Source organism: Bartonella sp. 1-1C (assembly GCF_002810325.1).
In the GTDB taxonomy this organism is placed as follows: Bacteria; Pseudomonadota; Alphaproteobacteria; order Rhizobiales; family Rhizobiaceae; genus Bartonella; species Bartonella rochalimae.
The window spans coordinates 403,701-517,675 of record NZ_CP019489.1 but is presented as its reverse complement, the minus strand read 5'-3'; the positions used below and the strand labels follow the sequence as shown (position 1 = coordinate 517,675).

The 113,975-nt window shown below is 37.8% G+C and carries 131 protein-coding genes, 6 tRNA genes and 3 pseudogenes (2 of these 140 cut by a window edge); 55 read left to right on the top strand and 85 right to left on the bottom strand.

From position 1 onward, the window contains the following. Both rpsB and B11cv2_RS02370 read right to left on the bottom strand, forming a co-directional pair. Positions 1–402, bottom strand: the 5' portion of a protein-coding gene (rpsB, locus tag B11cv2_RS02375; RefSeq protein WP_035005998.1) for a 30S ribosomal protein S2. The gene continues 399 nt to the left of window position 1, outside the view; only the first 402 of its 801 coding nucleotides appear in the window; its start codon is at positions 400–402; its stop codon lies off the left edge, out of view. A gap of 157 nt (positions 403–559) precedes the next feature. Then, positions 560–1,396, bottom strand: coding sequence for an EipB family protein (locus tag B11cv2_RS02370; RefSeq protein ID WP_100693153.1), 837 nt, complete (start codon positions 1,394–1,396; stop codon positions 560–562). Positions 1,397–2,108: 712 nt separating this feature from the next. Here B11cv2_RS02370 and B11cv2_RS02360 point away from each other — a divergent pair. The 3 genes from B11cv2_RS02360 to B11cv2_RS02350 all read left to right on the top strand — a co-directional run bounded on the left by B11cv2_RS02360 (position 2,109) and on the right by B11cv2_RS02350 (position 5,071). Then, positions 2,109–2,543: an HIT family protein gene (locus tag B11cv2_RS02360; RefSeq protein WP_100693152.1), complete on the top strand. Its 435-nt coding sequence runs from the start codon at positions 2,109–2,111 to the stop codon at positions 2,541–2,543. An 871-nt stretch (positions 2,544–3,414) separates the two neighbouring features. Then, positions 3,415–4,764, top strand: a complete 1,350-nt coding sequence (locus B11cv2_RS02355; RefSeq protein WP_100693151.1) for a D-alanyl-D-alanine carboxypeptidase — start codon at positions 3,415–3,417, stop codon at positions 4,762–4,764. A 31-nt stretch (positions 4,765–4,795) separates the two neighbouring features. Next, the gene (locus tag B11cv2_RS02350) at positions 4,796–5,071 is read left to right on the top strand and encodes a hypothetical protein (protein WP_100693150.1); all 276 of its coding nucleotides are present in this window, start codon (positions 4,796–4,798) and stop codon (positions 5,069–5,071) included. Positions 5,072–5,410: 339 nt separating this feature from the next. Here B11cv2_RS02350 and B11cv2_RS02345 read toward each other — a convergent pair whose 3' ends face one another. The 15 genes from B11cv2_RS02345 to B11cv2_RS02275 form a co-directional block, all read right to left on the bottom strand. Then, on the bottom strand, positions 5,411–6,808 hold the full coding sequence (locus B11cv2_RS02345; protein WP_100693149.1) for an L-serine ammonia-lyase: 1,398 nt from the start codon (positions 6,806–6,808) through the stop codon (positions 5,411–5,413). Between the two features lie 315 nt (positions 6,809–7,123). Next, positions 7,124–7,810: a nitroreductase gene (locus B11cv2_RS02340; RefSeq protein WP_100693148.1), complete on the bottom strand. Its 687-nt coding sequence runs from the start codon at positions 7,808–7,810 to the stop codon at positions 7,124–7,126. A gap of 981 nt (positions 7,811–8,791) precedes the next feature. Further along, entirely contained in the window at positions 8,792–9,178 is a 387-nt protein-coding gene (locus tag B11cv2_RS02335; RefSeq protein WP_100693147.1) for a MerR family DNA-binding transcriptional regulator, read from the bottom strand. A gap of 466 nt (positions 9,179–9,644) precedes the next feature. After that, positions 9,645–13,856, bottom strand: coding sequence for a DNA-directed RNA polymerase subunit beta' (rpoC, locus tag B11cv2_RS02330; RefSeq protein ID WP_100693146.1), 4,212 nt, complete (start codon positions 13,854–13,856; stop codon positions 9,645–9,647). Between the two features lie 172 nt (positions 13,857–14,028). Next, on the bottom strand, positions 14,029–18,177 hold the full coding sequence (gene rpoB, locus B11cv2_RS02325; RefSeq protein ID WP_100693145.1) for a DNA-directed RNA polymerase subunit beta: 4,149 nt from the start codon (positions 18,175–18,177) through the stop codon (positions 14,029–14,031). A 284-nt stretch (positions 18,178–18,461) separates the two neighbouring features. Then, the gene (gene rplL / locus B11cv2_RS02320) at positions 18,462–18,830 is read right to left on the bottom strand and encodes a 50S ribosomal protein L7/L12 (protein WP_100693144.1); all 369 of its coding nucleotides are present in this window, start codon (positions 18,828–18,830) and stop codon (positions 18,462–18,464) included. A gap of 113 nt (positions 18,831–18,943) precedes the next feature. Further along, the gene (rplJ, locus tag B11cv2_RS02315) at positions 18,944–19,453 is read right to left on the bottom strand and encodes a 50S ribosomal protein L10 (RefSeq protein WP_100693143.1); all 510 of its coding nucleotides are present in this window, start codon (positions 19,451–19,453) and stop codon (positions 18,944–18,946) included. A 377-nt stretch (positions 19,454–19,830) separates the two neighbouring features. Next, entirely contained in the window at positions 19,831–20,535 is a 705-nt protein-coding gene (gene rplA / locus B11cv2_RS02310) for a 50S ribosomal protein L1 (RefSeq protein WP_100693142.1), read from the bottom strand. Between the two features lie 4 nt (positions 20,536–20,539). Next, on the bottom strand, positions 20,540–20,968 hold the full coding sequence (rplK, locus tag B11cv2_RS02305) for a 50S ribosomal protein L11 (protein ID WP_100693141.1): 429 nt from the start codon (positions 20,966–20,968) through the stop codon (positions 20,540–20,542). A gap of 171 nt (positions 20,969–21,139) precedes the next feature. Continuing rightward, the gene (gene nusG / locus B11cv2_RS02300; protein WP_100693140.1) at positions 21,140–21,670 is read right to left on the bottom strand and encodes a transcription termination/antitermination protein NusG; all 531 of its coding nucleotides are present in this window, start codon (positions 21,668–21,670) and stop codon (positions 21,140–21,142) included. A gap of 20 nt (positions 21,671–21,690) precedes the next feature. Next, positions 21,691–21,903 carry a preprotein translocase subunit SecE gene (gene secE, locus B11cv2_RS02295; protein ID WP_100693139.1) on the bottom strand — a complete coding sequence of 71 codons (213 nt, stop codon included), beginning with the start codon at positions 21,901–21,903 and terminating at the stop codon, positions 21,691–21,693. A gap of 214 nt (positions 21,904–22,117) precedes the next feature. Further along, a tRNA-Trp gene (locus B11cv2_RS02290) sits at positions 22,118–22,190 on the bottom strand. A 48-nt stretch (positions 22,191–22,238) separates the two neighbouring features. Further along, positions 22,239–23,414 (bottom strand): elongation factor Tu, encoded by a 1,176-nt coding sequence (gene tuf / locus B11cv2_RS02285; RefSeq protein ID WP_035006025.1) that lies wholly within the window; start codon positions 23,412–23,414, stop codon positions 22,239–22,241. Between the two features lie 167 nt (positions 23,415–23,581). After that, positions 23,582–23,655 (bottom strand) — tRNA-Gly (locus B11cv2_RS02280). 23 nt (positions 23,656–23,678) lie between these two features. Then, a tRNA-Tyr gene (locus B11cv2_RS02275) sits at positions 23,679–23,762 on the bottom strand. A gap of 205 nt (positions 23,763–23,967) precedes the next feature. Between B11cv2_RS02275 and B11cv2_RS02270 the strand changes: the two genes are divergently transcribed. Continuing rightward, entirely contained in the window at positions 23,968–24,786 is an 819-nt protein-coding gene (locus B11cv2_RS02270) for an RNA methyltransferase (protein ID WP_100693138.1), read from the top strand. A 40-nt stretch (positions 24,787–24,826) separates the two neighbouring features. Here the strand turns inward: B11cv2_RS02270 and B11cv2_RS02265 are convergent, their stop codons facing one another. Continuing rightward, a complete protein-coding gene (locus tag B11cv2_RS02265) occupies positions 24,827–25,612 on the bottom strand; it encodes an ATP12 family chaperone protein (RefSeq protein WP_100693137.1) in 786 nt (261 codons plus the stop codon). Positions 25,613–26,414: 802 nt separating this feature from the next. Next, positions 26,415–27,398: an RluA family pseudouridine synthase gene (locus B11cv2_RS02260; protein ID WP_100693136.1), complete on the bottom strand. Its 984-nt coding sequence runs from the start codon at positions 27,396–27,398 to the stop codon at positions 26,415–26,417. A 205-nt stretch (positions 27,399–27,603) separates the two neighbouring features. On the opposite strand from B11cv2_RS02260, the gene B11cv2_RS02255 reads away from it, so the two are divergent. Continuing rightward, complete coding sequence (locus B11cv2_RS02255) at positions 27,604–29,385, top strand: glucan ABC transporter ATP-binding protein/ permease (RefSeq protein ID WP_100693135.1); 1,782 nt, start codon at positions 27,604–27,606, stop codon at positions 29,383–29,385. Between the two features lie 96 nt (positions 29,386–29,481). Here B11cv2_RS02255 and alaS read toward each other — a convergent pair whose 3' ends face one another. From alaS to rpsL, 35 genes are all read right to left on the bottom strand, one after another. Then, complete coding sequence (gene alaS / locus B11cv2_RS02250; RefSeq protein ID WP_100693134.1) at positions 29,482–32,145, bottom strand: alanine--tRNA ligase; 2,664 nt, start codon at positions 32,143–32,145, stop codon at positions 29,482–29,484. 205 nt (positions 32,146–32,350) lie between these two features. Next, positions 32,351–33,394, bottom strand: coding sequence for a recombinase RecA (recA, locus tag B11cv2_RS02245; RefSeq protein WP_100693133.1), 1,044 nt, complete (start codon positions 33,392–33,394; stop codon positions 32,351–32,353). 373 nt (positions 33,395–33,767) lie between these two features. Continuing rightward, positions 33,768–35,087: a replication-associated recombination protein A gene (locus B11cv2_RS02240; protein ID WP_100693132.1), complete on the bottom strand. Its 1,320-nt coding sequence runs from the start codon at positions 35,085–35,087 to the stop codon at positions 33,768–33,770. Positions 35,088–35,096: 9 nt separating this feature from the next. Beyond that, positions 35,097–36,491: a DegQ family serine endoprotease gene (locus B11cv2_RS02235; protein WP_100693131.1), complete on the bottom strand. Its 1,395-nt coding sequence runs from the start codon at positions 36,489–36,491 to the stop codon at positions 35,097–35,099. Positions 36,492–36,786: 295 nt separating this feature from the next. Next, complete coding sequence (gene rplQ, locus B11cv2_RS02230; protein ID WP_100693130.1) at positions 36,787–37,215, bottom strand: 50S ribosomal protein L17; 429 nt, start codon at positions 37,213–37,215, stop codon at positions 36,787–36,789. 23 nt (positions 37,216–37,238) lie between these two features. Then, entirely contained in the window at positions 37,239–38,252 is a 1,014-nt protein-coding gene (locus B11cv2_RS02225; RefSeq protein WP_100693129.1) for a DNA-directed RNA polymerase subunit alpha, read from the bottom strand. 95 nt (positions 38,253–38,347) lie between these two features. Next, the gene (gene rpsK / locus B11cv2_RS02220) at positions 38,348–38,737 is read right to left on the bottom strand and encodes a 30S ribosomal protein S11 (protein WP_035006048.1); all 390 of its coding nucleotides are present in this window, start codon (positions 38,735–38,737) and stop codon (positions 38,348–38,350) included. Between the two features lie 134 nt (positions 38,738–38,871). Further along, complete coding sequence (rpsM, locus tag B11cv2_RS02215) at positions 38,872–39,240, bottom strand: 30S ribosomal protein S13 (RefSeq protein WP_100693128.1); 369 nt, start codon at positions 39,238–39,240, stop codon at positions 38,872–38,874. Positions 39,241–39,423: 183 nt separating this feature from the next. After that, a complete protein-coding gene (locus tag B11cv2_RS02210; RefSeq protein WP_100693127.1) occupies positions 39,424–40,002 on the bottom strand; it encodes an adenylate kinase in 579 nt (192 codons plus the stop codon). Further along, a complete protein-coding gene (gene secY, locus B11cv2_RS02205) occupies positions 39,999–41,345 on the bottom strand; it encodes a preprotein translocase subunit SecY (RefSeq protein ID WP_100693126.1) in 1,347 nt (448 codons plus the stop codon). Before secY ends, B11cv2_RS02210 begins: the two co-directional genes overlap by 4 nt. Before the next feature lie 157 nt (positions 41,346–41,502). Then, entirely contained in the window at positions 41,503–41,970 is a 468-nt protein-coding gene (gene rplO, locus B11cv2_RS02200; protein WP_100693125.1) for a 50S ribosomal protein L15, read from the bottom strand. 20 nt (positions 41,971–41,990) lie between these two features. Further along, positions 41,991–42,197: a 50S ribosomal protein L30 gene (gene rpmD / locus B11cv2_RS02195; RefSeq protein WP_100693124.1), complete on the bottom strand. Its 207-nt coding sequence runs from the start codon at positions 42,195–42,197 to the stop codon at positions 41,991–41,993. A 30-nt stretch (positions 42,198–42,227) separates the two neighbouring features. Beyond that, positions 42,228–42,776, bottom strand: a complete 549-nt coding sequence (gene rpsE / locus B11cv2_RS02190) for a 30S ribosomal protein S5 (RefSeq protein ID WP_100693123.1) — start codon at positions 42,774–42,776, stop codon at positions 42,228–42,230. A gap of 95 nt (positions 42,777–42,871) precedes the next feature. Then, a complete protein-coding gene (rplR, locus tag B11cv2_RS02185) occupies positions 42,872–43,234 on the bottom strand; it encodes a 50S ribosomal protein L18 (RefSeq protein ID WP_078688456.1) in 363 nt (120 codons plus the stop codon). 12 nt (positions 43,235–43,246) lie between these two features. Further along, a complete protein-coding gene (gene rplF / locus B11cv2_RS02180) occupies positions 43,247–43,780 on the bottom strand; it encodes a 50S ribosomal protein L6 (RefSeq protein WP_100693122.1) in 534 nt (177 codons plus the stop codon). 38 nt (positions 43,781–43,818) lie between these two features. Continuing rightward, positions 43,819–44,217, bottom strand: coding sequence for a 30S ribosomal protein S8 (gene rpsH, locus B11cv2_RS02175; protein ID WP_100693121.1), 399 nt, complete (start codon positions 44,215–44,217; stop codon positions 43,819–43,821). A gap of 14 nt (positions 44,218–44,231) precedes the next feature. After that, a complete protein-coding gene (rpsN, locus tag B11cv2_RS02170) occupies positions 44,232–44,537 on the bottom strand; it encodes a 30S ribosomal protein S14 (RefSeq protein WP_100693120.1) in 306 nt (101 codons plus the stop codon). A 24-nt stretch (positions 44,538–44,561) separates the two neighbouring features. Then, complete coding sequence (rplE, locus tag B11cv2_RS02165) at positions 44,562–45,119, bottom strand: 50S ribosomal protein L5 (RefSeq protein WP_100693119.1); 558 nt, start codon at positions 45,117–45,119, stop codon at positions 44,562–44,564. After that, positions 45,112–45,426, bottom strand: a complete 315-nt coding sequence (rplX, locus tag B11cv2_RS02160) for a 50S ribosomal protein L24 (RefSeq protein ID WP_100693118.1) — start codon at positions 45,424–45,426, stop codon at positions 45,112–45,114. The genes rplE and rplX overlap by 8 nt, the downstream gene beginning before the upstream one ends. 12 nt (positions 45,427–45,438) lie before the next feature. Further along, a complete protein-coding gene (gene rplN / locus B11cv2_RS02155; protein WP_013545242.1) occupies positions 45,439–45,807 on the bottom strand; it encodes a 50S ribosomal protein L14 in 369 nt (122 codons plus the stop codon). A 147-nt stretch (positions 45,808–45,954) separates the two neighbouring features. Further along, entirely contained in the window at positions 45,955–46,194 is a 240-nt protein-coding gene (gene rpsQ / locus B11cv2_RS02150) for a 30S ribosomal protein S17 (protein ID WP_100693117.1), read from the bottom strand. A gap of 11 nt (positions 46,195–46,205) precedes the next feature. Next, on the bottom strand, positions 46,206–46,406 hold the full coding sequence (rpmC, locus tag B11cv2_RS02145; protein ID WP_100693116.1) for a 50S ribosomal protein L29: 201 nt from the start codon (positions 46,404–46,406) through the stop codon (positions 46,206–46,208). A 12-nt stretch (positions 46,407–46,418) separates the two neighbouring features. Further along, the gene (gene rplP, locus B11cv2_RS02140) at positions 46,419–46,832 is read right to left on the bottom strand and encodes a 50S ribosomal protein L16 (protein WP_100693115.1); all 414 of its coding nucleotides are present in this window, start codon (positions 46,830–46,832) and stop codon (positions 46,419–46,421) included. 36 nt (positions 46,833–46,868) lie between these two features. After that, on the bottom strand, positions 46,869–47,579 hold the full coding sequence (gene rpsC / locus B11cv2_RS02135; protein WP_100693114.1) for a 30S ribosomal protein S3: 711 nt from the start codon (positions 47,577–47,579) through the stop codon (positions 46,869–46,871). After that, positions 47,579–47,968, bottom strand: coding sequence for a 50S ribosomal protein L22 (gene rplV / locus B11cv2_RS02130; RefSeq protein ID WP_100693113.1), 390 nt, complete (start codon positions 47,966–47,968; stop codon positions 47,579–47,581). The genes rpsC and rplV overlap by 1 nt, the downstream gene beginning before the upstream one ends. A gap of 2 nt (positions 47,969–47,970) precedes the next feature. After that, on the bottom strand, positions 47,971–48,249 hold the full coding sequence (rpsS, locus tag B11cv2_RS02125) for a 30S ribosomal protein S19 (RefSeq protein ID WP_035006078.1): 279 nt from the start codon (positions 48,247–48,249) through the stop codon (positions 47,971–47,973). A 15-nt stretch (positions 48,250–48,264) separates the two neighbouring features. Beyond that, positions 48,265–49,098: a 50S ribosomal protein L2 gene (gene rplB, locus B11cv2_RS02120; protein WP_100693112.1), complete on the bottom strand. Its 834-nt coding sequence runs from the start codon at positions 49,096–49,098 to the stop codon at positions 48,265–48,267. Positions 49,099–49,118: 20 nt separating this feature from the next. Then, the gene (locus tag B11cv2_RS02115; protein ID WP_100693111.1) at positions 49,119–49,412 is read right to left on the bottom strand and encodes a 50S ribosomal protein L23; all 294 of its coding nucleotides are present in this window, start codon (positions 49,410–49,412) and stop codon (positions 49,119–49,121) included. Continuing rightward, positions 49,409–50,029, bottom strand: a complete 621-nt coding sequence (gene rplD, locus B11cv2_RS02110) for a 50S ribosomal protein L4 (protein WP_100693110.1) — start codon at positions 50,027–50,029, stop codon at positions 49,409–49,411. Before rplD ends, B11cv2_RS02115 begins: the two co-directional genes overlap by 4 nt. Then, the gene (rplC, locus tag B11cv2_RS02105) at positions 50,029–50,769 is read right to left on the bottom strand and encodes a 50S ribosomal protein L3 (RefSeq protein ID WP_100693109.1); all 741 of its coding nucleotides are present in this window, start codon (positions 50,767–50,769) and stop codon (positions 50,029–50,031) included. The genes rplD and rplC overlap by 1 nt, the downstream gene beginning before the upstream one ends. A 27-nt stretch (positions 50,770–50,796) precedes the next feature. Further along, positions 50,797–51,105 carry a 30S ribosomal protein S10 gene (gene rpsJ, locus B11cv2_RS02100; RefSeq protein ID WP_100693108.1) on the bottom strand — a complete coding sequence of 103 codons (309 nt, stop codon included), beginning with the start codon at positions 51,103–51,105 and terminating at the stop codon, positions 50,797–50,799. A 67-nt stretch (positions 51,106–51,172) separates the two neighbouring features. Next, complete coding sequence (gene tuf / locus B11cv2_RS02095; RefSeq protein ID WP_035006025.1) at positions 51,173–52,348, bottom strand: elongation factor Tu; 1,176 nt, start codon at positions 52,346–52,348, stop codon at positions 51,173–51,175. A 75-nt stretch (positions 52,349–52,423) separates the two neighbouring features. Further along, complete coding sequence (fusA, locus tag B11cv2_RS02090; RefSeq protein WP_100693107.1) at positions 52,424–54,508, bottom strand: elongation factor G; 2,085 nt, start codon at positions 54,506–54,508, stop codon at positions 52,424–52,426. A gap of 31 nt (positions 54,509–54,539) precedes the next feature. Then, positions 54,540–55,010 carry a 30S ribosomal protein S7 gene (gene rpsG / locus B11cv2_RS02085; protein ID WP_100693106.1) on the bottom strand — a complete coding sequence of 157 codons (471 nt, stop codon included), beginning with the start codon at positions 55,008–55,010 and terminating at the stop codon, positions 54,540–54,542. Between the two features lie 21 nt (positions 55,011–55,031). After that, positions 55,032–55,403, bottom strand: coding sequence for a 30S ribosomal protein S12 (gene rpsL / locus B11cv2_RS02080; protein ID WP_035006089.1), 372 nt, complete (start codon positions 55,401–55,403; stop codon positions 55,032–55,034). Positions 55,404–55,856: 453 nt separating this feature from the next. On the opposite strand from rpsL, the gene xth reads away from it, so the two are divergent. The 5 genes from xth (at position 55,857) to B11cv2_RS02055 (ending at position 60,035) form a co-directional block, all read left to right on the top strand. Further along, complete coding sequence (gene xth, locus B11cv2_RS02075) at positions 55,857–56,639, top strand: exodeoxyribonuclease III (RefSeq protein WP_100693105.1); 783 nt, start codon at positions 55,857–55,859, stop codon at positions 56,637–56,639. Between the two features lie 126 nt (positions 56,640–56,765). After that, complete coding sequence (locus B11cv2_RS02070) at positions 56,766–57,671, top strand: transporter substrate-binding domain-containing protein (RefSeq protein ID WP_100693104.1); 906 nt, start codon at positions 56,766–56,768, stop codon at positions 57,669–57,671. A 140-nt stretch (positions 57,672–57,811) separates the two neighbouring features. Then, entirely contained in the window at positions 57,812–58,564 is a 753-nt protein-coding gene (locus tag B11cv2_RS02065; protein WP_100693103.1) for an amino acid ABC transporter permease, read from the top strand. 2 nt (positions 58,565–58,566) lie between these two features. Then, on the top strand, positions 58,567–59,274 hold the full coding sequence (locus tag B11cv2_RS02060) for an amino acid ABC transporter permease (protein ID WP_100693102.1): 708 nt from the start codon (positions 58,567–58,569) through the stop codon (positions 59,272–59,274). Between the two features lie 14 nt (positions 59,275–59,288). Continuing rightward, positions 59,289–60,035: an amino acid ABC transporter ATP-binding protein gene (locus tag B11cv2_RS02055; RefSeq protein WP_035006097.1), complete on the top strand. Its 747-nt coding sequence runs from the start codon at positions 59,289–59,291 to the stop codon at positions 60,033–60,035. Positions 60,036–60,510: 475 nt separating this feature from the next. On the opposite strand, the gene B11cv2_RS02050 is transcribed toward B11cv2_RS02055, so the two are convergent. The 5 genes from B11cv2_RS02050 to B11cv2_RS02030 all read right to left on the bottom strand — a co-directional run bounded on the left by B11cv2_RS02050 (position 60,511) and on the right by B11cv2_RS02030 (position 66,490). Continuing rightward, complete coding sequence (locus B11cv2_RS02050) at positions 60,511–63,234, bottom strand: valine--tRNA ligase (protein WP_100693101.1); 2,724 nt, start codon at positions 63,232–63,234, stop codon at positions 60,511–60,513. A 164-nt stretch (positions 63,235–63,398) separates the two neighbouring features. Continuing rightward, the gene (locus B11cv2_RS02045; protein ID WP_100693100.1) at positions 63,399–63,953 is read right to left on the bottom strand and encodes a DUF2497 domain-containing protein; all 555 of its coding nucleotides are present in this window, start codon (positions 63,951–63,953) and stop codon (positions 63,399–63,401) included. Positions 63,954–64,196: 243 nt separating this feature from the next. Beyond that, a complete protein-coding gene (locus B11cv2_RS02040; protein ID WP_371410318.1) occupies positions 64,197–65,489 on the bottom strand; it encodes a TolC family outer membrane protein in 1,293 nt (430 codons plus the stop codon). Positions 65,490–65,548: 59 nt separating this feature from the next. Continuing rightward, positions 65,549–66,223, bottom strand: coding sequence for a protein-L-isoaspartate O-methyltransferase (locus B11cv2_RS02035; RefSeq protein WP_100693098.1), 675 nt, complete (start codon positions 66,221–66,223; stop codon positions 65,549–65,551). A 193-nt stretch (positions 66,224–66,416) separates the two neighbouring features. Further along, positions 66,417–66,490 (bottom strand) — tRNA-Cys (locus tag B11cv2_RS02030). Positions 66,491–66,673: 183 nt separating this feature from the next. Here B11cv2_RS02030 and B11cv2_RS02025 point away from each other — a divergent pair. Beyond that, a tRNA-Asn gene (locus tag B11cv2_RS02025) sits at positions 66,674–66,748 on the top strand. A gap of 784 nt (positions 66,749–67,532) precedes the next feature. Here the strand turns inward: B11cv2_RS02025 and B11cv2_RS02020 are convergent. Then, positions 67,533–68,780: a DEAD/DEAH box helicase gene (locus B11cv2_RS02020; protein ID WP_199570344.1), complete on the bottom strand. Its 1,248-nt coding sequence runs from the start codon at positions 68,778–68,780 to the stop codon at positions 67,533–67,535. Positions 68,781–69,040: 260 nt separating this feature from the next. After that, complete coding sequence (locus B11cv2_RS02015) at positions 69,041–69,571, bottom strand: hypothetical protein (RefSeq protein WP_100693096.1); 531 nt, start codon at positions 69,569–69,571, stop codon at positions 69,041–69,043. Between the two features lie 1,052 nt (positions 69,572–70,623). Here B11cv2_RS02015 and B11cv2_RS02010 point away from each other — a divergent pair. Next, positions 70,624–70,709, top strand: a tRNA-Leu gene (locus tag B11cv2_RS02010). Positions 70,710–70,957: 248 nt separating this feature from the next. Here B11cv2_RS02010 and B11cv2_RS02005 read toward each other — a convergent pair. The 7 genes from B11cv2_RS02005 to B11cv2_RS01970 all read right to left on the bottom strand — a co-directional run bounded on the left by B11cv2_RS02005 (position 70,958) and on the right by B11cv2_RS01970 (position 75,748). Continuing rightward, on the bottom strand, positions 70,958–71,545 hold the full coding sequence (locus tag B11cv2_RS02005) for an antA/AntB antirepressor family protein (RefSeq protein WP_100693095.1): 588 nt from the start codon (positions 71,543–71,545) through the stop codon (positions 70,958–70,960). A gap of 344 nt (positions 71,546–71,889) precedes the next feature. Next, positions 71,890–72,156 (bottom strand): AlpA family transcriptional regulator, encoded by a 267-nt coding sequence (locus B11cv2_RS01995; RefSeq protein WP_100693094.1) that lies wholly within the window; start codon positions 72,154–72,156, stop codon positions 71,890–71,892. An 86-nt stretch (positions 72,157–72,242) separates the two neighbouring features. Beyond that, positions 72,243–72,866, bottom strand: coding sequence for a lambda exonuclease family protein (locus tag B11cv2_RS01990; RefSeq protein WP_100693093.1), 624 nt, complete (start codon positions 72,864–72,866; stop codon positions 72,243–72,245). Between the two features lies 1 nt (position 72,867). Continuing rightward, positions 72,868–73,659 (bottom strand): phage recombination protein Bet, encoded by a 792-nt coding sequence (gene bet, locus B11cv2_RS01985; RefSeq protein ID WP_100692867.1) that lies wholly within the window; start codon positions 73,657–73,659, stop codon positions 72,868–72,870. An 82-nt stretch (positions 73,660–73,741) separates the two neighbouring features. Beyond that, a complete protein-coding gene (locus tag B11cv2_RS01980) occupies positions 73,742–74,482 on the bottom strand; it encodes a Rha family transcriptional regulator (RefSeq protein ID WP_100693092.1) in 741 nt (246 codons plus the stop codon). A gap of 57 nt (positions 74,483–74,539) precedes the next feature. After that, complete coding sequence (locus B11cv2_RS01975; RefSeq protein ID WP_100693091.1) at positions 74,540–74,920, bottom strand: hypothetical protein; 381 nt, start codon at positions 74,918–74,920, stop codon at positions 74,540–74,542. Between the two features lie 210 nt (positions 74,921–75,130). Then, complete coding sequence (locus B11cv2_RS01970; RefSeq protein WP_100693933.1) at positions 75,131–75,748, bottom strand: S24 family peptidase; 618 nt, start codon at positions 75,746–75,748, stop codon at positions 75,131–75,133. Between the two features lie 110 nt (positions 75,749–75,858). Between B11cv2_RS01970 and B11cv2_RS01965 the strand changes: the two genes are divergently transcribed. From B11cv2_RS01965 to B11cv2_RS01955, 3 genes are read left to right on the top strand one after another with little or no spacing between them, the layout of a single operon-like run. Then, positions 75,859–76,122: a hypothetical protein gene (locus B11cv2_RS01965; protein WP_245406988.1), complete on the top strand. Its 264-nt coding sequence runs from the start codon at positions 75,859–75,861 to the stop codon at positions 76,120–76,122. 2 nt (positions 76,123–76,124) lie between these two features. After that, positions 76,125–76,328, top strand: a complete 204-nt coding sequence (locus B11cv2_RS01960; RefSeq protein WP_100693090.1) for a hypothetical protein — start codon at positions 76,125–76,127, stop codon at positions 76,326–76,328. Further along, positions 76,318–76,755, top strand: a complete 438-nt coding sequence (locus tag B11cv2_RS01955; RefSeq protein ID WP_100692871.1) for a hypothetical protein — start codon at positions 76,318–76,320, stop codon at positions 76,753–76,755. Before B11cv2_RS01960 ends, B11cv2_RS01955 begins: the two co-directional genes overlap by 11 nt. Before the next feature lies 1 nt (position 76,756). On the opposite strand, the gene B11cv2_RS01950 is transcribed toward B11cv2_RS01955, so the two are convergent. Next, on the bottom strand, positions 76,757–77,533 hold the full coding sequence (locus tag B11cv2_RS01950) for a hypothetical protein (protein WP_100693089.1): 777 nt from the start codon (positions 77,531–77,533) through the stop codon (positions 76,757–76,759). Positions 77,534–77,665: 132 nt separating this feature from the next. Here B11cv2_RS01950 and B11cv2_RS01945 point away from each other — a divergent pair, with 132 nt between their 5' ends. The 5 genes from B11cv2_RS01945 (at position 77,666) to B11cv2_RS01925 (ending at position 80,638) form a co-directional block, all read left to right on the top strand. Next, positions 77,666–77,998: a dATP/dGTP diphosphohydrolase domain-containing protein gene (locus B11cv2_RS01945; protein WP_035006123.1), complete on the top strand. Its 333-nt coding sequence runs from the start codon at positions 77,666–77,668 to the stop codon at positions 77,996–77,998. After that, positions 77,988–78,467 carry a crossover junction endodeoxyribonuclease RuvC gene (locus B11cv2_RS01940; protein ID WP_100693088.1) on the top strand — a complete coding sequence of 160 codons (480 nt, stop codon included), beginning with the start codon at positions 77,988–77,990 and terminating at the stop codon, positions 78,465–78,467. The genes B11cv2_RS01945 and B11cv2_RS01940 overlap by 11 nt, the downstream gene beginning before the upstream one ends. After that, positions 78,457–79,644: a DUF1376 domain-containing protein gene (locus B11cv2_RS01935; protein ID WP_100693087.1), complete on the top strand. Its 1,188-nt coding sequence runs from the start codon at positions 78,457–78,459 to the stop codon at positions 79,642–79,644. Before B11cv2_RS01940 ends, B11cv2_RS01935 begins: the two co-directional genes overlap by 11 nt. Further along, positions 79,628–80,041, top strand: a complete 414-nt coding sequence (locus tag B11cv2_RS01930) for a hypothetical protein (RefSeq protein WP_245406976.1) — start codon at positions 79,628–79,630, stop codon at positions 80,039–80,041. Before B11cv2_RS01935 ends, B11cv2_RS01930 begins: the two co-directional genes overlap by 17 nt. A 162-nt stretch (positions 80,042–80,203) precedes the next feature. Beyond that, on the top strand, positions 80,204–80,638 hold the full coding sequence (locus tag B11cv2_RS01925; protein ID WP_100693086.1) for a hypothetical protein: 435 nt from the start codon (positions 80,204–80,206) through the stop codon (positions 80,636–80,638). On the opposite strand, the gene B11cv2_RS01920 is transcribed toward B11cv2_RS01925, so the two are convergent. The 4 genes from B11cv2_RS01920 to B11cv2_RS01905 form a co-directional block, all read right to left on the bottom strand. Further along, a complete protein-coding gene (locus B11cv2_RS01920) occupies positions 80,635–81,063 on the bottom strand; it encodes a type II toxin-antitoxin system HicB family antitoxin (protein WP_100693085.1) in 429 nt (142 codons plus the stop codon). The genes B11cv2_RS01925 and B11cv2_RS01920 overlap by 4 nt on opposite strands. Positions 81,064–81,123: 60 nt before the next feature. Then, positions 81,124–81,315: a hypothetical protein gene (locus B11cv2_RS01915; protein ID WP_100693084.1), complete on the bottom strand. Its 192-nt coding sequence runs from the start codon at positions 81,313–81,315 to the stop codon at positions 81,124–81,126. A gap of 130 nt (positions 81,316–81,445) precedes the next feature. After that, positions 81,446–81,751, bottom strand: coding sequence for a BrnA antitoxin family protein (locus B11cv2_RS01910; protein WP_100693083.1), 306 nt, complete (start codon positions 81,749–81,751; stop codon positions 81,446–81,448). Continuing rightward, positions 81,729–82,028 carry a BrnT family toxin gene (locus B11cv2_RS01905; protein ID WP_100693082.1) on the bottom strand — a complete coding sequence of 100 codons (300 nt, stop codon included), beginning with the start codon at positions 82,026–82,028 and terminating at the stop codon, positions 81,729–81,731. The genes B11cv2_RS01910 and B11cv2_RS01905 overlap by 23 nt, the downstream gene beginning before the upstream one ends. Before the next feature lie 194 nt (positions 82,029–82,222). Between B11cv2_RS01905 and ssb the strand changes: the two genes are divergently transcribed. Both ssb and B11cv2_RS01895 read left to right on the top strand, forming a co-directional pair. Then, the gene (gene ssb / locus B11cv2_RS01900) at positions 82,223–82,669 is read left to right on the top strand and encodes a single-stranded DNA-binding protein (protein ID WP_100693081.1); all 447 of its coding nucleotides are present in this window, start codon (positions 82,223–82,225) and stop codon (positions 82,667–82,669) included. 10 nt (positions 82,670–82,679) lie between these two features. After that, on the top strand, positions 82,680–83,228 hold the full coding sequence (locus tag B11cv2_RS01895) for a hypothetical protein (protein WP_100693080.1): 549 nt from the start codon (positions 82,680–82,682) through the stop codon (positions 83,226–83,228). Positions 83,229–83,231: 3 nt separating this feature from the next. Here the strand turns inward: B11cv2_RS01895 and B11cv2_RS01890 are convergent, their stop codons facing one another. Continuing rightward, entirely contained in the window at positions 83,232–83,654 is a 423-nt protein-coding gene (locus tag B11cv2_RS01890) for a HicB family protein (protein ID WP_100693079.1), read from the bottom strand. A gap of 20 nt (positions 83,655–83,674) precedes the next feature. Continuing rightward, a pseudogene (locus B11cv2_RS01885) lies at positions 83,675–83,856 on the bottom strand (type II toxin-antitoxin system HicA family toxin). 349 nt (positions 83,857–84,205) lie between these two features. Here B11cv2_RS01885 and B11cv2_RS01880 point away from each other — a divergent pair. The 5 genes and pseudogenes from B11cv2_RS01880 to B11cv2_RS01850 all read left to right on the top strand — a co-directional run bounded on the left by B11cv2_RS01880 (position 84,206) and on the right by B11cv2_RS01850 (position 87,535). Then, a complete protein-coding gene (locus tag B11cv2_RS01880; protein WP_100693078.1) occupies positions 84,206–84,553 on the top strand; it encodes a hypothetical protein in 348 nt (115 codons plus the stop codon). Next, a complete protein-coding gene (locus tag B11cv2_RS01875) occupies positions 84,550–85,131 on the top strand; it encodes a hypothetical protein (RefSeq protein WP_100693077.1) in 582 nt (193 codons plus the stop codon). The genes B11cv2_RS01880 and B11cv2_RS01875 overlap by 4 nt, the downstream gene beginning before the upstream one ends. 573 nt (positions 85,132–85,704) lie before the next feature. Next, positions 85,705–86,193, top strand: a pseudogene (locus tag B11cv2_RS01860) (Rha family transcriptional regulator); the annotation flags it as partial. A 335-nt stretch (positions 86,194–86,528) separates the two neighbouring features. Further along, complete coding sequence (locus tag B11cv2_RS01855) at positions 86,529–87,260, top strand: antA/AntB antirepressor family protein (RefSeq protein WP_100693076.1); 732 nt, start codon at positions 86,529–86,531, stop codon at positions 87,258–87,260. After that, a complete protein-coding gene (locus B11cv2_RS01850) occupies positions 87,257–87,535 on the top strand; it encodes a hypothetical protein (RefSeq protein WP_100693075.1) in 279 nt (92 codons plus the stop codon). The genes B11cv2_RS01855 and B11cv2_RS01850 overlap by 4 nt, the downstream gene beginning before the upstream one ends. Positions 87,536–87,607: 72 nt before the next feature. On the opposite strand, the gene B11cv2_RS01845 is transcribed toward B11cv2_RS01850, so the two are convergent. After that, on the bottom strand, positions 87,608–87,817 hold the full coding sequence (locus B11cv2_RS01845) for a hypothetical protein (protein ID WP_100693074.1): 210 nt from the start codon (positions 87,815–87,817) through the stop codon (positions 87,608–87,610). A gap of 93 nt (positions 87,818–87,910) precedes the next feature. Between B11cv2_RS01845 and B11cv2_RS01840 the strand changes: the two genes are divergently transcribed. The 14 genes and pseudogenes from B11cv2_RS01840 (at position 87,911) to B11cv2_RS01760 (ending at position 99,387) form a co-directional block, all read left to right on the top strand. Continuing rightward, entirely contained in the window at positions 87,911–88,462 is a 552-nt protein-coding gene (locus B11cv2_RS01840; RefSeq protein WP_100693073.1) for a hypothetical protein, read from the top strand. Positions 88,463–88,492: 30 nt separating this feature from the next. Next, positions 88,493–90,421: a phage terminase large subunit family protein gene (locus B11cv2_RS01835; RefSeq protein ID WP_100693072.1), complete on the top strand. Its 1,929-nt coding sequence runs from the start codon at positions 88,493–88,495 to the stop codon at positions 90,419–90,421. Between the two features lie 3 nt (positions 90,422–90,424). After that, entirely contained in the window at positions 90,425–90,673 is a 249-nt protein-coding gene (locus B11cv2_RS01830; protein WP_100693071.1) for a phage head-tail joining protein, read from the top strand. Next, positions 90,673–92,211, top strand: coding sequence for a phage portal protein (locus B11cv2_RS01825; protein ID WP_100693070.1), 1,539 nt, complete (start codon positions 90,673–90,675; stop codon positions 92,209–92,211). Before B11cv2_RS01830 ends, B11cv2_RS01825 begins: the two co-directional genes overlap by 1 nt. Then, on the top strand, positions 92,201–93,265 hold the full coding sequence (locus tag B11cv2_RS01820; RefSeq protein WP_100693931.1) for a S49 family peptidase: 1,065 nt from the start codon (positions 92,201–92,203) through the stop codon (positions 93,263–93,265). Before B11cv2_RS01825 ends, B11cv2_RS01820 begins: the two co-directional genes overlap by 11 nt. Next, on the top strand, positions 93,148–93,528 hold the full coding sequence (locus tag B11cv2_RS01815) for a hypothetical protein (RefSeq protein WP_245406998.1): 381 nt from the start codon (positions 93,148–93,150) through the stop codon (positions 93,526–93,528). The genes B11cv2_RS01820 and B11cv2_RS01815 overlap by 118 nt, the downstream gene beginning before the upstream one ends. After that, positions 93,525–93,893, top strand: coding sequence for a head decoration protein (locus B11cv2_RS01810; protein WP_100693069.1), 369 nt, complete (start codon positions 93,525–93,527; stop codon positions 93,891–93,893). Before B11cv2_RS01815 ends, B11cv2_RS01810 begins: the two co-directional genes overlap by 4 nt. A 12-nt stretch (positions 93,894–93,905) precedes the next feature. Continuing rightward, on the top strand, positions 93,906–94,982 hold the full coding sequence (locus B11cv2_RS01805) for a major capsid protein (protein ID WP_100693068.1): 1,077 nt from the start codon (positions 93,906–93,908) through the stop codon (positions 94,980–94,982). 1 nt (position 94,983) lies between these two features. After that, positions 94,984–95,334: a hypothetical protein gene (locus B11cv2_RS01800; RefSeq protein ID WP_100693067.1), complete on the top strand. Its 351-nt coding sequence runs from the start codon at positions 94,984–94,986 to the stop codon at positions 95,332–95,334. A gap of 30 nt (positions 95,335–95,364) precedes the next feature. Then, positions 95,365–96,261 carry a hypothetical protein gene (locus tag B11cv2_RS01795; protein WP_100693066.1) on the top strand — a complete coding sequence of 299 codons (897 nt, stop codon included), beginning with the start codon at positions 95,365–95,367 and terminating at the stop codon, positions 96,259–96,261. A 403-nt stretch (positions 96,262–96,664) separates the two neighbouring features. Next, positions 96,665–97,252, top strand: coding sequence for a Rha family transcriptional regulator (locus B11cv2_RS01785; RefSeq protein WP_100693065.1), 588 nt, complete (start codon positions 96,665–96,667; stop codon positions 97,250–97,252). Between the two features lie 301 nt (positions 97,253–97,553). Next, a pseudogene (locus B11cv2_RS01775) lies at positions 97,554–98,045 on the top strand (antA/AntB antirepressor family protein); the annotation flags it as partial. A gap of 335 nt (positions 98,046–98,380) precedes the next feature. Beyond that, positions 98,381–99,112 (top strand): antA/AntB antirepressor family protein, encoded by a 732-nt coding sequence (locus tag B11cv2_RS01765; protein WP_100693063.1) that lies wholly within the window; start codon positions 98,381–98,383, stop codon positions 99,110–99,112. After that, positions 99,109–99,387: a hypothetical protein gene (locus B11cv2_RS01760; RefSeq protein ID WP_100693062.1), complete on the top strand. Its 279-nt coding sequence runs from the start codon at positions 99,109–99,111 to the stop codon at positions 99,385–99,387. Before B11cv2_RS01765 ends, B11cv2_RS01760 begins: the two co-directional genes overlap by 4 nt. A gap of 42 nt (positions 99,388–99,429) precedes the next feature. On the opposite strand, the gene B11cv2_RS01755 is transcribed toward B11cv2_RS01760, so the two are convergent. From B11cv2_RS01755 to B11cv2_RS01740, 4 genes are read right to left on the bottom strand one after another with little or no spacing between them, the layout of a single operon-like run. Beyond that, entirely contained in the window at positions 99,430–99,576 is a 147-nt protein-coding gene (locus B11cv2_RS01755) for a CopG family antitoxin (RefSeq protein ID WP_100693061.1), read from the bottom strand. 42 nt (positions 99,577–99,618) lie between these two features. After that, complete coding sequence (locus B11cv2_RS01750; protein ID WP_100693060.1) at positions 99,619–99,936, bottom strand: type II toxin-antitoxin system HicB family antitoxin; 318 nt, start codon at positions 99,934–99,936, stop codon at positions 99,619–99,621. A gap of 36 nt (positions 99,937–99,972) precedes the next feature. Next, on the bottom strand, positions 99,973–100,245 hold the full coding sequence (locus B11cv2_RS01745; RefSeq protein ID WP_100693059.1) for a CopG family antitoxin: 273 nt from the start codon (positions 100,243–100,245) through the stop codon (positions 99,973–99,975). After that, positions 100,232–100,531 (bottom strand): BrnT family toxin, encoded by a 300-nt coding sequence (locus B11cv2_RS01740; protein ID WP_100693058.1) that lies wholly within the window; start codon positions 100,529–100,531, stop codon positions 100,232–100,234. Before B11cv2_RS01740 ends, B11cv2_RS01745 begins: the two co-directional genes overlap by 14 nt. A 76-nt stretch (positions 100,532–100,607) precedes the next feature. Between B11cv2_RS01740 and B11cv2_RS01735 the strand changes: the two genes are divergently transcribed. Genes B11cv2_RS01735 through B11cv2_RS01700 form a run of 8 tightly spaced genes read left to right on the top strand, consistent with a single transcriptional unit; the run spans position 100,608 to position 108,604 of the window. Next, positions 100,608–101,132 carry a hypothetical protein gene (locus B11cv2_RS01735; protein ID WP_100693057.1) on the top strand — a complete coding sequence of 175 codons (525 nt, stop codon included), beginning with the start codon at positions 100,608–100,610 and terminating at the stop codon, positions 101,130–101,132. After that, complete coding sequence (locus B11cv2_RS01730; protein ID WP_100693056.1) at positions 101,125–101,814, top strand: phage baseplate assembly protein V; 690 nt, start codon at positions 101,125–101,127, stop codon at positions 101,812–101,814. The genes B11cv2_RS01735 and B11cv2_RS01730 overlap by 8 nt, the downstream gene beginning before the upstream one ends. Next, positions 101,811–102,152, top strand: a complete 342-nt coding sequence (locus B11cv2_RS01725) for a GPW/gp25 family protein (protein ID WP_100693055.1) — start codon at positions 101,811–101,813, stop codon at positions 102,150–102,152. The genes B11cv2_RS01730 and B11cv2_RS01725 overlap by 4 nt, the downstream gene beginning before the upstream one ends. Continuing rightward, positions 102,149–102,976, top strand: a complete 828-nt coding sequence (locus B11cv2_RS01720) for a baseplate J/gp47 family protein (RefSeq protein ID WP_100693054.1) — start codon at positions 102,149–102,151, stop codon at positions 102,974–102,976. The genes B11cv2_RS01725 and B11cv2_RS01720 overlap by 4 nt, the downstream gene beginning before the upstream one ends. Then, positions 102,976–104,082, top strand: a complete 1,107-nt coding sequence (locus B11cv2_RS01715; protein WP_100693053.1) for a phage tail protein — start codon at positions 102,976–102,978, stop codon at positions 104,080–104,082. The genes B11cv2_RS01720 and B11cv2_RS01715 overlap by 1 nt, the downstream gene beginning before the upstream one ends. 1 nt (position 104,083) lies before the next feature. Beyond that, positions 104,084–107,227: a DUF4815 domain-containing protein gene (locus B11cv2_RS01710; RefSeq protein ID WP_100693052.1), complete on the top strand. Its 3,144-nt coding sequence runs from the start codon at positions 104,084–104,086 to the stop codon at positions 107,225–107,227. A 13-nt stretch (positions 107,228–107,240) separates the two neighbouring features. Beyond that, positions 107,241–108,350: a Bgr_08870 family protein gene (locus B11cv2_RS01705; RefSeq protein ID WP_100693051.1), complete on the top strand. Its 1,110-nt coding sequence runs from the start codon at positions 107,241–107,243 to the stop codon at positions 108,348–108,350. Positions 108,351–108,361: 11 nt separating this feature from the next. Continuing rightward, positions 108,362–108,604: a hypothetical protein gene (locus B11cv2_RS01700; protein ID WP_100693050.1), complete on the top strand. Its 243-nt coding sequence runs from the start codon at positions 108,362–108,364 to the stop codon at positions 108,602–108,604. Here the strand turns inward: B11cv2_RS01700 and B11cv2_RS07425 are convergent. Next, on the bottom strand, positions 108,601–108,765 hold the full coding sequence (locus B11cv2_RS07425) for a hypothetical protein (protein WP_199570343.1): 165 nt from the start codon (positions 108,763–108,765) through the stop codon (positions 108,601–108,603). The two genes, B11cv2_RS01700 and B11cv2_RS07425, sit on opposite strands and share 4 nt — an antisense overlap. A gap of 85 nt (positions 108,766–108,850) precedes the next feature. Between B11cv2_RS07425 and B11cv2_RS01695 the strand changes: the two genes are divergently transcribed. After that, the gene (locus B11cv2_RS01695) at positions 108,851–109,147 is read left to right on the top strand and encodes a HigA family addiction module antitoxin (RefSeq protein ID WP_100693049.1); all 297 of its coding nucleotides are present in this window, start codon (positions 108,851–108,853) and stop codon (positions 109,145–109,147) included. A gap of 9 nt (positions 109,148–109,156) precedes the next feature. Here the strand turns inward: B11cv2_RS01695 and B11cv2_RS01690 are convergent, their stop codons facing one another. The 4 genes from B11cv2_RS01690 to B11cv2_RS01675 form a co-directional block, all read right to left on the bottom strand. Beyond that, positions 109,157–109,543 (bottom strand): hypothetical protein, encoded by a 387-nt coding sequence (locus B11cv2_RS01690; RefSeq protein ID WP_100693048.1) that lies wholly within the window; start codon positions 109,541–109,543, stop codon positions 109,157–109,159. Beyond that, positions 109,536–109,787 (bottom strand): type II toxin-antitoxin system Phd/YefM family antitoxin, encoded by a 252-nt coding sequence (locus B11cv2_RS01685; RefSeq protein ID WP_100693047.1) that lies wholly within the window; start codon positions 109,785–109,787, stop codon positions 109,536–109,538. Before B11cv2_RS01685 ends, B11cv2_RS01690 begins: the two co-directional genes overlap by 8 nt. 170 nt (positions 109,788–109,957) lie before the next feature. After that, on the bottom strand, positions 109,958–110,236 hold the full coding sequence (locus B11cv2_RS01680; RefSeq protein ID WP_100693046.1) for a hypothetical protein: 279 nt from the start codon (positions 110,234–110,236) through the stop codon (positions 109,958–109,960). After that, a complete protein-coding gene (locus tag B11cv2_RS01675) occupies positions 110,233–110,970 on the bottom strand; it encodes an antA/AntB antirepressor family protein (RefSeq protein WP_100693045.1) in 738 nt (245 codons plus the stop codon). Before B11cv2_RS01675 ends, B11cv2_RS01680 begins: the two co-directional genes overlap by 4 nt. A gap of 390 nt (positions 110,971–111,360) precedes the next feature. Here B11cv2_RS01675 and B11cv2_RS01665 point away from each other — a divergent pair, with 390 nt between their 5' ends. The 5 genes in view from B11cv2_RS01665 to B11cv2_RS01645 are tightly spaced (at most 1 nt apart) and all read left to right on the top strand, a layout consistent with a single transcriptional unit that may run on beyond the window. Beyond that, the gene (locus B11cv2_RS01665) at positions 111,361–112,596 is read left to right on the top strand and encodes a phage tail sheath subtilisin-like domain-containing protein (protein ID WP_100693044.1); all 1,236 of its coding nucleotides are present in this window, start codon (positions 111,361–111,363) and stop codon (positions 112,594–112,596) included. Beyond that, positions 112,596–113,102, top strand: a complete 507-nt coding sequence (locus tag B11cv2_RS01660; protein WP_100693043.1) for a phage major tail tube protein — start codon at positions 112,596–112,598, stop codon at positions 113,100–113,102. Before B11cv2_RS01665 ends, B11cv2_RS01660 begins: the two co-directional genes overlap by 1 nt. A gap of 1 nt (position 113,103) precedes the next feature. Next, on the top strand, positions 113,104–113,388 hold the full coding sequence (locus B11cv2_RS01655; RefSeq protein ID WP_100693042.1) for a phage tail assembly protein: 285 nt from the start codon (positions 113,104–113,106) through the stop codon (positions 113,386–113,388). Continuing rightward, positions 113,337–113,501, top strand: coding sequence for a GpE family phage tail protein (locus B11cv2_RS07600; protein WP_371410321.1), 165 nt, complete (start codon positions 113,337–113,339; stop codon positions 113,499–113,501). The genes B11cv2_RS01655 and B11cv2_RS07600 overlap by 52 nt, the downstream gene beginning before the upstream one ends. Then, positions 113,498–113,975, top strand: partial view of a phage tail tape measure protein gene (locus B11cv2_RS01645; RefSeq protein WP_100693041.1) — the start only. Its footprint extends 1,406 nt past the window's final position; the window shows 478 of its 1,884 coding nt (coding positions 1–478); the start codon lies at positions 113,498–113,500; its stop codon lies beyond the right edge, outside the window. The genes B11cv2_RS07600 and B11cv2_RS01645 overlap by 4 nt, the downstream gene beginning before the upstream one ends.

The window sequence follows — 113,975 nt, the reverse complement described above, 5'->3', positions numbered from 1 at the left end:
CTCTTTTTTAGTAAAACCCTGCACCCCAGAAGAAAGAGTTTTATCCAGCTTTCGTAAACGATGGATCGAATTAGAAATTGTTTTCCAATTTGTTAGCATACCACCAAGCCAACGTGCATTAACATAGTATTGTGCAGAGCGATTTGCCGCATCAGAAATAATATCAGATGCCTGCCGTTTAGTGCCAACAAATAAAACACGCCCTCCACGTGCAACTGTATCTGAAACAACTTTAAGCGCTTGATGTAAAAGTGGAACAGTTTGAGAAAGATCAATAATATGAATATTATTACGCTGACCATAAATATAGGGAGCCATCTTTGGATTCCAGCGATGCGTCTGGTGACCAAAATGCACACCCGCCTCTAAAAGCTGGCGCATAGTAAAATCTGGTAATGCCATAATTTTATCCTTTCCGGTTTGACCTCCGCGGAAAAAGTAAGCAAGCCTACTACCGGTGGATATTTTCTAGAATCACTCCATAAACACCCAAAAATCCGCGTGCGAGATAATGCTACCATAATAACATTTGATTTTTTTTCAAGTTATTTTCTGCACATTATTTAATGTTATTAAGTTTGCAGTTATGCAGATCATTTTTCTCATCGAGAAATTGAAGACTCTTCAATTTTAAACGTATTGAGAAATCCCCATAATCTATAAGCAAGTGACGCATTACACCATTCTCATATAAATGAAAACTCTGACGATAAATCGGTAAACCATCCTTGTTTTTTGTATCATCAAAATGAGAAACTATAACGTGCCAATAGCCATTCTCATCTAATTTTTTCAATTCCTTTATCTCAGAATCAGATACTGATTTCTTCTTTTCTCCAATAACAACACTTTCTTTTATCACTCTATCGCCACCATTATCTCCATCAAATAAAGTTGTATTATAAAAACGATGACCAGCCTTTGCGTGTCGAATAATATTTTTCAGGCTTGTAATTGGAAAATCAGCTTTCTCAAGCTTATACACGTTTTCTCCTGGTTTCTTTAATTTAACTAAAGTTCCATCTTTAGTAATCTCAGCAATTCCTTCGGTATTCTTTCCCACATTTTGTTCCATTATTTTTTTTATGTCAAAGTGGAATCTGTGACCATCACCTGTTGTATAAGTTTTTACCTCCTGACTCATTAAACGAACAGGCATACCTTCCGTATAAACGCGAACAACAAGACTAGTATGTGTTGTATACCCCTGACATGCAGAACCCTTGATCTCATGAACCATGCGCCCAGACATTCCTATAATGACCGGATCCCAAGAAGCATTATCCATCTGAAAATCATAAACTACTCGATGCGGAACTAAAAAAGTAGCTTCTTCAGCTCTTACAGAACATAAATAAATAATATGAAAACCTATTATAAACAAAAACTTAAGCATTCTTAACTTCCAAATTCACCTCATACCCATCAGATAATCAAAAACAAGAAAAGCTTATACCTTAATTAACGACAGCATTTTCATTAAATCAAAACTATGTAATAGGATTTATATAATAATCATGGGACTAAAATATGACCGAATCAATCGAAAATCATTTAGAAAAATTCAACACTATTATTCTTGAAGCATTACAACCTGTTACAAACTGTAATAGTATCACAAAATGGTAATCGGCTTTTTATCTCTAGTCAGTTACCTTTTACTAATGAAAACCAGTAGCAATTGGAAAAGTTGATCAACTGTCAACAGCAAATAAGCTCAGAACTCAGCACAAGTGTGCGCTTATTCCCTGCATAAATAAAAATAGCCCTTGGTAATTTAAATAAAAAAGTACTTAAAATCAGCGTCTTTGTTGCAGTAAATCTAACTTTACTGATATCTCTCTCGTTGCGAATGGAGCTTCTGATTTACTTGTAAACCTCCTATGTAATGAGCCTAGAAAACATACTTGCTCCGCTATTGGGGTTGCTGTTCTTCCTGTGATAAATTAGAAATAGAAGCCCTTCTTTATAGAAATCTAATATCTTAGATAAAAACAAAAAATTCATTCATATTATACCAAGTTTCACATTTCTTCTTTTGCTTTAAGATCTAAACATTGTAATTAACACTCTTTCTGGATTAAGGATGCTATAAAAGGAAATGCTTCATGCAACAAATTTATGATAATAATAATATTTTTGCTCAATTAATTCGTAATGAAATTCCATCTATTAGAGTCTATGAAAATAAAGATGTTATTGCATTTATGGATATCATGCCTCAAGCGGAAGGTCATACGCTAGTCATTCCTCGAAAAAACTGTAGAAATCTATTGGATGCAGATCCTGAAATATTATTTCCAGTTATTAAAGCTGTTCAAAAAATCACCAAAGCAGTAAAAAAAGCCTTTGAAGCCGATGGAGTAACCGTTATGCAATTTAATGAAGCAGCAAGCAAACAAACAGTTTACCATCTTCATTTCCATATTATACCGCGTATGGAAGGAGTAGAGCTCAATGCCCATACTAATGTAATAACACCCACAGAAATACTTGAAGAAAATGCAAAAAAAATCCGAGCAGCTCTTTTAACGTACCCCTAGATTATAAATTCTTCTGATATACCTCTTTGACAGAAACAAATGAAATACTATCAACTTTTCCACTTTGAGAGAAATAGACACACTAGAAGGTGAAGTTTTAGCAACAGCTTCCCTTCTACTCCATCCCAAATTATACCGATTGTACTATTATTTCATAGTTTATCAAATAAAATTTCACCAACCGTTTCACCAGCTATTATAAAATTAGTTATTTTAAAATTGGCGTCTCGATCCATCAACTATGCCTTAAGCTAATATAGATAACTGATTAGTTGTTTATATATTATCATTGTTGCGATACATTTTAACAACTTCAATGACCTGATTGTGATATATTTGAGTTACAGCATTAGTTAGCATGATTAAAATATACAATAACCAAATTTTCTTACTATCCTAGTCTGTTAATGGACTATAATGTACTATCGACAATAAAATATTAAATAATTTTGAATGAATCTTCTTAACCTCATTTAATAAGGCGACTGTTTAAAAATTTTAGTCAATGATCTTTATAAAAAGATCCTTAAATATAATTAATTTAAACTTTTAAAATTTTGAATAATATAATGTATAATAGCAACAACTTATTTATTCCCTAATTTTTGCCTTTTTCATCATTATAATCTTCTTATTTGGGATAGTTTTCTATTAATTATGAATTTAAATTACAATTATTGTAATGTAATTATACATAGAATAAAAGCCCTCTCTAACGGTGAGATTTTTGATAATTAGATTACATTGGGAATAAAGACTCATAAAATGATGTTTATAAATAAATTAGTAATATCATTCGTTTAAATTATATAAAATCAACTAAAAATGTGGATATTAATAAAAAATTTTAGCATAAATAGGATGTTATTAAGTGTATATCAACTGGCCAGAAATTGTGCATTGCTATAAAAAAGTAGGAATTGCTCTCACTGTTTTAGTTATTTCTTGCTCTTGGGCAATAGCTACTCCTAAAGAAGCTTATCCCGATAAATATGCAGCTATTGTTATAGATGCAAATACAGGAAAAACATTATTTCAAGCCAATGCAACTTTAAAGCGTTATCCTGCTTCTTTAACAAAAATGATGACGGTATACATGATCTTTGAAGCTATAAAAAACGGTCGTGTAACACCAAATACACCTATTCCTATTTCTAATTACGCAGCAACACGTCCACCAACAAAAATTGGTATTAAGGCAGGACAAACAATTTCTATAGAAGCCGCCACTAAAGCTCTTATTACGAAATCAGCAAATGATGTAGCTACTGCTATTGGTGAATATCTTGGTGGAAGTGAACAAAAATTTGCTCAAATGATGACAATAAAAGCGCGCAAACTTGGTATGAAAAATACCCATTTTGCCAATGCTTCAGGCCTCCCAGATACACGTAATTATTCTACAGCACAGGACATGGCTACTTTAGCATTGGCCTTACGCAGACACTTTCCGGAACAATACAAGCTATTTAAAACAACACATTTTAAATTTCGGGGAAAAACAATTAATAACCATAATACATTAATCAAAACAATAAAAGGTGTTGACGGAATCAAAACAGGCTATACGCAAATGTCAGGCTCTAATTTAGCAACATCAATGCGTATCAATGGACGTTCTATTGTTGCTGTTGTTATGGGAGGAAAATCATCTAATACACGTAACATTCATATGGCTAATTTACTAAAGCAGTATTTACCAAAAGCAAGCCCTGTAGAAACTAATGAATATTTAGTAGCTACTGCCCGCTATAAATTACCCATTGGATCTGCTACACCTATACCTCTTACAAAAAACAATTTAATTAATTCTGATGATGAAATTTCTAGTCTTTTAACAGCACTTACAGAACAGCCTAACGATTCTAATACAGCTGTAGCCGCAATAAACCAAGTTATTATACCAATTCCTAATCCTCACAAAACTAAAACTGTTAAAATGAATACAGTTATTTCTGCTTCTTTATCTAGAAACAGTGGATGGGCTGTCCAAATCGGCTCTCTTCCTAGTGAAAAGCAAGCTAAGATTATGCTTTCAAAAGCAACAAGTGCCGCCCACTCTACTCTACGATATGCATCTCCGCAAATGCAACCTTTTCAAAAAGATGGACATCATTATTATCGCGCTCGATTTATTGGCTTTCCATCAAAAAAAGCTGCATTTAATACTTGTGCTGCTTTAAAGAAAGCAAATTTTAACTGCTATACTGTAGCTTATTAAAAATTTTGGATTCCACATTAAGGATAGTGCTATGACACATAATGCTACTACCCCATCTGAAAAAGAAAAGCTTTTAAAACAACCATCTCTTCTTTCATTACGATCACTTCACGAAGCTGCAACAAAGCTAGCTAATCTAAAACATAACTCAACTACATTGAACACTCATTCTCTTGTCAGCCTTCTCATTTGCCAAACAACTCGAAATCGTCGTTTAGCAATGCCTTCTGTACATATCCACTTACGTGTTGCAAGTAAAACTGGTAATGTACCTATTAAACTCCGCCTAGGAGCAACAAATAAATAATTTACAATTAAATTTTAGAAAAATGTTTTATAAATTTGAATAATCCTTATTTTAAAATCTATCAAGTTATAATGAACTTGGCATTTTTTTGTCAGTTTTAAAATAATATTATCCTTACAATAAAAGCTGAAAATAGAAAAATATTATATTTCCTTAGTCTATTAAGACCCAAAAAACTCAATTGTATTTTTCATTATCAGAAAAAAATATTTAGTATTACTGCTCAATAACTTAAAAACTTTCTTAATAGTATATTACTGCTTAATGCAAGAAAGCATATATTACTGATATTATTGAATTTCTTTACTAAGCTGATACCTTTCTTACACACTAAATGACTTAACAAGATAAAACATTCAACGCAAGACCACCCTTGCTTGTTTCTTTATAACGTTCACTCATATCATGCCCTGTCTGACGCATTGTTTCAATACAAGTATCAAGAGAAACAAAATGGTTTCCATTCCCGTGCAAAGCAAGAGAAGAAGCTGTTACAGCTTTAACAGCACCCATTGCATTACGTTCAATACAAGGAACCTGAACAAGACCAGAAACTGGATCACACGTCATACCTAAATGATGCTCAAGAGCAATCTCAGCTGCATTTTCAATCTGCGCTGGCGAACCACCCAATGCAGCCGTCAACCCTGCTGCTGCCATAGCAGACGCCGCTCCAACTTCGCCCTGACAGCCGACCTCAGCACCAGAGATAGAAGCATTATGCTTAATAATACCACCTATAGCTGCTGCTGTTAATAAAAAATTATGAATTCCCTCTTTATCTGCACCATCATGAAATTTTGTATAATAGCGCAAAACAGCAGATACAACACCAGCTGCACCATTTGTCGGAGCTGTAACAATACGACCACCTGCAGCATTCTCTTCATTTACTGCCATAGCATATACAGAAAGCCAATCATTTGCTAAAAGTGGTTTATTGCAATTTTTTTTCTGGTCCTCCAACAGCTTATCATGAAGTCTTTTAGCTCGTCTTTGGATACGTAATCCACCTGGTAATTCACCTTCTTGTAAAAGCCCCCTATCAATACAATTTATCATAGCACAAAAGATCTCATCAAGTGCAGCATTAAAAGCAGCACGGTCCATTTTTGTTTCTTCATTTATACGTTTCATTTCAGCAATTGAAAAACCTGAAGCTTTAGCCATTGATAACATTTTATCAGCCGAATCAAAGGGATATGGCACCTGTGATGTTTTTAATTTTGTGTTATAATCTGCACGATTTAATTCATTCTCAGTTACAACAAAACCACCACCAATAGAATAATAAATCTGTCGTAAAAGAACACTGCCCTCAGCATTAAGCCCTTCAAATGCGAGACCATTAGCATGTCCAGGTAAAATCTTTTTTCTTTCAAAAATGAGATCACTTTCTAAATCAAAGCGATAAACAGGATGACCTTCTGGCCATACTTTTTTTTCGCGTTTCACTTGTTCAAAAAGCAACCCTATACAATCAGGATCAACAGTAGATGCTTTTTCCCCTAAAAGCCCTAATACAACAGCTCTATCGGTAGCATGACCTATTCCTGTAAAAGCTAATGAACCATGAAGATAAACTCGAATATGAGAAATCTTACGATGAGATGGCTGAGAAAGATTCCTTGCAATAATCTCCTGCAAAAACATATTAGCAGCTAGCATTGGACCCATTGTATGAGAACTAGAAGGACCAATGCCAATCTTAAAAATTTCAAAAACAGATAAAAACACCGCCCACCTCAAAATCAAACGCGGATCTTGAGTACACGTTTTTCATTAAAATTAAATTGTAAAGTAAATAAAAAAAATAATAGCTACAAACATGAACGTAGCACGTCTTGCTACCATCCAGCAATCCTTTTCTATAGCATTTTCCATATCTAACCCTTAAGGAGTAAACAACAACATACCCCCCCTCATCTCACTATATGAAATATAGTAAAATAAGTATTAAGACGCAATATTAAAATAAAATGTAAAATGAAAAGTTTCATAAAACATTTTGTATAATTCTTTATTTTATACTCAAACAAATAAAAATAACTCCTAACATGATTGAATAAAACGTACAAAATTTCTGATCGGTTCGCGCTCAGTCTCAAAATTATTTTCTGGAGCATTTGCATCACGATAACCAAGAGCCATACCACAAATAATACGCTCTTCGGAAGGTACTGACAAAAGTGCACATAATTGCTTATGATAATCAGCAAATGCAGCTTGGGGACACGTATCTAATCCAAAGCCACGCGCAACTAACATAATGGTTTGCATAAACATACCTAAATCAAGCCAACTCCCAATCTCCATGTCTTGGTCCATCGTGAATAAAAGTCCAACAGGTGCACCAAAAAATGAAAAATTCCGTGCTTGTTGGCGTAACATCTTTTCTTGCTCACCTTGTTGAATTCCAAGACTTTTATAAAGATCTAAACCAACTTTTCTACGTCGAGAACGATAAGGTTCACGCCATTGACGTGGATAATATTGGTATTCACGCTCCCCTTTTATACCCGATAATACCAATTGTGAAAGTTCCTCTCCAACCTTCTGCAATGCTTCCCCTGTCAAAACAATCACTTTCCAAGGTTGAAGATTTGTTCCAGATGGAGCCCGTGCCGCAAATTTTAATATTTGCTCAATTACTTCTCGCTTAACAGGCTGATCAGTGAATGCTCGAATTGATTTTCGTGATAAAATGGATTGAAAAATATCAACAATAGAACCCTTCATTGTGCTTACTTTCTCTTATATGCTCTTATATGAAAGATAATTTAAATGCCGTTCTTCTTTAATGAAAAAAATGAAAAACTCTTATACTTCCTAATTTAGCATCTCTAGTACATTGAATAAGGCAAATTCTTTGGTTACATGCTTTATCTGCTAATCTTATCTCTTTTTTTCTGCTTACTATGGCTTTCTCTCACCAATGAATTATATAAAAATAGGATAAAATCAATAGATTCTATATTTTTAAAATCATTTGCAGAAACTATACTTTAATACATATTTTAATTGACTAATCTTTATAAAATATAAAAACTCACCAAGCTTTAACCAAAACAATAAGGAAAAAATAGCAGTGCGAGTATCATAATGCACATAAATATTCAATAAAGCATAAAATAGCCTTTATTATTACAGCATTAAACTGCATAATCTGCTCTTATCATGGTATTAAGAGAAATCATTAAAATTATCAATAAAATCAACTATATGTATTTCTGAAAATTTTATTTTATTTAACAATGGGAATCATTAATTGCGAAAAATACGATTGTGTCAAAATTTATAAACGCATAGAATATTGAATAAAGAACAAAGCAAAATACATTGTACCAAACATAAACAGAAATACGGTATCTCTTAAACGCTTATTATTTACATTATTTTGCGTAAAATCCTATCATAAAGTATGATAACTGAATTTAAAATGGTTTAACTACTACAATCTCTACAACTTCTTGTAAGTTTTTATTTCCTTACAAAAATTACGATACATAGAACAGATAATAATTCCATGATATAATTTCGTGTTTATATAACAAACTAATTTTTGATACTGTAATCAAAAAATTAAATGTCTTATATACTATATCGATATTTATTTTTACAAGTGACTTCTTTCTATATCAGTGTAAGTATCACTAAAAGACACCTTAAATTTGAGATAGAATTTTACTAAATTTTTAGTCAAACTGATAAAACTTAAAACTAACGATTAACTCCTAATTCAGCTAAACTCTCAAAAAAAGTCTCTTCGATACATTCTAAATCATTTAATAAATCAGTAATATCGCTCTGCATCTGCCGCAAATCAGCACGTTTTTTATTGATAGCTTCAATTAACTCTTTAAGTTTTTTTTCATTATCAGGTGGTTTTCTATCTATTGCGAATATATTGTATATCTCAGATAAGGAAAAATTAACCCTTCTAGCCTGTAATATTTGCTTCAATTTACAACGATCCATTTGCGTATACAGTCGCTTACACCCATGCCGAAAAGGCGTAAGTAACCCTTCTTCTTCATAATAACGCAGAGTCCGAGCAGTTATTGAAAATTCCCGCGTTAAATCATTAATTGAATAATATCCTTGCATTCTAATATCTGTTCAATAAATCAACTACATTGTTATCCAAAACTTATAGGCTCTTTATCAAATCTTAGTTAGAATTTTCTTATTGTTCTCTTTTGAAAGATAAAAAATATAAACTGAAGAAAGCTTTCTAAAAAGAATACCTTTTTATCAGATAATCTAACTTCTTTATCTTATTCCTTGAAAGGTAACAGATGACTACCATCTATTTTATAGATCTTTCAATTGTTCAATACACAAAAATAAATTTCTCTTCCTAATTACCTAAATATCGCAAACTTATAGTAGAACAATCAAAATACTAAATGTTATAATTAAAAATCTTAATTTACATAAAAATTTCTTAAATCTAAGATCACCTTATAAAACTTATAAAAACACATTTATCAGAAACGCTATTCTGAATTTTAAAGCCTAATAAACGCCTAATTTTATTTCAGGCGCTTCACATCTTTCTTAGCATTATTAATCATTCTGCAACAGTGCTAGTTGTCATATTTGTTAACATAGCTTTCGTGGTTTCATCATCACTGGATTTTCGGCGCTCATTCATAATCAAATCATCACGAACAGTAGCAATACGACGAATTTGGGCAATCGCACCACCTGTACCTGCAGGTATAAGCCTACCAACAATAACATTTTCTTTAAGCCCTTGCAGAGTATCAATTTTTCCAGAAACTGCCGCTTCAGTAAGCACACGAGTTGTCTCCTGAAATGAAGCTGCTGAAATAAAAGAGGGTGTCTGAAGAGATGCTTTTGTAATTCCAAGAAGTATAGGATTACCCACTGCAGGTTTTTTACCTTCTGCAATTAGATTATCATTGATTTCATCTAATTCAATACGATCAACATGATCACCTGCAATATAACCAGAATCACCAGCTTCAGTAATTTCAACTTTTTGCAACATCTGGCGAACAATCACTTCAATGTGCTTATCGTTAATCAAAACACCCTGTAAACGGTAAACTTCCTGAATCTCATTAACAAGATAAGATGCCAAAGCTTCAACACCTTTAATTGCCAAAATATCATGAGGTGCTGGATTTCCATCAAGGATATAATCACCTTTCTCAATCTGATCACCCTCTTGCAAATGAAATAATTTGCCCTTTGGAATTAAATATTCTATTGGTTCAAGGGATTCATCATGTGGTTCAATAATAATACGGCGTTTATTTTTATAACCACGACCAAATCGAACTGTACCACTAATTTCAGCAATAATAGCATGATCTTTTGGACGACGTGCTTCAAAAAGCTCAGCTACGCGCGGCAAACCACCCGTAATATCCTTAGTTTTAGCGCTTTCCATTGGCAAACGCGCAATAACATCGCCTGCCTTAACATAAGAACCCGGCTCAACAGAAAGAATTGTCTCTACTGACATCATATAACGCGCCTCTCCACCTTTATACAATTTAGCAATAGTCTCACTCTTCTTATCTGTATAAATGATAATCGCTGGTTTTAGTTCAGCACCACGTGGGTTAGCACGCCAATCAATAACCAAACGCTTAGTAATACCTGTGGATTCATCAGCCGTTTCAGTAACTGATAAACCATCAACCATATCTTCAAAGCCTATATAACCATCGACTTCAGTCAGAACTGGCCGTGTATAAGGGTCCCATTCTGCTATACGTTGACCGCATTTTACAACATCACCATCATCAACAAAAATGCGTGCTCCATAACTAATACGATGCACAACACGTTCTTTGCCAGCCTCATCCTTAATAATAATGGCCATATTGCGCCCCATAACTATCAAATGGCCTTCAGAATTCCTAACCACGTTGCGGTTACGAATTTCTATTGTACCCTCATAAGACGCCTCAAAATAAGATGAATCAACAACTTGTGCTGTTCCACCTAAGTGGAAAGTACGCATCGTAAGTTGAGTTCCTGGTTCACCAATTGATTGAGCTGCAATAACACCAACTGCTTCGCCCTGATTAACCAATGTTCCACGCGCTAAATCACGACCATAGCACTTAGCACAAACACCAAGACGCGTTTCACAGGTCAAAGCAGAACGTATTTGAACAGACTGAATTCCTGCCTCTTCAATCTTAGCAACATCAGCTTCTTCAATCATCGCGCCACCTTCAAGAATAACCTCACCAGAAATTGGATGCAAAATATCAAGAAGCGCCGTACGACCAAGAATTCTCTGACCAAGAGAAGCAACAATTTGTCCTGAATCAACGATTGGCTGCATAGTCAGACCTTTCATAGTACCACAATCAACTGCTGAAATAATAGCATCTTGTGCAACATCAACAAGACGCCGCGTTAAATAACCAGAGTTAGCAGTCTTTAATGCAGTATCAGCAAGCCCTTTACGTGCACCGTGAGTTGAATTGAAGTATTCATTAACAGTTAAGCCTTCTTTAAAATTAGAAATAATTGGTGTTTCAATAATTTCGCCCGACGGTTTTGCCATCAACCCACGCATCCCAGCCAACTGCCTCATCTGATTAGCAGAACCACGCGCACCGGAATGTGACATCATATAAATTGAATTCATCTGCCGTTTACGACCTGTCTTAGGATCAAATTCAATTGCTTGAATACGCTTCATCATCTCATCGGCAACACGATCAGTACATTTACCCCAAGCATCAACGACTTTGTTATATTTCTCACTTTGGGTAATTAAACCATCACTATATTGCTGCTCATATTCCTTAGCAAGGGCTTCCGTTTCTGCTACTAAATGAGACTTACTATCAGGAATAACCATATCATCTTTACCAAATGAAATTCCAGCACGACAAGCATGAGAAAAGCCAAGCTGCATGATACGATCACAGAAAATCACAGTTTCTTTTTGCCCACAATGTCTATAAACTTGGTCAATCATTTTAGAAATATTCTTTTTAGTCATTTCTTGATTAACAATATCAAATGAAATATTCGGGTTTTTTGGTAAAAGTTCACCAATAATTAAACGACCAGGCGTTGTATCATAGAGTTTTGAAACAACTCCACCATCCTTATTAAGATCCTTAAAACGACCTTTAATTTTCGTATGCAAAGTTACAATTTTATTTTCTAGAGCATGATGCAATTCACCCATATCTGCAAAAGCCATCCCTTCACCTGGTTCTTTTTCAGAAACAATTGAAAGGTAGTAAAGACCAAGAACCATATCCTGTGATGGAACAATAATCGGTGCACCATTAGCTGGATGAAGAATATTATTGGTTGACATCATCAAAACACGAGCTTCAAGCTGTGCTTCAAGAGAGAGAGGGACGTGAACAGCCATCTGATCACCGTCAAAATCTGCGTTAAATGCTGTACACACTAACGGATGAAGTTGTATAGCTTTTCCTTCAATCAAAATAGGTTCAAAAGCCTGAATTCCTAAGCGGTGAAGCGTCGGCGCACGATTCAGCAACACAGGATGTTCACGAATAACCTCATCTAAGATATCCCAAACTTCTGGATGTTCCTTTTCGACAAGCTTCTTGGCCTGCTTTACAGTAGATGAATAGCCCTTTGCATCAAGTCGCGCATAAATAAAAGGCTTAAATAACTCAAGAGCCATTTTTTTCGGAAGACCACATTGATGTAATTTCAATTCAGGACCTGTTACGATAACAGAACGACCTGAATAATCAACACGCTTCCCAAGTAGATTCTGACGGAAACGTCCTTGCTTACCTTTTAACATATCTGAAAGGGATTTTAATGGACGCTTATTTGCACCAGTAATCACACGCCCGCGACGACCATTATCAAATAACGCGTCAACGGCTTCTTGCACCATACGCTTTTCATTGCGGATAATAATTCCAGGAGCACGCAACTCAATTAATCGCTTTAAGCGGTTGTTCCGGTTAATAACACGTCGATAAAGATCATTCAAATCTGAGGTAGCAAAACGACCACCATCTAATGGAACCAATGGACGCAAATCTGGTGGAATGACTGGAATAGTTTTCATAATCATCCACTCTGGTTTATTACCAGATTCAAGAAAATTCTCAACGATCTTAAGCCGTTTAATCAGTTTTGCCTGTTTTAATTCTGAAGTTGTTTCCGCTAACTCCATACGCAAATCATTTGCAATTTTATCCAATTCCATTCCCGCAAGAAGCTCATAAATAGCCTCTGCACCAATCATAGCTGAAAATTGATCCTCTCCAAATTCATCAACAGCAAGCATATATTCTTCTTCTGATAAAAGCTGATGTAACTTAAGAGATGTCAATCCTGGTTCTGTAACAATATAATTCTCAAAATAAAGAACTCTTTCGATATCTTTTAAAGTCAAATCTAAAAGAGTAGAAATACGACCAGGTAATGACTTAAGAAACCAAATATGAACTACGGGAGCTGCAAGCTCAATATGACCCATACGCTCACGACGCACCCGTGAAAGAGTGACTTCTACACCACATTTTTCACAGATAATACCCTTATATTTCATACGTTTATATTTACCACATAAACATTCATAATCTTTAATAGGGCCAAATATACGAGCACAAAAAAGACCATCACGCTCTGGCTTAAATGTCCGGTAGTTGATAGTCTCTGGCTTTTTAATTTCACCATATGACCAAGACAGAATCTTCTCAGGACTCGCAATGGAAATACGAATAGAGTCAAATGTCTGCACTGGTGCCTGAGGATTGAAAAGATTCATGACCTCGTGGTTCATGCTGTTCTCCTTCAAAGATTCTAAAACTCGCCACAATAGCTTTTCTCTTTGTTAAAGCTTTATTTGAGACTTGTTTTCACTTTTAAAATGTTCCGCCATCTAATAGAAATTTCTCTATTATAACTTTACAAAAAAATCAGAGCATACTATTTTAAAATATGCTTCCTCAAAATTAACCTTCTGAATCAGATATTACTCGTTGTGCAATAAGTTCACGTGCATCATCAAGCTCTACATTAAGACCAAGAGAACGCATTTCCTTAACTAATACGTTAAAGCTTTCAGGAATACCTGCTTCAAATGTATCATCACCACGAACAACAGCTTCATAAACTTTCGTTCGACCGGCCACATCATCTGATTTAACCGTCAACATCTCCTGCAAAGTATACGCAGCACCATAAGCTTCAAGTGCCCAAACCTCCATCTCACCAAAACGTTGACCACCAAATTGAGCCTTACCTCCTAACGGCTGCTGTGTAACAAGTGAATAAGGTCCAATTGAACGCGCATGTATCTTATCATCAACAAGGTGATGCAATTTAAGCATATATATATATCCTACAGTCACTGGACGATCAAAAGGCTCTCCAGTACGACCATCATAAAGCGTAACTTGACCTGAACTATCTAAGCCTGCATCTTCCAACATCATATTAATATCAGCTTCATGGGCTCCATCAAAAACAGGTGTTGCAATCGAAACGCCCTGCTTCATCTGAAGTGCTAACTTAATAAGGCTTTCATTATCATAGTGGCGAACTGGCTCATTACGATCATCATCAGGAATAAGATTTTCAATACGTTGACGCAAAGGCAATATATCTCCAGTTTCCTGATAAAGCTTTATTAAATCACCAATTTTTTTACCCATACCCGCACACGCCCAACCAAGATGTGTTTCAAGAATTTGGCCAACATTCATACGACTTGGCACACCCAAAGGATTCAAAACAATATCGGCATGCGTTCCATCCTCAAGAAATGGCATATCTTCTACTGGAAGAATACGTGACACAACGCCTTTATTACCGTGACGTCCTGCCATTTTATCTCCTGGTTGAATTTTGCGCTTCACTGCAACAAAAACTTTCACAATCTTCATAACACCAGGAGGCATTTCATCGCCTCTTTGAACTTTTTCAACCTTATCCATAAAACGACGTTGCAGTGCTTTTTTTGATTCATCATACTGCTTATGCAAAGCTTCAATTTCATTCTGAAGCTTCTCATCCTCAACAGCAAACTGCCACCACTGATATCGTGGATACTTTTCCATCACTGTACTATCAAGAGTCTTTCCTTTGGGAAAACCTTTTGGACCTTCTATCGTAACTTTACCCGTTAATATATCCGCGAGACGTGCATAAACACTCCGATCCAAAATTGATTGCTCATCATCACGATCTTTAGCTAAACGCTCAATTTCTTCACGTTCAATTGCCATTGCACGCTCATCTTTTTCTACCCCATGGCGGTTAAAAACACGAACTTCTACAACAGTACCAAAAGTTCCAGGAGGCATTCGCATAGAAGTATCACGAACATCCGAAGCTTTTTCACCAAAAATCGCACGTAAAAGCTTTTCTTCCGGCGTCATTGGACTTTCACCTTTTGGTGTAATTTTACCAACTAAAATATCACCAGGATGAACTTCAGCACCAATATAAACAATACCTGCTTCATCAAGATTTCTTAATGCCTCTTCTGCAACATTAGGAATATCACGGGTAATTTCTTCTGGCCCAAGCTTTGTATCACGTGCAGCAACCTCAAACTCTTCAATATGAATCGAAGTAAATACATCATCAGCAACAATGCGCTCAGAAAGTAAAATAGAATCCTCATAATTATAACCATTCCAAGGCATAAATGCCACAAGAACATTTCTCCCAAGAGCTAAATCACCAAGATCTGTAGATGAACCATCAGCAATAATATCACCCTTTTCTATCCGATCTCCTACATGTACGAGAGGACGCTGATTAATACAGGTAGACTGATTGGAACGCTGAAATTTCTGCAAACGATAGATATCAACACCAGACTTTGAAGGATCTAAATCCTCTGTTGCACGAATAACAATACGCATTGCATCAACTTGATCAACAATACCACCACGTTTTGCACCAATAGCAGCACCCGAATCACAAGCAACTATTGCTTCCATACCTGTACCAACAAGAGGTGCCTCTGCACGCAAAAGTGGAACTGCTTGACGCTGCATATTAGATCCCATCAGCGCACGATTTGCATCATCATTTTCCAAAAATGGAATAAGGGCAGCAGCCACAGAAACTAACTGTTTTGGTGAAACATCCATCAAATCTATATGATCACGCGGAGCCATTAACACTTCACCAGCATGACGACAAACAACAAATTCTTCCGTAAAACGTCCTTCTGCATCCAATGAAGAGTTTGCCTGAGCAACATAATGTTTTGATTCTTCCATAGCAGAAAGATAAATAACTTCTTTCGTTACCTTACCATCAATAATTTTGCGATATGGACTTTCAATGAAACCATATTTATTAACCCGAGCAAATGTTGCTAAAGAATTAATCAGACCAATATTCGGCCCTTCCGGTGTTTCAATCGGACAAATACGACCATAATGCGTAGGATGCACATCGCGCACTTCAAAACCTGCCCGCTCACGGGTTAAACCACCTGGACCAAGAGCAGAAAGACGACGTTTATGAGTAATTTCTGACAATGGATTGGTTTGATCCATAAATTGCGATAATTGTGAGGACCCAAAAAATTCGCGAACTGCAGCTGCTGCTGGCTTTGCATTAATCAAATCCTGCGGCATAATAGTATCAATTTCAACCAATGACATACGTTCTTTGATTGCACGCTCCATACGAAGTAAACCAATCCGATATTGATTTTCCATCAATTCTCCAACCGACCGAACACGACGATTGCCAAGATTATCAATATCATCAATCTCACCACGACCATCACGCAATTCAACTAACATCTTAACAACAGCAAGAATATCTTCTTGGCGCAAAATGCGAACTGTATCCGGACAATCAAGCCCCATACGTAAATTCATCTTAACTCGCCCAACGGCTGAAAGATCATAACGCTCTGGATCAAAAAACAATGAATGAAACATTGCCTCTGCTGTATTAATTGTTGGCGGTTCACCTGGACGCATTACCCGATAAATATCAAATAAAGCATCCTGCCGGCTTTCATTTTTATCCACTTTTAAGGTATTACGAATGTATGCACCAACATTCATATGATCAATATCAAGAATATTAATCTGATCAGCACCAACATCAGACAAAATCTTTAATGTTTTTTCATCAATTTCATCTCCAGCTTCAAGATAAATCTCACCTGTTTGATAATTTACGATATCTTCTGCAAGATAAGATCCCAACAAATCATCTTCACTAATTTCAATCGCTTTTAAACCTTTTTCTTCTAAAAGCTTTGCAGCGCGAACTGTTAGTTTTTTACCAGCTTCTGCTACAACCTCACCGCTATCTGCATCAACAAGATCAGAAACCAGTTTCATGCCCCTAAAACGATCAACTGAATAAGGAATACGCCACCCATTCTTAGTACGTTCATAAGAAACTTTATTATAAAATGTCGACAAAATATCTGATGCATCCATACCCAATGCCATTAAAAGACTTGTCACTGGAATCTTTCGCCGCCGATCAATACGAACATAGACAATATCTTTAGCATCAAACTCAATATCAAGCCACGAACCACGATAAGGAATCACACGAGCTGCAAAAAGAAATTTACCTGATGAATGAGTTTTTCCTTTATCATGATCAAAAAAGACACCTGGAGAGCGATGCATCTGCGAAACAATAACACGCTCTGTACCATTAATTACAAACGTACCATTGTCGGTCATTAAAGGCATGTCACCCATATAGACACCCTGCTCCTTAATGTCTTTAATATCTTTTGAACCAGTATCTTCATCAACATCAAAGACAATTAAACGCAATATCACCTTTAATGGTGCTGCATATGTCAAATCACGTTGATGACATTCTTCTACATCAAATTTAGGTGGATCAAATTCGTAACGAACAAATTCAAGCATAGCTGTTCCGGAGAAATCCGAAATAGGAAACACCGATTTAAAAACAGCCTGCAAACCTTCATCTAAACGCCCGCCTTCTGGTTCCTCAATCATAAGAAATTGATCATATGAAGCTTTCTGAACTTCAATAAGATTCGGCATTTCTGCTACTTCAGGAATCTTACCAAAAAATTTACGCACACGTCTACGGCCATTAAATTGGGACATCATCGCTAAAGTCTGAGCCATCGTTGCTCCTCGATCTTTACTGCTCAAGGTAGACTAAACCTTGATAGCTTTATGTCATCAGTCTGCATACATACAGACCAGCTCATTTGATACCCTTTGTAAGTATCTCTAATTTTTATATACCTAAATAGCCAATATATCTACTTAATTTGATTTTACCATTAGGCTGTTTACAACAGCCCATTCCCTTACAGTCACTAAACTGTAAGGAAAAGGTTTCTCTTAATTAAGCCCCTTTTATGGGGGAAAATTGGCACATATCAATATTTACCAATAAAATAAACTTACTTAAGCTCAACCTTAGCACCAGCAGCTTCAAGTTGGGCCTTAATTTTTTCTGCTTCTTCCTTAGAAGCACCTTCTTTAATAGGCTTAGGTGCTCCCTCAACTAAGTCTTTTGCTTCTTTAAGTCCAAGCCCCGTAAGAGCCCGAACTTCTTTAATAACATTAATCTTTTGAGCACCACCATCTGTAAGAATAACATCAAATTCTGTTTTCTCTTCGGCAGCTGGAGCAACAGCACCAACAGCAGCAACCGCCACAGGAGCAGCAGCAGAAACACCCCATTTTTCTTCAAGTAGTTTCGAAAGCTCTGCAGCCTCCAAAACAGTAAGGTTAGAAAGATCTTCTACGATCTTTGCCAGATCAGCCATTTTAAAATTCCTTCACTTAAAAGATTTGAATTATTGTTTAGAACTTATCCAAAAAAACAGAAACCTATCAAGAATTTCTGTAAACTTAGATTACAAAAAACAGCATAGCTGCTTCATCCTCCTCGAGCATATGCACCAACAACACGCGCAACCTGGCCAGTAGGCGCATTAATAACCTGAACAATACGGGTTGCAGGAGTAGAAACCATACCCAAAATTTTTGCCCGCAATTCGTTCAGTGAAGGTAATGAAGCCAAAGACTTTATAGCATCAACACTTAAACTTGTTTCACCCATTGCACCGCCAAGGATAACAAATTTATCATTAGCCTTTGCAAAATCAACAGCAACTTTCGATGCTGTAATTGGATCTTCTGAATAAGCAATAAGCGTTTGCCCAGTGAACAGATCCATCATTTCTTCAGATTTTGTACCCTGAAGAGCGATTTTAGCAAGACGGTTTTTGGCGACTTTAATAGCACCACCTGCTTCACTCATTTTTGAACGAAGATCGTTCATTTGTGAAACAGTCAAACCAGAATAATGTGCAACAACAACAGAACCTGACTCTTGAAAAGTCTTGTTAAGCCATGCAACAAATTTTCCTTTTTCCGCTTTATTCACTGTCTTTCTCCATTTAACAGATCTATTAAAACAAATCTGTTGGTTACCTTTGATAGCATGAAATTCTTCTATGCTAACGATGAGGATCCTGCCCCCTTCTTCACGCATAAACGATCAAAGGCAATCTTGGCTCAAACCTTTTAAGTTTATTAACTTCAAAGTTCTTACCCCAATCTCATGCAGGCCTTTTCTAATTAAGACACCAAAACAAGGTATCACCTACAATCTCGGACAGGACATTCCGGAATTTCTCCCGGTATGACCTGAGCTTAATAAAGCTCAGATAACTGAATACCAACTAAAACTGATAACTAAAATATAATCTCAGCCATCAGATACACAATAAAACCACAAGTTTTCATATTATCTCTGAATTTTCATATTATCTCTGAACGAACTGTTGCAGGATCAACCTTTATTCCAACACCCATAGTTGAAGAAACTGCAACTCGCTTAATATATTCTCCCTTTGCACCTTGCGGCTTAGCTTTATTAACTGCACTAACAAAAGCTTTAATATTTTCCACTATTTTCTCAATTCCCAAAGAAGCCTTACCGATGCCAGCATGCACAATACCAGATTTTTCAACACGAAATTCAACAGCACCACCTTTAGAAGCCTTAACAGCACTAGCAACATCAATTGTTACAGTACCAACTTTTGGGTTCGGCATCAAACTCCGTGGACCAAGAATTTTACCAAGACGACCAACAAGAGGCATCATATCTGGTGTTGCAATACACCTATCAAAATTAATTGTTCCACTATTAACAGTTTCAAATAAATCTTCAGCCCCCACAATATCTGCACCAGCAGCTTTAGCCTCTTCGGCTTTAACACCACGTGCAAAAACAGCAACACGAACATTTCGACCTGTTTCATTAGGCAAATGAGCAACACCCCGAACCATCTGATCTGCATGACGAGGATCAACACCCAAATTCATCGAAATCTCGATTGTTTCATCAAATTTAGCAACAGCGCGTTCTTTGACCATTGAAATAGCATCTGTTAAAGCGTACAGCTTATTAAAATCAACACCTTCACGAATTTTATGTATTCTCTTTGCTATCTTTACCATAATATTAGCCTAACACCTCTAAGCCCATAGAGCGAGCAGAACCTTCAACCATGCGCATTGCCGCTTCAATATCATTTGCGTTAAGATCTTTCATCTTTGCCTCCGCAATCGAATGAATCTTATCACGAGAAATTGTCCCAACAAACACTTTACCCGGCTCTTTTGAACCACTTTTTAAATTTGCTGCCTTTTTTAAAAAAAAAGATACCGGAGGCGTCTTCAATGAAAACGTAAAAGACTTATCTTGATAGTAAGTAATAACTACTGGAATCGGCGCACCCTTTTCCATTTCCTGCGTAGCTGCATTAAAAGCCTTACAAAACTCCATGATGTTAATACCACGCTGCCCAAGAGCAGGACCAATCGGAGGTGATGGAGTAGCCGCCCCTGCAGGAATCTGTAATTTCAACTGACCTACACTTTTTTTTGCCATAATACTCTGCCTCTAAATTTATATTGGTAAATTGGCTACTTAAATTATACCAAAAAACCACTGCAGTTTGATAGTCTGGATCATTAAGCTGGCAAAAGCCATAAATCACCTTCTATCTTAATACATTTCTATATATTTTTAAAGTGATTAAAAAAATCACTTTAAGCTCAATCAAAGCTTTTCAACCTGACCAAACTCTAAATCAACAGGCGTAGGACGCCCAAAAATTAACACTTCAACCTTAAGGCGAGAGCGCTCTTCTTCAACCTCTTGAACGATACCATTAAAAGAAACAAAAGGCCCATCTGCTACTCGAACTTGCTCACCCACTTCAAATGACATAGAAGACTTTGGAGACTCAACCCCCTCCTTAACCTGTTTAAGAATTTGCTCAACTTCGCAATCAGAAATAGGAACAGGACGCGCATCTGAACCTAAAAATCCTGTCACTTTAGGAGTATTCTTAATGAGATGATAAACCTCATCTGTCAACTCAGCACAAACAAGAACATAACCAGGAAAGAATTTACGCTCAGAATCGACCTTGCGACCACGACGAATTTCAACAACACGCTCAGTCGGAACAAAAATTTTTTTAAATAAATGATCAAGCCCTTTTTGCTTTGCTTCTTTATCAATAGCTTCCGCTACCTTTTTTTCAAAGTTTGAATATGCTTGAACAATATACCAACGAGCAGCCACAGTCACATTTCCTTGCACTATCAACTAAAAAGATACTTTAGAAGATCAATACCCTGCCATATGCCAAAATTTACCGTCTGATCCACAACAAAAAAGAGAACTGAAGCCAATGCAGTTACCACCAACACCATAACAGTAGAAATTACTGTTTCACGACGCGAAGGCCATTTTACTTTAGCTGTTTCTGCGCGAACTTGTTTTAAAAAGGTAATAGGATTGATTTTAGATGCCATTAATCACACTACATTCTTTCTAATCTTATTGCAACTATACAATAAAAAACATGACAAAAATGCGAAAAATTACAATAATCCTTACGCAATCCCATCACCTTTTACTCAATACAGATTCATGTTCAAAAAAACAAGCCCTATATAAAAAAAAGAAAATAAACATAACCAATCTGTCTATCCTCTCTCTAACTGTGATTCAAATCACAATTTACGGCAGGGGCAGCAGGACTTGAACCCGCGACCTGCGGTTTTGGAGACCGCCGCTCTACCAACTGAGCTATACCCCTAATCTTTTAGAAAAATATCTTAAATATATCCTAATTAATTTATCTCACTTATTCAATAATTTTAGATACGATACCAGCCCCAACGGTGCGACCACCTTCTCGGATCGCAAAACGAAGCTTCTCTTCCATCGCGATTGGAACAATCAAAGAGACATCCATTGCAACATTATCACCCGGCATAACCATTTCCGTTCCTTCAGGAAGCGTAACTATACCCGTAACATCGGTCGTACGAAAATAAAATTGAGGACGATAATTCGTGAAAAACGGTGTGTGACGCCCCCCCTCATCTTTTGTTAAAATATAAGCCTCAGCTTTAAATTTAGTATGAGGGGTAACAGAACCAGGCTTCGCCAATACTTGACCACGTTCAATCCCTTCACGATCAACACCACGAAGCAAAGCGCCTATATTATCACCAGCCTGGCCTTGATCTAAAAGTTTGCGAAACATTTCAACCCCAGTAACTGTTGTCTTAGATGTAGGACGAATACCAATAATCTCTATTTCTTCACCAACTTTAATAATGCCACGCTCAACACGACCCGTAACAACCGTACCACGACCAGAAATAGAAAAAACATCCTCGATAGGCATCAAAAACGGCTGATCAACTGGACGCTCAGGGGTCGGTATATATTTATCAACTTCACTCATCAAAAGACGAACAGAATCTTCACCTATACTCTTATTTGAATCCTCAAGCGCCGCTAAAGCCGAACCCTTAACTATAGGAATATCATCTCCCGGAAAATCATATTTCGATAAAAGCTCACGAACCTCAAGCTCTACAAGCTCTAAAAGCTCGCTATCATCAACCTGATCAACTTTATTGAGAAAAACAACAATCGCTGGAACACCAACCTGACGGGCCAACAAAATATGCTCACGCGTTTGAGGCATAGGCCCATCTGCTGCAGAAACAACTAATATGGCACCATCCATTTGGGCCGCTCCTGTAATCATGTTCTTAACATAATCCGCATGACCAGGACAATCAACATGAGCATAGTGACGGCTCTCCGTTTCATACTCAACGTGCGCAGTAGATATCGTTATACCACGGGCCCGCTCCTCAGGTGCCGCATCAATTTGGTCATACGCTTTAAATTCACCAAAATACTTCGTAATTGCTGCCGTCAATGAAGTCTTCCCATGATCAACATGACCAATCGTACCTATATTAACATGCGGCTTCGTACGTTCAAATTTGCTCTTTGCCATCGCCGTCAATCTCTTGTCTTAAATTAGTTAGCATAAAAAAGGTTCTTAGAATCAAACCAGACCGTCCTAATACCTCAGTCCGGCATAACAACTATAAAACGAAAATATTCGCCTCTTTAATTATGATGGAAAACACCCACCATTTTACTTAATCGCCAGCTTATGTCTGGAGCGGGTAGCGGGAATCGAACCCGCGTATTCAGCTTGGAAGGCTGCTGCTCTACCATTGAGCTATACCCGCACATATCAGCTCTATTTGATTAATGGTGAAGGGGGTTGGATTCGAACCAACGTAGCATACGCAACGGATTTACAGTCCGTCCCCTTTAACCACTCGGGCACCCCTCCATTACATCGGCAGAGCTGGGCGATAAAGCACCACTACAACCAATCTCTTTCTACTAAGTTTAGATTGGCTGAGGGTTGGTTATGGCGTTTAGTATTGCATCTGTCAACAAAATAAATATGGTTCTTTACAAATTTCCTATTAAATAATTTAAAATTTTATATTTTTTCTATATACAAATCCATTATAAATATAATATGAAAAAATATGCTTAAAGACTCTCATTATGCTCGTCTTCGTCGCCGATATCGTAATACAAAAGGCTCTTTTTTTCAATCTACAACATATGTAAAACAACCACCTATCCCATTACAAAAAGAACAAATTTACCTTTACGGTATTCATCCAGTTCATGCAGCATTGAAGAATCCTAGAAGAGTTTTAAGACATCTGTATGCTACACCAAATGCTTTAAAGCGTCTTGGTATAAACGAATCAAATATAGCGTGTCCTGTAACATCATGCTTACCTAAAAAACTGGAAATGTTTGTAGGAAGGGAAGCAGTTCATCAAGGAATTGTATTAGAAACTGAACCTCTAAAATCACGTCCTTTATCGGAACTGACAAATACCGATCTTATCATTATCATGGATCAAATTACTGATCCACATAACGTTGGTGCTATTATGCGCTCTGCCGTAGCCTTTAAAGCTGGAGCAATCATTACTACTAATCGCCATTCACCACAAGAAAGTGGTGTACTTGCCAAAGCAGCATCTGGAGCTTTAGAACTCATTGAATACATTACTGTACGCAATCTTTTTAAAACACTTCAAGAACTTCACCAAATGAACTTTATTAGTTTTGGACTTGATTCAGAAGGTAAATTTCCTTTAGAAACAGCGTTAAAAGGGACTAAAATCTCTCTTATTTTAGGAGCAGAAGGTAAAGGCTTACGTCAAAAAACACGGGAAAATGCGTACTCACTAGCACGCCTTGATCTTCCTGGAGATATTAAGTCATTAAACGTTTCAAATGCTGCAGCAATTGCGCTCTATGCAGTACACAAATACCTGAGACAGTAATTTTATTTTCCTATTCCTATAGTAAATTGAGATGAGAATTTCATTTTGAGCAAACAGTAATAATTGTAGCTGCTGCATTAAACTCAGACTTTTTATAAGCACGACGTGTTATTGTTTCTTCATCTTTTCCCCATTGTTCCATTGTCCAATCTTCATCTAAATGCGCTATAGCCCAAGCATCATCTGTACAAATCTTTCTCTCAGCTACAGCAAAAGCAATAAGAGCTGATCCTGTCAATGTAGTCATTGCATGAAGTGCAGCTAATGTATAAGGAGATTCTATCTTGCGTAAATAATTGCTCACCGCTTGAATAGACTCAGGTGGTTGTTCAACATGCATAAGACCTTCTACTAAATTAAAATGTGTACCTAATCTTTCTTCTGCCCAATCAAGTAAAAAGTCCCATTTTTCAGATTGTCGTTTCACTAATTCTTTTGGTGTTTGTGCTCGATAAAAAATCATATCACATGCAACAAAACGCAGCAGATCTTCAAAAATAATTTGCATATTATCAATTACACCATCAATAACAGTATTAACTAAACGCGTAATTGGCATTTTTGCTGGATCAATCACTGCTTTTTGGGCAGTAAATTCTTGTGCTACCAATCCAGCAAGCATTTCTACCGGCAGAAAAAAATCACGTTTTGCAGGTGTCTTTAATAATCTCCCATCTAGTAAAATAAAAAATTTTCCTTCTTTACAGGTGACGTCTACTTTTTCATAAAACCGCTTAGGTAATGGCCGACATGATAATTTTTGAGGATGATGCAAAGGATTACCTTCATTCAATAATGTATCAACATCACCTAAAATTTCACGCATTTTTCTCTACCTTTAATATTTTCAACAAGCCTAATAAAGTTTCTAGAATAAAATTTGCAATTATTAGCTATAAAAAATACTGTACAGCAATTTTAAAACATATCAACTACAGTCATTCCAACGAATACTAAAGTATTATGCCATTTAACATCAAAAATCTTATACTATATCTCTTTATGATAATCTCAACATCAGCTCACAATCTCTTATAATCATTGATTTATAAATCAATATCCTTAATATTTTTCATGGAATAATAAATGCTAAAGAAATGTCTTATAGTGATAATATCACCATCTCATAATAAAATAAGGAAGAGTCCAATTTAAAAAGCAATGTAATTTTAATCGACAATATAATACTCACAACACCATACTATATCAGTTATAGAAGATGTTTTATAACCATATTGAGTATTTAAACTGCATATTGCTTTTGATTCTTTTCAGTAAGTACCTGCTAGTTTTAATACGATAGATCATTCAAAAGATAATTTTTTAAAACCCTTACATACGATCTTTCTTCTGGATTTTTTATTAATTTTGATTTAAGAATCAATATATTAAAAGACTTTTAGCTAATATCTTGATACCATTACTGATTACAGAATTCTCAAAACATTTTTATTTATATGTTAACTATTTTTGTAACACATAAATAATTTTGTATTTGTTTTAAAATGTGATAGGTTGAAATAAGAGAGTGTTACTCTGTTTTAAACTTTAATTCAAAATAAAGTAATATATTATCTTTATAAATCAATTAGTTAAATATTAAAGGAAAAAATACAGTATTGTTTCTATTATTCTGTATCACCATCGATTTCGTTAAAAGCGAAAAGATTAAAACTTTGCACCATATGAGGTGGTAAAGGTGCAGTAACATCTAATACGCCTCCTGAAGGATGAGGTATACGGATACGACGTGCATGAAGATGAAGCCGATTTTGCATTCCTCTTGGCAAGTCCCAATTACTATCAGAAAAAAAATATTTTGAATCACCAATAATCGGATGATTTATATAAGCAGCATGAACACGTAATTGATGTGTTCTTCCTGTATAGGGCTCCATTTCAAGCCAAGAAAGGGCTTTTCCTCGCGTATCCAAAACACGATAATAAGACACTGCATGATTGGAATCTGGTTGTCTACGTTCACAAACACGCATTTTATCACCTTGTGCAGTTATTTCTCTGACCATCCATGTCGAAATTTTATCCTGCTTTTTTCTAGGCACCCCTCGAACCAATGCCCAATAAGTTTTCTTTGTTTCTCGTGTTCTAAAAGCAGCAGTCAAAGCCTGTGCAGCTCCTCTTGACCGCGCGACAACAAGAATCCCTGATGTCTCACGATCAATGCGATGAACCAATCGCGGTTTTTCGCCTTTTTTATTACGCCATACTTCAAGCATATTATCAATATGACGCGTTAAGCCAGAACCACCTTGTACAGCTAAACCTGCTGGTTTATTAAAAACAAAAATTTTTGAATCTTCATAAAGAAGCATATCTTTTAAGATTATATCATCGTCCCGTCCACAAACGATTTTATTGATTACAGAAAAGCTATCCTCTTTATCTATAAGTAAAGGAGGCACACGAATAGATTGACCCACAACAAGACGCATATCATTTTTAACACGTCCACCATCAACCCGTATCTGTCCAGAACGCAGAAGTTTTTGCAAATATCCAAACCCAACATCTGGATAGTATACCTTAAACCAGCGATCTAAACGCATTCCACTTTCATCTGCTTCGACCTTTTTTATTTTTACACTCACCATAATAATTCTCTCATCATAAAATTTGTTATTAACATTCTCATCCTACTGTATATAAATGCAAAAAACGATTTTATAAATTGACGCTATCACGCTGTATTACAATCTGTATCCAAAATTGCATTCTCTTACCGCATAAATTTTATTAGTTTCAAAGACTAACCACTAATATTAGAGCAACTTGAGAGGGAATTGGAGATAATCATCTGTGTCTTTATTTAAAATTTATGCTCGTGTTCTTTCTTATCTCAACAAAGAAAAAAATGCATCCATTTTAATCTGCTCAGCTAATATTACTTTAGCTATAATTACAATTATAGAACCTATTTTATTTGGACACGTTATTGATGCAATTGCAGATAAATCTGGCATTATTTCAACCCTCATAATGTGGGTAGGCTTTGGTGTTTTTAATATTATTGCTTATGTACTCGTAGCACGTAGTGCTGACCGCTTAGCACATAGACGTCGCTTAACTGTTTTAATAGAATCTTTTGAACGTATCATTGCTATGCCACTAATCTGGCATCAACAACGTGGAACTTCTAATGCTCTTCATACACTACTACGTGCAATAGATTCTATGTCAACCATATGGCTTGACTTTATGCGCCAACATCTCTCAACTCTTGTTGCATTATTTGTTCTCGTGCCAATAGCTTTCAAAATGAATTGGCGTCTTTCAATAGTCTTGCTTGTCCTCGCTATTATCTATGTATTAATTGCACGCTTAGTAATGCAAAAAACAAAAGATGGACAAGCAGCTGTAGAACGCTACCACCATAATCTTTTTAAACATGTCAGTGATTCAATTTCTAACGTTTCGATCGTGCAAAGTTATAATCAAATATTAGAAGAAACCTCCACACTTCATCAACACGCAGCTGATCTTCTTAAAGCCCAAAATCCTGTTTTAAATTGGTGGGCTCTCGCTAGTGGCTTAAATCGAATGGCTTCAACAATTTCGATAGTGTGTGTCTTACTTCTAGGTGCCTTTTTTGTAACAAAAGGTCAAGTGCGAGTAGGAGAAGTTGTTGCTTTTGTTGGATTTGCTCAATTAATGATTAATCGTCTTGATCAAATTAGCAATTTCATCAATTTAGCTATATCTTCACAAGCAAAACTAAAAGATTTTTTTGAAATGGAAGACTCTACTGTTCATATCAATACACCAGAAAATCTTCCTTCTCTTCAAAATGTTAAAGGTGAAATTCAGTTTCATCATGTATCCTATAAATTTCTTAATTCTTCTCAAGGTGTTTTTGATATTTCATTTAAAGTTAAAGCAGGACAAACCGTTGCGATTGTAGGGCCAACAGGTGCTGGAAAGACAACATTAATTAATTTGTTACAACGCGTATATGATCCTACGATTGGGCACATCAGTATTGATGAAATAGATATACGCACAGTTAATCGTGAATCCTTGCGTAAAGCTTTAGCAACAGTCTTTCAAGATTCTGGTCTTTTCAACCGTAGTATTCGCGATAACATTTCAATAGGTAAAACAACCGCAACAGATGAAGAACTTTATGAAGCTGCAAAGATAGCTGCTGCTCATGACTTTATTCTAGAAAAAAATGATTGTTATGATACATTAGTTGGTGAGCGAGGTTCACAATTATCAGGTGGAGAAAGACAACGATTAGCAATCGCACGTGCTATCTTAAAAAATGCACCCATCCTTATTTTGGATGAAGCAACAAGTGCTCTTGATGTTGAAACAGAAGCTCGTGTTAAAGATGCTATCGATTGTGTAAGTCAAAACCGCACCACCTTTATTATAGCACACCGTCTTTCAACAGTACGCAATGCTGACCTTATATTATTTTTAGATCATGGCCGTTTAATTGAAAAAGGTAGCTTTCAAGAACTGATCAGCAAAAGCGGTCGCTTCTATAAATTATTACAAACTGGCGGCTTAATGATTGATCAAGAAACAACGGAAACAGAAAATATAGTGCCATTACACAAAGCTATTGCATCATAAAAATTTTTTGTTTTCTACGCTTTTAAATAAAAATTTAATATAACGATATACAGTTTAAGCTTTCTTAAAAACTGCAACATATAACAAGAATAAAAATTACCCTTTAAGAAAAGCTTTTAATGCCGTAATCGCTTCATCAGCTTTATCTCCTTTGGAGCCACCAGCCTGTGCCATATCAGGACGGCCACCACCACCTTGGCCACCAAGAACAGTCGAAACAACGCGCACTAAATCAACAGCATTCAATATATTTATTAAATCATCAGTAACCCCAACAACAGCGCTTCCTTTGCCATCTTCCGAAATACTAATAAAAGCGACCACTCCAGATTTAATTTGTTTCTTTCCAGAATCTACCAACGTTTTAAGATCCCGCACTGCAATGTTTCTAAGAACTCTCCCCATAAAAGAAATGCCATTAATAATTGTAATTTCCTCTTTTTTACCCTGTAGAGCCCCACCATTCAGAAAAACATTTTTACGTGTATTATTCAACTCTTTTTCAAACTTACGACGATCATCAAGCAAATTCCTTATACGTTCTTCCAAATTAGCAGGAGAAGTTTTTAAAAAACTCGCCATTTCATAAATTCGCTTATCTTGTTGACGTAAATAAAGGCGTGCAGTTGTACCCGTTAAAGCTTCAATACGACGAACTCCAGAAGCTACAGAACTTTCAGCAACAATATGAATCAAACCAATATCACCTGTTCTCTGTACGTGCGTGCCCCCACAAAGCTCAATTGACCAATGCTTTTTTAATTCTATTGGTTCACATCTCTCTCCCATAGAAACAACACGAACTTCATCACCATATTTTTCGCCAAACAATGCCATTGCTCCTCCCAAAATTGCATCATCCAGCGCCATCAAACGAGTTATGACCTTACTATTTTGCAGCACAATATCGTTTGCTAAATCTTCTACTCTTTTTAATTCTTCTGATGAAATTGGCTTTGGGTGAGAAAAATCAAAACGCAAGCGGCTAGGAGATACTAAAGATCCCTTCTGTGCAACATGAGGCCCTAATATACAACGCAAAGCTTCATGCAACAAATGGGTAGCAGAATGATTAGCACGAATTTTTCTACGACGTTCAGAATCAACAATCAGTTCCACACAATCAGATATCTTTGCTCGGCCAGATTTTACTTCCCCAATGTGAATAAAAATCCCATCACCCTTTCTCTGGGTATCACGCACTTCAAAAACAAAAGACTCACCAGAAATAATGCCACTATCACCTACCTGCCCACCAGACTCAGCATAAAAAGGTGTTTGATTTACAACAAGCACAGCATCTTGCCCTGAAGAAATATGATCAACAATTTCACCATCACAAACAAGAGCTGTAATAACGCCTTCAGCTTTTTCTGCTTCATAACCTAAAAATTCTGTAATGCCTACCTTATCACGAATAGAAAACCAAATTGTTTCTGTTATTGATGCGCCAGAACCAGACCAATTGGCGCGATTTTCAGCTTTCTGGAGCTCCATTGCTTTTTCAAAAGCATCAATATCAACAGATATTCCACGACGCCGAAGGGCATCTTGCGTCAAATCAAGTGGAAAACCATATGTATCATAAAGTTTAAAGGCAACTTCACCATCCAAATGATCACCTTCTTTAAGATCAATGCTTGCTTCATTTAATAAACTAAGCCCTCGTTCAAGAGTTTTATGAAAACGCGTTTCTTCTAGCTTTAAGATTTCTGAAATCAAGGACTCAGCACGCACTAACTCGGGATAAGCTTGCCCCATTTCGCGTACTAAAACAGGCAAAAGTTTCTCCATTAATGACTCTTTAGCGCCAAGAAAATGAGCATGACGCATAGCACGACGCATAATACGACGCAAAACATATCCTCGTCCCTCATTGGAAGGAAGAACACCATCAGAAATCAAAAACGCAGAAGAACGGAGATGATCAGCAATAACACGATGGCTGGCAACAAACTCACCCGTTGCCTCTATACCTGTTATCTCCTGTGAAGTGTGAATTAATTTACAAAAAAGATCAATATCATAATTATCATGAACACCTTGCAAAACAGCTGCGATGCGTTCTAATCCCATACCAGTGTCAATAGAAGGACAAGGTAATTCAGTTCGCTCTTCTTTATTAACTTGCTCATATTGCATAAAAACAAGATTCCAAATTTCAATAAAACGATCACCATCCTCATTAGCGCTTCCCGGAGGCCCACCAAAAATTTCATCGCCATGATCATAAAAAATCTCTGAACAAGGACCACACGGTCCTGTATCTCCCATCGACCAAAAATTATCATTGGTCGCAATACGGATAATTTTTTCGTTTGGAAGCCCGGAAATTTTACGCCATAATTCAGCTGCAATATTATCAGTATGATAAACTGTAACCAACAATTTATCTTGCGAAAGACAAAACTCTTTGGTTAAAAGATTCCATGCAAAAAAAATGGCTTCTTCTTTAAAATAATCACCAAAAGAAAAATTCCCAAGCATTTCAAAAAAAGTATGATGACGCGCTGTATAACCAACATTATCAAGATCATTATGCTTTCCACCCGCACGAACACATTTTTGCGCTGTTGTTGCTCGTTTATAAGGGTATTGTTCAAGTCCAGTAAAAACATTTTTAAACTGAACCATTCCTGCATTTGTAAACATCAATGTAGGGTCATTGCGTGGAATCAGTGGACTCGAAGAAAGAATTTCGTGTCCATTACGATGAAAATAATCCAGAAAAGCTGACCTGATACTATTAACACTATTCATATTTACACCTGTAGAATACAGTAAAAAATCGCAAAAACCAAATAACTACCTAATACAGCACTCTTTGCTAGCTTTAGTGCTTTAATCAAGATAGAAATATTCTCTGCAAAAAAATAAAAAGTAAACGATCTTGTACTTCAAAATTCTAACAAATAAAAATAGAATAAACTTTAAATAAAGGAATCCTATTCAAACTAATATTATATCAGATTGTTTCCTCACCCTCTGTACTTTCTACTCCAGAATTTTCTAGCAATTCAATTGCGATTAGACCAGCATTCTGTCGTAAAGCTGTTTCAATCTCAGCCGCTATCTCTGTGTGTTCACATAAAAACTGCTTTGCATTTTCACGCCCCTGCCCTAAACGCTGAGAATTATAAGAGAACCATGAACCAGATTTTTCTACAAGACCAACTTTAACACCTAAATCTATTAATTCCCCTAATTTAGAAATGCCCTCACCATAAATAATATCAAATTCAACTTGCTTGAATGGAGGTGCTAACTTATTCTTTACAATCTTAACGCGAGTCTGACTCCCAATAATTGTATCACGATCTTTAATAGCACCAATGCGACGAATATCCAAACGAACAGAAGCATAAAACTTTAAAGCATTTCCACCTGTTGTTGTCTCAGGAGAACCAAACATCACACCTATTTTCATACGAATTTGATTGATAAAAATAACCATACAGTTAGATCGAAAAATCGATGCTGTTAATTTTCGTAATGCTTGACTCATCAACCTAGCTTGTAATCCAGGTAAAGAATCCCCCATTTCACCATCAATTTCTGCACGTGGTGTCAAAGCTGCAACTGAATCAACAACCAGCACATCAACAGCACCAGAACGAACAAGTGTTTCTGTAATTTCCAATGCCTGTTCACCAGTATCTGGCTGAGAAATAAAGAGATTTTCTAAATCAACACCAAGTTTACGCGCATAAATAGGATCAAGAGCGTGTTCTGCATCGACAAAAGCACAAACCCCACCATTTTTCTGCGCTTCAGCAATAGAATGAAGAGCTAATGTTGTTTTCCCAGAACTTTCTGGTCCATAAATCTCAATAATGCGCCCTTTTGGTAGTCCACCTACCCCCAAAGCAATATCCAAAGATAACGAACCAGTCGAAACCGTCTCAATTTCAACAACTTGCTCTTTCTGCCCAAGACGCATAATCGAGCCTTTACCAAATGAACGTTCAATCTGTGAAAGAGCAGCCTCTAAAGCTTTTGTTTTATCCACAACTATATCCTTAGTGAGTTATAACAAATTTAATACACAGTATATACTGTTCTCTTCACCTAATTAAAGCCTCGAATTTGGATGTTCACAGACTATTTCTTTTATTCTTAGTTAGATTCAGCAAAATCCAATTCTCTCCACTTAAAAGAAACTATGTTTTCTTCAAGAAATAACATATTAGGGAGAGTCGCTTACATACTAAATTTACATACTGTTAATACCTTATTTCTTAAAATAAACCAAATATCCTTTACTCCATAAAATAGCAGTAAGTTCTTTTAGGGTAATCTGAATCTTAATTAAAATTATAATAATTATGATTAAATACAAAAAAACAATCACAAATACATTCTATCTTACTCTCTCTAAAATTTTATTTTTGATTAACTCGTTTTTGTCGTAATTTCTTCCACCAATCAAGACGCTTTATAATTTCCCGCTCAAAACCACGTTCTTGTGGCTGATAATAAATCTGATGGCTAAGTTCTTCAGGAAAATATTCTTGCCCTGAAAACGCATCTTGTTCGTCATGGTCATAACGATAACCATGCCCATATCCCTCTTCTTTCATAAATTTTGTAGGAGCATTAAGAATGTGCTTAGGAGGAGATAAAGAACCGTTTTTGCGAGCACTATGCATTGCCGCTTTATAAGCAAGATAAGTTGCATTTGATTTTGGTGCAGTTGCAACATAAAGACATGCTTGCACAAGAGCTAACTCTCCTTCAGGTGATCCTAAATAATTATAAGCATCTTTTGCTGCATTACAAATTACAAGAGCTTGTGGATCTGCTAAACCAATATCTTCAATAGCTATGCGAACCAACCTACGCCCAATATATAAAGGATCTTCACCCGCATCAAACATACGTGCAAGATAATAAAGTGCGGCATCAGGGTCAGAACCACGAACTGACTTATGCAATGCTGAAATAAGGTTATAATGACTATCTCTTCCTTTATCATAAATCGGAATTCGACGCTGAATTATGGCCTGCAGAGTTTCGGTATTAAAAACTTCTTCTGGCTGTGCAGCACGCCAAATATCTTCTGCTAATGTTAAAGCTGCTCGTGCATCACCGCCAGATATCCTTATTAAAATTTCTCTCGCATGATCATCTAAAGGCAGTGATTTTCCCTCTACTTTTTCAGCACGTTTCAAAAGTATGTCCAAACTTTCATTATCATGCGCGCGAAAAGTTAAAACACGTGCACGTGAAAGAAGAGCAGCATTAAGTTCAAATGAAGGATTTTCAGTTGTTGCTCCTACAAGAATTATAGTTCCATCTTCCATAAAAGGTAGAAAACTATCCTGTTGAGAGCGATTAAAGCGGTGAATTTCATCGATAAATAATAATGTCTGACATCCAGACATCAAACGGGATCGGGCTACTTCAAAAATTTTCTTTAGTTCCGATATTCCAGTAAAAATAGCAGAAACTTGTTCAAAAGCAAAATTTGTTTCAAGTGCCAACAAACGTGCTACCGTCGTTTTACCTGTACCTGGTGGTCCCCAGAAAATCATAGAACTAAAAGAGCCAGACGCAACCATGCGCGAAAGAAAGCCTTCCGCTCCAATTAAATGGTTTTGCCCTACCATTTCATGAAGAGAGCGAGGACGCATCCTTTCTGCAAGGGGACGATTTTGATTAACACAAGAATCAAAGGGTAAAGTATAAAAATCTTTATTCAAATAAAACTCTCAACGAATCAGTTGACGAATATGTAAACCATTGCGCTCATATTCTAGTTCCCAAATATGTGAGTGTTTTTGCATAAGCATTTTTTTTAACTGACTCACAGTTTGAATTTTATGACCATTAACAGTATGCAAAATATCTCCAGGACGAAAAATACCCGCAGCATTACTTCTTTGGTCAACCTTAGTAATTATCACACCTTTCACAGTAACAGGAAGATGAAATCGTCGACTATTGTACTGCGTTAAATCTAATACTTCCGCACCAGAAAGAGGATTTTCTCCCACAATTTTTTCAGATTGTACAAATGCAGATTCTGGTGTTGATAATACAGTTATTTCTGTTTTAAAAATTTTTCCATCCCGTAAATATTCTAAAACAAGGCTCTGCCCAATCCTAGTTGTCATTAAACGATATCCAAGACTATCTGGACTCTCAATTTGCATCCCTTGCACACTCAAAATAACATCACCCACTTTCAAACCAGCTTTCTCAGCCGGACTACCTTTGATAATCTCAATAATGAGTGCACCATACGAATGTTCTAAACCCAAACCACTTGCAATATCAGGTGTAATACTTTGAAAAGATGCTCCAATATAAGGCGGCACAAGAAACTTTTCACCACGCTTAACTGTATCAAGCACAACCTTAATAAGATTAGCTGGGATAGCAAATCCAATCCCTACAGAACCACCTGAACGTGAATAAATAGCCGTATTAATCCCAATTAATTGACCTTTCATATCAATTAAAGCCCCACCAGAATTACCTGGATTAATAGCAGCATCTGTTTGAATGAAAAAATCAAAATCAGAAATACCTATACGCGTACGTGCTTGTGCTGAAACAATGCCGCTTGTAACCGTCTGACCAACACCAAAAGGATTACCAATTGCTAGAACAAGATCTCCAACTTCCACTGCATCAGAATCTCCTAAAAGGAGAACAGGAAATTGAGCACCTTTTGAATTAATTTCAAGTACTGCAATATCCGTTGTTTCATCCTTTAATATAACTGTACTTTCAAATTCCCGGCCATCAGAAAAAGCAACTTTAATTTCGCTAGCATCCTTAATGACATGGTAACTAGTAACAATCAAACCACGTGCATCAACAATCACCCCAGATCCTAATGATGACTGAGTACGCAAAGATCGCTTACCTTGATAACGACCAAAAAATTGTTCAAAAAAAGGATCTCCCTCAAAAGGCGAACGTACTCTAACTTTCCGTGCAGCATAAATATTCACAACGGATGGAACAGTCTTTTTCACTAAAGGAGCAAATGAAAAAATAATATCTGACTGTTTTTGTGGAATTTGAGCATTCGCATAACAAAACGTTATTTGTACCATAATCACAAAAAAAAGCCCCATTAAAATAGAATATTTCATTATTAGCTCCTTCAAAAACAAAAGCTTACTTCTTAATAAGATAAGAAAACCTTCTTACTTACCTTGAAAATCAGTGATCATCACTAAATAATCAATGATTTAGGCACAAAAAATTTATCCAAACAACAAACAATATAGAAATTAAACAACTCAACGAATAAAGTCGCCTCTCTCCTTTTTACATAATAGAAAAAATTAGCTCTACAATTTTAATGAAAAAAACCCCTTAAAATTTAATAAAAAAACCGCCTTTAAAAGACGGTTTTTAAAAATCTAATAAGAAAAATTGCTCCTTTTATGAAGCAGCTTCTTCTTTAACAGCTGTTGTCTCCATACGTGCATAATCAACAGCACCTTTTGCGTCAACATCGCGATCAACAAACTCAATAACAGCCATAGGAGCATTATCACCAGTACGAAAACCTGCTTTCATAATACGCAAATAACCACCTTTACGTGATGCATAACGTACCGCTAATGTATCAAACAATTTCGCAACATGCCTCGCATCACGAAGAGCTGAAATCGCTTGCCGACGTGCATGCAAATCTCCACGCTTACCAAGCGTAACTAATTTTTCAACGACAGGACGAATTTCTTTAGCCTTTGGAAGCGTCGTCATAATCTGCTCATGCTCAATAAGCGAAGCCGCCATATTTGCAAACATTGCTTTACGATGACTAGCAGTCCGGTTCAGCCTACGACCTGATTTACTGTGGCGCATAAGCCTTCTCCTTCAATTTTAATTTAATACTGATCTTCATAACGTTTCGCAAGATCGTCAATGTTATCAGGAGGCCATGCAGGAATTTCCATCCCAAGATGGAGTCCCATACATGCGAGAACTTCCTTAATTTCATTCAATGATTTGCGTCCAAAATTTGGTGTCCGAAGCATTTCAGCTTCTGTTTTTTGTATAAGATCACCAATATAAACAATATTATCATTTTTAAGACAATTTGCTGAACGCACTGAAAGTTCTAATTCATCCACCTTTTTGAGCAAGGCTGGATTAAAGGAAAGTTCAGAGTCCGGCTCTTCCACCAATTCTTTTTGTGGCTCTTCAAAGTTAACAAATACCAACAATTGATCTTGAAGAATACGAGCTGCAAAAGCAATCGCATCTTCACCATTAACAGCACCATTCGTTTCGATTGTTAACGTCAATTTATCATAATCTAGAATCTGTCCTTCACGTGTATTCTCTACTTTATAGGATACTCTACGAACTGGCGAATAAAGGCTATCAACGGGAATAAGCCCTATTGGTGCATCATCAATACAATTTCGCTCCGATGGAACATAACCCTTTCCTGTATTGATAATAAGTTCCATGCGAACTTCTGCGTCCTCATCCAATGTGCAAATCACATGCTCCGGATTAAGAATTGCCATATCCCCAACTGTTTGTATATCTCCAGCCTTAACCACTCCGGGTCCCTCTTTACAGAGAATAACCCGCTTAGGCCCCTCCTCTTCCATACGTATAGCAATCTCTTTGATATTTAAAATAATATCTGTAACATCTTCACGAACACCGGGAATTGACGAGAATTCATGTAAAATACTATCAATTTGTACAGCAGTAACTGCAGCACCACGAAGTGATGATAACAATACACGACGCAATGCATTTCCTAATGTCAAACCGAAACCACGCTCAAGAGGTTCTGCAACCACACTTACAATATTCGGATCATTATGCGCGTGAAACTCAACCTTACTGGGTTTAATTAATTCCTGCCAGTTTTTCTGGATCATATTTTTATTCCTGTTCTTTAGTTCCGTTACCATTCAATCGCAACGGCCAGCGTGAACATCGGAGAAAGCTCCGACAATGAAAAACAATACCCAAATTAAACACGCCGCCTTTTTCGCGGACGACATCCATTATGAGGAATTGGTGTCACATCACGAATGGAAGTAATTAAAAAACCAACAGATTGCAATGCACGTAAAGCGGATTCACGACCTGCTCCGGGCCCACAAACTTCAACTTCCAATGAACGCATACCATGTTCTTGTGCTTTTTTGGCACAATCCTCTGCGGCAACCTGTGCAGCAAAAGGCGTAGACTTACGTGATCCCTTAAATCCTTGAGCTCCAGCAGATGACCATGCAATTGTATGTCCCTGAGAATCAGTAATAGTAATCATTGTATTATTAAATGTTGAATTGATATGTACAACACCTGATGAAATATTCTTACGCTCGCGACGACGAATACGTGTGGCTTCCTTGGCCATAGTCTTCCTTTCAACGATCTCTTTACTGCAGTAATACCAGCAGCTCTATCTTATTCACTCTTGTTTTAAATATTCAACAAAAACAAAATATCTAAAATAAAACCCTCACAATCAATTAAAGCAATTAAATATTTTTACTTTTTCTTACCAGCAATTGCTTTAGCAGGACCTTTACGCGTACGCGCATTTGTATGCGTACGCTGCCCACGAACAGGCAAAGAGCGACGATGGCGTAAACCACGATAACAGCCAAGATCCATCAAACGCTTTACACTCATCGCAACCTCCCGACGGAGATCTCCTTCAACCTGATAGCTTTGATCTATTGTCTCACGAATCTGTAAAACCTCTGCATCCGAAAGCTCATGTACACGACGCTCTGGAGAAATACCAACTCTCTCGATAATTTCCTGAGCAAATTTTTGTCCAATCCCGTAGATATATTGAAGCGCAATAACTACACGCTTATTTGTCGGGATATTGACACCAGCAATACGGGCCACGCCTATTCTCCTTGAGTATGTTAACAGTTTACCATAAAACACTTGAAGCATTTTATAGAAAAAAATGGGTTCGGCTCAAACATATTCCGAATCCCGTTATTCCTACTGAAATGAATCAAAGCGATTTCTGATAGATTTCATTATAAAAGTCAACTCTTTTCAATTTATTTCTGATAAAGTCCTTCATTTAAAAAGCTCTTTAATTGCGCGCGATACATCAGAAATATCAGCCATTCCATCAACCGTTTTTAGTAATCCAATATCCGAATAAAACTTTGACACAGGAGCTGTTTTCTCGCGATACTCAACTAATCGTTTTGCAAAAGCACTAGGATTATCATCTGAACGAACCAGCCCACCAGAAACAACCGCTTCTTGTACACGCTTTTTTATACGCTCAATCAATGCATCTTCATCAACAACAAGCTCAATAACCGCATCAAGTTGTACATTTTTTGATTTTAAAATTTGCTGCAATGCCTCTGCTTGTGCCAAGGTCCGCGGATACCCATCCAATATAAAACCACCTGCACAATCACTTTCACTAATACGATCTGATACAATTTGATTAACAATATCATCAGAAACCAAAGAACCAGATTCCATTATCGCTTTAGCTTCTTTCCCAACTTCTGTTTTTTTCATAATAACTGCACGCAGCATATCACCGGTGGACAACTGAGGAATATTATATTCCTCTGTAAGCATTTTAGCTTGCGTACCTTTGCCAGCTCCAGGAGGACCTAAAAGAATTACCTTCATCGTTTTCTTCTACCTCCACGAAGCTTTGATTTTTTAATCAATCCCTTATATTGATGTGCAACAAGACTGCCCTGAATTTGAGCGACCGTATCAAGTGTAACAGTAACAACAATGAGTAAAGATGTACCACCAAGATAAAAAGGAATATGCAATGTTGATATCATAAACTCAGGAAGTAAACAAATCAGAATAATATAAATAGCTCCAATAACAGTAATACGTGTTAACACATAATCAATATACTCAGCTGTACGCTCACCAGGGCGGATCCCTGGAATAAAACCAGAGTGCCTTTTTAATTGTTCAGCTGTATCACTTGGACTGAATACAATAGCTGTATAGAAAAAGCAAAAAAATGCCATCAAAACAGCGTAAACAATCATATAAAGTGGTTGTCCATGACTAAGGAAAAAAGAAATATTTTGGACCCATTGCGGCATTTTATCAGAAAAATTATTAATAGTTGCAGGTAATAATAATAAAGATGAAGCAAAAATTGGCGGAATAACACCAGCAGTATTTAATTTCAAAGGAAAATGAGACATATCACCTTGAAACATCTGATTTCCAACTTGACGCTTTGGATACTGAATAATAATCCTCCTTTGTGCCCGCTCTACAAAAACAATAACTCCAATAATAAGAACAGCAGCAACAACAATTCCTATTAATAAAAAAGTTGATAAATCAGCTTGACTATGAGCAGTTAAAAGTTGAGCAAACGTAGAAGGGAAATTTGCTACAATACCTGTAAAAATAATAAGAGAAATTCCATTACCAATGCCACGTGATGTAATCTGCTCACCAAGCCACATCAAGAATATTGTTCCACCAACTAATGAAATAACTGCTGAAATACGAAATATTATACCTGGTTCTATAACTACTTGGAGACCTGTTCCTATGCCAGTTTCAAGCGCAACGGCAATACCAAAAGCTTGTAAAACTGCCAATATAACGGTCATATAACGAGTATATTGATTGACGATCTTACGACCCAACTCACCCTCTTTTTTGAGAGCTTCTAATGAAGGAACAATCGATGTTAATAACTGTACAATAATTGATGCTGATATATAAGGCATTATACCCAATGCAAAAATTGCCATCCGTCCAACAGCACCCCCAGCAAACATATTAAATAGTCCTAATACACCAGATGCATGATGTTCAAATGTTTGTCGTAAAACATCAATATTAATGCCAGGTAGAGAAATATAAGTACCAAAACGATACACAAGAAGCGCAGCCAAAGTAAACCAAATACGTTTTTTTAATTCAGTTGCACGCGAAAAAGCGCCAAAATTCATATTGGAAACCAATTGCTCTGCAGCCGATGCCATAAATTTTCTCCAGTTTATAGGCTAAATTTTTAACTTAAATAAACATAATCTTTAGAATTCATACCACCATATAAAAACAACGAAAGGCTCAATATTCTTTATAAATAATGAAGTAAAAGAGAGGCCATATTTCCCTGCATTGTTTACGTCGTAATAATTATTGAGTAACTTTGCAAAAATTAACCTGACCACCAACCTTTTCAATCTTTTTACGAGCCATTTCAGAAGCCCCAGAAACATTAAACGTAATCTTAACTTTTAGCTCTCCATCAGAAAGAAGACGCACACCATCTTTTACCCGACTAATGATACCAGCTTCTTTTAATGTAATAACATCAACTGATTTCTCAATATCCAATTTACCCACATCAACTGCTAACTGAATACGGCCTAATGAAACTTCATTGTAAGCTTTAGAAAATAAATTCTTAAATCCGCGCTTTGGTAAACGGCGATAAATAGGCATTTGCCCCCCTTCAAAACCATTAAGCGATACACCAGAACGTGACTTCTGACCTTTAACACCACAACCACCAGTTTTACCAGTCCCAGAACCAATCCCACGCCCAATACGCTTACGGCTCTTTGTTGCGCCCTCACGATCACGTAATTCATTGAGCTTCATTTTATATACTCCTACAACCTTTAATTTTTCTCTATAACGCGAACAAGATGCTTAACCTTAGCAATCATACCTCGCACACAAGGTGTATCCTCCAAAACACGACGACGATGCATTTTATTTAATCCAAGCCCCTTTAATGTTGCACGTTGAACTTGCGGTTTTCGAATCGAACTTCTAATTTGTTCTATCGTCACAGTCTTGCTAATCTGAGATTTTTTTTGAATCATTTTTAATTCCCTTTTCGACAAGCCTAGACATTATTCTTCCGAATCAATCATATTTTGACGACGCGACTGCAACACTGAATACTTAATGCCTCGCTGAGCAGCAATACTTTTAGGATGGACTTGGCGCTTTAACGCATCAAAGGTAGCACGCACCATATTATAGGGATTTGATGACCCTAATGATTTTGCAACAACATCCTGCATACCGAGTGTCTCAAAAATAGCACGCATTGGCCCACCAGCGATAATACCAGTACCAGCAGAAGCTGCGCGTAACAAAACATAACCAGCACCATGACGACCTTCAACATCATGATGCAATGTACGTCCAGACCGCAGCGGTACATGAATCATTTCACGTTTTGCAGCCTCTGTAGCCTTACGAACTGCCTCAGGCACTTCACGCGCTTTACCGTGACCAAAACCAACACGCCCCTTTTGATCTCCAACAACAACAAGAGCAGCAAAACCAAAACGCCGACCACCCTTCACAACTTTAGAAACACGATTAATATGAACAAGCTTATCAACAAACTCACTATCACGTTCATCCCGATCACTACGCTCTTTTTGTGCCATTCCTCATTCCTTTTTCTTTTCCGGAAGCACGCTAACAAAGTCCCAGTACGAAATATCCTAAAGATCTCCTTACTAAACTTTCTAAGCTACACACTTTAAAAATTTAAACCACCCTCACGAGCAGCTTCGGCCAAAGCTTTTATTCTACCATGGTAAACATATGGCCCACGATCAAAAACAACTTCATTAACACCAGCTTTTTTCGCACGCTCAGCAATTAACTTACCAACAACAAAAGCAGCTTCTTTATCAGAACCACTTTTTAAAGAGTTCTTTAAATTCTTTTCAAGAGTACACGCAGAAACAAGAGTATGTCCACGTGTATCATCAATAATTTGAGCATAAATATTCTGATTTGAGCGATAAACACTAAGCCGTAGACGACCATTAGCAACGGCTTTAATTTGACGACGAACACGTTGGGCTCTACGTTGAACAATCCGCTTAGAAGAAACCATGTCATGAAATCCTTATTTCTTTTTACCTTCTTTACGAACAATATACTCATCTGCATACTTCACACCTTTACCCTTATAAGGCTCAGGTGCACGATATTTGCGAATTTCTGCCGCTACTTGTCCAACCTTCTGTTTATCAATTCCGGAAACAACAATTTCTGTCGGCTTAGGAACTGTTATAGTAACATCAGCTGGTACTTTATAAATGACATCATGAGAAAAACCTAATGACAACTGAATATCTTTACCCTGCAACGCAGCACGATAACCAACACCATTAATTTCCAGTTTCTTTTCAAAACCATCTTTTACACCACAAAAAATATTCTCAATCATTGAGCGTGACATACCCCACTTAGAACGAGCACCCTTTGATTGATCACGTGGTTCTACTAATACAACATTTTCCTCAAGCTTAACTAAAACTTCATCATTAACGACATAACTCAGCTCACCTTTCGGACCTTTTACCTTAACCAGCTGACCATCAACGATAGCGGTAACTCCAGAAGGAACCGGAATGGGTTTTTTTCCAATACGAGACATTATTCTTAACCTGTTTTTTTCCATTTTCTTTAAATTAATCAGAAAACACGACAGAGAAGCTCTCCACCAACATTTTGTTTACGCGCCTCATGATCCGCCATCACTCCGTTAGGAGTTGATAAAATTGAAATACCAAGACCATTCGCCACTAGAGGAATAGCTTTAGCAGAAACATAAACACGACGACCTGGCTTTGAAACACGCGAAATTTCACGAATAACGGCTAAACCTTCAAAATATTTTAGCTCAATTTCAATTGAAGATTTTCCATTACCTAAATCAACCTGATTATATCCACGAATATAGCCTTCCAATTTCAGAACATCAAGAACCCCTGCACGAAGTTTAGATGCAGGAGTAATGACCTTTCCTTTTTTACGACCAAGCGCATTCCGAATACGGGTTAACATATCACCAAGAGGATCTGACATAGACATCTAATAACCTCTCCCTACCAGCTAGACTTAACAATTCCAGGAATATACCCCAAAGACCCAAGATCACGCAATGCAATCCGTGACATCTTTAATTTACGATAATAAGCACGCGGACGACCCGAAATTTCACAACGATTACGAATACGAACTTTTGCAGAATTACGAGGCAACTGTGCCAACTGAATAGAAGCTTTAAAGCGCTCTTCAAGCAAAACTTCCTGATTCATCACTATTGCTTTTAAACGCGCACGACGTGCAGCATAACGCTTCACCATCCTTTCACGACGTTTATTTTTTTCAACGGCACTCATTTTAGCCATAACTTCACCTCGCTATATTTGCCGTTACGAACGAAACGGAAAATTAAAAGCACGCAATAACTCACGCGCTTCATCATCCGTTTTCGCTGTCGTACAAACAATAATATCCATACCCCAAATCTGATCAACTTTATCGTAATTAATTTCTGGAAACACAATATGCTCTTTAATACCCATAGCAAAATTGCCACGACTGTCAAAACTTTTTGGATTCAAACCACGAAAATCACGAACCCGTGGAAGCGCAATTGTAATAAGACGATCCAAAAATTCAAACATACGATCTTTACGTAGTGTTACCTTAACTCCAAGAGGCATCCCTTCACGCACTTTAAAGGTCGCAATAGAATTACGCGCATGGGTAACAACAGCTTTCTGACCCGTTATCAATGCCAAATCTCCAGCTGCAATAGAGGGCTTTTTTGAATCAGCTGTCGCCTCACCCACCCCCATATTAATCACAATCTTATCAAGACGGGGTATTTGCATTTCATTTTTATAATTAAACTTTTCTTGAAGTATTTTACGAACCACTTCAAAATAATGCGCCTTCATACGCGGCTTTTGTTTTTCCTCAGCCATTAATTAATTCTCCTGAACGCTTGGCAAAGCGAACCTTATCACCATCTGCATTCAAACGAAAGCCTACACGAGTAGGCTTACCATCTCTAGGATCAGAGAGTGCTAAATTAGATAAATGAATAGGAGCCTCCTTAGAAATAATTCCAGCTTCTTGCTTTTGCGTTTGACGTTGGTGACATTTAACCATATTAAGCCCAAGAACAAGAGCATTATTCTCCTTTGGATTCACCTTGATGACTTCACCTTTACATCCCTTATCCTTACCGGACAAGATAACCACTTTATCACCTTTTCGAATCTTTTGCATAATATCCACCCCTTATAATACTTCAGGAGCAAGAGAAATGATCTTCATATGGTTTTTACCACGAAGTTCACGGGGAACCGGTCCAAAAATACGTGTACCAATTGGCTCTTTCTTATTATCAACTAAAACAGCAGCATTCCTATCAAAACGAATTACACTACCATCCACGCGACGAATATCTTTGGCAGTACGAACCACTACAGCTTTCATCACATCTCCTTTTTTTACACGTCCACGAGGAATAGCGTCCTTAACCGAAACAACAATAATGTCGCCGACCAAAGCATACTTCCGCTTTGAACCGCCTAACACTTTGATGCACATGACACGACGTGCACCAGAATTATCTGCAACATCGAGGTTTGTTTGCATCTGAATCATGAATGGCCACCTTTTCTTAAATACCCATATCCTGATAAATATTTGATATACCTGAACTTACCCGCCAAATAATGACAAAGTTTTTGTTTCAAAATCCACCAATGAATATAAACTAAAATTAAATTTTAAAACAACCCACCTAGCTAACTAAGCTACACTGTCTTTAACGACAATCCAACGCTTATCTTTCGAGATTGGCTTAGATTCCTGAATAAAAATCTGATCTCCAATTTTGAACTGATTATTCTCATCATGTGCTTTATATTTTTTAGATTGCCGAACCGTCTTTTGAAGCAACGGATGAGAATAACGACGCTCCACCTTAACAACAACAGTTTTATCACTCTTGTCACTAATGACAACACCTTGCAAAATGCGTTTAGGCATATCTTACTTCCTTAAGCCTTATTTTCGTTTATTTTCTGACGAAGAAATGTTTTAACACGTGCAATATTACGACGAACTTGTTTAATACGTGCAGTCTTCTCTAACTGACCTGTTGCTTTCTGAAAACGCAAATTAAACTGCTCTTTTTTTAATTTAGCCAATTCATTTTTCATTTGCTCGAGCGTTTGCGCTCGTAATTCTGCAGCTTTCATCGCCTAACCTCTTTATTCAGAAATACGCTGTACAAAACGAGTCTTAACAGGAAGCTTTGCGGCACCTAACCTAAGTGCTTCACGCGCCACATCCTCAGGAACCCCATCAAGCTCAAACATAACACGCCCAGGCGCAACACGCGCTGCCCAATAATCCACACTTCCTTTACCTTTACCCATACGAACTTCAGTTGGCTTAGACGTAACAGGAACATCCGGAAAAATACGAATCCATACACGACCCGAACGTTTCATATAACGTGTAATTGCACGACGCGCTGCCTCAATTTGACGGGCAGTAACACGCTCTGGCTCAATAGCTTTCAAACCATAAGCACCAAAATTCAAGCTTGTTCCTCCCTTTGAAGAACCATGAATACGCCCCTTAAATTGTTTACGGAACTTTGTGCGCTTTGGCTGTAACATTGCCCTCTACTCCAAATTTCTAACTCAACCACAAAATTAAGCATTTTCGCGGCGACGATTCAATAAAGAACTCGAATGATCACCCTCTACAGCACGACGCTCTGAAGCCATCGGATCATGTTCAAGAATTTCACCCTTAAAAACCCAAACTTTAACACCACAAATACCATAGGCAGTTTTAGCTTCTGCTGTACCATAATCAACATCAGCTCGCAACGTATGAAGTGGAACACGACCTTCACGATACCATTCCATACGGGCAATCTCAGCCCCTCCAAGACGACCAGAGCAATTAATACGAATCCCCTCAGCTCCAAGACGCATAGCAGACTGAACAGCACGCTTCATTGCACGTCGAAAAGCAACACGACGCTCAAGCTGCTGAGCAATAGACTGAGCGATAATTGTGGAATCAATTTCTGGTTTACGAATTTCAACAATATTCAGCGAAGTTTCAGCATTAGTCATCTCTGAAAGCTTGCGACGCAACTTCTCAATATCAGCACCTCTCTTACCAATGATTAAACCAGGACGTGCTGAATGAATAGTTATACGACACTTTTTATGAGGACGCTCAATAACAACCTTAGAAACAGCTGCTTGCTTTAATTCCTCAACTACATACAAGCGAATTTTTACATCTTCATGAAGAAGACGCCCATATTCACCACTATCAGCATACCACCGTGAATCCCAAGTCCGATTAATTCCAAGACGAAGTCCTATTGGATTGATCTTCTGTCCCATTATGCAACCTCCGCTTTTTCTACAACTTCACGAACAATAATAGTGAGATGAGAAAATGGACGTTTCACTCGACTAGCTCGACCACGGCCTCGAACATGAAAACGCTTCATTACAATAGATTTACCAACATATGCTTCTGCAACAATCAAGGAATCAATATCAAGATTATGATTATTTTCCGCATTCGCAATTGCTGATTCAAGAGTACTTCTAACAGTACCAGCAATACGCTTATGCGAAAATGTCAAATCAGCTAATGCCATATTAACTTTTTTACCACGAATCATTGCAGCAACCAAATTAAGCTTCTGCGGACTTACACGAACTGTTCGGGCGACAGCTTTTGCTTCAATATCTTTAAGTTGGCGTGGAACCTTAGCTTTGCCCATCCCTACTTCCTCTTCGCTTTTTTATCCGCACCATGCCCATAATAGGTTCGGGTAGGAGCAAATTCACCAAATTTGTGCCCAACCATTTCTTCAGAAACAGACACGGGGATATGTTTATTGCCGTTGTAAACACCAAAAGTCAAACCAACAAATTGTGGTAAAATAGTAGAACGACGACTCCACATTTTAATAACCTCATTACGTCCACTAGCGCGAACTTTTTCTGCTTTCTTAAGAAGATAGCCGTCAACAAACGGACCTTTCCACACTGAACGAACCACTTTAGACTACCTTTCCTATTTCTTACGCTGATGACGCGAACGCATAATAAACTTGTCAGTGGCTCTATTGGAACGTGTACGCCTACCTTTCGTAGGCTTTCCCCAAGGAGACACTGGGTGACGACCACCTGATGTACGACCTTCACCACCACCATGCGGATGATCAACTGGATTCATAGCAACTCCACGAACATGTGGACGCTTACCACGCCAGCGTGACCGACCAGCTTTACCATCACTAATATTCCCATGATCAGGATTTGAAACAGCACCAACCGTTGCAAAACAACTACCTGAAACCAAACGTTGTTCACCAGAATTAAGACGAAGAATAGCCATCCCTTCATCTCGCCCAACCAATTGCACATAAGCCCCTGCTGAACGCGCAATCTGACCACCTTTTCCAGGCTTCATTTCAACGTTATGAACAATAGTACCAATAGGCATATTATTAAGAGGCATCGCATTGCCTAACTTAACATCAACACTTGAACCAGCAATAACAGAGTCACCAACATCAAGACGCTGTGGTGCAAGGATATAACTCAAGTGCCCATCTTCATAACGAATCAGCGCAATAAAAGCCGTACGATTTGGATCGTATTCCAAACGCTCAACTTTTGCAAACATATCACGCTTGATACGCTTAAAATCAATAAGCCTATAACTACGCTTATGACCACCACCTTGAAAACGGGCAGTAATTCTACCACGGTTATTGCGACCACCTTTCGACGGCAAGCCCTTCGTTAGTCTCTTTACAGGTTTACCTTTATAAAGATCAGAACGATCTACAATAACGAGCTGACGCTGTCCGGGCGTAGTCGAATTAAAATGCTTAAGTGCCATTCTTCTAACCTCTGAACCTTTTATAAGCCTGCTGAAAAATCAATTGATTGATCTTTGACAAGTGTTACAATTGCTTTTTTAACATCACTTTGCCGACCAACAATACCTTTGAAACGCCTCATTTTACCCTTACGAACTATTGTATTCACTGCCTTAACCTTTACACTAAAAAGTGCTTCAATAGCAGCTTTAATTTCAGATTTTGTTGCTTTCTGAGCAACGTTAAAAACAACTTGATTATACTCAGAAAGCATAGTCGATTTCTCAGTAACAACTGGACTTAAAATTACATCATAATAACGAAGATCCGTCATTTGAAACGCTCCTCAAGTGTCTCAACAGCCTCTTTTGACAAAACAAGCTTGCTGCGACGCAAAATATCATAAACATTAATCCCCTGAACTGGTAAAACATCAATATTAGGAATATTAGATGCTGCACGAAAAAAATTCATATCAACTTCTTTTCCACCAATTAACAAAGCATTATTGAAACCAAGTTTAGAAAAATTCATATTCAGCACTTTTGTCTTTGCGTCTCGAATACTAAGCTCGTCAACGATAATCAAATTATCTGTTTTTAATTTGACCGATAAAGCTAAACGCAACCCAAGAGCACGAATCTTTTTAGGAAGATTATGCGCATGACTCCGTATCACTGGGCCATGTGCTTTACCACCACCTCGGAATTGCGGTGCCCGAGCAGAAGAATGACGAGCACGTCCAGTTCCTTTTTGTTTAAACATTTTGGCCCCTGTTCGCGATACATCAGACCGCCCTTGTGACTGATGCGTACCTTTTTGACGACGTGCAAGCTGCCAACGAACAACACGTTGCAAAATATCCTCACGAGGAGTAAGACCAAAAATATTTTCAGAAACTTTCAATTTCCCAGCTTCTTTACCATCAAGAGTTTTTATAATAAGATCCATCATTCAGCTCCCTTAGATTCAGAAACTTCCGCCATTAAGGGAGTTGCCCCCGTTTCCTCTTTAACAAGCCGGCGAATACCAGCAGGTTTTGGTGCATTACTAGGAAGACGCCTTTTTACAGCATCTCGCACTAAAATCCAAGACCCTTTAGAGCCAGAAACAGAACCACGCACTAAAATTAAACCACGATCAACATCCGTAGAAACGACTTCAATATTTTGAGTTGTTACACGTACCCGCCCCATATGACCAGCCATTTTTTTGCCTTTAAATACTTTTCCAGGATCTTGACATTGACCTGTTGAACCATGAGCACGATGTGTAATGGAATTACCATGAGAGGCACGATGCCCACCAAAATTATGCCGCTTCATAACACCAGCAAACCCTTTACCAATACTCACACCTGTTACATCAACCCTTTGACCTGGCACAAAATGTTCCACGGTAATTTCAGTACCAACATCAAGTAGATTATCAGGACTAACGCGAAATTCTGCTATTTTAGCCTTTGGCTCAACTACAGCTTTAGCAAAATGCCCACGAAGAGCTTTAGATGTATTTTTAATCTTAGCAAATCCTACACCTAATTGAACAGCAGTATAACCATTCTTTTCAACTGTACGTTGAGCAATAACCTGACATTTATCTAGACGAAGCACAGTTACTGGCACATGTTCACCAGCATCATTATAAATACGGGTCATACCTAACTTCTGTGCTATTACACCTGAACGCATTGGGGCAGTTCCTTCTGTCTTCAAACCTCAGAGCTTGATTTCAACATCCACACCAGCAGAAAGATCAAGCTTCATCAGCGCATCTACCGTTTGTGGTGTTGGATCAACAATATCAAGAAGACGTTTATGCGTACGCATTTCAAATTGTTCACGACTCTTCTTGTTAATGTGTGGGCCACGATTAACCGTAAACTTCTCAATCCGTGTTGGAAGCGGAATAGGACCACGGACATTAGCACCAGTACGCTTAGCGGTTGACACAATTTCACGCGTCGATGCATCAAGAATCCGATGATCAAATGCCTTTAAACGAATACGGATATTCTGGCCATTCATGCTCTTTATTTCCTTAACATATGAAACGTCCTTGATAATAAAAGACATTTCTCAATGATTATCTCACTTATTCAATAATTTTAGATACGATACCAGCCCCAACGGTGCGACCACCTTCTCGGATCGCAAAACGAAGCTTCTCTTCCATCGCGATTGGAACAATCAAAGAGACATCCATTGCAACATTATCACCCGGCATAACCATTTCCGTTCCTTCAGGAAGCGTAACTATACCCGTAACATCGGTCGTACGAAAATAAAATTGAGGACGATAATTCGTGAAAAACGGTGTGTGACGCCCCCCCTCATCTTTTGTTAAAATATAAGCCTCAGCTTTAAATTTAGTATGAGGGGTAACAGAACCAGGCTTCGCCAATACTTGACCACGTTCAATCCCTTCACGATCAACACCACGAAGCAAAGCGCCTATATTATCACCAGCCTGGCCTTGATCTAAAAGTTTGCGAAACATTTCAACCCCAGTAACTGTTGTCTTAGATGTAGGACGAATACCAATAATCTCTATTTCTTCACCAACTTTAATAATGCCACGCTCAACACGACCCGTAACAACCGTACCACGACCAGAAATAGAAAAAACATCCTCGATAGGCATCAAAAACGGCTGATCAACTGGACGCTCAGGGGTCGGTATATATTTATCAACTTCACTCATCAAAAGACGAACAGAATCTTCACCTATACTCTTATTTGAATCCTCAAGCGCCGCTAAAGCCGAACCCTTAACTATAGGAATATCATCTCCCGGAAAATCATATTTCGATAAAAGCTCACGAACCTCAAGCTCTACAAGCTCTAAAAGCTCGCTATCATCAACCTGATCAACTTTATTGAGAAAAACAACAATCGCTGGAACACCAACCTGACGGGCCAACAAAATATGCTCACGCGTTTGAGGCATAGGCCCATCTGCTGCAGAAACAACTAATATGGCACCATCCATTTGGGCCGCTCCTGTAATCATGTTCTTAACATAATCCGCATGACCAGGACAATCAACATGAGCATAGTGACGGCTCTCCGTTTCATACTCAACGTGCGCAGTAGATATCGTTATACCACGGGCCCGCTCCTCAGGTGCCGCATCAATTTGGTCATACGCTTTAAATTCACCAAAATACTTCGTAATTGCTGCCGTCAATGAAGTCTTCCCATGATCAACATGACCAATCGTACCTATATTAACATGCGGCTTCGTACGTTCAAATTTGCTCTTTGCCATTTGAGCTCTCCATTTTCTGTTCAAATTATGAACTAAGTTTAAAATTAATATACGATTATAAATTACGTATATAGATTATGCATACTTTTTCTGAATCTCCTGCGCTACAGCTAAAGGAACAGGCTCATAATGATCAAATTGCATTGTATATTGAGCTCGCCCCTGACTCATTGACCGAAGTGTATTCACATATCCAAACATATTCGCCAAAGGAACCATTGCATTCACAACCGTCGCAATACCACGAGCTTCAGTACCTGAAATTTGACCTCGACGAGAATTTAAATCACCAATCACATCACCAACATAATCTTCTGGCGTCACAACCTCTACCTTCATAATTGGCTCAAGAAGCTGAGCACCGGCCTTTTGCGCCCCCTCCCGAAATGCTGCACGCGCAGCGATCTCAAAAGCTAAAACAGAAGAATCAACATCATGATAACCACCATCAATCAAAGTAGCTTTTACACCAAGCATAGGAAACCCTGCAAGAGGGCCTGATCCCATAACACTTTCAATGCCTTTTTGAACACCTGGAATATATTCTTTAGGAACGGCACCACCAACAATCTTTGACTCAAAAACGAAGTCATCACCATCATGAGGCTCAAAAACAATTTTCACACGAGCAAATTGCCCCGCACCACCAGACTGCTTCTTATGAGTATAATCAATTTCAGCAACTTTTGTTATTGATTCACGATAAGCTACTTGAGGCTGCCCGACATTAGCTTCAACCTTAAATTCACGCCGCATACGATCAACAATGATATCAAGATGAAGCTCACCCATTCCAGCAATAATTGTCTGACCAGATTCTTCATCCGATTTGACACGAAATGAAGGATCTTCTGCAGCTAAACGACTAAGAGCAAGACCCATTTTTTCTTGATCTGCCTTTGTTTTCGGTTCAATAGCAATCTCAATAACAGGTTCAGGAAATTCCATCCGCTCCAAAATAACAGGCTTCAAAGGATCACAAAGAGTATCACCTGTTGTTGTTTCCTTAAGACCAGCAAGAGCAACAATATCACCTGCAAAGGCTTCTTCAATATCCTCACGAGAATTAGAATGCATCTGAAGCATACGCCCTAAACGCTCTCTTTTTCCTTTCACAGTATTCTCAAGAGAAACACCTTTTTGAATTTTACCAGAATAAATACGACAAAAAGTCAAAGACCCAACAAATGGATCATTCATAATCTTGAAAGCAAGCATAGAAAGCGGAGCTTCATCTGAAGATTCACGCGTTGTTTCAGACTCAGTCTTAACATCAACACCACTAATAGCCGGAACATCAACAGGAGAAGGAAGATAAGAAACAACAGCATCTAAAAGCGGTTGAATACCTTTATTTTTAAAAGCTGTACCACAAAGAACCGGATGAAACTGAACCTCCACTGTTCCTTTACGAATAAGAGCCACAAGCTGTTCATTGGTTGGCATAACCCCCTCCAAATAAGCTTCTGTTGCAGCCTCATCAACTTCAACAGCCATCTCAACCAATTTTTCTCGGTATTCCTCTGCCTTCTCCTTTAACTCAGCAGGTATCTCACCTACTACGGCCGAAGCCCCAATAGAACCATCCCACGTCAATGCCTTCATCTCAACAAGATCAACAACACCTTCAAAATCATTTTCAGCACCAATCGGTAACTGCAAGACAAGAGCCTTAGCACCCAATCGAGAAGCAACCATTTCTACACTACGATAGAAATCAGCCCCAATCTTATCCATTTTATTAACAAATACCATACGGGGCACACGGTACTTCTCAGCCTGCCTCCAAACAGTCTCCGTCTGAGGCTCCACACCTGCATTCGCATCCAACAACGCTATCGCACCATCAAGAACACGCAAAGAACGCTCAACCTCAATTGTAAAATCAACGTGACCAGGCGTATCAATGATGTTAAAGCGTCGTTTCCGACCATCACAACCTTCCCAAAAAGTAGTCGTAGCAGCAGATGTAATTGTAATACCACGCTCTTGCTCTTGCTCCATCCAATCCATCGTAGAAGCACCATCATGCGTTTCACCAATCTTGTGATTCTTACCAGTATAGAATAAAATACGCTCAGTCATCGTGGTTTTACCGGCGTCAATATGCGCCATAATACCAAAATTACGATAATCCTCAATTTTATATTCGCGAGCCATTCTTTTTGCCTTAGATCTTTTCTAAATACACCTACCAGCGATAATGAGAAAATGCACGATTAGCTTCAGCCATACGATGAACATCTTCTCGCTTTTTTACCGCAGAACCACGATTATTAGCGGCATCAACCAACTCACCAGAAAGGCGACCAATCATTGTTGTTTCATTCCGCCCACGCGCCGCTGCAATTAACCAACGAATAGCTAAAGCCTGCCGACGATCAGGACGAACATCAATCGGAACCTGATAAGTTGCACCCCCAACACGACGCGAACGAACCTCAACATGTGGAGCTACATTTTCTAACGCCTGATGGAACAGAGCTACAGGATCTGTCTTAACCTTATTTTCAACTGTATCAAGAGCGCCATAAACAATACGCTCAGCCACTGATTTTTTACCATCAAACATAATGGCATTCATAAATTTTGTAATAACCAAATCACCAAATTTAGGATCTGGATTAATTTCACGTTTTTCTGCTCTATGACGACGGGACATTTGCTTTGTCTCTCAAAATATTTATTTCGGACGCTTTGCGCCATATTTAGAACGACGCTGTTTACGATTTTTAACACCCTGCGTATCAAGCAACCCACGAACAATATGATACCGGACTCCCGGCAAATCCTTGACACGACCACCACGAATCATCACAACAGAGTGTTCTTGAAGATTATGCCCCTCTCCAGGAATATAACCAATCACTTCAAATCCATTTGTCAAACGAACTTTAGCAACTTTACGAAGAGCAGAATTCGGCTTCTTCGGTGTAGTTGTATATACACGAGTACAAACACCACGCTTTTGCGGATTTGCCTGAAGGGCAGGAACCTTATTGCGTTTAACCGGCACTACACGTGGCTTTCTAATCAACTGATTTACGGTAGGCATGCAACCTTCCTTTTTAACAATCTGCGTTCGTCATTCCCACTTGGGTTTCTATTATCTATCCCGATAATATTCAGAATAAATATATGTTCATAATACAAAATCGGGCATGACTGCATAAACAGCTTACCCGACTACTAGCATAGGAGGCTACAACCTCTTGCATTAGCATTTGCTTTTAGATCTTACAAATTTCTCTTAAGATGAACTAAATCACCTTAACTCTCAATGCGCTTTCGTACTGAACATAATAGTTTTTAATAGCGAGAACATGTACATTCGTCAAGTACTAAACATCAGAAAAGTTTTTAAAAGTAAAAATTCAAAAAACAAAAAAAGCTAATACACAAAATAACAAACTCATAAAATAAAAATGGCCCAATATATTGGGGGTAATTACATAATATTTAACAGAATAACTTGCTAATTACAAATCTGATACTTAAAACTAATAGCATGAAAATAGCAACGTGGAATATAGCCGGCATAAAAGCGAGACATGAAACATTATGTAAATGGCTAGAACAGAATCAACCTGATATAGCTTGCTTACAAGAAATTAAAAGTGTTGATGAAAATTTCCCGCGTGATACAATTGAAAATTTAGGGTATCACATAGAAACGCATGGACAAAAAAGCTTCAATGGCGTTGCAATTCTTTCTAAAAAAGTACCTGATGAAGTTATTCTTCGATTACCAGGTGATAATAATGATAAGCAAGCGCGTTATATTGAAACTGTTTATTCAACAAATATAGGAAGCATTCGTGTTGCTTCTCTCTATCTTCCAAATGGCAATCCTATCAATAGTGAAAAATACTTGTATAAAATAGAATGGATGAAAAGATTGTATACACATGCAAAATCATTACTTGCATATGAAGAACCTCTAATCCTTGCCGGTGATTATAATGTTATTCCAACCCCATTAGATGCAAAAAATCCCCAAGAATGGAGTAACGATGCTTTATTCCTTCCACAAATAAGACAAATATTTCAATGTATTACTCATTTGGGTTTTTATGACGCTATCCGAAATGTAACAGATGCTCCATCATTCAGTTTTTGGGATTTTCAAGCTAACGCATGGAAAAAAAATAATGGCATACGCATTGATCATTTATTATTATCACCAGAAGCTGCGGATCAGTTGATTTGTGCCTATAGCCAAACAGAGGTAAGGGGATATCAAAAACCATCAGATCACGTTCCCATTTGGATCGAGCTCAACTGCAATTAATTAAGATATGATAAGATATATAAAAAAAATCCCACCTAAAACAATAAATATGCTACATCATACATTGAAATATATCCTGAATACAGCAAACAATAATAAAAAAATTATATAAAAATGGAGGAAATAATGAGAAAATCATTTTTAATATTTATTGCAGCAATTTTTATGGGGTCAACAAACATTGCTCACGCTACAAATGATACACTTGAGAAGATTAAAAGAACGGGAGAAATTACTTTAGGTGTTCGCGAATCATCAGGTTTGGCCTACGCGCTTGGTAACGGTAAGTATACAGGATTCCATACTGAAATGGCAGAACGTATTATTAATGATATCTCAAAAAAAATTGGTCAACCAATCAAAGTTCATTATCAGCCCATTACATCACAAAACCGAATCCCCCTACTGAAAAACGGTACTTATGATTTTGAATGTGGATCAACAACAAATGATTCTGCTCGCAGTAAAGAAGCTGCTTTTGCATACACAACCTATGTTGAATCAGTTAAAATCGTTGTAAAGAAAAATTCTGGCATTCAATCTATTGACGATTTAAATGGTAAAAAAGTCGCAACAACCACTGGTACAACGGCTGTGCAGCTTATCCGTAAAAATAAACGTCAAAAAAATATTCATTTTGAAGTTGTGAACGGTAAAGATCACGGAGATAGCTTCTTATCACTAGAATCTGGTCGAGCTGACGCATTTGTTATGGATACATCAATTCTCTCTGCGCATATTGCTAAATCAAGAAATCCATCCGATTATATAATTCTTGACACTACACTTTCCGTTGAACCTATCGCTTGTATGCTCCGACTAAACGACAAAAACTTTGAACAAACCATTAACGATAGTATCGTACGCCAAATCAATGATGGATCACTCGAAAAACTCTATAATAAATGGTTCATGGAACCAATCCCTCCTACAAATACTATCATCAATCTTCCTCTCTCTAAAGAAACCCAATATGCTTGGGAGCACCCAAATAATAAGCCACGAGAAGCTTATATAGAAAATAATCTATAAAATCATTGTAAGAGAATGACTATACTCTTTATAAATTAGGTGTAGTCATATTCTAAATTTTTCAATACACTTAGCCTGTATCAATATAGCTGATCTATTTTCTCTACTTAGCAGCTGATTAACTTGAGGAAAATCAATTAATGGACTTTTCGTTCCTTTGCACAGATGATCTTAATCATACACTGGTAGCCGGATGTCTCGGAACTCCTGGCATAAGTCATACCTATTTGGATACACTCCTCGATGGTTTTAAAAATACAGCCATATTATCTATCTATTCATTGGTACTAGCTGTATTTATGGGTGTTATTATAGGAATGATACGTACTCTGCCTAAAACTTCCATCATTAATAATTTTTTACGTGCTGTTGGTACTTTTTGGGTAGAAATTATGCGTAATATTCCTTTACTTGTTCAAGTATTTTTATGGTATTTTGTCGTACCTAAAATTTATCCACCTGCAATGAATTTTCCACCCATTTTATTAATAATCTGCGCTTTAGGTTTTTTTACATCCGCGCGTATCGCAGAGCAAGTTCGCTCTGGTATTGAATCTATTCCTTCTGGACAACGTTATGCTGCAATGGCAATGGGATTTAATACTTACCAGAGCTATCGTTACATCATATTACCACGTGCTATTCGCACAATTATGCCCCCACTCACTTCAGAAGCAATGGGTATTGTAAAAAATTCATCTATAGCATTCGCTGTTTCTATTAATGAACTAATGCAATTCCAGTATCAAACAATTGAAGAAGTAAGTCATGTTTATGAAAACTATCTACTTGTTACACTCCTTTATATTGTCATATCTCTATTCATATTCGTCCTTATGACCATAATTGAGAAAGCAATTAGAATTCCTTGTTTTCAAACAGAGGGGCGTTAAATATGATAATGGAATTTATAAATACCTATTCTCCGTTTAATTTTTCAGAATTTGATTTTTCATTTTTTACTTTTGATATATTCTGTTCTTATATTTTATCAGGTTTGCTTTTTAGCATTTTTCTAACGATTGTTACGACGGTATTTGGTCTTATCTTTGGCGTATTATTAGCAATGATGCGTCTTTCTTCTATTAAACTGCTTTCCACACTTGCTATAATTTACATTACTGCCATGCGATCAATACCGCTTGTAATGGTTATTTTATGGTTTTTTGTGCTCCTGCCTTTGATAACAGGTACATCAATCGGTGCTAATAAATCAGCACTAATTACTTTTACTGCATTTGAAGCCGCTTATTTTGCTGAAATTATGCGCGCTGGCATACTTTCAATTTCGCAAGGACAAAAACATGCAGGCCAAGCTCTCGGAATGACGTACTGGCAAAATATGCGTATTGTGATTCTTCCCCAAGCATTCAGAAATATGCTACCAGTCTTTCTAACACAAATTATTATCCTGTTTCAGGACACAACACTTGTCTATGCAATCAGTGGCAATAGCCTTTTGAATGGATTTGATATTGTCTCTAACAATTTCGGTGTAAAACAGGAAGCTTATATTTTAGCAGCAATTTTCTATTTCGTGATCTGCTTTACATTATCGCAAATAGTTTTACTCTTGCAGAAAAAAATATCCATTATTCGCTAACAGGGGAGAAAATAATGTCTACTCATATGATCGAAATGAAAAATGTTTCTAACTGGTATGGCGAAGTTAACATTCTTAAAAACTGTACAACCAATATCAATAAAGGAGAAGTGGTTGTAGTTTGTGGACCGTCAGGATCTGGTAAATCAACCCTCATAAAAACTATTAACGCCTTAGTGCCTTTTCAAAAAGGGGAAATTTGGATTGATGGCATACCAGTTCATTCAAAAAAAACTAATTTATCCAAATTGCGTAGCCATGTAGGAATGGTGTTTCAACACTTTGAGCTTTTTCCACATTTATCCGTCATGGAAAATTTAACTATTGCACAAATTAAAGTTTTAAAACGCAGTAAAAAAGAAGCGCTTGAGCGTGGCTTATTATATCTTGAACGTGTTGGACTCATTGAACATAAAGATAAATATCCTGGTCAGCTTTCTGGAGGACAACAGCAACGTGTTGCTATTGCACGCTCTTTAACTATGGACCCATTTGTTATGCTCTTTGATGAACCAACTTCTGCTTTAGATCCAGAAATGGTAGGTGAAGTGTTAGACGTCATGATAGGCCTAGCAGAAGAAGGTATGACAATGATTTGTGTTACACACGAAATGAGCTTCGCACAAAAAGTATCAAAACGTATAATTTTTATGGATCAAGGAATGATCCTCGAAGATTGTTCATCTGAAGATTTTTTCTCCAACCCACAAGCTAGAACACCAAGGGCTCAAGAGTTTTTATCAAAAATCCTTAATTATTAATCATTACAGTGTAATTCAGATTATACATAACCTAAATTTTTAATTATGTGCTTTTATGAATTGTTAATTTTATTCAAAATTAACAATTCATAATGCTATTGTGTATTATATTTAAATTTTCTCTAAAAATAAAAAAGTAAGTTCTTAAATGGATAACCCAACATCGACCTTATACATTAATTGTTTAATAAATCTCAATTAATATTGTTCTACACAGATTGTTTCCTCAAAAAGAGTATATCTCCAAAAATAATGTGATAAACAAACCGCTTCTTTCAATTACAAACCAAAATTATCATACTTCTGTATAAGATTTTCTTATCCTATTAATTTTTGCCTAACTAGTATCTAGAATATTTACTAATTTATAAAACTCCACTTAATCATAAATTGAGTGACCAATGTATATGCATAAGTCACCCACAATGCTATTTCAAATCTTTTTTTAACTTTCAAAAAATAGGAAAAACCTGAATTAAGCTAGCCGTTCCAAAGCAATAGATACTTTCTTTTTTTCTTCATACAGCTCTGTAATTCTTTTACGTTCAAGCTCAATAATTTCCTGCCTTGCATTTGCTATGAATTTTGGATTATCTAATTTAATTGATATTTTCTCAATATCTTGTTCAATTTTATCCATATCCCTTTTCAAACGAGCACGTTCAGCATCTAAATCAATCAACTGCCCCAATGGTAAACAAAAAGTTGCCTCTCCCAAAATTATTTGAGCTGATATAGCAGGAACCTGATCAGAAAAATGAATCTCTCCGATACGCGCTAATCTTTTAAGAATAGCCTCATAACGATGTACACGTTCTTGTATTACTTGCCCTCCTTCTAAAATTACGAGAGGTGCCAGTGCACTTACTGGAACATTCATTTCAGCACGCACAGAACGAATACCACTAACTACATCAATAATCCAACTAATGTCATTTGCAGCTTCTTCATCTTTAAACGTCATTTGTGGCCATTGCATTAATGCTAACATATTCTCACGCTTCATGTCTTGCATTGCAGTAAGAGACCACAACTCCTCTGTTACATGAGGCATAAAAGGATGGAGAAGTTTATAAACTTCATCAAGAACCCAAGCTGTACACGCTTGTGCTTCCTTTTTAGAATCTTCATTTGAACCTTGAAACACAGGTTTAAGAAGTTCAAGATACCAATCGCACAATGCATTCCAAACAAACCGATACAGTGCGTGAGCAGCATCATTAAATTTATAGTTTTCAATGCCCTTAGTAACTGCCAAAACAGTTTTGGATAATTCTGTTAAAATCCAACGGTTAATTGCAAGTTTCGTTTTTTCTGGTTTGAAAGCCACATCACGCCGAACACCATTCATTTTAGCAAATCGAGTGGCATTCCACAATTTCGTAACAAAATTACGATAGCCTTCAACACGTGAAGGATCAAGTTTTACATCACGACCTTGCGCGGCCATAATAGCTAAAGTAAAGCGTAGCGCATCTGCACCGTATTGATCAATGAGTTCCAATGGATCAACAATATTTCCTTTCGATTTTGACATCTTTGCACCGTACTGATCCCGTACTAGAGCATGTACATAAACAGTTGGGAAAGGCACTTCTCCCATAAAGTGCATACCCATCATCATCATACGAGCAACCCAGAAAAAGATAATATCAAATCCAGTAACCGATAAAGATGTTGGATAAAAAGTTGTCAGCTCAATTGTTTTATCAGGCCACCCTAGCGTCGAAAAAGGCCAAAGAGCAGATGAAAACCAAGTATCTAAAACATCCTGATCACGTGTTAATTGAACTATTTTACCATAATGAGATAAAGCCGAATCTAAAGCCTCTTTTTCACTTTTTTCAACAAAAATCATACCATCAGGACCATACCAAGCAGGTATCTGATGTCCCCACCATAATTGGCGAGAAATACACCAAGGCTGAATATTTTGCATCCAATTGAAATAAGTTTTTTCCCAACTAGCCGGAATAAACTTCGTTTTCCCTTGGCGAACAGCTTCTATCGCTGGCTTTGCTAATTCAGCAGCATCAACATACCACTGATCTGTTAAAAGCGGCTCAATGGGTACTCCACTTCGATCACCATGAGGAACGACATGAGGATGCTCATTAACAGTTACACAATAACCTCTTTCTTGCATCCAAGAAACGATACGATTTCGTGCAACAAAACGATCAACTTTATCTAAATATTCCACCAACGCATTCAATTCGTCAGACAAGACTAAGCCATCAAAAAACGCCTCATTATCACGCAAAAAAATCTCAGCCTTTTGCGTCAAAATATTAATTAAACCTAAATTGTGCCGCTTTCCTACTTCAAAATCATTAAAATCATGTGCTGGTGTGATTTTCACAGCTCCACTCCCCTCATCAGGATTAGCATAAGAATCACCAACAATTAACAACTTGCGACCAACTAGGGGCAGAATAACATTTTGTCCTATAAGATCTTTATAACGATCATCTTCAGGATTAACCGCAACACCCGTATCCCCCAACATTGTTTCAGGACGTGTTGTTGCAACTGTTATAAAAGTTGTAGAATCATTTGGATCAAAAACTTTTCCTTCAAGCGGATACCTAAAATGCCATAAATAACCTTTGACCTCTTTCGGTTCAACTTCAAGATCCGAAATAGCCGTCAACAACTTTGGATCCCAATTGACTAAACGCTTGTCCTTATATATTAACCCTTGCTTGTAAAGCTTAACAAAAACTTCACGGACAGCCTGAGATAAGCCCTCATCCATTGTGAACCGCTCGCGTGACCAATCACACGAAACGCCAAGGCGTTTGAGTTGATTAGTAATCATCCCTCCGGCTTCATGACGCCACTTCCAAACGCGTTCAATAAACTTTTCTCTTCCCATTTCTTGACGTGTTGGCTCTTGACGTTCTGCAAGTTGGCGCTCAACAACCATTTGCGTTGCAATCCCTGCATGATCCATACCCGGCTGCCACAGCACATTTTTGCCTTGCATCCTTTGAAAACGCACCATAATATCCTGAATTGTCGTATTTAATGCATGCCCCATATGAAGTGAGCCTGTGACATTCGGCGGCGGCAGCATAACGCAAAAAGACTCTGCATCAAGCTCTAAATCTATCTTTGTTTTAAAAGCCCCACACTTTTCCCATTCTTTTGCAATTCGCGGCTCTACAGAGGTAGCATCGTAGTTTTTTTCTAGCATCTTATCCACTTAATTTCACAATACCACTGAAAAAACAATTCATGGTCAAAAACTAGCTACATCACATGCAAAATACTATTTACCTAAATAGCTTTATAAAACCACATCAGAACTCTGATAACCAAGTTAATAAATAGCAGATTATACAACGAGTTTAAAAGCTCTTAAGATAAATTCTTAACGGTTTTGACAATTTCTTCACGTAGGATTTTTTCAAGTAAAATAGGCAATTGACATTGTAACCATTCCGCTATAGCAGGACGCAATACATCTCTTGCAACCTTTTCAGCAGATGAAACAACATACGCAGATAACTCTACACAATCAGAAGATGAATTTCTTTTCTGTGATACAAATGCCTCATCATATTGTTTTACTTTATGAGCAGAATTTTGCTCTTCAGAGGAAATATTCATCCCTTGCATATCCATCTTATCTTCCAATCTTGTACCATCTTTAAAAGGAGAAATCCCATCTTCGGCAGCAAAACCAATACGATCAGCTAAAGCTCTCATCGCATCATCGACGGATAAAGTCGCATCATAAATACCTTCCGATGACTTTACTGAACTCTTTGCAGAAGCATTTGCTGCAATAGAATCACTAGATTCACCTGAGAAATTATTGGACTGAACTGTATTTTCTTCAATTATTTCACGGATAGATGTTAAAATCTCATCCATACTTGGCTCATGTAACGCATTTGAACTCTGTACCATACTTTAAACCTCTCGAAACGCAAAAACAAATGAAACTACCATTTTACTGTAGTAAAAGAGCGACAAAGTCAACACATCTCTTTGTCTTAAATATGATACTACACACAACTTTTTTCTAACGTCATACAAAATGTTATTTAGGAAATAACATATTTTCAATATTAACAATTAATTTATGATCTACCCTTTATGCAAATTAAAATTATTTTAATATGTGAAAACTACTAATTATATCCTCGATTCTCAGCGAATATATTTAACCGTTTTCAAACCCAAATAATTTGCAGTCAATTTACCAACAGAATATTGAACACTATAACTTGCAACAATAACATTACATTCTGCTGTTATTAGCGCAATTTGAGCATTAATTAACTGCATCTGAGAGTTTAAAACATCTAATGTAGTTGCCTGTCCTACACGATTTTCTTGAATACGACCTTTAAAAGCAATATCAGCAGCACGAACACTCTCACGATAAGCTGCGACAGATGCACGTGCTCCTTCTAACTGAAACCAAGCCGAGGTAAGCGCTTGCTTTACTTCATTTTGAGCCAAATCAAGCTGAAAATGGGCTTGTCTAAATTGTTCTTTGGCCTGACGAATCTGTGCAGATGTACGTCCCCCTTCAAAAATTGGAAAACTAAGTGAAAGGCCTATGGATTGAGAAACTCCATCCTCTCCAGGCCCTCTATAAATCCGATTATAAGATGTTGTCGCAGACAAATCAATTTTAGGAAGCAATGCTCCTTCTTTCGCTTTAACATTGTAAGAACTGGAATCAATTAAATATCTTGCATAAAGAATCGCTGGATGCGTAGCGATACTAATTTCATAACCGGAATCAAGATTCACTGGTAACTCTTTTGCCATCGGTGGGTGTTCTAATTTTTCAGGATCAGCACCAATTACTTGCCGATAAATTGCTTCTGCTGATTTTACATTAGCATGAGCAATACTGAGCTCAGAAACAGCAACAGAACGAGCTGCTTGTGCTTGAGCAAAATCAATACGCCCTCCTTCCCCTACCTCAAGTTTTGCTTTATCTGAACGAACTTGCTCTTCAAGGGCAATCAAATTTTTTCGACGCAGTTCAGCAATACGACGTGCTTTGTAGACATTAGTGTATGCTGTCACAACTTCAAGAAACATATTCTGCTCAGCATTACGAAAATATTCATGCTGTGCTTGCATTTTTAATTTAGCTGAAAAAAATGTATTTTGCGTAATAAAACCATCAAATAATCTTTGATTTAATCTTATTCCTATAAATCCAGAAGTACTATAAGGAGCTATAACAGCTTTATTTCGACCATAGCTCCCAATTCCTTCAATTTGTGGAAAAAAGCCTGAGCCTGCAATAACTACATCATCATTTGATATGCGCACAGCCGAACGCTCACTATTCAATTTAGCATTATGCAGATAAGCTTTAGCAAAGGCATCCATTAATGTATCAGCACAAGCTAATTCAGAGACAAAAATGTAAAAAATCAGAAATAAACATACTTGAAGTTTCTTGTTTATTTTTAACACAATATAAATCCTAAATTAATTATACTATTCTTTATCTATTCATTCATAAAAAATCAGCATTAAAATACAAAATCAGGCAATTTTAAAAATTCAGGTAAGGGTTTTACAGAAAGATTAAAACTACGACAGACCGAAATAGTACTCTCTTTTTTTACATAGATTCGTGCAATACCAGCATTTCCACGTCCTTCAACCACAACAAGACGCCCACCTTCTCTCATTTGAGAGAAAATACCATCAGGAATGAAATCAACAGCACCTTCAACAAAAATTACATCATAAGGACCTTTAATAGGATATCCCTTCTCTAAGACTCCATGAACAACCATGACATTATTACACTTATTACGCTCTAAAATCTTGGCAGCCTGTTCTGCAAGGATCTTATTGCTTTCTAAGGCAATAACGGATTTCGCAAGTTTTGAAAGCAATGCAGAACAATAACCACTATTTGCACCAATATCCAAAACAACATCTGATGATTTTATAGCTGCCAATTGTAATAATTTCGCTAAAGATGCAGGTCTCATTAAATGACGTACAGATAAATTACTCTGCGCTGGAAATACAACAATATCAGCATCACAATAACTTAAATTTCTAATATTTTCTGGAACGAAATCTTCACGTGGCACTGTTAAAAATGCTTTGAGAACTAACAAATCTGTTACATCTACTGTACGAATTTGATTATCAACCATTTTATGGCGAAGTTCTACAAAATCTATAATCATCACTAATCTTCTCTCCCATACGCAATAAAAGCTCTAACAAAGCGGAAACAGTTTAAGATGTGAACATCTTCTACTACTTACTGGTGCGACAAAAAAGTAAGATCCTAAATTGCGCCAATTTAATGTACACGGTATTCTACTAAATACGCAAGCAACTCATTTAAGATTTTGAGAATTATCAAATCAAATTAACTGGAGGCCTCGCCCGGAATCGAACCGGGATACAAGGATTTGCAGTCCTCTGCGTAACCATTCCGCCACGAAGCCCCATTAAAATGTAAAGACCGTCAATAAGGGAAGGCAAAGCATCCGTCAAGGCAAAGAAACTTTTTCTAACCTATTTATTTATTACATTATAATTCGAATATTTAAAAAATTAAAATAATTTTTCTCTTTGCAAATCAATATTGCTTTGCTATAGGCTTTGTAAATTAGATGGTTATATACTGTTCCTCGGTAGCTCAGTGGTAGAGCAACCGGCTGTTAACCGGTTGGTCGCTGGTTCGAATCCGGCCCGGGGAGCCATTTTATTTTATACTTCATATAACTTATTGTTTTTACATATCTTTTTTTAAGATGAAGAATATCAAAATAAGTATGAGGGTAGGATTTTAGATTTTTCTCTAAAATTCATTGCGAATCAGTACTTCTTTCTGAATTGTTTTATAGCTTCTATAATCTGCGTAATTTAGCCCTTCATATATATATTGCCAACTGCACCGACTATTCTGTTTGTTATACTTGAAGATTTATTTTGCTAAATTTGAGCTGATGATAACAATGTTTTTTCGCTCTAGGTAAATGAAAAACTATCTTATGCAAAAATCATATTCACGATATCCTACAACCATTAAACAAAATCAATATACGCATAGAAATCATTTTTCTTGTTAATTTTATTTTTTATTTTCAATCGTTTTACGACTCTTTTTAATAGATTTCTTTATTTAATTTTATTTTTCTGTTTAACTGTTTTCTTAAAGATAAAAAGCTCTTACTAAAATCATAAAAAAGTAACGAAAGAGCTGTCATCGTTAACAATGAGCACAAGTAAAGCTTAAATATCCTGACAACATTATAAAATAAGCTGATTTCACATTAATATATCTATAGTAACATATTAATCTTGCTTACTATAGCTAAATAATAATAGTTTTATATCCAACAATGCATAAAAGTAAATTTTAATAATTCTTTGTAAAGTCATACTATTTATCTAACTTTGAAAACGCAATAACTTCATATATTTTTTGTTTTTTATTTTAATCAGATTTTTTACTTTTTGATTGTGCAATTCTATCGATTCCATTCAAGATCTTTTTCGACCTTTAAATCCTTTTAAGTGGTGTTTTTTACTACCTTCTCGCTTGTAAATTGTCGGTTCAGATAGTTTTTCAGGCAATGGCGCGAACTGCAGAGGAATCTCTTTTCGTTTTAATTTCATACGAATCAGACGCTCTATAGCACACAAACGTACCTGTTCTATTTTCTCATCAAAAAACGTAATAGCATCACCAGATGCACCATTACGTCCCGTACGACCAATGCGATGCACATAGCTTTCAGCGTTATCTGGCAAATCATAATTAATAACATGGCTGATTCCAGGTATATCAATACCACGTGCAGCAATATCAGTCGCAACCAGAACTCTTACCAGTCCTTCACGAAAATTTTTTAACGCACACTGCCGAGCGTTTTGTGATTTATTTCCATGAATTGTAGCAACAGAATATCCTGCTTTTGTCAAACTACGCGCAACAGAATCAGCTCCATGCTTAGTACGTATAAATACAATAACTGAAGTCAAAGCAGGATTTGTTAAAAGTTTACTCAAAATACTCTTTTTTTCACTTGTAGAAACACAATACAGTACTTGAGTAATTTCCGCAGCAGTGGTTCCTTGAGAAACAACTTCTATTTTTACTGGTTTCCTAAGTAAATTATCTGCAAGCACATTAACTTCTTTTGACATTGTCGCAGAAAAAAGTGCCGTTTGACATTTCTCATTCAAAAATCTTGCAATTTGTCGCACATCATTAATGAACCCCATATCTAACATACGATCGGCCTCATCTAGAATAAAAAAACGAGACTGAGAAAGATCAACATATTTACTACGGATAAGATCCATTAAACGTCCAGTTGTTGCGATCAAAATATCAACACCCTTTGCCATCCGTCTAATTTGTGTCAAGCGTGACATTCCCCCTACAATCAAACACGTTGAAAGATGAGTTCCTTTTGCAATAGCACTAATTGCTTCCTCAATCTGAATAGCAAGCTCACGCGTAGGAACCAAAATTAAGGCTCGCGCAGTTTTAGGATAACGCTTATCACCTAAAGTTAAAATCCGGTTCAAAATAGGTAAACTGAATGCCAATGTTTTTCCAGAACCAGTTTGTGCAATCCCTAAAATATCATGCCCTTTTAACATTACTGGGATAGCTTTCTCTTGAATAAACTTAGGTTTATTCATACCAGCACTAAATAGGTTTTTAACTAAAATAGAGGACAAACCTAGTTCTGTAAAAACATTTTCTTCACTTACACTCAAAATAAAATTTTCCCTAACTCTATAATTATCAATAAATTACAAGCTAAATTGTAGTATTTTTGAAACCATACAATAGAGTCATAACTTTAATTTTATGAACTAATGCTTTTGAAATAAGCTATCAAACACCCATATGGGCATATTAACCCAAAATAAGATGTATAAAACCTTTTTGTGTAAAAACCTAATTCACTAGTATAAACACCTTAATAGGCAATATTACTAGATTAACATAAAAAGCAATTACCTTGCAAAATTATTTATTTTTCTATTACTGTTTCCTTCGGCATATTTATTCCCTTAAAATCAGGATAAATCTCCAAAAAAACTGTATTTTGTATAGTCTTTTGCCCCCCATAAACTAAAAACCATTTACCATTATCAAAAATCGCTAAGGTTTTATATTTTATGATACGATCCTTTGTCTCAATAACAGTTGGAATCAAAGCATAAAAAATATCATTATTAATTCGCTTATAGTCTATTTCTTTTTCATCTAAATGATAAGCGTCAGTGGACAAATTTGCAAACTGCATATGAAGTTTCTCAAGAAAATTATTACGTAAACTATCCTCTGTTGTATTTAACCGACGTGCTATTTCTCTATAAAGCCTATCAGGCATATGAGCAGAAACAATAGAAAAATTTTTATTTTTCATGGCTTTATTAATATCAACAACTAAATTTGAAAGCGTATTTTTTTGCACTATTGTTAGCTCAGCTACTACATTATATGTCCCAATACCTAATAATAAAGATACACTCAGAATAAAACAAAAAATGGATTTCACTTTCTATATTCCTTCGTTCAAAAAAATTTCAAATTATAAAACCAAGTAACTCTATAACCGTCTGCAATATCGCAACATTTCTAATAAAATTCTTTAATTTATCTTTATAAGATACTGAAAATATTATCTTTTAAAATAACAATTCGAGCCTAAAACTACGTCCTTTATAAAATATCACCAAAAACTAAAATAAAATATTGCTCTACCCCTGAAAATGTGAAATCGTTCTCTAATACCTAGAAAATATTTAAAATCATTACCACTAGAAACAATTAAAAGAATTTTTTCTCTTTATAAAAAAGACCTTTGAGAACATCAATCAACAACAACTATTTCAAATAACAATACCTTCAAAATTCAACATTTCAATCATCGTCAAAAAAATTTTTAGGAACTATAACAACAAAATACGTAAAAACCGTTCTAATATCCCACAATCTAATTATGCTCGTTTCAGCTACAATAGTCTCATCTACAAATATATTATATTTTCTAATTTTATATGCTTTTCACCATTTAAATAAAGAAATCAACTTCCATAACCGAATAAAAAGAAACTCTGCTTACCAATCATATTAATAAAATAAATTACTTACATCATTAATTAGACAACTTTTTCATACAGATACAATCATAAAATCTAGTTTGTTCTTCTCATTAGAGTTTTATTACAAACCAGCTTAGCATCAAACTATCGTTTGCGATCTATCAAGAATTATCAAAATCAAAAAGTACTACAAATTTTATATGACCGTAGTTAATTATTAAATCTTTATATTTTAAATAAACATCTGCATCATATTCTTAAATAAAAAAATCATTTCACTGAAATAATATTTTCAAAAAATTATGTAAAAATATCATAGCTTTAGTTATATTATAAACAAATTCACTCATAGCACAAATTGTTATCTTTTATCATGGACATCCTAGAGATTTTTAGCCATAAAAGTTATAAATTTTCTGTCAAGAATTCTATTAAAAGTTGAATATCTTACCTTTTATTATTAATCCTTGATTCAATAGAAGATATAGCTTATGAGAAATTATCCGCGGATGTGATGAAATCGGTAAACATAGCAGACTTAAAATCTGCCGGCCTAAGGCCTTGCGGGTTCAAGTCCCGCCGTCCGCACCACGATATGTGAATTTCTTCTTATTTTTCAGTAGTTTATTAGAAATCAGAAAAAATTAAACCACCTTTTAAACCACCTTTTAAAACCCTATCATAACGCTATCAGATGGTACTGAGATAATACTAAAATACGAATCATTGCTGCTTTTTTGAGGCATATTTTGGGACTAAATCACCATACCATATTTTGCTTTGCCTCCCCAATTCCCCTCCCCGCTCTTAAAACGGGGAGATGAACCATACTTTTAAAATTAAGCAGCTTTCACAACAGATCTTGCTAAAACCTGCTTTGCTTCTTTAATGAGAGCTTTATATTTTCTGTTCTCTTCATCTACTCTAAAAGCATCAACAAGACGTACATGAATAGGACCTAAAAGATACAAAGCTTTTTCACCTGCATTCATACCCTCCCAATAACTTGGCAAATCAAAACGTGTATCTTCATAATCAACAGATTGGCTTTTAAACTTTTTTTCACATTCAATAAAATAACGACGAGCCTGCCTCCCTTTCTCATTGCGTTCAACCATAGAGAGTTCCTTTGCCATATCTAAAGTGAGATGGTATTCTGTACTTGGACGACCACCTTTAGGTTTCGGTAAATTTTTACCGAAACTCATGATGCTTTGTTTTTCCTGAGAGACATTAGGTTTCGCTAAAATTTTAGCGAAACTTATAAAGTCCTTATTGTCTAGGAAGCCATACTCCTCAATGCGATTTTTAATCCAATTTCTAAATTCGGATTTTATCTCCAAAAACGTATGCAACTCACGTGCATTTACTGTCTGAACAGTTTCCTGATCAATGACTTGTTCTTTAATTTCTATAAGATTGTTCATGATGAACTCCTATGCAGTTAGATGTTTTTGATTGACACTCTAAAGAGAGTGCCGGGTGCTCAAAAACACGGTGCATAGTCCGTCGTTACGCCTTCCCCATAAGGGTATTGTATAGCGTAACTACACCCGACAAGAATCATTATATGCGTGTAACACACAATGAGTCAAAGCCTTTAATGTGCGGAGAAGAGATTGTGTCGGCAATCTATCCGCTATGCATTTAAGGTGTTTCTTAGGCACCTGATTCGAAAATATACATCGCAGAAATAACGTCAAGTCCTCATGATAGCTTTTTGATTTTCTTGTTAATCTCCTCTATAAGCAGTTCGTTACTTTGGACCTCTTCAAGACAATTCTACTGAATCTCTTTCAGTTTTTTTAGCTTCAATATAACGATCAATTTCAACAAGATCCCATTTTAAGTATCGTCCTTCTTGTATAGGCTTAGGAAAAGCTCCGATTTTTACTAGCTCTCTAATATATGTCATTGACATTCCGAGATAAATTGAGAGATCTTGTATATTGACAAGCCGTTGCAAACGCATCGACAGTAAAGCTTGTTCGAATAAGCTTACTTTTTCTACTGAGGCAGTTAATTTTTCTTCGTTCATTTAAAATTTTCCTTATTATCTAAGTGTTGAGAATAATTAAATGGGCGGGGACGCTGGAGGGGGATGGCTGGAGCGTCCCCATAACTTTAAGCCGCTTGAGCTGTAATCTGTTTGATGTCTTGTTCGATTTCTTCTAAAAATGCTTCCACTGCTTGATTGATGGATTCTATCTGTTCATCATTCCGATGGATCCGCTGAACCTTGAGACGTAAGTGAGCAGATTGTCCTGAAAACCGAGGATCATAGCTCACAAAATCACACCACTGACGTCCTGTACAAGCCATTTGAAATTGCATTTGTGCTAAATATTCTGGTTTGATTTTTTCTGTCATCCAGAAACGAAGGTGGTTTACAGACTGGGGACATTTAATCTCTATGAGCCCATTCTCACCAATGAGACCATCAGGGCTTGCACCGGCCATTTCGATTGCAGGATGTTGGATGAAACCACATGGAGTAACCTCTCTATCATAAATAAAGCTATATTCTTTGAGGGCATCCCCTTCATGTTCAATGCCCCGTTGCATAGCAGCTGTTGTATAAGAGTCGCTAATTTCACCAACTAAACGTTCTGTCATGAGTTTGATTTTGTATTCTTCATATTTGCTTGTAGGCATTCCTTTGGATGTTTTATTGAGTACATTGTAAATATTAGATGCGGTGACCTTTCCTAAACGTGCCTGAAACCATTCTGCAGTTCTTTGTTCCATCTCACACCGCTCTTTGTTCTTGGTGATGAACACTGTCTTGTCTATAAGTTTCATCATAGTCATAAACGAATTCAGCAGGCTGTTGTTCTTGAGGGGATTGCTGTTCTCTTTTTTTCTGTAGGAGATGTAAAACAGTCTGTCCTTCTTGAAGAGAAAGATCTGTTATGTTTCTGACATTGGCAAAGCTCAAAACCTTTGTTTCATCTGTTTGTGTTTCCTGCATGAGGTTTTGGATTTCCATGATCATTTCATCGGATACAAGCTGTCTTTGTGAATTGGCGCCCTGATTAATCCGTTCTGCTTCATCTTCATCGTAAATACCGGAAAATCCAAAAGCATAACGAGCACATTGGATGACTGCTTTATGGCGCAGCATGCGTGCAGGATATTTCTGCCATGGGTCAGTTTTTTGTTTACACTCGTTGAGATATTCCGTGACTTCGATAGGGTCTTTAATTTCCTTCAAGCGAATAGCGCATTTGATTGCTATTAGATTGCCGTCCTTATCGAGTTGATCTTGAAAGGTCATGCCATCAAATTTAGGATTTGATTTGATGATCTTGATCCATCCATCAATAGAGACGACAGGAATAATCCCGCCACCTCTTTTAGGAAGAGCATAAATCTCTTTCGTGAGTGGATTTAAGCCATAAGTATTTGCGACGGAGATGAAGGCAGCAAACTCTTCATCAGAGAAGTTATGGCTAATACAAGTTTTAATAATTGTTTTTCGAAACTCTTGTTCTGAGAACCCATATTTTTGGGAGATAAGAGCTAAAGGGGAATTTGTCATAGGAGCAATCCTTGATTTGCACGCACTCTACCCGTGGTATGAAACAGGTATGTAAAAGTGAGTTTTCTTCTAATTTTAATGTTTAATGCATAGTTTGTTTTTGTAATGCTTGAGACAGAACGCCCATACCTTTTGTGGTGACTTTTGCAGAAGGAATAACTTTTTCTATTCCACTGGCAGTTTGAAGTGTGATGGTTGTACAATCCATAAGTTGCTTTTGGATTTTGTCTTGATAAGAGAGCAAATTTCCACCTGCTGCACGTCTATAAACCCAACCTTTTTGCTGTAAAAATTGAACAAATTGTTTTGGTTGCATCTCGAGGATTTTAGCAGCTTCAGTAAGACCAAAGAGGCCATCTTGCCGTTGCAAGCACTCAAGAGCCATTGCCTTTGGTGTGAGTTCAGCAATAAGAGTATCTTTTCGTTCATTTTCATCTTTTAAATGGGTTAAGACACCAAGCATGACCTGTGGACTGGAGTAATCAATCTGTGGAACTACCACCTGTTTTTCCAGTTCTTGCCAACGGTCTATGATTTTAGCCCGTAAGGCAGTACTATAACCTGAGACGAGAATGAGACATTCACGTTTTGGTAGATGATAGCAAGGTAGCGTACGACCTGTTGAATCCTTATATAATCCAGCAAAATCACTCACCCCAAATTTGGGGGCAGTACTTTTGGAGTATAATTCTTCAAGCATTTGCTTGATGTCACGCATAACGTGGTCATGTCTTTTACCGCATAATTTAGCAATCTCGCGGCTAGACATAGTCTGAACAGTTTCCTGTTCAACAGTTTTTGTAATTTCTGTAAGATGCCTCATGATCAATTCCATTGCTTTTTATGATGAGAGTATTTGTAAAGAGAGCTTTGTGCCTTTTTAAAGCACATCAGAAAGTCTGAGACGGTGTTGCTCTTCATAAGTGCCGTAGATTTCATCATCAATTTTTTGATCTTCTAGATCTTTTCTAAAAGCCTCATAAGCATCGCTGTATTCTACAAAAGGATGTTCAATCATTTCATAAAAGCAGCTCTCTGCATTTTCTTTGATATATGCCTCAGCAATTTCTTCAGAGATATCTTCCCATCGATTTGTTGAGAGTTCGACGCGAATAATTCTTTCTACATCCTCAATGTCAGATAAAAAGTTTAAGACTTCGGTTTCATCATAAAAAGGTCCAGACCGTGCAGTGTTTTCATTTTCATTCGTGCATATAACCAAAAGAATTTCATCTGGATTAATAAAAATCGGCTTTTCCATATCTACCCCCTCTAATGCCTTGCAGCTGTTGTTTGTTTGTGGTTTATGGAGATATTAGTACATTATGCGCGAATTATAGTCAAGTACATAATGTACGATTATTTTTAGAAAAATAAAAAATGACGAATCATCGTGTAATTTGAGAATCAATAATCAGCTGTGATTTGTTAATATCATCTAGTTGATAACTTAAATGAAAACGTATTGAGCTTACATGTCAAGGATAGTACGTCGTACACGACCTATTACAGAGATAGCGCCTTCAAGTTTTGGAGCTTTTATTGTTTTGTCGTATGAAGCAGGCTGAAAAGGAGGATCATCATTAGGTCTGTATCGTTTATATGTTGCTTGCCCAGTTTCATCTGCAATTACATAACAGGCATTAGGTACAAGTTTTTTGTCTCGCATATTTACAAATATTATAGAATCTGGAGGACTAATTTTATTCATAGATGCACCATCTACACGCAGAGCAATCCATTCACCAGCAGGAAGGTTCACAGCTTCTGTCATAGGATAATCTGAAAAATCCATTATTCTATCTTGCTCACTTAATTCTCCAGCACTAATCCACGAAATAAGAGGAATACTTATATTGAGGCTAGGATTCTCTTGAGGAGATTCACCATATAAAATCCATCCCGGATCGACATTAAATACTTGTCCGTAGAGTTCAGCTTTTTGGCGTGAAACAGGACGGTTTCCATTTTCGTGACTAATGAGAGTATTTTGATTAAGAGCTGGTATAGCGCGTGCCGCCTCACTTGGTGTTGTGTATCCAGCATTTTTACGTGCTATTTTAAGTCTATCTTTTGGCAAATAAGTCATTCGTACATTATCCACTATTTTTTTCATTCATTGTGTACTATTTTATCTTGATTTAAAATTGTACGTAATGTACTGTTTATTTCATGGTTAATAATTTTTATGTCAAAAGTTTGATTGAATCTTGGGAATCTATACGCCAATTTGCAGAAGAAATTGGATGTAGCTATGAAGCTGCGCGTAAAATGCGCGATCGCAATAGTATTTCACCAAAATACTGGAACACAATTATTCAGTTGTCTAAATCCAAAGATCTACCTTGGGTTACACTAGATTGGTTTCTTCATAATTATAGAAATAAATACCATAGGGATAATCATCCAATGACAAAATCCAAAAAAGATATGCAGCAATTACATTATGAAGAAAGGAAATAAAGATGGATTACGGTTTGGCAACAATGATTGTGTTTTTTATAGTCAATGTAATCATGTTTTTTTCTGGCTTTTACTTTTATAAAATGACGGAAACACAAAAAAAAGAGACAGATGAAATAATGAAAAACATAATACGTCGACAAGAAGATTTAATTGAAAAATATTCTACGCTCTATGCAAAAAGAAAGATCATAGATGATAAATGAACCACAGATCTCTATCACCAAAGTTCAGTTGATTGATCTTGTTAATAAGATTGGAGAGGGAGACATATATTATGGTGTCCTTTCGCATCAAGATGCATGTTTTGGAATAAGCATAGATCCCTTATCAAAAGCTGCTCTTGTCTATATGCTGAATAGTATCTTTGCGCGTGATGATAGAAAATATTTTCCGTTATTGCCGCACGATGACTTTAATCAATGGTTTTCATCTGTGTTTACGCAAGCTTTTACAACTTGGATGGATAATTATTTTGCTCACGAATTCTCATCTTTTTATCGCTTAAATGGGCTGATCTTGTTTATGGGCTCAGTCGAAAGCAAGCTTGGCTTCTTAAGGGATAAACTCATCGAAAAAAGAAAAGAAGAAATCAAATTAATAAATGATGTGTGCAGTATGTGTCTGAATTGAGTTAATCCAATTTTTTAAAGTCTATGAGGTCGGTTTGTGTAGTTACAGTCATTGTTGTTTCTGGTTGCAGTGGGGATGTGTGGGTAATGATTAAAGTAACTTGGTCTTTTATATCTTCTTCACGCGCTGCCACAACAATAGGGATGCTTGTGTACTTACTTTCTGAGGGAGCTATAGAAATATTAACATCGATTTCTTGTCCCGTTCGAAAATGCTCTGCCTTCTTACAGTGTCCGCGTGATATTGGGTATGATTTTTCAACAGCATCAGGATTAACATATGTTGATTGTTTTTGCCGCCATACTATTTCAGGTTTGTATCTAATGCCATATCCAAGAATAAAACGAGAATCATCTTTTAGCTTTATATTTAAAACGTGGATGACAGCTTGTGCATTGTTTTTGATCTTAAAAAAAAGAAGCGTCCACTTGCCCATTGTTGGAGAATGTGGTCCAGTTGTATATATGGAAGCGGGCAAACCCAAATCCTGTACTCTTTTGTTATCTAACAAAATTTTAATATGTTTTTCTGACCATTTGGCAAGATCTTTTGTCGATATCGCTTGCTCTTTAAGGGCTATCGTCTGTTCTTGGCTTTCTGCAAATTGCTTGCTTATCCATTCTCTATCTTCTTCTCGTTTTTTTGCAGCTTTTTCTAAATCATCTTTGCGAATTTTAGCTGCTTCTTTACGATCTTTATTTCTTAAAATAAGCGCTACAGAAAGCGACACAGTAAATGACACAAAACCTGTAAGAAATATATTTGCCCATTCTAGCATCTTTCCCCTCCCCATTTTTTTAGAATCGTTGGGAGCTTACTTTTCCATAAACATTTTTTCAAGACAGGCAATCACAACACGCTCTGCTATGACGCACGCATAAATAGGTAACAACCTTAAGGGGGGATAATCATGGCTTTTGAAGCCGATAAGAATGATAGTGGTAAACCGCGTGTTGATCTTATTCCACCCCTTACATTGCTTGAGGTTGGCCGTGTTTTAGAGTTTGGAGCCAATAAGTACGGTGCAAGCAATTGGCTTCATGGCATGAATTGGAGCCGTTTGTATGGAGCTGCTTTACGTCATTTATTAGCTTGGTTTGGTGGAGAAGATAAAGATCTTGAAAGCGGATTGCCACACTTGGCTCATGCCGTTTGCTGTCTTCTTTTCCTCATGGAGTTTGAAGCACAACAGATTGGTTGTGATAATCGTCCCAAAGAAAGGCAAAAGTATCATGACCATTAAGGCACAAACCATTCTCTGTTTTGATCTAGGGACAAAGACCGGTTGGGCGATTTGTGGTGCCGATGGTCACATTATCAGTGGTGTTATGAATTTCCAGCCCCGTCGTTTTGAAGGGGGTGGGATGCGTTATTTGCGTTTTAAGCAATGGCTTAATGAAATTAAGCTGACAGCAGGGAGAATTGATGCGGTGTATTTTGAAGAAGTCCGCCGTCATATAGGGACAGATGCCGCACATGTTTATGGTGGCTTGTTAGCAACCTTAACAGCATGGTGTGAGTATTATCAGATCCCGTATGAAGGGATCCCTGTTAGTACGATTAAGAAAGAGACAACAGGGAAAGGGAATGCCTCGAAAGAAGAAATGATTAAGGCGGTGTGTGCCAAAGGGCATGCGCCTAAAGATGATAATGAAGCAGATGCTTTGGCAATTTTATATTTAAGGAAAGAAGGGGAAATACATGTCCAGTAAAATACCTTGGACGAGACTTAATACAGACCAGTGGCTATTTAAGCTCTCTGATTTACCACCTATGGAAGTCAATGTTTATGTGAAGTTGCGGGTAAGAATGTTACACACACGTGAACCTCTTTTGAATGATTCACGAATATTATCTCATTTTACATGTTGTACAGTAAAAAGATTTGAAAAGGCGTTAGATTATTTATTTAGATCTGGACACATCATTTGTTTAGAAGATGGTCGTTTATGGAGTTCAGATGTTGAGGAAGAACTCAATAACTCAAACGAAAATTTAAATAAGTTTTCAGAGAGAGCACAGAAGGCAGCGCAAGCAAAATGGGCAAGACATCATCAAGAAAAAACAATTAGTGATGATCAAGATGCTAAGCATGATGCTAAAACGATGCTTAAGGATGCTAAGCATATGCTTAATGATGCTAAGCATGATGCTAAGCATATGCTTAATGATGCTAAAGCAATGCTTAATGATGCTATTAACAATAACAATAACATATATAATAAAAAAACTAATACTATCGTATTAGCAAAAAAAGAAATTTGTTCTGAAAATTTAGAAACGAACGATTTGATTGAAGAGCCAACAGAGGTTGATGCTCTCCAGAACCCATCAGAACAAAACGCAACGGCTGTAGAAAACCAACCTCCCATTCACGAGCAAGAAAACACTCCTAAAGAAGCTAAGCGGAGCAAAACTAAAAAACCTCTCGTAAGCTTGCCTGAGGATTTTGAACCTAATTTGCAATACGCAATTGATAAAGGCTTAACGCATGACGAGGCGCTGTTAGAAGTTGAACGATTTACTAATTTTTGGAAAGCTAATCCATGTTCAAAAGCTAAGCACCGCGATTGGCAAAGGACTTGGTACAATTGGGTTACCAATCCTAGGTATGGATTGCTAGCTAAGAAAAAGGAAGATTTGAAAAAGGAAAAACGGTTAGGTGATCATTATGGCAAACTCACTCAGAAAACTTTCACAGAACAACTTGCAGAAGGCTTCAACGAACTCAGAGATCATCTCTCATCTAGAGAAGATTACGGAAATGATCAGTCCGGGGTACCCATTGATGCTGAAAGCTGGGAATTCATTGACGAAACAGGAGGAGGAGCAAGCCTTAGATTCTTGCAATCGTCTACAAGCGTTGCTCTCTGTGAAAGCTTCAGTTAAGCAAATTGAGCAAGCTTCTTTCCTACTCTCAAGCATGAGAGTCCCTGCGAATACAGATGCTAAAGCCGTGGTTTTATCCTACGGCATGATGCTGGACCGCATTTCATCATACGCTCTGAAAAAGGGGGTCGAAGATATCGTGGTTGGTCAAGCAATTGGGATATCAAAAACATTTATGCCAACTTGTGGAGAGCTTTTAGCTTATTGCCAGACAGTAGAAAATACTCTTCTTTCGAAAGCCGAAAGTGTACGTAGAGCAATTGAAAATACACGTGAGAAAGCAGTCCAAGAAAAAACAGCGAAAGAGCATTTTAGACCACTAACGCTTGTTCAGAAGCAAAAGCTTGAAGAAACTTTAAATGGTCTTGGGAGAACAGTGAAAAACATTGCAGGTTAGCAAAATAGTGAAGTTTACTGATTGTTTTGTGATTTGACATGCGTTTAAATCGACAGAAACGTACCATAGAGAGAGATTTGATAGTTTTTTGATGAATTCCACATTGCAGATACAAAACGCGCTGTGTGATCAAATTTGAGACAAAGAAAGGATAGAGCAAAAATGAGAGAAAACATACTCAGTTTCAAACAATTCTTCTTAGCAAAAAATCAACAGCCTGTGAAGAAGAAAAAGTTCATAGCAACAGCTGTTGGTCATGTTCCATGGGGGCTTGGAGTCGCTGAGCGTTTTTACAATCTGTATGAGTATGATGATGGGACAAGGGAGTATGAAAAGTTTGATGGGGGGCAATATCATGACATGCCTGAGAATACCGATTACAGTACCAAAGCGCAGGTAAAAGCGTGGCTTTATGGAGGAAATGTGCCCCAGACTATTTTGAATGTTGAGCCTCTCATAAGTGAAGTGAACAAAGAAATTCAGCAGTATTCAGCGAAGGTGATGATGTACGATCAAGACGATGAACCCATGTTGAAAGAAATGGAGGAGGAAATAAAGAAAGCACTGGATAAAAAGTTTAAGAAAAATATTTTTTAAGCCGCATCTTTTATTGTGATAACTACTCGTTTGCCCAGTACAGTGAGCGCTTGCTCTAATGTTTGAAGTTTAGTAGGATGGTTTGGATCAAGAATGCGACGTGCTTCTGTTTCTTTTTTGCTAAGACGATTAGCCAATTCTGTTTTTGTGATATCTGCTTTATTAAAAGCTTCTATGACTGCTAATTTAAGAGCATTCCATGCATCTACTGTGACTGCTACAAGATCTTTGTGTTGTTGTGGTGTTGGTAAAGGTAGGTTGCGCATAAGATAACTACGCAATGCTAGTCCTAAAGCTTCGGTAGCATTTTCTAACGCTTCAACTCGATTTTCTCCAGCTGTTATTGCTTCTGGTACATCTGGAAAAGTTACAACAAAACCGCCATCAGGATCAGTTTCAAATTTTGCTTGATAAGTATATTCCATATTTAAATCTCCTCGCTGTCATCGAAATGCTTTTGAAAAAAAAACACTTGAGAGAGTAACTTATACCCCCAATTGCTTCTTTATTATTTTCACGTAAAGCGGAGTTAATTCACCAGATTTTATAACAGTTGTTTTGTCTCCAAAAGTTACCAAATAATGTGATCCTTTACCTGCATCAGGAACTTCATTGTAATGAACACCTCTTTTTCTGGCTTCTTTACGTAATTCTCTAAGCAGTGCCTCTCGTTTCAACTCATCCTCCCCTTCACTTTGATATAAAACAAGTATCGCACAAAAAGGTTCGATAATCAATAATAAATCGAACAAAAAAGTTTGATATATTTATTAAAAGCGACTTGATGCGTTTTAAGCTGGAAAGATGTTAACGCATTGAACGAAGCATGGCATCACGTAAAATGGCGTTAATCCGCGTTTGATAGCCTTTTCCTTGACTTTTAAGCCATGCTAGCACATCTGAATCTACACGCACCGTTGTGACAGTCTTCGTTGGTTTATAAAATGGATTACGAATGGCGTTTTTCCAGAATGCATCATCTAGTGGTGGAATATCACTATGATCAATTGCATTATCCGGCATTGCTGCTAGTTCATCAATTTCAACTCTCTGCTTATCTGTCAGAGGTGATAAGTTACCTACATCAATTTCATAACGAACTTTCTTCTTCATAATATTTTCTCTCTTTCAAATTAGCACGCCGCGCTGAAATAATACGGATGATCTCTATGCCACCTTTATCGTCATGGATAGTATGTGCTACAAGCAACAATAGGAAACCATCTACAAGTCCTAAAGTTTGCCAACGATATTCACCGTTTTCAATGCGGTCTTGTTTAACCATGGCGAACGGGTCTGCAAAAACACGTGCAGCAATTTCAAAACTTACACGATGTTTTTTAAGATTGCTTTTTGCTTTAGCCTCATCCCATTCAAATCCTATTTTCATATCTTATGTTAATACATTTATGTATGTATATCAAGAGTTTTAAATGAACACCGAATTATCTATATTTTTTGCATATTAAAATATAATATAATACTTTAAAAAAATGTTATTAATATATTGAAACAATTGAAAAAATAAGCAAATCATGTTAAGATCTTATATCTATAAAAGACAAGTTTAAGGTCAATAAAAACATGCTCAATAAAGTGACATTAATCGGATACCTTGGGGCTGATCCCGAAGGAAAAATGATGCCTTCTGGTGCAGAGATTGTGAATTTTAAGTTGGCAACTTCTCAGAGCTATACAGACAAAGAAACCCATCAGAAAATAAAAAAAACCGAGTGGCATTCCGTGGTGATTTTTAATCCTCAACTGGCAAAGATAGCTCTCCAATATCTTAACAAAGGAAGTAAAATTTACCTTGAAGGACAGCTTCAAACCCGCAAATGGCAAGATAAAAAGGGACAAGATCATTCCATAACAGAAATTGTTCTGCCTCAGTACAAAGGCGAGTTAAAGTTACTTGATGCAAGGAAAGATCAATATACGTCCCCCTCACCCACTACTTCTCAAAATTATGCTACAGCCTCAGGCGCTCAAAATCATGAGGTATCTCTTAACGATAGCATGCCATTTTGATTGAAAAAATATGACAAAAAGAAAAAAACGAGCAAAACGTGGACGTCCACGTATTAAAAAATGTATCCGAGAACCCAATGGACGTATTTCTCGGGCTAAAAATAAAAAGCCATTTGTAGCTGCTAATCAATTAGCGATTGAAATGCGTGTTAAGCATTTTGGTTTGACTATAGAACAGGCAAAAAATTCACTTTCTGGAACTTATATCGGACGGCTTTATCTGCAAAGCAAACTCAATCAAGACCAATATGATGCAGCACAAAAGTACCTACAAATTAAAAATGATTATCTATGTGCAAAAGGTTTGCCTTGTGCTGTTTATGACGATTTTTCTCCTTCATCAAATGAAGAAGCACAAAAACAGTGGATTGAAAAAGCAACGCATTATTATGAAGAAATGAAAGAGGTTATCAAAGAAGCACAATGTTTTTACCGTCAATACAACCTACATTCCGCATTACAATATCTTGTTGTAGAAGATCAAATATTACCATACCTTGTGCCTTCATTGCATATCGTTCTTAATGCGCTCCATAAACATTTTACGCAAAACCGATAAATTTTAAGCGGCATCTTGGATACTAATGGTAACCTCTTTTCCAAGAGTAATAAGAGTGGATTCTAAAGAGTCTAATTTTGTTGCGTGTTTTAAATCCAACAATCGATCAATTTGTATTGGATTGAGTTTTAAAAGACGCGTAAGATCAGCTTTGCGTAAATTCTTTTCAACCATAGCATTATGTATTGCAATTTTTAAAGTGACCAATGAAGATACTTCAACAAAAGGATAGGCAGTATCACGAGCTCCGAAAGGGACAACTTCTCGATCTTGGAAACGCCCCATAATAACTGTTAAAAGGGCATTTTTAGCGTGTTCTAAAGCCTCTTTTTCGTCGTTACCATAGGTAATAAATTCTTGAAAGTCTTTGCAAACGACAAGAAGAGTATCATTGTCATCTTTGATAAATTTAAGTGCATATTTCATTTGCATCTCCATATTCAGACTTACTTGAGATCAAGATTTTTAAGAATCTTTTGAATTAATCCTGTTCCTAACTCTTTCCGCGTGCCATGCATAGGTAAAACGGACTTTTTAGAACCACGTTTACAAGCAAATGGCCGCCTTCCCCTGAGGTGAAACTGCAACCATGTTTTGTAAGATATCTTTTTAACTCTTGACTGTTCATAAATATAATGCAACATCCAAAATGTTTAAATACAACACAAATGTTGTTGATATAAAATTAAAAGAGTAGCTTTTGAAATACTAAATTTTGATCAAAAAATAAAAAAAATACAAAATATAGATTTTTTCTATTGACAATACGTGAAAAATCGTATTTAATGACATCGCGGCACTAGTTGAATTGTGTCTAAAATTCAAAAATATCCCCTAAAATTTGGTAAAATCTTAAGCTTTCAAGATAGCTTAAAGCACTGTTTTTATTGATAAAACAGGCTAATCTATTTTGCAAATATCAAAAGCTATTAATTGACCAATGATGTCATTAATTAATTGCCTCAAAAGGAGCAAAAATGAAAGCAATCATCACTAAGCCAATGTGTGTTGTTGGCGATAATAAAAGCACTATTCATTTTAAACAATCAACTCCAAATAATCCATTTGTAGAGATTTCCAATCAAGTCTATGCTCGACTTAAACGAGCAAACGCCGCAAAACCCTTTGTTGAAAGTAAAACAACAATAAAACCTGAAAAAGTAATTAAACAAACTAAACCAATAGAAAAAGAAGTCGTACAAACATCCTCTGAACCAGATGTAGAAGAAACTTCACTTCAACAGATCGAAGCACCTAAAGAACAGATCGAAGCACCTAAAGCTTCTACATCATCAACACCTCCTACCCAAAAGTTTAAAAGTTGAAATTAATCATCCACCAAAAATGGTATCTGCAACAAGCAAAAGATACTTTTACCAATCTTCAAGCGCCACGTCTTAATTGGGCTTTGCGTAATGCTGTTAACACCGCAGCAAAACAAGTCGAACGTTTTACCGAAAAACAAATTGCTGACGCTACATCAGCCCAACCAAAGCGTGTCAAAAAAGGCGTTTATATTAAAGATAAAGCTACAGCAAAGTTTCTCGAGACAGATGTCATTGGTTCTGGAATACCGATACCTCTTAAATTCTTTAACACAAAAGAAACAAAACGCGGTGTAACTTACAAAATGTTTGGAAAACAACAAATCTTGCCTCACGGTTTTATCAAGGGAGGGAATTTTCCAAGGCGTGTTGAATTAAAAAAGATGAAGGGTAATGTTTTTCAAAGGGTAGACGGAGATAAATTCCCCATTGCAAAACAAGAAGGACCATCAATTGCTACAGTTATGTCTAAGCCAGAAATTGAAAATGCTATTATAAAAAAAGCCAATGAAAGATTAATCGAAAACATACAGAGACAACTTGAACGTCAAGAATACGCTGCCAATAAAAGAAGCTAGATCATGTTCTTAAGCTCTATCTATTAATTACATATCCTTATTGGTTTACGCATTACCTAACATATTCTTATTGTAATTTAAAAAAGATTACCGATGATACTTTTTATTTTCCATAAAAAAATCAATAAAATCAATGCAAAAGGTACTTCCCAGCGGGTTGGATCTGTTGCGGGGCAGACGAGCGCGAACTATCGCTAGCGACAGAATTTTCAAATCAACTGTACATTGTACACATAACATATTGATAAATAACAAATTTAATATGCATTAATTATTTAAAAAATGTGAAGTCACCTCTTGACAATATGATAACAATATGTCTATTGTCGAATCAGGTGCCTCAAAAACGCCTTAAACCAATAGCGGATAGATTGCCGATACAATCTCTTCTCCGCACATTAAAGACTTTGACTCATTATATGCTACATGCATATAATAATGTTGTCGGGTGTGGTTATGCTATACAATACCTTATGGGGAAAGCATAACGACGGACTATTGGCCGTGTTTTTGAGCACCCGACACTCTTTTTATTGAGTGTTAATCAAAAACGTCTAACCAATAGGAGTTCACATGAACACTCTCATAGAAACTAAAGAAAGCACTTTTAGTGAAGCAATCGTTCAGACTATGTCTAGTCGTGAAATCGCTGAACTATGTGATAAACGGCATGACCATGTTATGCGTGATATCAAGAAAATGCTTGAAGAACTTAACGCCCCCAAATTTGGGGTGGTTGATTTTAGCGGTTATTATCTTGATAGCAAAGGAGAAACACGCCCTTGCTATCACCTACCCAAGCGTGAATGTCTCATTCTCGTATCTGGTTACAGTACTTCCTTACGAGCAAAAATCATTGACCGTTGGCAAGAATTAGAAAAACAAGTAGCAACACCGCAAATAAATCTTGCCAATGCTTTAGAAAATCCTCTTACAATTAAACAACTTCTTTTAGAGAGTATCAATCAATTAGAAGATTTAAGAAATGAGGTAAGTACACTCAAGCCAAAAGCAGAGGCTTTAGAAGGCTTAAAGCGTTCTGATGGGCTGTTTGGTTTGATTAACGATTGGTGCTATCAATACATGCCAGTATTTAGTCTATAGTCTGAAAAATATAATATTGTTACTTGACATTATAATAGGAATATGTATACAGTCGAATCAGGTGCCTGAAAACACCTTAAAACATCTAGCGGATTGGTTGCCGAAATAATCAATCTTCTGCACATTAAAGATTTTGACTCGTTATATGCGACAAGTATATAATGACCTTATCGGGTGTAGTTACGCTATACAATACTCTTATGAGGAAAGCGTAACGACGGACTAGATGCCGTGTTTTCAGCGCCCGATACCTTTTGGTATCAATGAAAACCTCTAACATCTAGGAGTTCTTTATGAATACCCTTATTCAAATATCAGAAAAAGTTATTGATCAGGAAACTGTTCAAACTGTTAATGCGCGTGAATTGCATGCATTTTTAGAAGTTAAAACCAGTTTTAAAGATTGGATTATTCGTCGTATTAAAGAATGTAAATTTAAAGAAGGTTATAACTTTTGCTCTTTTTTGAGCGAAAGTTCAGGAGGTCGTCCTTCTAAAGAATACTACCTCACATTAGACATGGCAAAACACCTTTCCATGATAGAACGTAATGATAAAGGGCATGAAGCACGTCAATACTTTATCAAATGTGAAAAGCTTTTGAAAAAAGTAGCAACGCCGCAGATCGATTATTCGACTCCTCAAGCATTACTTGGTGTTTTGAATCATCTACAAAGTCAAATCGAGCAGAAAGATCATGTGATTGCTGATCTCAAACCAAAAGCAGAGGCTTTGGATGGCTTAAAGCGTTCTGATGGGCTATTTGGTCTTATTGAAGCTGCAAAGATGCTAGAAATAAGACCAAAGGATTTAACAAATTATTTGCGTAAACACGATTGGGTGTATCGGCGTTCTCCAAGTGGTCCATTGTTACCCTATCAGGACAAGATCAAAAAACAACTCATGGATTGCCCTGCTATTACCATTCAAAGACCAGATGGTACAGAAAAGGTGCTCCCTTCAACAAAAATCACATCCAGAGGATTGGCATGCTTAAGAGAACAAATCCATGGAGGTGTACAATGAATACCAGTATCGACTTTTTATGTGATTTGTGGATGGCGTTGTATCAGTTTTCTGATCGTGATGATATTGAAGATAAGGCTTTTAATACTCTTATTGAAACCATGGATGCGATAGAAAAAGCTTTGATTTTAAAGCTTCAAGACGAAACTCCCAATGCACTGAAAATTTTGGCAATGATTACAAATTTTGGAACTTTAAGACCACCTCCAATTATAGAATCTTTATTGCGTGCTTACGAACCCAATTTAGACAATCCCATTACAAAGGTTGCTTAAGGTAAAATATGCTCCCTCCTCGTTCTCAAAATGGGGAGGTAGTAGTATACTCAATCGTCCGCTTTAAAAGCTTCACCCACGTTTACGGCGTTCTTTTGTTACATCCTTAAAGAAAGAGGGTGGTAAAACATCTTTAGCTGGTTTGAGGCGTGCAAGCTCTTCATCTGTCAATGGTGGAGAATTCACGGCTTCCAAATCTTCTTTTGTATAGCCACATTCTATTTCAAAGTTTTTTTTAAGAGCCAACAATTCTTGTGTAATTTGAAGTGTATCTGTTTGCATACCGTAATAGATACCCGATTATACCCAATTGTCAATTATTCGTAACACCGTACAACTTACTTCTTAGGGAAAAGAAGAAAGCAAGGAGCAATTATGAATAAGAAATCTCGACAAGGTCTATCGCTTCGTGCCTTTGCCAAAAAGATGCATGTTTCTCCTAATGCGGTGGTTTCGCGTTTTAAAACAGGAAAATTTGATAAGGCTCTTTTTGAAGATGGCTCTGTTCATGAAGCGCTTGCAACAGCAATATGGAATGAGAATCCAACAAAGCGTCCTGCTCCATTTTTAGCACCGGATGGCCAACCGCGAACAAAGATAAAACAAGTCTCTACAGATGGTGCTAATGAATACAAAATTAAGCTGGAGCGAATGCAAGTTGCCCTTGAAAGCGAAAAGATTGCTCTTGAACGCTTGCGCGAAACAACTGTCGACCGTGAAGAAGTAAAGAGAGCTGCTCGTGAGTTTGGAAGAGCACACCGTGATGCCATGTTGAATTTCCCTCATCGTTTTGGAGCAAGCATTGCTGCACAAGTTGAATGTGATGCCGCAAGCCTGATAGGAGCCATTGATTATTATATACGAGAAGCTTTACTTGAAGCTATTAATATTCCGGTTCCTTATCATGATCCTCAGCTTCCAGAATGAGGAAGTTTTGAGGAGAGAAAAGAATGAATAATGGATGAGAATGTTGTTAAAGAATTTTTCGCTAATGCCAATGATGCAAGACAACCAGACCCACCATACACGGTTTCTCAATGGGCGGATAAGAATAGATACCTTAGCACCGTAGCGAGTGCCGAGCCTGGATTGTGGAGAACAAAACGGACCCCCTATTTGCGCGAAATCATGGATAATCTTTCCTCTTACGTGCCTATTGAAACAACCATTGTCATGAAAGGGGCACAAGTTGGTATGTCAGAGGCAGGACTGAACTTTTGTGGTTACGCTATTCATTATAGCCCAGGACCAGCCCTTTATGTCATGCCCACAGTTGAGACAGCTAAGAAGCTTTCAAAGACGCGACTTGATCCAATGATTATGGCCAGCCCCGCTTTAAGTGAACGTATAGCCCCTGCCCGTGCGCGTGACAGTGGTAATACCATGTTTTCTAAAGAGTTTGATGGTGGGGCGTTGATGCTTACAGGAGCGAACAGTGCTGCTGGTTTGCGCTCTATGCCTATTCGTTATCTGATTTTGGATGAGGTTGATGGTTATCCTCTCAGTGTCGATAACGAGGGTGATCCAGTGATGATCGCAGAAAAACGTACCTCGACCTTTATTCAACGAAAGATTTTTAAATTGTCTACCCCGACCCACCGTGACACAAGCCGTATTGCCAAGGATTTTGTGCTGGGAGACCAGCGATATTACAACGTCCCTTGTGATGCATGTGGTGTACTCCAGCCTATTGTTTGGTCACAAATTAAATGGCCAAAAGGCGCCCCTGAAAAAGCTGTTTTTGTTTGCGTCCATTGTGGACATGAACATGCAGAACACCGAAAAACGGATTTAATGTGTGAAGAAAGAGGTGCGTGTTGGGTTCCAACCAGCGAGTCAAGCAGACCCAATTTGCGCTCTTATCATATTTCTGCACTCTATTCCCCTTGGCTTACTTGGGGTGAATGTGCGCGTGAATTTTTAAATGCCAAAGATGATCCAGCCCTTCTGCAACCTTTTGTGAATACCGTTCTTGGAGAACCATGGGAGGATAGAACCGGTGAAGTTGTTGATCCAGACAGCCTCTATGCACAGCGCGAAGATTATCCTTTAGCACCAGAACAAGCCGTCGTGTTGACAGCAGGAATTGACGTACAAAACGACCGTTTAGAGCTTGAAGTAGTCGGATGGGGACGTAGCGAAGAAAGTTGGAATATTGATTATCAAGTTATCCTTGGCGATCCTTCTTCTTTTGAAGTGTGGGATCAATTAGATGAATATCTTGCAAAACGTTGGCCGCATCCAGGCTATAAAGAAGGTATCAAGATAACGGCGGCTTGTATTGATACCGGTGGTGGACATACACAGGCTGTTTACAATTACGTACGCCCCCGTGAAGGGCGGCGCATATGGGGCATTAAGGGACAGGCGGGATGGCGTGCAGTATGGCCACGCCGCCCAAGCAGAAACAACAAAGGGCAAATTAATCTCTATATTGTTGGAGTTGATGCAGCTAAGGATATCATTACAGCACGGTTTAAAAAATCAGGTCCTGAAGCCACAGGCGCTGGAGCAACGCATTTTCATAAAAGCCTTGATCGGGAATATTTTGAACAGCTAACCGCTGAAAGAAAAGTGATCAAATATTTTAAAGGCTTCAAGCGTATCGAATGGCAAAAAAGTGAAAAAGCAAGAAATGAAGCCTTGGACTGTAGGGTTTATGCTTATGCGGCTTTACAAGGTCTGATTTCGGCAGGAATAAACCTTAATCGAGAAGTTGATATCTTAGAAGAGCGCTTAGAAAAACTTAAAATTGAAGGCTCTTTAAAGCAGCCAACATCAGAACATACCCCCTCTCCTTCTCTGAGAAAATCTCAGGCAACACAGCCTAAAAAGAAACAATTCAGAATGGCAAGAAACCCTTATATACGAGGAGATTGGAGGTAATTTGTGGATGAAACTTTAGGGAAATTTAACAGCAAAATTGAGAGACTTGAAAGTTTAAAAAAGCGTCGGGAGCAAATTGAAGAGGCTCTTTATTCAGGAGCACAGTCAGTCCGCCATGGCGACAAGCAAGTCAGTAACCGTTCTGTTGAGGAACTTCGCAGAGCACTTGAGATGCTGAACACACAAATAGCCGACCTTGAAGGACGTAAAAGTGCAAGCGTGTTCTATTTTAATATATCACGAGGCTATTAATGGCTGGTTTTTTAAATAAAATGACGGACTTTTTTAAAATTTCTCGTCAAAACAATCCCCCTTTTGAAGCGGCAAGCAAAAGCCGCCGCATGAATGGTCTTGACCCAGCAAAAAAACACATCAATAAAGCGATTGAAGAATGCGGTGATACCATTATTGCCCGTTCAAGATGGCTTTATGACAATGAAGCTCTTTATGGTTCTGCAACAGAAGAATGGGTCTCTGCGGCTGTCAGTGATGGGATTAAACCATATCCTCGTATCGAAGGCTTTCAAGAAGAAAAGAAAAAGCTTCTAAACTTATGGTGGCAATGGGTTGATGAGGCTGATTATGATGAAGATGCTAACTTTTATGGGCTGCAAGCAACCGTTGCACGAGAGGTCTTTTTAACCGGTGAATGTTTTGTAAGACTGCATTATGTTGATCTTTATGGGCGCTCTGGAGTACCTCTTCAATTGCAAGTTTATCCCACTGAAATGCTCGACCTTACCTACAATGGATCCGCCGAAATTGAAGGCAATTACATTCGTATGGGGATTGAATTTAATGCAAGTGGTAAGCGTGTTGCTTATCATTTTTGGGAACACCACCCTTATGATGATTGCCCTACAAATACAGCATTTGAGAGCCAAAAGCGCATACGTGTCCCTGCAGAAATGGTCATTCATATCAAAGAGCGCCGTATTGCCGGACAATTGCGTGGTTCTCCAAAAATAACACGCTGTATGACAAAGATCTTTCAACTCGAATCCTATGATGATGCAGAACTTGATCGAAAAAGAACAGCTGCTCTTTTTGCAGTGTTTGTTACAGGAACTTCTCCCAATGGTGAAAGATTACCTGAAAACCGTAATGAAGAGGATGCCAACAAAGAAGAATTACCAGTAGCTGAACCCGGTGCTTCACTTTACGTAGGAGAGAATAGAGAGATTAAATTCTCAAATCCTGTTGAGGTTGGTGGTTCTTATGAAGCCTTCCAATTTCGCAATATTTTAAGAATTTGTTCTGCTCTCAATATGCCTTATGCCGTTGTGACAGGGGATGTTACACGGGGGAATTTTTCCAATGTGCGAACCTCCATCATTCAATTTAGACGCCATGTCAAACAATGGCGGGAACATATCATTTCCTTTCAGTTTAATCGAATTGTTTGGGAACGCTTTGTCGAAATGGCAGTGCTTGGCCAATGCGTGAATTTACCGGGATGGGAAGAAAACTCCTTACCATGGCTTCAATGTGAAAGCTTTGCTCCACCCCTTGAAATGATTGACCCCATAAAAGACATCTCGGCAGAAAAAGAAGAAATTCGTGCTGGCTTGAAAACACGACGTATGGCGTTGGCTGAACGGGGCTTTGATATTGATAACATTCATGCCGAACTCGAAGAAGAACGCACAGATGCGCACAAGCGCGGTTTATATTTTGATACTGATAATGCAGCAATGCCCTCTGATAGCAATCAAATGATTGATGATGAAACCCCTTCTGAAACCTATGAAAGTAACCAAGACAGTGAGACGCATGCAAATGGCAAATAATCTTGATATGCCGTTTTTGGCATCCAGACTTTTTGGTGTTCCTCATATGCTTTCTTCGACAAAGCTTGATGTCATTTTGAACGCCCTTGCACCACGTCTTTTCGCAGGAGAAAAGTTTCCCATCGGAGCCTTTGGACAAGGAAATACAGAGACTTTCCGCCCCCCCGAAACTTATGTGGTGCAAAACAATGTCGCCATCCTACCAGTGCATGGCACGCTTGTGCGCCGCAGTGCATGGCTTGGTGCTCTCTCAGGGTTAACTTCTTATGAAGGTTTAAGTGCTTCTTTTCGTGAAGCTATGGCACAACCTGATGTTCGCGCTGTTTTACTTGATATTGACAGCGGCGGCGGAGAAGCCGGCGGTGTGTTTGATTTGGTCGAAGAGTTTCAAGCACTCTCAAAACAATATGGCAAACCTATTTGGGCCCACGCCAATGAGTTTGCCTGTTCAGCGGCTTATGCCATTGCCTGCTCTGCATCTCAAATATGGGTTGCACGCACAGGGGTTGTAGGCTCAATTGGGGTTGTTTGTGCTCATCTTGACCAATCATACGCGGATGAAAAACAAGGGCATAAATGGACCTTTGTCTTTGAAGGTGATCATAAAGTTCATGGCAATCCTCACGAGCCATTAGCCGATGAGGCAAAGATAAAAATGCAAGCAGATTGCGCCCTACTCTACGAGATGTTTGTTGATTTGGTTGCAAAAAACAGAGCAATGAGTGCTGCTGCAATCCGCGAAACAAAAGCAGAAACTTTTATAGGCAGCCAAGCAATCACGCTTGGATTAGCAGATGCGCAGGGTACCCTTGCGCAAGCTTTGGAAGCCTTAACGGATTCCATTCACTTACCCCCAACAGCAACAAAGGAAGGAAAAAACACATGGCACGCACACACTATCGCGCAGAAGGAGAGGATGATGAAAAGGTTGTCGACATCACCCATGAATACGAAGAAGACACCCTCAACATTAACGCAAACGACGAAGACTTCGACGACGAAGAGAAAAATGAAGAGGATGAAGAAGATAACGAAAATAAGCAAGAAACCATAAAAGCGGTTCTTGAAAAGGAAAGAAAGCGCGCCCAAGCGCTTACGACCCTTGAAAAGCAAGCAAAACGTTTAGGCGTTTCTTTTGATGCAGCAAAAGCAATTAAAGATGGCATGAATGTTGAGAAAGCAAAAAATATCGTTTTGGCTGCCGCTATATCGAAAAGTTCATCGTTAAAACTATCAACCACTGCCCCCCACAGTGATGGGGTGAGCAAAGCAAAAATTCATGCAAAATGGGAAGAAGCTTGGAGGGCAATAAAATGAGTCACGTTATTTATGAAGATGTTCGCAATGGCGCTTATCTCGGGCGCTATGACACTGATCTGTCGAATGAAGAAGTGATATTTGCATCAGGGGCACTTGTTGAAGCCGGCACTGTTATGGGAAAAGTCACAGCAACCGGCAAATATGTTCCCCTGAATCCAGTAGCATCAGATGGTAGTCAAACACCTGCTGGGATTTCTTATGCCACTGTTGATGTAACAGAAGTAGATCAACGCGCAGTCATTACAGCGCGCTTGAGTACAGTAAAGGCTTCTGAATTGTTATGGCCAGATGCTATTACAGATGAACAGAAAATTGCCGCCATTCAGTCTTTAGAAGACAATAACAAAATAATGTTGCGATAGGAGAATGCGCACATGGATATGAACTTTTTTAAACACGATGCTTTCTCCTCTATTACCATGATGAAAGCAATTGAAAACTATGAATTTCAACCTGGTCTTATTAGTTCTCTTGATCTTTTCGAAGAAGTGGAAACAAGCACCACAATGGTTGGGATTGAAAGACGTGACAATACACTGTCATTGATTCAGACCAGTGAACGCGGAGCCCCTTTGATTGAAGGAGATAGAGATAGTCGTAATCTACGGTTTTTTCAAACAACACGGATTGCTAAAAGTGATACAGTGAAATCGGAGGAAATCCAGAACCGTCGTGAATTTGGTACAGAAGATCAGTTAGAAACAGCAATGAAATATATTGCCAGAAAACAAAAAAAGCTGATTTCTGAAATTGAATTGACATGGGAAAATATGCAACTTGGCGCTGTTCAAGGTGTTGTGCTTGATGCCGATGGCTCTGTCATTGTTGACTGGTACAAGGAATGGGAAATTACTCCCCCAAAGCCGATTGATTTTAAACTGAATGATGAGACAACAAACGTCGCAGACCATGTTGACAAAGTCATCATGAAAATGATTGAAGCTTCAAAGGGGGCATTTTCTGATCATTCAAGGATTATTGGGCTTTGTGGAAATGAATTCTTTTCCAAATTAAAAAACCATAAAACAATTCGTGAGACCTATTTAAATACAGCTCTTGCACAAACACTCAATAGTGCCGGAGGCATTGCAACACCGAGTGCAATTGGATCTGGAAGCTTTGGCAGTTTTGACTTTGCTGGTGTCACTTTCATTAATTACCGAAGTGTTCATAACTATAATGTAAGTGCAAAAGCCGGAACAAAACGCGCCATAGGAATTAAACCTGATGAATGCCAATTCTTTCCTGCCAATGCACCAGGTGTATTCCAAAAAACCTTTGCACCAGGGGAAAGTTTGGATTTTGCCAACACCGTTGGAAGACCTCTCTACACCATGCTGATCATTGATCACGACCGTAATGCATGGGTAAAACCGGAGGTCTATAGCTATCCGCTTTACATCTGCACACGCCCTGAAATGCTGTTTAAAGCAGTCAGTGGAGGCAAATAATATGCAATGGCACGGGTTGCTCAACAAAATGATTCAAGATGTACGCAACACCTTTGGGCAACCCGTCATCTACACGCGAAAAGACAATCAACAATCGTTTCAGATTACAGCGATTTACGGCATTAAACATTCTGAATCGGAGGCTGGTGGGAGAATTCCTACAACTGTGCCTCGAAAAGAACTTGATGTTTGCATTCATGATATCGGCAGCTTACCACCAAAGCCGCAAGATAGCGTTGTGGTCATTTCTCCTGAAAACAACAGCCCCTCTTCTCAAGAGAGTTTTGTTGTGATAGATGTACAAGCATCAGAATCCGGTATGTATAAGCTTATTCTGCGAGAGTTAAAATAAAGATATGCTTATAAAGAAATGATCTAGTACATGTTTATATTTAGAAGAAGAAAATACAAATTAACAAATGATACAATTAAGGTTGGCGAATTTATTCTTTACCGTATTAAAGCTATCAAAGATTTTGGTACAATTAAGAAAGGTGATTTAGGCGGATATATTGAACAAGAAAGAAACCTAAGTCCTTACGATGATTGTTGGGTTTTTGATAATGCGCAGGTTTACGGAGATGGATATGTTTCTGGAAACGCTACAATTAGCGATGATGCAAAGGTTTATGGTATGGCATCGGTTTCTGGTAATGCACAAGTTTTTGGTAAAGCACAAATTTATGACGAGGCATCTGTTTCTGACAGCACTAAAGTTTATGGTAGTGCTCAAGTTTTCGGAACAGCATCTGTTTCTGATGATGCTAAAATTTATGACGAAGCATCAGTTTCTGGTGAGGTATGTATCCGCAATGCAGCATGTATTTTTGAAAACGCTAAAGTATATAATGAAGCATTTATTTCCGGAAATGCTAAAATTTACGGCAATGCGAAGATTTTTGGTGATACCTCCATTTTTGGAGATGCACAAATTTCAGGACAAGCAAAAATTTACGGTGAAGCATCTATTTCTGGAAATGCTAAAATTTATGACAATACAAAAATTTATGATGAGGTATCAGTTAGCGGAAATGCTATAATTTGCAATAATGCACAAATTTTTGATGAGGCAGATATCTCTGACAATGCACAGATTTTCGATAATGCACGAGTTTTTGGTAAAGCATCAGTTTCTGGTGAAGCGAAAATTTCTGGTAAGGCACAAATTTATGGTGAGGCATCGATTTTTGACAGAGTGCAAGTTTGTGGAAAAGCACAGATTTGCGGAACAGCAGAAATTTACGACGATGAAATTATTTCAACTGGGGTGAGAGACTAACAATAAAAAACAAACGATTGTGAAATCAAACCTGTCACTGGCTTGTTTGATTTTATTGGAGAAGGAAGGATATTGGGTTACAATCAAAAACTTTAACCGATTACTTATTTAAAAAATTAATATTATTACTTGACATTATCACAAGGATATGAATAATCGAATCAGGTGCCTAAGAAACACCTTAAACGAGCAGCGGATTGATTACCGAAATAATCAGCTTTCCGCACATTAAAGACTTTGACTCATTATATGCTACATGCGTATAATAGATTTGTCGGGTGTAGTTGCGTTATATAATACCCTTATGGGGAAAGCGTAACGACGGACTGTTCGCCGTGTTTCTTAGCACCCGGCACTCTTGTAGAGTGTCATTAAGAAAGGTCTAATCGAACAGGAGTTCACAATGAACACTCTTATAGAAACTACGGAAAATGTTACTAACGATGCAGCGGTTCAGACTATGTCCAGTCGTGAAATCGCTCAATTATGCGATAAGCAACATAAACATATCATGCGTGATATTCGACAAATGCTTGAGGAACTTAACGGGTCCAAATTTGGGCTGGTTGATTTTTGTGGCTATTACCTTGATAATAAAGGTGAAAAACGCGCTTGCTACAACCTTCCCAAGCGTGAATGTCTCATTCTCGTATCTGGTTACAGTACTTCCTTACGAGCAAAAATAATTGACCGTTGGCAAGAATTGGAAAAACAAGTAGCAACACCGCAAATAAATCTTGCCAATGCTTTAGAAAATCCTCTTACAATTAAACAACTTCTTTTAGAGAGTATCAATCAATTAGAAGATTTAAGAAATGAGGTAAGTACACTCAAGCCAAAAGCAGAGGCTTTAGAAGGCTTAAAGCGTTCTGATGGTTTGTTTGGTCTTATTGAAGCTGCCAAAGTATTAGAAATAAGACCAAAGGATTTAACAAATTATTTGCGTAAACACGATTGGTGCTATCAATACATGCCAGTATTTAGTCTATAGTCTAAAAAATATAATATTATTACTTGACATTATAATAGGAATATATATACAGTCGAATCAGGTGCCTAAGAAACACCTTAAACACATAGCGGACAGATTGCCGAAACAATCTTTTCACCGCCAATTAAAAGCTTTGACTCATTGTATGTTACACGCATATAATGACTTTGTCGGGTGTGGTTATGCTATACAATACCCTTTATGGGAAAAGCGTAACGACGGGCTATGTGCCGTGTTTCTTAGCGCCCGATACCCTTCTAGGGTGTCATTAAGAAACCTTTAAACACATAGGAGCCAAACCATGGCACAATATTTAATCGACATACATCAAACTGCGATTGATGGCGATACCGTTCAAACAGTGAACGCACGTGAATTACATGCATTTTTGGAAATAGGTAAAGACTTTTCCAATTGGATTACTGACCGTATCAAAAAATATAATTTATTAGAAAATCAAGACTTTGTTTGCTCGCCAAATTTGGCGTGCAAAGGCAGAGGTGGTCACAATCGTAAAGACTATCATCTCACGTTAAGCGTAGCCAAAGAACTGTCTATGGTTGAGAATAATAAGAAAGGCAGAGAAGCTCGTTTATACTTTATCGAATGCGAAAAGCTTGCAAAGCAAGTAGCAACACCACAGATCGATTATTCAAGCCCAGAAGCAATGATCGGATTCTTGAATCATCTACAAAATCAAATAGAGCAGAAAGAGCAGATCATTTCTGAGCTAACTCCAAAAGCAGAAGCTTTGGATGGCTTAAAGCGTTCTGATGGGCTGTTTGGTTTGATTAACGATTGGTGCTATCAATACATGCCAGTATTTAGTCTATAGTCTAAAAAATATAATATTATTACTTGACATTATAATAGGAATATATATACAGTCGAATCAGGTGCCTGAAAACACCTTAAGCAGCTAGCGGATAGATTGCCGAAACAATCTTTTCTCCGCAAATTTAAATTTTTGACTCATTGTATGTGTATAGCATATAATGGATATCGTCGGGTGTGGTTACACTATACAATACTCTTTCGGGGAAAGTGTAACGACGGACTAGTTGCCGTGTTTTCAGCGCCCGATACCTTTTGGTATCAATGAAAACATCTAACAACTAGGAGTTCTTTATGAATACCCTCATTAAAATTACGGAACAAACAATTGATCATGAAACTGTTCAAACTGTTAACGCACGTGAGTTACATGCGTTTTTGGAAATTACATCAAAGTTTGCAGACTGGATTAAAAATCGCATTAAAGAATGTAAGTTTCGGGAAAATATAGACTTTATAACGCTTTCTAAAAATTTAGAAAACGGTGGAAAGGTAAAAGAATACTACCTCACATTAGACATGGCTAAACACCTTTCCATGATAGAACGTAATGACAAAGGACACCAAGCCAGAGAATACTTTATCGAATGCGAAAAGCTTGCAAAGCAAGTAGCAACACCACAGATCGATTATTCAAGCCCAGAAGCAATGATCGGATTCTTGAATCATCTACAAAATCAAATAGAGCAGAAAGAGCAGATCATTTCTGAGCTAACTCCAAAAGCAGAGGCTTTGGATGGCTTAAAGCGTTCTGATGGGCTATTTGGTTTGATTGAAGCTGCAAAGATGCTAGAAATAAGACCAAAGGATTTAACAAATTATTTGCGTAAACACGATTGGGTGTATCGGCGTTCTCCAAGTGGTCCATTGTTACCCTATCAGGACAAAATCAAAAAACAACTTATGGATTGCCCTGCTATTACCATTCAAAGACCGGATGGTACAGAAAAGGTGCTCCCTTCAACAAAAATCACATCCAGAGGATTGGCATGTTTAAGAGAGCAAATCCATGGGGGTGTACAATGAAGGTCGATACTAACTTCTTATGTGATTTATGGATGGGATTATCTCAATTTTCTAGACATGAAAATATGAGTGACAAAGATTGTACAGCTCTGGTTGATACTATGAGTGTCATAGAAAAAGCTTTGATATTAAAGCTCCAAAATGATGTGCCAAATATACTTAAAATCTTGGCAGTTCTTACAGATTTTGGAGATTTAGAACTACCACAACCCTTGGAATCTTTGTTAAAAGCTTATGAACCCAATTTAGACAATCCCATTACAAAGGTTGCTTAAGGTAAAATATGCTCCCTCCTCGTTCTCAAAATGGGGAGGTAGTTAAGAGGCTTCTTTAGGTAAAAATTCGAAATGAACAGACTTAAAACCTGTTAAGTCATAATCTGTAAGATCAGCAGTATCAACAAAGTTCTCTGCTTCCTTATCCGTTTTTAAAATAGGTATCTGTTTTAATTGAGAGGTTTTCATAAAAATTAATCTTCTTTTGGTGTGTTTTGACCTTTAAAAGCTTCAAAGTTTAGAAGAAATGTATCTGTTTAAACTTACACCATTTTCGGCTGCTTGAATTGCAAGTTGTCTGTGAAGTTCTGGTGGTATTCTTAATTGAAACTTACCGCTATATTTGCCATGTGACAAAGGTATCGGGACTTGTTCTCCATTGTGTTGCATATCCTCAACAACTTCTGAAACGAGGTCCATAATACCCTTTAAAGCTTTCTCTGCTTCAACATCTAACCATGACAGGGATGGAAACTCTGCACACAAACCAACATATTCTTCGTCTTCTGGTGACCAAAAAACACGATACGTATAATGATTATTGTTCATGCTTTATCCTTTGTATTATTCTCTATAAAGGATATATTAACCACGATGACTTTTTCGTAAATCCTGTTCAATCAGATGCCTAACATAGCGTGTGTAAGGAATAGCTTGATTTTTAGCTTTTTCCTTTAAAGCCTTCATCAGCACTTGAGGCAATCGAATGTTGATAGAGGCTTCTTTAGGTAAAAATTCGAAATGAACAGGCTTAAAACCCGTTAAGTCATATTCTGTAAGATCGGCAGTATCAACAAAATTTTCTGCTTCTTCATCCGTCTTGAAAACAGGTATCTGTTTTAATTTAGAGGTTTTCATAAAAATCAATCTCCTTTTGATGCATATAACGAGCACTAATAGGACGCACAAACAGTTCGCTTTTTATTGTTCTTAAGGTAAAAACTAAAAAAATATATCTTTTGTTATAGCTTTTACCAATGGCTCTAAAACGTTCTTCTTTAATGTTTGGGTCGTTCTTTATGACGAGATTTCCAGGTTCAGTGAATAAATACTCAATTTCTTTTTTAGAAACTCCATGTTTAGCGCATTTGGGCCAATTACCTTCATCCCAATTTATACCATGAATTTTAATATTTATCGTCATAACGAATGTATATCAAAATGTATCCACAAATACAATAAAAATAATTAAATATCAATTTGTTCGAATAGGAGCCTTTATGCATCCGCGCGAAACGATAAGAGAAGCATTTGTTGCCTTGATCAAAGCAGAAAAAACAGCTGCTGGTGATAATGTTTTCAATATGCGTGACTTCAACTTATTTATTGAGACAATGCCGGCCATTAATGTTTCAACGCAAAACGAAACAATCGAGGATGGACATGATTTTGGCTTCAGACGGCGCATTTTAACGGTAGATGTTGAATGTTATAGCACACAAGAAAACGGAGCCTGCTTCGTTGATCAACTAGCATGGCAAGTTGAGAAGATTTTCCATGCTAATCCTAATCTTAACAACACAGTTGAAATGTCCCGCCTGCAAAATATTGCTTTTGCCTTTGGTGATAATGGCGCTCTAGCGCTCCATGGTGCAATTCTAACCTTTGAAGTCACTTATGTGACCAATATCTCTAATCCAGACGAAGAAAGCACAAGAATAGTTACACCTTTCATAGGTTTTACCCCCGAAACAGGCGTGAACAACAAAGATAAATACATAAAAGTTGAGGTCTCCCATGCTTGAACGACGCGATAAAGAGATCACGGATTTAAAAAGACGTGTAGCAAATATGGTGATGATTGGAACAATTAGCCATGCTGACCATAAAAATGCACGCTATCGGGTAAAAAGCGGTAATCTGATCAGTGATTGGATGCCAGATACACAAGCCCGTGCTGGTAAAACCTGTTCTTATGAAGGGCGTGATATTGGAGAGCAAGTTGTCGTCGTATCTTCCTCAGGTGATTTATCACAAGGAGTGATTATTGGTTCACTCCACACGGATGCTAATCAAGCAGCTAATAAAGGCAATATTCATAAGACACTTTATCCAGATGGAACCATCATTGAATATGATGATGAACAAAATAGCTATACCCTTAACATCACATCAGGAGGAACATTTAGTCTCGTAATTTCTGATGGTGTATCGATAAAAGGAGATGGCAAGAAATTAGAACTACAAGCACCAGAAGGCATAAAAATTGTTTCAAAAGGTGACCTGAGTTTAGATGCAGAAAAAGCTATTGCCCTAAAAGCAGGAGGTGGTATTTCCATCCATTCAGATGATGGCATTGCTCTTCATTCAAATAGCAATGTTTCCATTCACTCCAGTGACTTAACGCATAACGATACCAACATTGGAAACAGCCATATTCACGGTGGTGTAGCCCCTGGTGGTTCCATGACAGGAGGTCCAAATTGAACAGTGGAATGGACCGCACAACAGGAAAGCCCTTATCCGGTATTGATCATTTGCGTCAATCAATTCTTGATATTTTAACAACACGGATTGGCACACGAGTGATGCGGCGTGATTATGGTTCACGCATTGCGGAATTGATTGATGCACCGGTCAATAACGCTTTTGCCGTTGCTCTTTATGCCGCTATTGCCGAGGCTTTAGACAAATGGGAACCGCGTTTTAAGCTCAAACAGATTGACTTTAAAATGCTTGAAGCCGGACAAGTTTCTCTGTCCTTTGCAGGTATTTATTTGCCATCAGGCAAGCCCATCATCATGGAAGGATTAATAATACAATGAGTAAAGCGCTTGCAAAACCGGAAATTATTACAGAACTTTCTTTTGAGGAAATACGTGCTGCTGTTCTTACCCACTTAAAAGAGCTTTTACCCAATTATACATTTCTAGAAAGTGATCCAGCTATAAAAGTCATTGAGGCTTTTAGCTATCGAGAACTGCTTTTAAGGCAGCGTATCAACGAAGCAGCACGCAATAATATTCTTGATTTTGCAACTGGTGAATCCCTTGATGCTTTAGGAAACTGGCATGGTCTTCAACGTATGGAGGGTGAGAGCGATGAGAGGTATCGTGAACGCATACAGCTTCATGCCCGTGGGGGTAAAGGTAACGGAACAGAGCCCTATTACAGGCTTATCGCTTTGTCAGCCGACAGTCGTGTGAAAGATGCCATTATTTACCGTAAAGGCAAAGATCCAACCATCTATGTTGCTCTTTTTAGCAACAATGAAGAAGGAACAGCCTCTGAAGATCTCTTACAGAAAGTCTCACAAACCCTTCACAAAAAAAATATCATTATGACCAATGATACCATTATTGTGCATGCTGCTGTCAAGAAAGTGCTAGACTTAGAAGCAGATGTTTGGCTGCTACCAGAAACATCTTTGAAAATTCTTACAACAATGGAAGCAAATTTACGCAGGGCTTGGAAACAAGAACAAGCCATTGGCCGTGAACTAAGCCTCTCGTGGTGGATTTCAAAACTGATGATCCCTGGTGTTCAGAAAGTGATTGCCATTGCACCAACAAAGGACAGTGTAGTTCACGATGAAGAAATATTATCGATTGGTAAAATCACCTTAAACTTTAAAGGGCGCGCACGCTAATGGGAGGCTCCCTCCTTCCCACACAGGCAACAGAATTTGAGAAACGCCTTGCCGATGCTTGCAACTTTCATCAAGATGTCGAGAGTTCTGTTTTAGGGATTTCACGCGCAAAACTGATCACACGCCCTTCCCGTTTTTTACCATGGTTGATTGAAGAATATGGACTTGGTGAACTCACTCCTTACGTTCCAAACCTCTATGATTTGATCGATCAGGGGCTTGAATGGCAGCGCCTGCGCGGCTCTGTTTTGGCAATAGAGATGGGTTTGAGATGGTTAGAGCTTTCTGCGCGTTTTAAACCCGCATGGACGGGGCATACTTGGTGGAATTCCTTTCAACTTGAATTTAATCAGCTCCCCGAACAAAGCTCTCTTGAAGCGATTGAAGCCATTGTAGAACTTTCCAAAAGTTTGCGCTCTGACTTTCGTCGTGGTGTTTACGGTTATGATGTGCAAGCCTTGCAAACCAATATGTCTAGGCTTGACAACAATATGCTGGAACAAGAAAGCGGCATTCCTCTGACAACCGAAGGCACTCTCTTTTCCTTTGGACGTACAACAGAAATTCATCACAAGCTGACAAAAGAAGAAGGCACATTAATTGGCAACTGGATTGATGACTCAGATGAGGAATTAAGCTGGGAGCAAATTGATTATCCATGGGACATGGCAAATTTTCCTTGGTGTTCTGTCAAAAAGCACGAACGAGACATGCTTATGGCAAAGTGGTTTTGCGACCGTCCCCTTTATCTAGTTTTAAGAGATGCAAACAACTCTTTGATTGGACTTCGCAGATGCTATGCAGTACAGCCTGTCGAACAAGCTGTCGAGGGCGTTTACAGCCATTATGGCAATAGATTTAATCCTTCTCCAACAGGTACCTTGTTGTTTCTTGCTGCCCGTACGGACTTTCAGGATGTTGAAGACAAACAAGCCTCCTTTGCTTCCCTTCTTGTTCATGGCATCCTAAAAGAGCAGACACCCATTGGCAAACTTTGGCTTGGCACCGATGACCTAAAAAGTGGTGTAGAGATTTTCAAAACACCTATCAACATTCCTTTACGTGCTGATGTTCGCGAACAATTTAAAATTCTATTGAGGTTTTAACATGAAACATGAAAGTGGCTTGCCCTTTGCAATTGATAGATCAGTAGGCAAAGATGAACAACAAAGCGTTGTGTTTTATGGACAACGCTCTTTTCTTCAAGGAAGTGAGCTCAATGAAGTCCAAACCATCATAAGGGGACGGCATAACCGTTTGGGGCGCCTTGTTGCCAAAGAAGGAGACCGTGTTGAACGGGCAGATGCCTTTGTCAACAAAGACACACAAACAGTGACTTTAACCGATGGTAAGATTTTTATCGCCGGTGATATTTTTCCTGTTTTACCGGCTGTTCTCAACAATGTTTCCATGGTTGGACGTGTAGAGATTGGTGTAAAACTGCAAAAAAGCTGGCTAACCCATGAGGATGATCCAGAACTTTTGGGGCAAGTTCCAGGCACCTTGGCAGAAGGAGAGCCCGGTGCTGCCCGTGAGATTGCAAAACTTATTTGGGCTCTCAAAGATGATGGACAGCAAGGCACGTTTTTCCCCGTTTACATTTTGCAAGATGGTGTTCTCATTGATCAAAAATCACCCTCACTGCTTGAACCGGCCATGCAAGCTATTGCCACTTATGACCGCGCCCATGGGCATTATATCGTAAGTGGATGCCGTGTGAGCGCTTTAGGACCAAACAACGCTTGCCAAATCTTTAGTATTCAAGAAGGGGAAGCCAATATCAATGGCTTTAAACGCAAACGCTTAGCAGCCTTGCGTCATGAAGAACTCGAGGACTTTTCGACAAGCGCAGTTCCTAGTGAAACCCATATTTTTACGCCCCCAAAGGAAAAAACAAGCTTTACCTTTAAACCCTATTATACGCCTATTGCTACCGTTCATTCTATTTTGCTAACAAAAGAAAAAACCGTCACGGTTACCCGCGGTGCGGTTGCTGCAGGGCGTGATGGTGTTCCTGATAAAAGCATCACCTCTTTCATTAAAGTCGTTCAAGGAAACAAAGAATTTAAAGAAGACACTGATTTTAAGAAAACAGGAGATACCATTGATTGGTCTCCCATAGGTGATGAACCTCTCCCTGGCAGTAGCTATAAAGTGACCTATCGATACCGCGCTAGCATAAAAGCGGATAAAGTAACAGCACAGGAAATTACCGTTTCAGGTGGTGCTAATGACGGTGACATTATCGTCAGTTACACTTATAAATTGCCGCGCATTGACCGCATAGGACTGAATACAGAAGGCAATGTGGTTTATATCAAGGGTATTTCGGCGGACCAACCCATGGCACCAAGTGTTCCCGATGATGTGTTATCTCTTGCAACTATTCACAACAATTGGCTTGAAACGCCACTTGTTGTTAATGATGGGACGCGTGTTGCCCCCTATGATGAGATGTGGCGTTACTTTCAACGGGTGCTTTCGCTTGATCGACTGATGCAATTAGAGCGCATTAAAAGCAATGTCGACTCTAAAGAACCTGTTGCCAAAAAAGGGATGTTTGCAGACCCATTTCTCGATGATAGTTATAGAGATGAAGGCTTTAAACAAACAGGAGCGGTAGGCAACGGCATTTTACAGCTTGCCATTGATCCAATATTCTATACCGCCTCTTTACAATCCCCTGTTACCCTTGACTGGACAAACGAAGTCATCATTGCTCAAGAATTAACAACAGCTTGTGAAAAAATAAATCCCTATCAAAATTTTTCTCCCTTGCCTGGAATAGTCTCCCTTACCCCTGCAACAGACTTTTGGCATGAACAGCGCACCGATTGGCTCTCAAGTGTAACCAATCAACTCAATATGGGGCAAAACCGTGGGCGAAGCATCCGTAAGACAGAAATTAGTGATGATTTGGCGCATACAACCCAAGAGCAAATCGACTTTTTAAGGCAAATTAAATTGAACTTTAAAATTGAAGGTTTTGCCAAAGGAGAAATCTTGGAAAGCCTTACCTTTGATGGTGTCAATGTCTTGCCAAATAACCACCTTGTTGCCGATGCCAAGGGTATGCTTGAAGGAGCTTTTACCATTCCTAAAAACATTACCGCTGGCACAAAGAATGTTATCGCACAGGGCAAAGGTGGTACAATTGCAACGGGGCTTTTTACCGGACAAGGTGTGATTGATGTGAAAGTGATGCGGCGCACCACCACAGTAAAAATATGGACACAAGTAGACCCGCAAGCACAAGTCTTTACCCCCGATGAAACACGACAAATCACAGGAATTGATTTCCATCTTTGTAAAATTGGCAGTCCCTCTCATGATTTAATGATTGATTTAGTCACCACTGAAAACGGCTATCCTACCGCTGATATTCAAGCCCAAACATCCTATTCGATGAAAGGTGCAAAAACCGGATGGGCAAAAGCACGCTATGATGTTCCCTTATTAATCCCCGATGATCGTCTAACTGCTTTTGTCATTAAAACTGATGATGGTGACCATTCTGTCTCACTGGCCAAACTTGGTGATTTTGATGCAGAGAGCCAAAGATATGTCTCAAGTCATCCCTATGTAACGGGTCCACGCTTTTCTTCTGTCAATGCGCAAAGCTGGACAGCCCATCAAGATGAAGCATTGGCATTTCGAGTGTTGGCAGCCCGCTACAAACAAACAGAAAAAATCGTTCCTTTAGGTGAATTTGATCTTGTTGACTGCTCTGATTTGCAAATACGTGCAGCTATTGAATTGCCTTCAAGTGAGTGTTCTGTCATCTTTGAAATTGAACGTAACAACGGCACAATTTATCAACTCCTCCCCTTTCAATTGCTCAATCTTACTGAATATATCAGTGAAAAAGTTATACTCCGAGCTATTCTCAAAGGCACGGAAAAGCTTTCACCCGTATTATTTGCCCCTGTTCAATTGATTGCAGGAAAGCTTCATAAAGAAGCAACCTATATCACCAGAGCTTTTGCCTTTGGGGAAAAATCAAGGCTTACCAGCTATATCAAAACCTTTTTGCCAGGTGGTTCATCTTTTACACTGGAGATACAACTAGATGACGGTGTTTTTAGCCCTTTAGAACTAGACGAAACAGAACAGTTATCGGAACCTCTTTGGACAGAACGCAAATTTATCAGCGATGACAAATCAGCACAACAAGCTCGCCTTAAACTCACACTAACTGGTGGTCCTGCAGCACGGTCCATGGTGTGTGATTTTGGTGCCGGCATATTATGATGGGAGAGTAGACATGACCAAAACAAAAAAACTCGACATGGAATTGCCAAAAGAAGGACGTTTCATTAGTTCTGAATTCCCAATTCTACGTGAAAACTTAAACAAAATTGATCAAGAAATTGCTGATATTGACGAAAAATTAGAGAACAAAGCTCCTTTACAACATGCCCATACAATCAGCGATGTGACAGGCCTAGAAAGTGCCCTCAATAACAAAATGGCCGCCAATAAAACTTTCACTTTTGCCGATTTAAGCGATATCGAGGGCGCTCAGGACGCAGCTAATAATTATGTGCTCTACAAATCAAGCAATAATAATTTTACCTTTGGCAGTGCAATATCATTGTTAGGCGCGCATCAACATAAAACAGAAGATATCGTGGGACTTGATGATTTTAGAGCCAAGATCAATGAAGATCTCACAGCCTATTATACGAAAAGTGAAATAGATAAATTGGTGGCTTTATTAACCAAAAAACCTGTCGAAATTCTCATGACAGAAAGTGGTATCATTCCATTGCCCGATGGTGTCACTGATGACACAGCAATTGAAATATGGGCATGGGGTGGTGGTGGTGGCGGAGGATGTGATGGCGAAGATGACAAGGCTGGCGGTGGAGGCGATGGTGGTCAATATGCGCATGTTAGAATTAGAGGACTAGACCTTAAAAAATCGGTAATAGCTCAGGTTGGTCGTGGGGGCAGAGGTGGTGGTGGTGGCAATAAAAACGGTGGAGATAAAGGTAAAGCGACCTTTATCAAAGGAATTATTCATGCACGGGGTGGAGATGGTGGTGAGCGTGGTAATGGTAGTTCAACAACAATAGGTAGGCCTCCATACAGTACTAAATTTTTTGCCGGTGGCCGTGGTGGCTGCGGCGGTGGCCATTTGAATAGTGACGATGGACAGAATGGTGAACTCAGTATTTATGGCGGCGGAGGCGGTGGAGGCGGTGGCAGAAAGGATTCAATAAGCGGTAAAGGTGCCCATAACGGAGGTAATGGTGGCAATTATGGTGCTAACGGAGGTGGTGGAGGTGGTGGCTATTTTCGTGGAAAGGATGGGGGTAAAATCGGCGGCGATGGCGGAGATGGCGCAATCTTATTAAAATTTTTTATATAGGAGAAGCATTAATGGAATATGCAGTTGTTGAAAATGGTGTAGTAACAAATATTATCGTAGCTTCAGAAAATTATGTTCATGCCTTCGATGGTGAGGCCATTCCTTCAAAGGAAGCACAAATTGGTTGGATTTACAAAGATGGGCAATTTTTCCCTCCTGTTGTTGATGAAAGCACAAAACAGCTCTCATCTACTGAAATGGCAGAAACAAGCACATCCGTAGAGCCCACAAAAGAACCGCAAGAGAAAATTTAAACAGGATAGTGTTCTGTTTCATAAGCTTCAATTAACAAAACAAGAGTTTTCATTCTATCAAATTCTGGAGTATCCTCTTTAGGTTGATTATCAAACATTGCAGACACAATTTCTAAGGCTTCTTGGTAATCCCTTTCAGTGCGGATAGGCTTGATATTCATTTCTTAAGTTCCTGCGGTTCTACAATATTGATATTATATTGACTAGATTGTAATAGTTTTAAATTAATTGCAAAGAAGACTATCTATGACCACACGTAATCCTAATCGTTGCCCTACTCACCTAGGAGATCTTTTAGCAGATATTATTCCTGAAACTGGCAAAACAAAATCAGAAATTGCACAGATGCTCGGTATATCACGCCAACATCTTTATGATATCCTGAAGGCAAAAAAGCCTGTTTCTCCTGCTATTTCTGCTCGTCTTGGAAAAATGTTTGGTGATGGAGCTGCCATATGGTTACGTATGCAAGCCAATTATGATGCTTGGCATGCAGAGCGTGATATTGATGTTAGCAAAATTCCGATACTTCACACTGTTTAAATGTATCACTCAGTCTCTAGAAACTTTTTTAAGTAATTTGATTGCTTTAACCTCTTTAATTTTAAGTGCAATCTTACGTATGAAAGCGAGGCTAAAACGCCCTTGTGGCTTCAAATCTTCAAAGTCAAACAAAGATTCGCAAGGAATAACATTAAATTCATCAACACGTACCCAAGATTGCTTTTGCAAACCCGCACGCTGACATTCTATCTCAGGGACCTTTAAGCTATATTGTAAATCATGTGGCTCTTGAGAAGTGATCGGAAATAAAAAAAGATGCTTTTCAGTTTTGACCATAACACAAGAAGGTCGAGCTTTACGCCCCGAATGTTCGCCTTTTTGTGCTTGTTCGTGCCACAAATAGTAATATCGAACAACATCCCCTGCTTTAAACATGTTCATCACTATTTAAAATGTCATCTAACCCATGCTCTAAATCGTCTAATACATTTTGTGGTGCATCTGCATAAATAAAGGATTGGACGCTAGAACGTGCCTTTATTAATTCATGATATAAATCAACGGGAAGCATAATAATCTTTTCACGCCCTCGCTTCGTTAAAGCAACAGGTTTTGACATCGCCTCGTCTAAAATATCACCTGCCCCACGATTTACATCTGTAAAACTATATTTTTTCATAGTGATACCCTTTTAAATAGATAATACATATTATACGTACAATATGTATTATGTAAAGATATGTTACAACGTACTGGAGGAAAAACACTCTTTTGTAATTGGAATAAGCTTTTTTAGGGAATCTAATAAACTCTTCCCTACCTTTTAAGATGGGGAAGGGAATGTTTTTCTTAAGCAACCTTTGTAATGGGATTGTCTAAATTGGGTTCATAAGCTTTTAACAAAGATTCCAAGGGTTGTGGTAGTTCTAAATCTCCAAAATCTGTAAGAACTGCCAAGATTTTAAGTATATTTGGCATATCATTTTGGAGCTTTAATATCAAAGCTTTTTCTATGACACTCATAGTATCAACCAGAGCTGTACAATCTTTGTCACTCATATTTTCATGTCTAGAAAATTGAGATAATCCCATCCATAAATCACATAAGAAGTTAGTATCGACCTTCATTGTACACCCCCATGGATTTGCTCTCTTAAACATGCCAATCCTCTGGATGTGATTTTTGTTGAAGGGAGCACCTTTTCTGTACCATCCGGTCTTTGAATGGTAATAGCAGGGCAATCCATAAGTTGTTTTTTGATTTTGTCCTGATAGGGTAACAATGGACCACTTGGAGAACGCCGATACACCCAATCGTGTTTACGCAAATAATTTGTTAAATCCTTTGGTCTTATTTCTAGCATCTTTGCAGCTTCAATCAAACCAAACAGCCCATCAGAACGCTTTAAGCCATCCAAAGCTTCTGCTTTTGGTGTTAATTCAGCAATCACATGATCTTTCTGCTCGATTTGACTTTGTAGATGATTCAAAACACCAAGTAATGCTTGAGGAGTCGAATAATCGATCTGCGGCGTTGCTACTTTTTTCAAAAGCTTTTCACATTTGATAAAGTATTGACGTGCTTCATGCCCTTTATCATTACGCTCGATCATGGAAAGGTGTTTTGCCATATCTAACGTGAGATAGTATTCTATGCTTGGGCGCCCACCTTGGGGTTTTACTAAATTTTTAGTAAAACTTATAAAATCTTGATTTTCTCGAAAATTACATTCTTTAATACGGTTAACAATCCAGTCATTAAAGCGGGCTTTTATCTCTAAAAATGCATGTAAATCACGCGCATTAACAGTTTGAACAGTCTCTTGATCAATTGCTTGTTCTGATATTTTAATGAGAGTCATTGTGAACTCCTTGTGGGCTAGATGTTTCTTAATGACACTCTAGAAGAGTGCCGGGTGCTAAGAAACACGGCCACAAGCCCGTCGTTACATTTTCCCCATAAGGGTATTTTATGGTGTAACTACACCCGACAAAACTCTTATATGCTACGGCATATAATGAGTCAAAGTCTTTAATGTGCGGAGAAGAGATTGTTTCGGCAATCTATCCGCTTGTGGTTTTAAGGTGTTTCTTAGGCACCTGATTCGAAAATACACATTGCAGAAACAATGTCAATATACTTTCTATAATTTTTTTATTTCATCTTTGGATGCCGAGCATTGAAAAACACAGCTCTTCATCCCTCATTTTTCCTATTCACTTCATTAGCCACTATTTTAAAGGAGCATAAAATGGCAACAGGTTTTTTACATGGTGTTGAAGTTATCGAGATTGATGACGGCACACGCCCTCTTCGTGCAGTTCAGTCTGCCGTTATTGGCATTATCGGTACAGCACCAGATGCGGATGAACAAGTCTTTCCTCTTAACACACCCGTTCTGGTTTCAGGCTCTCTTTCAAAAGCAGCAAAACTAGACAGAATAGGCAGACAACGTGGTACTTTACCCAATGCTCTTGATCTTATTTTTAAGCAAGTGGGAGCAATTGTCGTCGTTGTCCGTGTGAAAGAAGGTGACAATGAAAACGCAACACTCACTAATATTCTCGGTGGTGTGAATGAAAATGGCGCCTATGAAGGTGTTCATGCTTTCATTGGAGCACAATCTGTTGTGGGACAAACACCACGTATTCTGATTGCTCCGGGCTTTACACATCAACGCCCATCCAGTGTAAGTATTGAAGAAAATGAAACTGGTTTCACTGTCAAAGACGATATCGGGACAACCTCTAATCCCGTTGCAGCAGAATTGATCGGCATTGCGGAACGTTTACGCGCAATTGTGGTGATTGATGCACCAAACACAACAGATGAAGCAGCCCTTGCCGCAGCAAAGGATTTTGATTCAAAACGCGCTATTCTTATTGATCCATTTGTAAAAGTTAATCGTAATGGCGAAATCTTAGAAGAACCAGCAAGTGCAGCGGTTGCTGGCGTCATTGCTAAAATTGATTTTGCAAATGGCTTTTGGCATTCTCCTTCCAATAAAGTGATTAATGGCATTGTTGGTATTGCACGCCCGATTGATTTTTCCATTGGTGATAGATCAAGCCGTGCCAACCTTCTCAACGAACAAAACATCACAACAATTATCCGCGAAAACGGTTATCGTCTTTGGGGTAATCGTACCCTTTCAAGCGATACAAAATTTGCCTTCTTATCGGTAGTGAGAACCGCGGATATGATCAATGACGCCATTTTGCGCGGACATCTATGGGCAGTTGATCGCAATATCAAAAGGACATACCTGAATGATGTAAGTGAAAGTGTCAATGCTTATTTACGTGATTTAAAAGCGCAAGGCGCCATTCTTGGGGGGCGCTGTACACCAGATCTAGAGCTTAACACAGCAAGCGCCATTCAAGATGGCCGAGTCTATTTCAATGTCGAATTCACCCCAACAACACCTGCAGAACACATCACGTTCCGCTCACAAATCATCAATGACTATCTAGAGGAGATCTTTTAATGACTGTACCTGTTTTACCAAGAGTTTTGAAATATTTTAACATTTTTGTCGACGGTATCCCCTATCAAGCAAAGTGTGAAAGTGTCACCCTACCGAACCTCAATTTGATTGTAGAAGACTATCGTGGCGGTGGCATGGATAGCGCCATTGAAGTTGATCTTGGTCTTGAAACCCTCACGCTTACCATGACCATTTCTGATTGTTCTCCAGAATTAATGACACTGTTAGGACGCACAAATGTTGACATCTCATTGCGCAGTTCAATGCAAGCACAAGGCACACCCGCAGAAGGTGTTATCATTACCATGAGAGGGCTTTGCAAAGGCTTTGAAATGGCAGAATGGCAACTGGGGGGCAAAGCAACATCCACGGCGACATTCACATTGCAATATTTCAAATATGTCCAGAAAGACGTTGAAATTGTTGAGATAGATGTTCTCAACTTAATTAGAAAATTCAATGGCGTCAATCAACTCGCAGACCACAGAGAAAACATAGGATTATAAAATGACTATACAAAAAAGTGTTACACATAAATTGCTTATCCCTATTACATTTGAAGGAAAAGAACACACAGAAATTACCTTAAACCGCCCTAAAACAAAAGATTTGCAAGCCATTGATAAAAAAGAAGGCATAGAGCAAACAATCGCTATGATTGCACGCCTTTCTGAATGGCCGCATGACGCTATCAGTGAGCTTGATATCAATGACCTCTCGAGCATTGGAGAAATTTTAGAATCTTTTATCAAACGGCGGGAAACCTCGACTGGGAAACCGCCGCTAAACTGATCGCCGATATTGCCATTGTATTCCATTGGTCCCTTTCAGAGATGATGGAAATGGAACCAAGAGAATTGCTCTTTTGGCGAAAACAAGCAGCAGAAAGGTATAAAACAAAATGAGTAAAAAAGTTGCTGATGCAAAGGTGAAATTGTCTCTTGAAGACAAACTCACCGCACCTTTAAAACGTGTGCAAGAGAAATTCAATAAACTTTCAAAAACATTATCCCATAATTTGGGTATTCCGCGCTTTTCTGCTGCTGTAAAAAATATGACAAAAAGCCTTCATGGCGTTCAAGGGGCTCTTGGTACAGCGACAAGCCGTGCTTCGGTCTTTACCGGTGTCTTAGGGCTTGCTGGTGGTGGTCTTATGGCCAGTCTCACTGCTGTTACTATGAAAACCATGCATATGGGTGATAGTCTACACCATGCATCACGCCATTTAGGGATGAGTGTTGCATCACTTCAATTATGGGGTGATGCAGCCGATAATTCAGGATATTCTGCCGAACTCTTTCAACAATCCCTAGCCACTTTAAATAGGCGTTCAGCACAAGCATATGCTGGACAAAAAAGAGGCATTATGGGCTTTGAGG

What these genes read in the sequence shown, in the direction of transcription:
- B11cv2_RS02360 (WP_100693152.1), top strand. Translation starts at nt 2,109, where the DNA reads ATGCAACAAATTTATGATAATAATAATATTTTTGCTCAATTAATTCGT.
- rpmD (WP_100693124.1), bottom strand. Translation starts at nt 42,197, where the DNA reads ATGATTCAAAAAAAATCTCAGATTAGCAAGACTGTGACGATAGAACAA.
- B11cv2_RS01805 (WP_100693068.1), top strand. Translation starts at nt 93,906, where the DNA reads ATGGATATGAACTTTTTTAAACACGATGCTTTCTCCTCTATTACCATG.
- B11cv2_RS02060 (WP_100693102.1), top strand. Translation starts at nt 58,567, where the DNA reads ATGATAATGGAATTTATAAATACCTATTCTCCGTTTAATTTTTCAGAA.
- B11cv2_RS01735 (WP_100693057.1), top strand. Translation starts at nt 100,608, where the DNA reads ATGCATCCGCGCGAAACGATAAGAGAAGCATTTGTTGCCTTGATCAAA.
- rplB (WP_100693112.1), bottom strand. Translation starts at nt 49,098, where the DNA reads ATGGCACTTAAGCATTTTAATTCGACTACGCCCGGACAGCGTCAGCTC.
- B11cv2_RS01755 (WP_100693061.1), bottom strand. Translation starts at nt 99,576, where the DNA reads ATGAAAACCTCTCAATTAAAACAGATACCTATTTTAAAAACGGATAAG.
- B11cv2_RS01685 (WP_100693047.1), bottom strand. Translation starts at nt 109,787, where the DNA reads ATGAAAAAATATAGTTTTACAGATGTAAATCGTGGGGCAGGTGATATT.
- B11cv2_RS01690 (WP_100693048.1), bottom strand. Translation starts at nt 109,543, where the DNA reads ATGTTTAAAGCAGGGGATGTTGTTCGATATTACTATTTGTGGCACGAA.
- B11cv2_RS02235 (WP_100693131.1), bottom strand. Translation starts at nt 36,491, where the DNA reads ATGAAATATTCTATTTTAATGGGGCTTTTTTTTGTGATTATGGTACAA.
- rpoB (WP_100693145.1), bottom strand. Translation starts at nt 18,177, where the DNA reads ATGGCTCAGACTTTAGCGATGATGTCCCAATTTAATGGCCGTAGACGT.
- rplX (WP_100693118.1), bottom strand. Translation starts at nt 45,426, where the DNA reads ATGCAAAAGATTCGAAAAGGTGATAAAGTGGTTATCTTGTCCGGTAAG.
- fusA (WP_100693107.1), bottom strand. Translation starts at nt 54,508, where the DNA reads ATGGCTCGCGAATATAAAATTGAGGATTATCGTAATTTTGGTATTATG.
- tuf (WP_035006025.1), bottom strand. Translation starts at nt 23,414, where the DNA reads ATGGCAAAGAGCAAATTTGAACGTACGAAGCCGCATGTTAATATAGGT.
- B11cv2_RS02265 (WP_100693137.1), bottom strand. Translation starts at nt 25,612, where the DNA reads ATGCGTGAAATTTTAGGTGATGTTGATACATTATTGAATGAAGGTAAT.
- rplP (WP_100693115.1), bottom strand. Translation starts at nt 46,832, where the DNA reads ATGTTACAGCCAAAGCGCACAAAGTTCCGTAAACAATTTAAGGGGCGT.
- rplE (WP_100693119.1), bottom strand. Translation starts at nt 45,119, where the DNA reads ATGGCTGAGGAAAAACAAAAGCCGCGTATGAAGGCGCATTATTTTGAA.
- B11cv2_RS01705 (WP_100693051.1), top strand. Translation starts at nt 107,241, where the DNA reads ATGACCAAAACAAAAAAACTCGACATGGAATTGCCAAAAGAAGGACGT.
- rpsH (WP_100693121.1), bottom strand. Translation starts at nt 44,217, where the DNA reads ATGTCTATGTCAGATCCTCTTGGTGATATGTTAACCCGTATTCGGAAT.
- B11cv2_RS07425 (WP_199570343.1), bottom strand. Translation starts at nt 108,765, where the DNA reads ATGAATATCAAGCCTATCCGCACTGAAAGGGATTACCAAGAAGCCTTA.
- B11cv2_RS01925 (WP_100693086.1), top strand. Translation starts at nt 80,204, where the DNA reads ATGAGAGAAAACATACTCAGTTTCAAACAATTCTTCTTAGCAAAAAAT.
- B11cv2_RS02210 (WP_100693127.1), bottom strand. Translation starts at nt 40,002, where the DNA reads ATGAAGGTAATTCTTTTAGGTCCTCCTGGAGCTGGCAAAGGTACGCAA.
- B11cv2_RS01935 (WP_100693087.1), top strand. Translation starts at nt 78,457, where the DNA reads ATGTCCAGTAAAATACCTTGGACGAGACTTAATACAGACCAGTGGCTA.
- B11cv2_RS01825 (WP_100693070.1), top strand. Translation starts at nt 90,673, where the DNA reads ATGGCTGGTTTTTTAAATAAAATGACGGACTTTTTTAAAATTTCTCGT.
- B11cv2_RS01765 (WP_100693063.1), top strand. Translation starts at nt 98,381, where the DNA reads ATGAATACCCTCATTAAAATTACGGAACAAACAATTGATCATGAAACT.
- B11cv2_RS01675 (WP_100693045.1), bottom strand. Translation starts at nt 110,970, where the DNA reads ATGACTCTCATTAAAATATCAGAACAAGCAATTGATCAAGAGACTGTT.
- rpsK (WP_035006048.1), bottom strand. Translation starts at nt 38,737, where the DNA reads ATGGCCAAGGAAGCCACACGTATTCGTCGTCGCGAGCGTAAGAATATT.
- B11cv2_RS01895 (WP_100693080.1), top strand. Translation starts at nt 82,680, where the DNA reads ATGACAAAAAGAAAAAAACGAGCAAAACGTGGACGTCCACGTATTAAA.
- B11cv2_RS01795 (WP_100693066.1), top strand. Translation starts at nt 95,365, where the DNA reads ATGTTTATATTTAGAAGAAGAAAATACAAATTAACAAATGATACAATT.
- B11cv2_RS01910 (WP_100693083.1), bottom strand. Translation starts at nt 81,751, where the DNA reads ATGAAGAAGAAAGTTCGTTATGAAATTGATGTAGGTAACTTATCACCT.
- rpoC (WP_100693146.1), bottom strand. Translation starts at nt 13,856, where the DNA reads ATGAACCACGAGGTCATGAATCTTTTCAATCCTCAGGCACCAGTGCAG.
- B11cv2_RS01785 (WP_100693065.1), top strand. Translation starts at nt 96,665, where the DNA reads ATGAACACTCTTATAGAAACTACGGAAAATGTTACTAACGATGCAGCG.
- B11cv2_RS01960 (WP_100693090.1), top strand. Translation starts at nt 76,125, where the DNA reads ATGGATTACGGTTTGGCAACAATGATTGTGTTTTTTATAGTCAATGTA.
- B11cv2_RS02350 (WP_100693150.1), top strand. Translation starts at nt 4,796, where the DNA reads ATGACACATAATGCTACTACCCCATCTGAAAAAGAAAAGCTTTTAAAA.
- xth (WP_100693105.1), top strand. Translation starts at nt 55,857, where the DNA reads ATGAAAATAGCAACGTGGAATATAGCCGGCATAAAAGCGAGACATGAA.
- B11cv2_RS01710 (WP_100693052.1), top strand. Translation starts at nt 104,084, where the DNA reads ATGAAACATGAAAGTGGCTTGCCCTTTGCAATTGATAGATCAGTAGGC.
- bet (WP_100692867.1), bottom strand. Translation starts at nt 73,659, where the DNA reads ATGACAAATTCCCCTTTAGCTCTTATCTCCCAAAAATATGGGTTCTCA.
- B11cv2_RS01680 (WP_100693046.1), bottom strand. Translation starts at nt 110,236, where the DNA reads ATGAAGGTCGATACTAACTTCTTATGTGATTTATGGATGGGATTATCT.
- B11cv2_RS02270 (WP_100693138.1), top strand. Translation starts at nt 23,968, where the DNA reads ATGCTTAAAGACTCTCATTATGCTCGTCTTCGTCGCCGATATCGTAAT.
- B11cv2_RS01655 (WP_100693042.1), top strand. Translation starts at nt 113,104, where the DNA reads ATGACTATACAAAAAAGTGTTACACATAAATTGCTTATCCCTATTACA.
- rplC (WP_100693109.1), bottom strand. Translation starts at nt 50,769, where the DNA reads ATGCGTTCAGGTGTAATAGCACAGAAGTTAGGTATGACCCGTATTTAT.
- B11cv2_RS01955 (WP_100692871.1), top strand. Translation starts at nt 76,318, where the DNA reads ATGATAAATGAACCACAGATCTCTATCACCAAAGTTCAGTTGATTGAT.
- B11cv2_RS01975 (WP_100693091.1), bottom strand. Translation starts at nt 74,920, where the DNA reads ATGGAAAAGCCGATTTTTATTAATCCAGATGAAATTCTTTTGGTTATA.
- B11cv2_RS01835 (WP_100693072.1), top strand. Translation starts at nt 88,493, where the DNA reads ATGGATGAGAATGTTGTTAAAGAATTTTTCGCTAATGCCAATGATGCA.
- rplR (WP_078688456.1), bottom strand. Translation starts at nt 43,234, where the DNA reads ATGGTTTCTTCTAAGCGGATTGTTCAACGTAGAGCCCAACGTGTTCGT.
- B11cv2_RS01890 (WP_100693079.1), bottom strand. Translation starts at nt 83,654, where the DNA reads ATGAAATATGCACTTAAATTTATCAAAGATGACAATGATACTCTTCTT.
- B11cv2_RS01920 (WP_100693085.1), bottom strand. Translation starts at nt 81,063, where the DNA reads ATGGAATATACTTATCAAGCAAAATTTGAAACTGATCCTGATGGCGGT.
- B11cv2_RS01855 (WP_100693076.1), top strand. Translation starts at nt 86,529, where the DNA reads ATGAATACCCTTATTCAAATATCAGAAAAAGTTATTGATCAGGAAACT.
- rplO (WP_100693125.1), bottom strand. Translation starts at nt 41,970, where the DNA reads ATGAAGCTCAATGAATTACGTGATCGTGAGGGCGCAACAAAGAGCCGT.
- B11cv2_RS01945 (WP_035006123.1), top strand. Translation starts at nt 77,666, where the DNA reads ATGGCTTTTGAAGCCGATAAGAATGATAGTGGTAAACCGCGTGTTGAT.
- B11cv2_RS01745 (WP_100693059.1), bottom strand. Translation starts at nt 100,245, where the DNA reads ATGAAAACCTCTAAATTAAAACAGATACCTGTTTTCAAGACGGATGAA.
- tuf (WP_035006025.1), bottom strand. Translation starts at nt 52,348, where the DNA reads ATGGCAAAGAGCAAATTTGAACGTACGAAGCCGCATGTTAATATAGGT.
- ssb (WP_100693081.1), top strand. Translation starts at nt 82,223, where the DNA reads ATGCTCAATAAAGTGACATTAATCGGATACCTTGGGGCTGATCCCGAA.
- B11cv2_RS01695 (WP_100693049.1), top strand. Translation starts at nt 108,851, where the DNA reads ATGACCACACGTAATCCTAATCGTTGCCCTACTCACCTAGGAGATCTT.
- B11cv2_RS02065 (WP_100693103.1), top strand. Translation starts at nt 57,812, where the DNA reads ATGGACTTTTCGTTCCTTTGCACAGATGATCTTAATCATACACTGGTA.
- B11cv2_RS02045 (WP_100693100.1), bottom strand. Translation starts at nt 63,953, where the DNA reads ATGGTACAGAGTTCAAATGCGTTACATGAGCCAAGTATGGATGAGATT.
- rplK (WP_100693141.1), bottom strand. Translation starts at nt 20,968, where the DNA reads ATGGCAAAAAAAAGTGTAGGTCAGTTGAAATTACAGATTCCTGCAGGG.
- B11cv2_RS01940 (WP_100693088.1), top strand. Translation starts at nt 77,988, where the DNA reads ATGACCATTAAGGCACAAACCATTCTCTGTTTTGATCTAGGGACAAAG.
- rpsC (WP_100693114.1), bottom strand. Translation starts at nt 47,579, where the DNA reads ATGGGACAGAAGATCAATCCAATAGGACTTCGTCTTGGAATTAATCGG.
- B11cv2_RS01720 (WP_100693054.1), top strand. Translation starts at nt 102,149, where the DNA reads ATGAGTAAAGCGCTTGCAAAACCGGAAATTATTACAGAACTTTCTTTT.
- B11cv2_RS02225 (WP_100693129.1), bottom strand. Translation starts at nt 38,252, where the DNA reads ATGATCCAGAAAAACTGGCAGGAATTAATTAAACCCAGTAAGGTTGAG.
- secE (WP_100693139.1), bottom strand. Translation starts at nt 21,903, where the DNA reads ATGGCATCTAAAATCAATCCTATTACCTTTTTAAAACAAGTTCGCGCA.
- B11cv2_RS01715 (WP_100693053.1), top strand. Translation starts at nt 102,976, where the DNA reads ATGGGAGGCTCCCTCCTTCCCACACAGGCAACAGAATTTGAGAAACGC.
- rplD (WP_100693110.1), bottom strand. Translation starts at nt 50,029, where the DNA reads ATGGATCTTATTATAAAAACTCTTGATGGTAAAGAAGCTGGGAAATTG.
- rpsJ (WP_100693108.1), bottom strand. Translation starts at nt 51,105, where the DNA reads ATGAATGGCCAGAATATCCGTATTCGTTTAAAGGCATTTGATCATCGG.
- B11cv2_RS01740 (WP_100693058.1), bottom strand. Translation starts at nt 100,531, where the DNA reads ATGACGATAAATATTAAAATTCATGGTATAAATTGGGATGAAGGTAAT.
- B11cv2_RS01880 (WP_100693078.1), top strand. Translation starts at nt 84,206, where the DNA reads ATGAAAGCAATCATCACTAAGCCAATGTGTGTTGTTGGCGATAATAAA.
- rpsQ (WP_100693117.1), bottom strand. Translation starts at nt 46,194, where the DNA reads ATGCCTAAACGCATTTTGCAAGGTGTTGTCATTAGTGACAAGAGTGAT.
- B11cv2_RS01950 (WP_100693089.1), bottom strand. Translation starts at nt 77,533, where the DNA reads ATGCTAGAATGGGCAAATATATTTCTTACAGGTTTTGTGTCATTTACT.
- rpsE (WP_100693123.1), bottom strand. Translation starts at nt 42,776, where the DNA reads ATGGCACAAAAAGAGCGTAGTGATCGGGATGAACGTGATAGTGAGTTT.
- B11cv2_RS02050 (WP_100693101.1), bottom strand. Translation starts at nt 63,234, where the DNA reads ATGCTAGAAAAAAACTACGATGCTACCTCTGTAGAGCCGCGAATTGCA.
- B11cv2_RS01800 (WP_100693067.1), top strand. Translation starts at nt 94,984, where the DNA reads ATGCAATGGCACGGGTTGCTCAACAAAATGATTCAAGATGTACGCAAC.
- B11cv2_RS01820 (WP_100693931.1), top strand. Translation starts at nt 92,201, where the DNA reads ATGGCAAATAATCTTGATATGCCGTTTTTGGCATCCAGACTTTTTGGT.
- B11cv2_RS02035 (WP_100693098.1), bottom strand. Translation starts at nt 66,223, where the DNA reads ATGATTATAGATTTTGTAGAACTTCGCCATAAAATGGTTGATAATCAA.
- rplA (WP_100693142.1), bottom strand. Translation starts at nt 20,535, where the DNA reads ATGGTAAAGATAGCAAAGAGAATACATAAAATTCGTGAAGGTGTTGAT.
- B11cv2_RS02115 (WP_100693111.1), bottom strand. Translation starts at nt 49,412, where the DNA reads ATGACGGATCTTCGTTATTATGATGTAATTTTAAGTCCAGTTGTTACT.
- B11cv2_RS02370 (WP_100693153.1), bottom strand. Translation starts at nt 1,396, where the DNA reads ATGCTTAAGTTTTTGTTTATAATAGGTTTTCATATTATTTATTTATGT.
- rpmC (WP_100693116.1), bottom strand. Translation starts at nt 46,406, where the DNA reads ATGAAAGCTGCAGAATTACGAGCGCAAACGCTCGAGCAAATGAAAAAT.
- secY (WP_100693126.1), bottom strand. Translation starts at nt 41,345, where the DNA reads ATGGCATCGGCTGCAGAGCAATTGGTTTCCAATATGAATTTTGGCGCT.
- B11cv2_RS01845 (WP_100693074.1), bottom strand. Translation starts at nt 87,817, where the DNA reads ATGCAAACAGATACACTTCAAATTACACAAGAATTGTTGGCTCTTAAA.
- B11cv2_RS01810 (WP_100693069.1), top strand. Translation starts at nt 93,525, where the DNA reads ATGAGTCACGTTATTTATGAAGATGTTCGCAATGGCGCTTATCTCGGG.
- B11cv2_RS01760 (WP_100693062.1), top strand. Translation starts at nt 99,109, where the DNA reads ATGAAGGTCGATACTAACTTCTTATGTGATTTATGGATGGGATTATCT.
- B11cv2_RS02260 (WP_100693136.1), bottom strand. Translation starts at nt 27,398, where the DNA reads ATGGTGAGTGTAAAAATAAAAAAGGTCGAAGCAGATGAAAGTGGAATG.
- B11cv2_RS01980 (WP_100693092.1), bottom strand. Translation starts at nt 74,482, where the DNA reads ATGAGGCATCTTACAGAAATTACAAAAACTGTTGAACAGGAAACTGTT.
- B11cv2_RS01700 (WP_100693050.1), top strand. Translation starts at nt 108,362, where the DNA reads ATGGAATATGCAGTTGTTGAAAATGGTGTAGTAACAAATATTATCGTA.
- B11cv2_RS02335 (WP_100693147.1), bottom strand. Translation starts at nt 9,178, where the DNA reads ATGCAAGGATATTATTCAATTAATGATTTAACGCGGGAATTTTCAATA.
- B11cv2_RS01840 (WP_100693073.1), top strand. Translation starts at nt 87,911, where the DNA reads ATGAATAAGAAATCTCGACAAGGTCTATCGCTTCGTGCCTTTGCCAAA.
- rplV (WP_100693113.1), bottom strand. Translation starts at nt 47,968, where the DNA reads ATGGGCAAAGCTAAGGTTCCACGCCAACTTAAAGATATTGAAGCAAAA.
- B11cv2_RS01970 (WP_100693933.1), bottom strand. Translation starts at nt 75,748, where the DNA reads ATGACTTATTTGCCAAAAGATAGACTTAAAATAGCACGTAAAAATGCT.
- rplN (WP_013545242.1), bottom strand. Translation starts at nt 45,807, where the DNA reads ATGATTCAGATGCAAACAAACCTCGATGTTGCAGATAATTCTGGTGCA.
- rplQ (WP_100693130.1), bottom strand. Translation starts at nt 37,215, where the DNA reads ATGCGCCACAGTAAATCAGGTCGTAGGCTGAACCGGACTGCTAGTCAT.
- B11cv2_RS01750 (WP_100693060.1), bottom strand. Translation starts at nt 99,936, where the DNA reads ATGAACAATAATCATTATACGTATCGTGTTTTTTGGTCACCAGAAGAC.
- B11cv2_RS02070 (WP_100693104.1), top strand. Translation starts at nt 56,766, where the DNA reads ATGAGAAAATCATTTTTAATATTTATTGCAGCAATTTTTATGGGGTCA.
- rpsN (WP_100693120.1), bottom strand. Translation starts at nt 44,537, where the DNA reads ATGGCTAAAATGAGTGCCGTTGAAAAAAATAAACGTCGTGAAAGGATG.
- rpsG (WP_100693106.1), bottom strand. Translation starts at nt 55,010, where the DNA reads ATGTCCCGTCGTCATAGAGCAGAAAAACGTGAAATTAATCCAGATCCT.
- alaS (WP_100693134.1), bottom strand. Translation starts at nt 32,145, where the DNA reads ATGAATAGTGTTAATAGTATCAGGTCAGCTTTTCTGGATTATTTTCAT.
- B11cv2_RS01905 (WP_100693082.1), bottom strand. Translation starts at nt 82,028, where the DNA reads ATGAAAATAGGATTTGAATGGGATGAGGCTAAAGCAAAAAGCAATCTT.
- rplL (WP_100693144.1), bottom strand. Translation starts at nt 18,830, where the DNA reads ATGGCTGATCTGGCAAAGATCGTAGAAGATCTTTCTAACCTTACTGTT.
- B11cv2_RS01990 (WP_100693093.1), bottom strand. Translation starts at nt 72,866, where the DNA reads ATGGAACAAAGAACTGCAGAATGGTTTCAGGCACGTTTAGGAAAGGTC.
- rpsL (WP_035006089.1), bottom strand. Translation starts at nt 55,403, where the DNA reads ATGCCTACCGTAAATCAGTTGATTAGAAAGCCACGTGTAGTGCCGGTT.
- B11cv2_RS01665 (WP_100693044.1), top strand. Translation starts at nt 111,361, where the DNA reads ATGGCAACAGGTTTTTTACATGGTGTTGAAGTTATCGAGATTGATGAC.
- rplF (WP_100693122.1), bottom strand. Translation starts at nt 43,780, where the DNA reads ATGTCTCGTATTGGAAAAAAACCCATTCCGGTTCCTTCTGGAGTTACC.
- B11cv2_RS01995 (WP_100693094.1), bottom strand. Translation starts at nt 72,156, where the DNA reads ATGAACGAAGAAAAATTAACTGCCTCAGTAGAAAAAGTAAGCTTATTC.
- B11cv2_RS01850 (WP_100693075.1), top strand. Translation starts at nt 87,257, where the DNA reads ATGAATACCAGTATCGACTTTTTATGTGATTTGTGGATGGCGTTGTAT.
- B11cv2_RS02340 (WP_100693148.1), bottom strand. Translation starts at nt 7,810, where the DNA reads ATGAAGGGTTCTATTGTTGATATTTTTCAATCCATTTTATCACGAAAA.
- B11cv2_RS02005 (WP_100693095.1), bottom strand. Translation starts at nt 71,545, where the DNA reads ATGAACAATCTTATAGAAATTAAAGAACAAGTCATTGATCAGGAAACT.
- B11cv2_RS01660 (WP_100693043.1), top strand. Translation starts at nt 112,596, where the DNA reads ATGACTGTACCTGTTTTACCAAGAGTTTTGAAATATTTTAACATTTTT.
- B11cv2_RS02055 (WP_035006097.1), top strand. Translation starts at nt 59,289, where the DNA reads ATGTCTACTCATATGATCGAAATGAAAAATGTTTCTAACTGGTATGGC.
- B11cv2_RS01730 (WP_100693056.1), top strand. Translation starts at nt 101,125, where the DNA reads ATGCTTGAACGACGCGATAAAGAGATCACGGATTTAAAAAGACGTGTA.